The sequence below is a fragment of the Enterobacter cloacae complex sp. IR5403 genome, from assembly GCF_049238705.1.
Lineage (GTDB): Bacteria > Pseudomonadota > Gammaproteobacteria > Enterobacterales > Enterobacteriaceae > Enterobacter > Enterobacter hormaechei_C.
This window is the reverse complement of sequence record NZ_JBMKHP010000014.1, coordinates 1-104252: the sequence shown is the minus strand read 5'-3', so window position 1 is coordinate 104252 and position 104252 is coordinate 1. Positions and strand designations below refer to the sequence as shown.

General features: G+C 56.7%; 94 protein-coding genes. 50 read left to right on the top strand and 44 right to left on the bottom strand.

From position 1 onward, the window contains the following. Positions 1–258 precede the first annotated feature (258 nt). The 4 genes from metA to aceK all read left to right on the top strand — a co-directional run bounded on the left by metA (position 259) and on the right by aceK (position 6199). A complete protein-coding gene (gene metA / locus ACOTW6_RS17605; protein WP_062933778.1) occupies positions 259–1188 on the top strand; it encodes a homoserine O-acetyltransferase MetA in 930 nt (309 codons plus the stop codon). A 270-nt stretch (positions 1189–1458) separates the two neighbouring features. Beyond that, on the top strand, positions 1459–3060 hold the full coding sequence (aceB, locus tag ACOTW6_RS17600) for a malate synthase A (RefSeq protein WP_017694727.1): 1602 nt from the start codon (positions 1459–1461) through the stop codon (positions 3058–3060). Positions 3061–3091: 31 nt separating this feature from the next. Next, positions 3092–4396 carry an isocitrate lyase gene (gene aceA, locus ACOTW6_RS17595; RefSeq protein WP_017382606.1) on the top strand — a complete coding sequence of 435 codons (1305 nt, stop codon included), beginning with the start codon at positions 3092–3094 and terminating at the stop codon, positions 4394–4396. Between the two features lie 51 nt (positions 4397–4447). Further along, positions 4448–6199, top strand: coding sequence for a bifunctional isocitrate dehydrogenase kinase/phosphatase (aceK, locus tag ACOTW6_RS17590; protein ID WP_062933776.1), 1752 nt, complete (start codon positions 4448–4450; stop codon positions 6197–6199). A 23-nt stretch (positions 6200–6222) separates the two neighbouring features. On the opposite strand, the gene iclR is transcribed toward aceK, so the two are convergent. Continuing rightward, complete coding sequence (gene iclR, locus ACOTW6_RS17585; RefSeq protein WP_074135745.1) at positions 6223–7050, bottom strand: glyoxylate bypass operon transcriptional repressor IclR; 828 nt, start codon at positions 7048–7050, stop codon at positions 6223–6225. A 193-nt stretch (positions 7051–7243) separates the two neighbouring features. On the opposite strand from iclR, the gene metH reads away from it, so the two are divergent. The 5 genes from metH (at position 7244) to rluF (ending at position 14308) form a co-directional block, all read left to right on the top strand. After that, the gene (metH, locus tag ACOTW6_RS17580) at positions 7244–10927 is read left to right on the top strand and encodes a methionine synthase (protein ID WP_121478499.1); all 3684 of its coding nucleotides are present in this window, start codon (positions 7244–7246) and stop codon (positions 10925–10927) included. A 116-nt stretch (positions 10928–11043) separates the two neighbouring features. Next, positions 11044–12675 (top strand): Na/Pi cotransporter family protein, encoded by a 1632-nt coding sequence (locus ACOTW6_RS17575; protein ID WP_003860350.1) that lies wholly within the window; start codon positions 11044–11046, stop codon positions 12673–12675. 95 nt (positions 12676–12770) lie between these two features. After that, the gene (locus ACOTW6_RS17570) at positions 12771–13064 is read left to right on the top strand and encodes a type II toxin-antitoxin system CcdA family antitoxin (RefSeq protein ID WP_213789369.1); all 294 of its coding nucleotides are present in this window, start codon (positions 12771–12773) and stop codon (positions 13062–13064) included. Next, positions 13064–13381 carry a CcdB family protein gene (locus ACOTW6_RS17565; protein ID WP_213789370.1) on the top strand — a complete coding sequence of 106 codons (318 nt, stop codon included), beginning with the start codon at positions 13064–13066 and terminating at the stop codon, positions 13379–13381. Before ACOTW6_RS17570 ends, ACOTW6_RS17565 begins: the two co-directional genes overlap by 1 nt. Before the next feature lie 54 nt (positions 13382–13435). After that, entirely contained in the window at positions 13436–14308 is an 873-nt protein-coding gene (gene rluF / locus ACOTW6_RS17560) for a 23S rRNA pseudouridine(2604) synthase RluF (RefSeq protein WP_003860347.1), read from the top strand. Here the strand turns inward: rluF and ACOTW6_RS17555 are convergent, their stop codons facing one another. The 3 genes from ACOTW6_RS17555 to lysC form a co-directional block, all read right to left on the bottom strand. Continuing rightward, positions 14309–14581 (bottom strand): DUF3811 domain-containing protein, encoded by a 273-nt coding sequence (locus ACOTW6_RS17555; RefSeq protein ID WP_017382612.1) that lies wholly within the window; start codon positions 14579–14581, stop codon positions 14309–14311. It abuts the gene before it with no gap. Positions 14582–14631: 50 nt separating this feature from the next. Further along, a complete protein-coding gene (panS, locus tag ACOTW6_RS17550) occupies positions 14632–15576 on the bottom strand; it encodes a ketopantoate/pantoate/pantothenate transporter PanS (protein ID WP_023295757.1) in 945 nt (314 codons plus the stop codon). Between the two features lie 93 nt (positions 15577–15669). Next, positions 15670–17019: a lysine-sensitive aspartokinase 3 gene (gene lysC, locus ACOTW6_RS17545; protein WP_045344657.1), complete on the bottom strand. Its 1350-nt coding sequence runs from the start codon at positions 17017–17019 to the stop codon at positions 15670–15672. 374 nt (positions 17020–17393) lie between these two features. On the opposite strand from lysC, the gene pgi reads away from it, so the two are divergent. From pgi to psiE, 6 genes are all read left to right on the top strand, one after another. After that, positions 17394–19043, top strand: a complete 1650-nt coding sequence (pgi, locus tag ACOTW6_RS17540; RefSeq protein ID WP_003860343.1) for a glucose-6-phosphate isomerase — start codon at positions 17394–17396, stop codon at positions 19041–19043. Between the two features lie 366 nt (positions 19044–19409). Beyond that, entirely contained in the window at positions 19410–19652 is a 243-nt protein-coding gene (gene yjbE, locus ACOTW6_RS17535; RefSeq protein WP_003860341.1) for an exopolysaccharide production protein YjbE, read from the top strand. Between the two features lie 63 nt (positions 19653–19715). Then, positions 19716–20354, top strand: a complete 639-nt coding sequence (locus ACOTW6_RS17530; protein ID WP_003860339.1) for a YjbF family lipoprotein — start codon at positions 19716–19718, stop codon at positions 20352–20354. Next, positions 20351–21088 (top strand): capsule biosynthesis GfcC D2 domain-containing protein, encoded by a 738-nt coding sequence (locus ACOTW6_RS17525; RefSeq protein WP_213789371.1) that lies wholly within the window; start codon positions 20351–20353, stop codon positions 21086–21088. Before ACOTW6_RS17530 ends, ACOTW6_RS17525 begins: the two co-directional genes overlap by 4 nt. Then, a complete protein-coding gene (locus ACOTW6_RS17520) occupies positions 21088–23184 on the top strand; it encodes a YjbH domain-containing protein (RefSeq protein ID WP_047052057.1) in 2097 nt (698 codons plus the stop codon). Before ACOTW6_RS17525 ends, ACOTW6_RS17520 begins: the two co-directional genes overlap by 1 nt. Before the next feature lie 178 nt (positions 23185–23362). Then, positions 23363–23773: a phosphate-starvation-inducible protein PsiE gene (psiE, locus tag ACOTW6_RS17515; RefSeq protein ID WP_000202963.1), complete on the top strand. Its 411-nt coding sequence runs from the start codon at positions 23363–23365 to the stop codon at positions 23771–23773. Positions 23774–23869: 96 nt separating this feature from the next. On the opposite strand, the gene malG is transcribed toward psiE, so the two are convergent. The 3 genes from malG to malE form a co-directional block, all read right to left on the bottom strand. After that, positions 23870–24760 carry a maltose ABC transporter permease MalG gene (gene malG / locus ACOTW6_RS17510; RefSeq protein WP_003860332.1) on the bottom strand — a complete coding sequence of 297 codons (891 nt, stop codon included), beginning with the start codon at positions 24758–24760 and terminating at the stop codon, positions 23870–23872. A 14-nt stretch (positions 24761–24774) separates the two neighbouring features. Beyond that, positions 24775–26319, bottom strand: a complete 1545-nt coding sequence (malF, locus tag ACOTW6_RS17505; RefSeq protein WP_213789372.1) for a maltose ABC transporter permease MalF — start codon at positions 26317–26319, stop codon at positions 24775–24777. A 121-nt stretch (positions 26320–26440) separates the two neighbouring features. Next, positions 26441–27631, bottom strand: a complete 1191-nt coding sequence (malE, locus tag ACOTW6_RS17500; RefSeq protein WP_003860330.1) for a maltose/maltodextrin ABC transporter substrate-binding protein MalE — start codon at positions 27629–27631, stop codon at positions 26441–26443. 371 nt (positions 27632–28002) lie between these two features. On the opposite strand from malE, the gene malK reads away from it, so the two are divergent. The 5 genes from malK (at position 28003) to ubiA (ending at position 33067) form a co-directional block, all read left to right on the top strand. Further along, positions 28003–29112 (top strand): maltose/maltodextrin ABC transporter ATP-binding protein MalK, encoded by a 1110-nt coding sequence (gene malK / locus ACOTW6_RS17495; RefSeq protein WP_063449869.1) that lies wholly within the window; start codon positions 28003–28005, stop codon positions 29110–29112. A 42-nt stretch (positions 29113–29154) separates the two neighbouring features. After that, positions 29155–30465: a maltoporin gene (locus tag ACOTW6_RS17490; RefSeq protein WP_213789387.1), complete on the top strand. Its 1311-nt coding sequence runs from the start codon at positions 29155–29157 to the stop codon at positions 30463–30465. Positions 30466–30579: 114 nt separating this feature from the next. Next, positions 30580–31518, top strand: coding sequence for a maltose operon protein MalM (gene malM, locus ACOTW6_RS17485; RefSeq protein WP_032646870.1), 939 nt, complete (start codon positions 30580–30582; stop codon positions 31516–31518). Between the two features lie 172 nt (positions 31519–31690). Further along, positions 31691–32188 (top strand): chorismate lyase, encoded by a 498-nt coding sequence (ubiC, locus tag ACOTW6_RS17480; RefSeq protein WP_015570175.1) that lies wholly within the window; start codon positions 31691–31693, stop codon positions 32186–32188. Between the two features lie 12 nt (positions 32189–32200). Continuing rightward, on the top strand, positions 32201–33067 hold the full coding sequence (gene ubiA / locus ACOTW6_RS17475) for a 4-hydroxybenzoate octaprenyltransferase (protein ID WP_015570176.1): 867 nt from the start codon (positions 32201–32203) through the stop codon (positions 33065–33067). Positions 33068–33159: 92 nt separating this feature from the next. Here the strand turns inward: ubiA and plsB are convergent, their stop codons facing one another. Beyond that, positions 33160–35580 (bottom strand): glycerol-3-phosphate 1-O-acyltransferase PlsB, encoded by a 2421-nt coding sequence (gene plsB / locus ACOTW6_RS17470; protein WP_003860322.1) that lies wholly within the window; start codon positions 35578–35580, stop codon positions 33160–33162. 154 nt (positions 35581–35734) lie between these two features. Between plsB and ACOTW6_RS17465 the strand changes: the two genes are divergently transcribed. From ACOTW6_RS17465 to ACOTW6_RS17450, 4 genes are all read left to right on the top strand, one after another. Beyond that, entirely contained in the window at positions 35735–36103 is a 369-nt protein-coding gene (locus tag ACOTW6_RS17465; RefSeq protein ID WP_213789373.1) for a diacylglycerol kinase, read from the top strand. 108 nt (positions 36104–36211) lie between these two features. Further along, positions 36212–36820, top strand: coding sequence for a transcriptional repressor LexA (lexA, locus tag ACOTW6_RS17460; protein WP_003860318.1), 609 nt, complete (start codon positions 36212–36214; stop codon positions 36818–36820). Positions 36821–36883: 63 nt separating this feature from the next. Next, a complete protein-coding gene (gene dinF, locus ACOTW6_RS17455; protein WP_023302925.1) occupies positions 36884–38221 on the top strand; it encodes an MATE family efflux transporter DinF in 1338 nt (445 codons plus the stop codon). A 119-nt stretch (positions 38222–38340) separates the two neighbouring features. Continuing rightward, positions 38341–38550: a CsbD family protein gene (locus ACOTW6_RS17450; RefSeq protein WP_003860314.1), complete on the top strand. Its 210-nt coding sequence runs from the start codon at positions 38341–38343 to the stop codon at positions 38548–38550. Between the two features lie 47 nt (positions 38551–38597). On the opposite strand, the gene zur is transcribed toward ACOTW6_RS17450, so the two are convergent. Further along, positions 38598–39110 carry a zinc uptake transcriptional repressor Zur gene (zur, locus tag ACOTW6_RS17445; protein ID WP_047052067.1) on the bottom strand — a complete coding sequence of 171 codons (513 nt, stop codon included), beginning with the start codon at positions 39108–39110 and terminating at the stop codon, positions 38598–38600. 116 nt (positions 39111–39226) lie between these two features. Here zur and ACOTW6_RS17440 point away from each other — a divergent pair, with 116 nt between their 5' ends. From ACOTW6_RS17440 to pspG, 4 genes are all read left to right on the top strand, one after another. Next, the gene (locus ACOTW6_RS17440; RefSeq protein ID WP_213789374.1) at positions 39227–39715 is read left to right on the top strand and encodes a cupin domain-containing protein; all 489 of its coding nucleotides are present in this window, start codon (positions 39227–39229) and stop codon (positions 39713–39715) included. A 192-nt stretch (positions 39716–39907) separates the two neighbouring features. Then, positions 39908–41194 (top strand): conjugal transfer protein TraF, encoded by a 1287-nt coding sequence (traF, locus tag ACOTW6_RS17435; protein ID WP_226878439.1) that lies wholly within the window; start codon positions 39908–39910, stop codon positions 41192–41194. 82 nt (positions 41195–41276) lie between these two features. Further along, positions 41277–42272, top strand: coding sequence for a tRNA dihydrouridine(20/20a) synthase DusA (gene dusA / locus ACOTW6_RS17430; RefSeq protein WP_193547905.1), 996 nt, complete (start codon positions 41277–41279; stop codon positions 42270–42272). 136 nt (positions 42273–42408) lie between these two features. Further along, on the top strand, positions 42409–42651 hold the full coding sequence (pspG, locus tag ACOTW6_RS17425; protein WP_090281125.1) for an envelope stress response protein PspG: 243 nt from the start codon (positions 42409–42411) through the stop codon (positions 42649–42651). A 184-nt stretch (positions 42652–42835) separates the two neighbouring features. On the opposite strand, the gene ACOTW6_RS17420 is transcribed toward pspG, so the two are convergent. Further along, positions 42836–43819, bottom strand: coding sequence for a quinone oxidoreductase (locus tag ACOTW6_RS17420; RefSeq protein WP_015570182.1), 984 nt, complete (start codon positions 43817–43819; stop codon positions 42836–42838). A gap of 60 nt (positions 43820–43879) precedes the next feature. On the opposite strand from ACOTW6_RS17420, the gene dnaB reads away from it, so the two are divergent. From dnaB to ACOTW6_RS17390, 6 genes are all read left to right on the top strand, one after another. Then, positions 43880–45292, top strand: coding sequence for a replicative DNA helicase (gene dnaB, locus ACOTW6_RS17415; RefSeq protein ID WP_003860298.1), 1413 nt, complete (start codon positions 43880–43882; stop codon positions 45290–45292). A gap of 16 nt (positions 45293–45308) precedes the next feature. Further along, positions 45309–46388: an alanine racemase gene (gene alr / locus ACOTW6_RS17410; RefSeq protein ID WP_047052071.1), complete on the top strand. Its 1080-nt coding sequence runs from the start codon at positions 45309–45311 to the stop codon at positions 46386–46388. Positions 46389–46497: 109 nt separating this feature from the next. After that, positions 46498–47691, top strand: coding sequence for an aromatic amino acid transaminase (tyrB, locus tag ACOTW6_RS17405; RefSeq protein ID WP_103269691.1), 1194 nt, complete (start codon positions 46498–46500; stop codon positions 47689–47691). 268 nt (positions 47692–47959) lie between these two features. Next, complete coding sequence (aphA, locus tag ACOTW6_RS17400; protein ID WP_213789375.1) at positions 47960–48673, top strand: acid phosphatase AphA; 714 nt, start codon at positions 47960–47962, stop codon at positions 48671–48673. A gap of 112 nt (positions 48674–48785) precedes the next feature. Then, complete coding sequence (locus ACOTW6_RS17395; RefSeq protein ID WP_032672110.1) at positions 48786–49202, top strand: secondary thiamine-phosphate synthase enzyme YjbQ; 417 nt, start codon at positions 48786–48788, stop codon at positions 49200–49202. A 2-nt stretch (positions 49203–49204) separates the two neighbouring features. After that, a complete protein-coding gene (locus ACOTW6_RS17390) occupies positions 49205–49558 on the top strand; it encodes an MmcQ/YjbR family DNA-binding protein (RefSeq protein ID WP_045141430.1) in 354 nt (117 codons plus the stop codon). A gap of 3 nt (positions 49559–49561) precedes the next feature. Here the strand turns inward: ACOTW6_RS17390 and uvrA are convergent, their stop codons facing one another. Continuing rightward, complete coding sequence (uvrA, locus tag ACOTW6_RS17385; RefSeq protein WP_421766270.1) at positions 49562–52384, bottom strand: excinuclease ABC subunit UvrA; 2823 nt, start codon at positions 52382–52384, stop codon at positions 49562–49564. Between the two features lie 251 nt (positions 52385–52635). On the opposite strand from uvrA, the gene ssb1 reads away from it, so the two are divergent. Further along, on the top strand, positions 52636–53160 hold the full coding sequence (ssb1, locus tag ACOTW6_RS17380) for a single-stranded DNA-binding protein SSB1 (RefSeq protein ID WP_003860284.1): 525 nt from the start codon (positions 52636–52638) through the stop codon (positions 53158–53160). A 60-nt stretch (positions 53161–53220) separates the two neighbouring features. Here ssb1 and ACOTW6_RS17375 read toward each other — a convergent pair whose 3' ends face one another. Continuing rightward, complete coding sequence (locus ACOTW6_RS17375; RefSeq protein ID WP_003860282.1) at positions 53221–53502, bottom strand: YjcB family protein; 282 nt, start codon at positions 53500–53502, stop codon at positions 53221–53223. Positions 53503–53945: 443 nt separating this feature from the next. Here ACOTW6_RS17375 and ACOTW6_RS17370 point away from each other — a divergent pair, with 443 nt between their 5' ends. Continuing rightward, complete coding sequence (locus ACOTW6_RS17370; RefSeq protein ID WP_213789376.1) at positions 53946–55346, top strand: diguanylate cyclase; 1401 nt, start codon at positions 53946–53948, stop codon at positions 55344–55346. A 265-nt stretch (positions 55347–55611) separates the two neighbouring features. Next, positions 55612–57177 (top strand): EAL domain-containing protein, encoded by a 1566-nt coding sequence (locus ACOTW6_RS17365; RefSeq protein WP_213789377.1) that lies wholly within the window; start codon positions 55612–55614, stop codon positions 57175–57177. Between the two features lie 6 nt (positions 57178–57183). Here ACOTW6_RS17365 and soxS read toward each other — a convergent pair whose 3' ends face one another. Then, on the bottom strand, positions 57184–57510 hold the full coding sequence (gene soxS / locus ACOTW6_RS17360) for a superoxide response transcriptional regulator SoxS (protein WP_003860277.1): 327 nt from the start codon (positions 57508–57510) through the stop codon (positions 57184–57186). Positions 57511–57608: 98 nt separating this feature from the next. Between soxS and soxR the strand changes: the two genes are divergently transcribed. The 4 genes from soxR (at position 57609) to ACOTW6_RS17340 (ending at position 62544) form a co-directional block, all read left to right on the top strand. Next, a complete protein-coding gene (gene soxR, locus ACOTW6_RS17355) occupies positions 57609–58067 on the top strand; it encodes a redox-sensitive transcriptional activator SoxR (protein WP_062933756.1) in 459 nt (152 codons plus the stop codon). Positions 58068–58426: 359 nt separating this feature from the next. Further along, the gene (locus ACOTW6_RS17350; RefSeq protein ID WP_017694715.1) at positions 58427–59098 is read left to right on the top strand and encodes a glutathione S-transferase family protein; all 672 of its coding nucleotides are present in this window, start codon (positions 58427–58429) and stop codon (positions 59096–59098) included. 297 nt (positions 59099–59395) lie between these two features. Further along, positions 59396–60745 (top strand): guanine/hypoxanthine transporter GhxP, encoded by a 1350-nt coding sequence (gene ghxP / locus ACOTW6_RS17345; protein WP_006810466.1) that lies wholly within the window; start codon positions 59396–59398, stop codon positions 60743–60745. A gap of 152 nt (positions 60746–60897) precedes the next feature. Continuing rightward, on the top strand, positions 60898–62544 hold the full coding sequence (locus tag ACOTW6_RS17340) for a Na+/H+ antiporter (protein WP_003860270.1): 1647 nt from the start codon (positions 60898–60900) through the stop codon (positions 62542–62544). Between the two features lie 75 nt (positions 62545–62619). Here ACOTW6_RS17340 and ACOTW6_RS17335 read toward each other — a convergent pair whose 3' ends face one another. Further along, complete coding sequence (locus tag ACOTW6_RS17335) at positions 62620–63507, bottom strand: LysR family transcriptional regulator (protein ID WP_180243890.1); 888 nt, start codon at positions 63505–63507, stop codon at positions 62620–62622. A 102-nt stretch (positions 63508–63609) separates the two neighbouring features. Here ACOTW6_RS17335 and ACOTW6_RS17330 point away from each other — a divergent pair, with 102 nt between their 5' ends. Next, positions 63610–64020 carry a CidA/LrgA family protein gene (locus ACOTW6_RS17330; protein ID WP_023302931.1) on the top strand — a complete coding sequence of 137 codons (411 nt, stop codon included), beginning with the start codon at positions 63610–63612 and terminating at the stop codon, positions 64018–64020. After that, positions 64013–64702, top strand: a complete 690-nt coding sequence (locus ACOTW6_RS17325; RefSeq protein ID WP_121478511.1) for an LrgB family protein — start codon at positions 64013–64015, stop codon at positions 64700–64702. The genes ACOTW6_RS17330 and ACOTW6_RS17325 overlap by 8 nt, the downstream gene beginning before the upstream one ends. Positions 64703–64735: 33 nt before the next feature. Here ACOTW6_RS17325 and actP read toward each other — a convergent pair whose 3' ends face one another. The 3 genes from actP to acs all read right to left on the bottom strand — a co-directional run bounded on the left by actP (position 64736) and on the right by acs (position 68782). Continuing rightward, positions 64736–66385 carry a cation/acetate symporter ActP gene (actP, locus tag ACOTW6_RS17320; RefSeq protein WP_213789378.1) on the bottom strand — a complete coding sequence of 550 codons (1650 nt, stop codon included), beginning with the start codon at positions 66383–66385 and terminating at the stop codon, positions 64736–64738. Beyond that, on the bottom strand, positions 66382–66696 hold the full coding sequence (locus tag ACOTW6_RS17315) for a DUF485 domain-containing protein (protein ID WP_017382635.1): 315 nt from the start codon (positions 66694–66696) through the stop codon (positions 66382–66384). The genes actP and ACOTW6_RS17315 overlap by 4 nt, the downstream gene beginning before the upstream one ends. A 127-nt stretch (positions 66697–66823) precedes the next feature. Continuing rightward, the gene (gene acs / locus ACOTW6_RS17310; protein WP_040117094.1) at positions 66824–68782 is read right to left on the bottom strand and encodes an acetate--CoA ligase; all 1959 of its coding nucleotides are present in this window, start codon (positions 68780–68782) and stop codon (positions 66824–66826) included. Between the two features lie 423 nt (positions 68783–69205). Between acs and gltP the strand changes: the two genes are divergently transcribed. Next, positions 69206–70519, top strand: a complete 1314-nt coding sequence (gltP, locus tag ACOTW6_RS17305; protein WP_047052227.1) for a glutamate/aspartate:proton symporter GltP — start codon at positions 69206–69208, stop codon at positions 70517–70519. Between the two features lie 84 nt (positions 70520–70603). On the opposite strand, the gene ACOTW6_RS17300 is transcribed toward gltP, so the two are convergent. The 3 genes from ACOTW6_RS17300 to fdhF all read right to left on the bottom strand — a co-directional run bounded on the left by ACOTW6_RS17300 (position 70604) and on the right by fdhF (position 74021). Beyond that, a complete protein-coding gene (locus tag ACOTW6_RS17300) occupies positions 70604–71278 on the bottom strand; it encodes a tetratricopeptide repeat protein (RefSeq protein WP_213789380.1) in 675 nt (224 codons plus the stop codon). Positions 71279–71399: 121 nt separating this feature from the next. After that, on the bottom strand, positions 71400–71552 hold the full coding sequence (locus ACOTW6_RS17295; protein ID WP_213789381.1) for a Hok/Gef family protein: 153 nt from the start codon (positions 71550–71552) through the stop codon (positions 71400–71402). 321 nt (positions 71553–71873) lie between these two features. Continuing rightward, the gene (fdhF, locus tag ACOTW6_RS17290) at positions 71874–74021 is read right to left on the bottom strand and encodes a formate dehydrogenase subunit alpha (RefSeq protein ID WP_213789382.1); all 2148 of its coding nucleotides are present in this window, start codon (positions 74019–74021) and stop codon (positions 71874–71876) included. Between the two features lie 256 nt (positions 74022–74277). On the opposite strand from fdhF, the gene ACOTW6_RS17285 reads away from it, so the two are divergent. After that, positions 74278–75009 carry a response regulator gene (locus ACOTW6_RS17285; protein ID WP_032104458.1) on the top strand — a complete coding sequence of 244 codons (732 nt, stop codon included), beginning with the start codon at positions 74278–74280 and terminating at the stop codon, positions 75007–75009. Here the strand turns inward: ACOTW6_RS17285 and ACOTW6_RS17280 are convergent. The 6 genes from ACOTW6_RS17280 to ACOTW6_RS17255 all read right to left on the bottom strand — a co-directional run bounded on the left by ACOTW6_RS17280 (position 74991) and on the right by ACOTW6_RS17255 (position 81171). After that, entirely contained in the window at positions 74991–76010 is a 1020-nt protein-coding gene (locus ACOTW6_RS17280; protein WP_023295771.1) for a carbohydrate kinase family protein, read from the bottom strand. The two genes, ACOTW6_RS17285 and ACOTW6_RS17280, sit on opposite strands and share 19 nt — an antisense overlap. After that, on the bottom strand, positions 76010–76870 hold the full coding sequence (locus ACOTW6_RS17275; RefSeq protein ID WP_213789388.1) for a ketose 1,6-bisphosphate aldolase: 861 nt from the start codon (positions 76868–76870) through the stop codon (positions 76010–76012). The genes ACOTW6_RS17280 and ACOTW6_RS17275 overlap by 1 nt, the downstream gene beginning before the upstream one ends. A gap of 10 nt (positions 76871–76880) precedes the next feature. After that, complete coding sequence (locus ACOTW6_RS17270; RefSeq protein WP_047052233.1) at positions 76881–77567, bottom strand: D-lyxose/D-mannose family sugar isomerase; 687 nt, start codon at positions 77565–77567, stop codon at positions 76881–76883. A 121-nt stretch (positions 77568–77688) separates the two neighbouring features. Beyond that, the gene (locus ACOTW6_RS17265; protein WP_003860240.1) at positions 77689–78630 is read right to left on the bottom strand and encodes an ABC transporter substrate-binding protein; all 942 of its coding nucleotides are present in this window, start codon (positions 78628–78630) and stop codon (positions 77689–77691) included. A gap of 28 nt (positions 78631–78658) precedes the next feature. Then, positions 78659–79654, bottom strand: a complete 996-nt coding sequence (locus ACOTW6_RS17260; RefSeq protein ID WP_006810448.1) for an ABC transporter permease subunit — start codon at positions 79652–79654, stop codon at positions 78659–78661. Positions 79655–79656: 2 nt separating this feature from the next. Further along, positions 79657–81171 (bottom strand): sugar ABC transporter ATP-binding protein, encoded by a 1515-nt coding sequence (locus tag ACOTW6_RS17255; protein ID WP_003860238.1) that lies wholly within the window; start codon positions 81169–81171, stop codon positions 79657–79659. Positions 81172–81352: 181 nt separating this feature from the next. On the opposite strand from ACOTW6_RS17255, the gene ACOTW6_RS17250 reads away from it, so the two are divergent. Together ACOTW6_RS17250 and yjdP are read left to right on the top strand one after the other, a co-directional pair. After that, positions 81353–83632 carry a hybrid sensor histidine kinase/response regulator gene (locus tag ACOTW6_RS17250; protein ID WP_063133966.1) on the top strand — a complete coding sequence of 760 codons (2280 nt, stop codon included), beginning with the start codon at positions 81353–81355 and terminating at the stop codon, positions 83630–83632. Between the two features lie 69 nt (positions 83633–83701). Continuing rightward, a complete protein-coding gene (yjdP, locus tag ACOTW6_RS17245; RefSeq protein ID WP_047052238.1) occupies positions 83702–84025 on the top strand; it encodes a DDRRRQL repeat protein YjdP in 324 nt (107 codons plus the stop codon). 54 nt (positions 84026–84079) lie between these two features. On the opposite strand, the gene phnP is transcribed toward yjdP, so the two are convergent. The 16 genes from phnP to ACOTW6_RS17165 form a co-directional block, all read right to left on the bottom strand. Continuing rightward, positions 84080–84838, bottom strand: a complete 759-nt coding sequence (gene phnP / locus ACOTW6_RS17240) for a phosphonate metabolism protein PhnP (RefSeq protein ID WP_090281105.1) — start codon at positions 84836–84838, stop codon at positions 84080–84082. 9 nt (positions 84839–84847) lie between these two features. After that, the gene (gene phnO, locus ACOTW6_RS17235; RefSeq protein WP_090281103.1) at positions 84848–85282 is read right to left on the bottom strand and encodes an aminoalkylphosphonate N-acetyltransferase; all 435 of its coding nucleotides are present in this window, start codon (positions 85280–85282) and stop codon (positions 84848–84850) included. Beyond that, the gene (phnN, locus tag ACOTW6_RS17230) at positions 85275–85826 is read right to left on the bottom strand and encodes a ribose 1,5-bisphosphokinase (protein ID WP_026080559.1); all 552 of its coding nucleotides are present in this window, start codon (positions 85824–85826) and stop codon (positions 85275–85277) included. Before phnN ends, phnO begins: the two co-directional genes overlap by 8 nt. After that, entirely contained in the window at positions 85823–86959 is a 1137-nt protein-coding gene (phnM, locus tag ACOTW6_RS17225; RefSeq protein ID WP_213789383.1) for an alpha-D-ribose 1-methylphosphonate 5-triphosphate diphosphatase, read from the bottom strand. The genes phnN and phnM overlap by 4 nt, the downstream gene beginning before the upstream one ends. Continuing rightward, complete coding sequence (gene phnL, locus ACOTW6_RS17220) at positions 86956–87636, bottom strand: phosphonate C-P lyase system protein PhnL (protein WP_017382651.1); 681 nt, start codon at positions 87634–87636, stop codon at positions 86956–86958. Before phnL ends, phnM begins: the two co-directional genes overlap by 4 nt. 109 nt (positions 87637–87745) lie before the next feature. Beyond that, positions 87746–88501, bottom strand: a complete 756-nt coding sequence (gene phnK, locus ACOTW6_RS17215; protein ID WP_213789384.1) for a phosphonate C-P lyase system protein PhnK — start codon at positions 88499–88501, stop codon at positions 87746–87748. Further along, positions 88498–89343, bottom strand: coding sequence for an alpha-D-ribose 1-methylphosphonate 5-phosphate C-P-lyase PhnJ (gene phnJ / locus ACOTW6_RS17210; protein ID WP_213789385.1), 846 nt, complete (start codon positions 89341–89343; stop codon positions 88498–88500). The genes phnK and phnJ overlap by 4 nt, the downstream gene beginning before the upstream one ends. Next, positions 89336–90400: a carbon-phosphorus lyase complex subunit PhnI gene (locus tag ACOTW6_RS17205; protein WP_032104783.1), complete on the bottom strand. Its 1065-nt coding sequence runs from the start codon at positions 90398–90400 to the stop codon at positions 89336–89338. The genes phnJ and ACOTW6_RS17205 overlap by 8 nt, the downstream gene beginning before the upstream one ends. Next, on the bottom strand, positions 90400–90984 hold the full coding sequence (phnH, locus tag ACOTW6_RS17200) for a phosphonate C-P lyase system protein PhnH (RefSeq protein ID WP_003860219.1): 585 nt from the start codon (positions 90982–90984) through the stop codon (positions 90400–90402). The genes ACOTW6_RS17205 and phnH overlap by 1 nt, the downstream gene beginning before the upstream one ends. Further along, entirely contained in the window at positions 90981–91433 is a 453-nt protein-coding gene (gene phnG / locus ACOTW6_RS17195) for a phosphonate C-P lyase system protein PhnG (RefSeq protein WP_062933799.1), read from the bottom strand. Before phnG ends, phnH begins: the two co-directional genes overlap by 4 nt. Further along, positions 91434–92159, bottom strand: a complete 726-nt coding sequence (phnF, locus tag ACOTW6_RS17190; protein WP_213789386.1) for a phosphonate metabolism transcriptional regulator PhnF — start codon at positions 92157–92159, stop codon at positions 91434–91436. Between the two features lie 20 nt (positions 92160–92179). Then, on the bottom strand, positions 92180–92959 hold the full coding sequence (gene phnE, locus ACOTW6_RS17185; protein WP_163359076.1) for a phosphonate ABC transporter, permease protein PhnE: 780 nt from the start codon (positions 92957–92959) through the stop codon (positions 92180–92182). Between the two features lie 117 nt (positions 92960–93076). Beyond that, complete coding sequence (gene phnD, locus ACOTW6_RS17180) at positions 93077–94093, bottom strand: phosphonate ABC transporter substrate-binding protein (protein WP_032104778.1); 1017 nt, start codon at positions 94091–94093, stop codon at positions 93077–93079. Between the two features lie 23 nt (positions 94094–94116). After that, positions 94117–94905 (bottom strand): phosphonate ABC transporter ATP-binding protein, encoded by a 789-nt coding sequence (phnC, locus tag ACOTW6_RS17175; protein WP_062933803.1) that lies wholly within the window; start codon positions 94903–94905, stop codon positions 94117–94119. Between the two features lie 136 nt (positions 94906–95041). After that, a complete protein-coding gene (yjdN, locus tag ACOTW6_RS17170; protein WP_032104775.1) occupies positions 95042–95479 on the bottom strand; it encodes a VOC family metalloprotein YjdN in 438 nt (145 codons plus the stop codon). Positions 95480–95559: 80 nt separating this feature from the next. Continuing rightward, complete coding sequence (locus ACOTW6_RS17165; RefSeq protein ID WP_003860206.1) at positions 95560–95895, bottom strand: zinc ribbon domain-containing protein YjdM; 336 nt, start codon at positions 95893–95895, stop codon at positions 95560–95562. 591 nt (positions 95896–96486) lie between these two features. On the opposite strand from ACOTW6_RS17165, the gene crfC reads away from it, so the two are divergent. Together crfC and ACOTW6_RS17155 are read left to right on the top strand one after the other, a co-directional pair. Further along, positions 96487–98841 carry a clamp-binding protein CrfC gene (crfC, locus tag ACOTW6_RS17160; RefSeq protein ID WP_062933804.1) on the top strand — a complete coding sequence of 785 codons (2355 nt, stop codon included), beginning with the start codon at positions 96487–96489 and terminating at the stop codon, positions 98839–98841. Next, the gene (locus ACOTW6_RS17155) at positions 98838–99716 is read left to right on the top strand and encodes a diguanylate cyclase regulator RdcB family protein (RefSeq protein WP_062933805.1); all 879 of its coding nucleotides are present in this window, start codon (positions 98838–98840) and stop codon (positions 99714–99716) included. Before crfC ends, ACOTW6_RS17155 begins: the two co-directional genes overlap by 4 nt. Positions 99717–99749: 33 nt before the next feature. Here ACOTW6_RS17155 and kdgT read toward each other — a convergent pair whose 3' ends face one another. Further along, entirely contained in the window at positions 99750–100742 is a 993-nt protein-coding gene (gene kdgT, locus ACOTW6_RS17150) for a 2-keto-3-deoxygluconate transporter (protein WP_047052262.1), read from the bottom strand. Positions 100743–101387: 645 nt separating this feature from the next. On the opposite strand from kdgT, the gene proP reads away from it, so the two are divergent. Next, the gene (gene proP, locus ACOTW6_RS17145) at positions 101388–102890 is read left to right on the top strand and encodes a glycine betaine/L-proline transporter ProP (RefSeq protein ID WP_047052264.1); all 1503 of its coding nucleotides are present in this window, start codon (positions 101388–101390) and stop codon (positions 102888–102890) included. Between the two features lie 32 nt (positions 102891–102922). Here the strand turns inward: proP and ACOTW6_RS17140 are convergent, their stop codons facing one another. After that, a complete protein-coding gene (locus ACOTW6_RS17140; RefSeq protein WP_047745968.1) occupies positions 102923–103876 on the bottom strand; it encodes a nickel/cobalt transporter in 954 nt (317 codons plus the stop codon). Between the last annotated feature and the right edge of the window lie 376 nt (positions 103877–104252).

The following is a 104252-nucleotide window of genomic DNA, read 5'->3' as shown; positions in this document are numbered from 1 at the left end:
GTGTGGGGTCTCCCCATGTGAGAGTAGGGAACTGCCAGGCATCAATTAAGAAGAACCCCGTACCGTAAGGTGCGGGGTTTTTTGCTTTGGGCGTTCTGAAAAGTCGGGTGGCGGCCCAGCCATACCCGACCTACCTGCTTTCCCTCCTTGAAACTTTCTCACCTTTCGCTTGCAGACTCGACATTAACCCCGTTTCTGGGTATCGTTAGCTGTCTGGATGTCTAAACGTTTATACGTATGCTGTGAGGATTTAAGGTTATGCCGATTCGGGTGCAGGACGAGCTACCAGCCGTCAATTTCTTGCGTGAAGAGAATGTCTTCGTAATGACAACTTCGCGTGCTTCTGGTCAGGAAATTCGCCCGCTGAAGGTGCTGATCCTTAATCTGATGCCAAAGAAGATCGAAACGGAGAACCAGTTCCTGCGTTTGCTCTCCAACTCTCCGCTTCAGGTTGATATCCAGCTGCTGCGGATTGACGCGCGTGAGTCACGCAACACGCCTGCTGAGCATCTGAATAACTTCTACTGTAATTTTGAAGATATTCGCGATGAGAATTTCGATGGGCTGATCGTCACCGGCGCACCGCTGGGTCTGGTGGAATTCAATGACGTTGCCTACTGGCCACAGATCAGGCAGGTGCTGGAGTGGGCAAAAGATCACGTCACGTCCACCTTGTTTGTCTGTTGGGCGGTACAGGCCGCACTGAATATCCTCTATGGCATTCCCAAGCAAACCCGCAGCGACAAACTTTCTGGCGTATACGAACACCACATTCTTCACCCGCATGCGCTGCTGACGCGTGGTTTCGATGACACTTTCCTGGCCCCGCATTCTCGCTACGCCGATTTTCCGTCACAGCTGATCCGCGATTACACCGACCTGGAAATCCTGGCCGAAACGGAAGACGGCGATGCCTACCTGTTCGCCAGTAAAGACAAACGCATCGCGTTCGTTACTGGCCATCCTGAGTACGATCCGCATACCCTCGCCTCAGAGTATTTTCGTGACGTTGAAGCGGGTCTGAATCCGGATGTCCCGTACAACTATTTCCCGAAAAACGATCCGCAAAACACGCCTCGGGCAACCTGGCGTAGTCACGGAAATTTGCTGTTTACCAACTGGCTCAACTATTACGTCTACCAGATTACGCCGTACGATCTGCGCCACATGAATCCGACGCTGGAGTAATCGTCTGCATTAAACGATCCTAAAGCGTTTCAGCTATTCAGATCAGGCACCTTCGGGTGCCTTTTTTATTTCCGAAATCCCGTTCAACATACCAGAAAACTTTAACTCTATATTAATCATCATGTTGCGTTGTAATTAAAATTAAAATGGAAATTGTTTTTGATTTTGGAAAAATTATAGATAGTCTTAATTCTGCTGAGCGAAAACTACACAACGATCTTTCGCTCGCATCGGGGGCGTGATTTTAGATCTTTGATGAGGAGCAGAACGATGACTCAACAGGCAACAACGGTCGATGAACTGACCTTTACCCAGCCGAATGGTGAGCAAGAACAGCAAGTTTTGACGGCGGAAGCGGTAGAGTTTCTGACTGAACTGGTGACGCGCTTTACGCCACAGCGTAATAAACTGCTGGCGGCGCGCATTCATCAACAGCAGGAGATCGATAACGGCAAGTTGCCAGGGTTTATTTCGGAAACCGCTTCCATTCGTCATGGTGAATGGAAAATCCGCGGAATCCCTGAAGATTTACAGGATCGTCGCGTAGAGATCACCGGTCCGGTAGAGCGCAAAATGGTGATCAACGCCATGAATGCCAACGTCAAAGTGTTTATGGCGGACTTCGAAGATTCCCTCGCGCCGGACTGGCAGAAAGTTATCGACGGGCAGATCAACCTGCGCGACGCCGTCAACGGCACCATCAGCTATACCAACGAAGCCGGTAAAATTTACCAGCTTAAACCGAATCCGGCGGTGTTGATCTGCCGTGTACGCGGTCTGCATTTGCCAGAAAAACACGTCACCTGGCGCGGAGAAGCGATTCCGGGCAGCCTGTTCGACTTTGCGCTGTACTTCTTCCACAACTATAAAAACCTGCTGGCGAAAGGCAGCGGCCCCTATTTCTATCTGCCTAAAACCCAGTCCTGGCAGGAAGCTGCGTGGTGGAGTGAAGTCTTTAGCTACGCAGAAGACCGCTTCAGCCTGCCGCGCGGCACCATTAAGGCCACGCTGCTGATTGAAACCCTGCCTGCCGTATTCCAGATGCATGAGATCCTCCATGCGCTGCGTGACCATATTGTGGGCCTGAACTGCGGACGCTGGGATTACATCTTCAGCTATATCAAGACGCTGAAAAACCATGCCGACCGGGTATTGCCGGATCGTCAGGTTGTCACCATGGATAAACCGTTCCTCAGCGCCTACTCGCGCCTGCTGATTAAGACCTGCCACAAACGCGGCGCCTTTGCGATGGGCGGTATGGCGGCGTTTATCCCGAGCAAAGACGCAGAGCGTAACAATCAGGTGCTCAACAAGGTGAAAGCCGATAAAGAGCTGGAAGCCCGTAATGGCCACGACGGGACGTGGATTGCCCACCCTGGTCTGGCTGATACGGCGATGGAAGTCTTTAACCGCGTACTCGGCGACAACAAAAACCAGCTGTTTGTTACCCGTGAAGACGATGCGCCAATCGCAGAAGAACAGTTGCTGGCGCCGTGTGCGGGCGAACGCACGGAAGAGGGGATGCGCGCCAACATTCGCGTCGCCGTGCAGTACATCGAGGCATGGATCTCAGGCAATGGCTGCGTTCCGATCTACGGCCTGATGGAAGATGCCGCCACGGCGGAAATTTCACGTACCTCCATCTGGCAGTGGATCCATCATCAAAAAACGCTCAGCAACGGCAAACCGGTAACCAAAGCCCTGTTCCGTCAGATGCTGGCCGAAGAGATGCGGGTCATCCAGGACGAACTGGGCGAACACCGCTTCAGCAGCGGGCGTTTTGACGATGCCGCACGCCTGATGGAGCAAATCACCACCTCTGATGACTTAATCGACTTCCTGACCCTGCCGGGCTACCGCTTCCTGGCGTAATTCACCACATAACAATATGGAGCATCTGCACATGAAAACCCGTACCCAACAGATCGAAGAGTTACAAAAAGAGTGGACCCAACCGCGCTGGGAAGGCATTCGCCGTCCGTACAGCGCAGAGGAAGTGGTGAAGTTACGCGGCTCGGTTAACCCGGAATGTACACTGGCGCAGAACGGCGCGGCGAAAATGTGGGATCTGCTGCATGGGGGGTCTAAAAAAGGCTATATCAACAGCCTCGGCGCGCTGACCGGCGGTCAGGCATTGCAGCAGGCGAAGGCCGGCATTGAGGCTATCTATCTTTCCGGCTGGCAGGTCGCGGCGGATGCTAACCTGGCCGCCAGCATGTATCCGGATCAATCTCTTTATCCGGCGAACTCGGTGCCGTCGGTGGTGGATCGGATCAACAATACCTTCCGCCGTGCGGATCAGATCCAGTGGGCTGCGGGTATCGAACCCCACGATCCGCGTTTTATCGACTATTTTCTGCCGATCGTCGCCGATGCGGAAGCCGGTTTCGGCGGCGTGCTGAACGCCTTTGAGCTGATGAAATCGATGATTGAGGCCGGTGCAGCGGCCGTACACTTTGAAGATCAGCTGGCGTCGGTGAAGAAGTGCGGGCATATGGGCGGGAAAGTGCTGGTGCCAACCCAGGAAGCGATCCAGAAGCTGGTTGCTGCGCGTCTGGCTGCTGACGTGCTCGGCGTGCCGACGCTGGTGATTGCCCGTACCGATGCGGACGCGGCGGACCTGATCACCTCTGACTGCGACCCGTATGACAGCGAATTCATTACCGGCGAACGTACCAGCGAAGGGTTCTATCGCACGCATGCCGGTATTGAACAGGCGATCAGCCGCGGCCTGGCGTATGCCCCTTACGCTGACCTGGTCTGGTGTGAAACCTCCACGCCGGATCTGGCGCTGGCGAAGCGCTTTGCCGATGCGATTCATGCGAAGTATCCGGGCAAGCTGCTGGCCTATAACTGTTCGCCGTCCTTCAACTGGCAAAAGAATCTGGACGATACGACCATCGCCAGCTTCCAGCAGCAATTGTCAGATATGGGCTACAAGTACCAGTTCATCACCCTGGCGGGTATCCACAGCATGTGGTTCAACATGTTCGACCTGGCGCACGCCTACGCGCAGGGCGAAGGCATGAAGCACTATGTTGAGAAGGTACAGCAGCCAGAATTTGCGGCGGGCAAAGAGGGATATACCTTCGTTTCGCACCAGCAGGAAGTGGGAACCGGCTACTTCGATAATGTGACCACGATTATTCAGGGCGGGGCCTCCTCCGTCACGGCATTAACGGGCTCGACGGAAGAAGCACAGTTCTAATCTTTTCCCCCTCTCCCCCCTCGGGGAGAGGGTTGGGGTGAGGGGGAATATATGTCGCGTGGTCTGGAATTACTGATTGCCCAAACTATTTTGCAGGGCTTCGATGCCCAGTATGGCCGTTTTCTGGAAGTCACCTCCGGCGCGCAACAGCGTTTTGAGCACGCCGACTGGCATGCGGTTCAGCAGGCCATGAAGCAGCGTATCCATCTTTATGATCACCACGTAGGTCTGGTGGTGGAACAGCTGCGCTGTATTACCGACGGTAAAAGCCCGGATGCGGAATTTTTACTGCGCGTGAAAGAGCACTACACCCATCTGTTACCCGACTACCCGCGCTTCGAGATTGCGGAGAGCTTTTTCAACTCCGTCTATTGTCGGTTATTTGACCACCGCTCATTATCTCCTGAGCGGTTATTTATCTTCAGCTCTCAGCCGGAGCGCCGCTTTCGTACCATTCCGCGTCCGCTGGCGAAAGATTTCTTTCCCGATCGCGGCTGGGAAAAGCTCCTGCACCGCGTCTTAACGGATTTGCCGCTGCGTCTGCCGTGGGAGAATAAACCCCGGGATATCGGCTATATCTACGCGTATCTCAGTGAAACCTTCGGCGAGGCGGTGCTCAGCCGCAGCCATTTGCAGGTTGCCAACGAGCTTTTCTACCGGAATAAGGCCGCCTGGCTGGTGGGCAAACTGGTTACGCCGACAGCCATCGTGCCGTTTCTGCTGCCCATTCACCGTACCGACGACGGCGAACTGTTTGTCGATACCTGCCTGACTACCAGCGCTGAGGCCAGTATCGTATTTGGCTTCGCCCGTTCCTATTTCATGGTCTATGCCCCACTGCCTGCCGCCCTGGTGGAGTGGCTGCGCGAGATCCTGCCGGGCAAAACCACCGCCGAGCTGTATATGGCGATTGGCTGTCAGAAGCATGCCAAAACGGAAAGCTATCGGGAATATCTGCGTTATGTCACCACGGCTGATGAGCAGTTTATCGAAGCGCCAGGCATTCGCGGCATGGTGATGCTGGTTTTCACACTGCCGGGCTTCGACCGCGTGTTTAAGGTGATTAAGGATAAATTCGCCCCGCAGAAGGAGATGAGCGCCGCGCACGTTCGTGCCTGCTATCAGCTGGTTAAAGAGCACGATCGCGTCGGGCGCATGGCGGATACCCAGGAATTTGAAAACTTTGTGCTGGATAAGCAGCAGATCGATCCGGCGCTGATGTCACTGCTAATGCAGGAAGCGCCGACGAAAATTACCGATCTTGGCGATAAGATTGCGATTAGCCATCTCTATATCGAGCGCCGGATGGTGCCGCTAAATATCTGGCTGGAGCAGTCCGAAGGCCAGGCTTTACGAGACGCCATTGAAGAGTACGGCAATGCGATTCGCCAGCTTGCCGCCGCCAATATTTTCCCCGGCGACATGCTGTTTAAAAACTTCGGCGTCACCCGTCACGGGCGGGTGGTGTTCTACGATTACGATGAAATTTGCTACATGACCGAGGTGAACTTCCGCGATATCCCGCCGCCGCGCTACCCGGAAGATGAACTGTCCAGCGAGCCGTGGTACAGCGTATCGCCGGGCGATGTGTTTCCGGAGGAGTTTCGCCACTGGCTGTGTGCCGACCCACGCATCGGGCCGCTATTCGAAGAGATGCATGCCGATCTGTTCCGCGCCAGCTACTGGCGCGGGCTGCAAACGCGGATCAAAAATGGGCATGTGGAAGATGTCTACGCTTACCGCCGTAAGCAGCGGTTTTGCATCCGCTTTTCTCCCTCTCCCTGTGGGAGAGGGCCGGGGTGAGGGCATCAGGCGGCAATGCACGTTTAGCGAATCCCACCGTACGCCAGCGTCACCTCTTTCGCCGCCTTAATCACCATCGCGCCCAGCTCGGTGACGCGGTCGTCGGTTATACGTGAAATCGGCCCGGAGATGGAGATAGCGGCAAACGGCTCGCGATGCTCGTCGAATATACAGGACGCGAGGCAGCGCAGACCGAGCGCATGTTCTTCGTCATCGAACGAATAGCCGCGCTTGCGGGTTAAAGCCAGATCTTCTTTCAGATGCACCGGCGACACCAGCGTGGCGTGGGTGTAGGCGTGCAGACCTTTACGGTGCAGCAGCCCCGTTACCTGCTCTTCGCTCAGCTGCGAGAGAAACGCTTTCCCTGCGCCAGAGGCATGCATCGGCAGCTTGCCGCCAATCGGCGCGGACATGCGCATCAGCTGCGTGCACTGCACCTGGTCGATGATAATCGCCTGGTGATCGCTCTGATCCAGTACGGCCAGGTTTACCGTCTCGCCGGACTCCTCCATCAGCTTGCGCAGAATCGGGTGGACAATCGCCAGCAGGTTACGGCTTTGCAGGAAGCTGCTGCCGACAATAAACGCATGCGCGCCCACCGCCCAGTGTCCCAGCTCGCCCACCTGACGCACGAAGCCCAGTTGCTGCATGGTGGTCAGCAGACGGTGCGTGGTGGAGTTCGGCAGGCCAGCCTGTTGCGCCAGCTCCGTCAGGGCCACGCTACCATGCGATTCGGCTATCCATTCCAGCAGCTTCAGGCCGCGCGTCAGGGATTGAACCTGTCCGCCAGGTTGTGCAGCGGTGGTTGCAGCAGGTTTTCTGCCGCGTTTAGCGGGAACGGTCGTAACCATGACGAACTCCTTTTTCTGTATCGTGGAAATCATTTTCGTTTTATTTGGTGGTTTTGCAACCGCTTTCCTGACTGATCGGAGGAGTGATAGTGAACATGTCTCATGTTACCGCTGTGTGACTTTTCGACCCTGCGAGATTATGCCAGTATGGAACGCAGCCTTTTGGCCATGTTGAGCGTTGTCGGGAGCAAGTGTGAGCAGCAAAGTAGAGCAACTGCGTGCGCAGTTAAATGAACGAATTCTGGTGCTGGACGGCGGCATGGGCACCATGATCCAGGGCTATCGTCTGAGTGAAGACGATTTCCGCGGCGAGCGCTTTGCCGACTGGCCTTGTGACCTGAAAGGGAACAATGACCTGCTGGTGTTAAGCAAACCATCTGTCATCAGAGATATCCACAACGCTTACTTCGAAGCGGGTGCGGATATTGTAGAAACCAACACCTTCAACTCGACAACCATCGCCATGGCGGATTACCAGATGGAATCCCTGTCGGCGGAGATCAACTTTGAAGCGGCGAAGCTGGCGCGCGCCTGCGCCGACGAATGGACGGCCCGCACGCCGGACAAGCCGCGCTACGTGGCCGGGGTGCTTGGCCCGACCAACCGCACCGCCTCTATTTCACCGGACGTCAACGACCCGGCGTTTCGGAACATCACCTTTGACCAGCTGGTGGCCGCGTATCGTGAGTCCACTAAAGCGCTGGTGGAAGGCGGCTCCGACCTGATCCTCATTGAAACCGTATTCGACACCCTCAACGCCAAAGCCGCGATCTATGCGGTGAAAGAGGAGTTCGAGGCGCTGGGCGTCGACCTGCCGATCATGATTTCCGGCACCATCACCGATGCCTCGGGGCGCACACTTTCCGGCCAGACAACCGAAGCGTTTTATAACTCCCTGCGCCACGCCGACGCGCTCTCCTTCGGCCTGAACTGCGCGCTGGGGCCGGACGAATTGCGCCAGTACGTGCAGGAGCTTTCGCGCATCGCAGAGTGCTACGTCACCGCCCACCCGAATGCCGGTCTGCCCAATGCCTTCGGGGAGTACGATCTGGATGCCGACACCATGGCGGCGCAAATCCGCGAATGGGCCGAATCAGGCTTCCTCAACATCGTCGGCGGCTGCTGCGGCACCACGCCGGAGCATATCGCCGCCATGAGCCGCGCCGTCGCCGGGCTTCCACCGCGCAAGCTGCCCGAGCTTCCGGTAGCCTGTCGTCTGTCCGGCCTGGAGCCGCTCAATATCGGCGACGACAGCCTGTTTGTGAACGTGGGTGAACGTACAAACGTCACCGGTTCCGCGAAGTTCAAGCGCCTGATCAAAGAAGAGAAGTACAGCGAAGCGCTGGACGTTGCTCGCCAGCAGGTAGAAAGCGGCGCGCAGATCATCGATATCAACATGGACGAGGGGATGCTCGATGCCGAAGCGGCAATGGTGCGTTTTCTCAACCTGATTGCCGGTGAGCCGGATATCGCCCGCGTGCCGATCATGATTGACTCTTCCAAATGGGAAGTCATCGAAAAAGGGCTGAAGTGCATTCAGGGCAAAGGCATTGTTAACTCCATCTCGATGAAAGAGGGCGTCGATACCTTTATCCACCACGCGAAGCTGGTGCGTCGCTACGGGGCCGCCGTGGTGGTGATGGCCTTCGATGAAGTGGGCCAGGCCGATACCCGCGAACGCAAAATTGAGATTTGCCGCCGCGCGTACAAAATTTTGACCGAAGAGGTGGGCTTCCCGCCGGAAGACATCATCTTCGACCCGAACATCTTCGCCGTTGCGACCGGCATCGAAGAGCACAACAACTACGCTCAGGACTTCATCGGCGCGTGTGAAGACATTAAACGCGAGCTACCGCATGCGCTGATCTCCGGCGGCGTGTCGAACGTCTCGTTCTCGTTCCGCGGCAACGACCCGGTGCGTGAGGCGATCCACGCCGTGTTCCTTTACTACGCCATCCGCAACGGGATGGACATGGGGATCGTCAACGCCGGCCAGCTGGCAATTTACGACGATCTGCCAGCCGAGCTGCGCGACGCTGTAGAAGACGTGATCCTCAATCGTCGTGACGACGCCACTGAACGCATGCTGGAACTGGCGGAAAAATACCGCGGCAGTAAATCTGACGAATCAGCCAACGTTCAACAGGCCGAATGGCGCTCCTGGGATGTGAATAAGCGTCTGGAATACTCGCTGGTAAAAGGCATTACCGAGTTTATCGAGCAGGATACCGAGGAAGCGCGTCAGCAGGCCGCCCGTCCGATTGAAGTGATCGAAGGGCCGCTGATGGACGGCATGAACGTGGTCGGCGATCTGTTCGGCGAGGGCAAAATGTTCCTGCCGCAGGTGGTGAAATCCGCCCGCGTCATGAAGCAGGCGGTGGCGTATCTGGAACCCTTTATCGAAGCCAGCAAAGAGAAGGGCTCCAGTAACGGTAAAATGGTCATCGCCACCGTGAAGGGTGACGTACACGACATCGGCAAAAACATCGTTGGCGTGGTGTTGCAGTGTAATAACTACGAAATTATCGACCTTGGCGTGATGGTCCCGGCGGATAAAATCCTCAGGACCGCGCGCGAAGTGAATGCGGATCTGATTGGTCTTTCCGGGCTGATTACGCCTTCGCTGGACGAAATGGTCAACGTGGCAAAAGAGATGGAGCGCCAGGGCTTTACCATTCCACTGCTGATTGGCGGGGCAACCACCTCGAAAGCCCACACGGCGGTGAAAATCGAGCAGAACTACAGTGGGCCGACGGTGTATGTTCAAAACGCCTCGCGCACCGTGGGCGTGGTCTCCGCGCTGCTGTCCGACACCCAGCGCGATGACTTTGTCGCCCGCACCCGCAAAGAGTATGAAACCGTCCGCATTCAGCATGGACGTAAGAAACCGCGCACGCCGCCGGTTTCGCTTCAGGCGGCGCGCGATAACGATCTGGCGTTCGACTGGTCCAGCTATACGCCGCCGGTCGCACACCGTCTGGGCGTGCAGGACGTGACGGCCAGCATCGAAACGCTGCGTAACTACATCGACTGGACGCCGTTCTTCATGACCTGGTCGCTGGCGGGCAAATATCCGCGCATTCTTGAAGATGAGGTGGTGGGCGAAGAGGCGAAGCGCCTGTTTAAAGATGCCAACGACATGCTCGACAGGCTGAGCGCAGAGAAAGCCCTCAACCCGCGCGGGGTGGTGGGGCTGTTCCCGGCGAACCGCGTGGGCGACGACATAGAAATCTACCGCGATGAAACCCGCACCCACGTACTGGCCGTGAGCCACCACCTGCGCCAGCAAACCGAGAAAGTGGGCTTTGCCAACTACTGCCTGGCGGATTTCGTCGCACCGAAACTCTCCGGTAAAGCCGACTATATCGGCGCGTTTGCCGTAACCGGCGGTCTGGAAGAAGACGCGCTGGCGGATGCGTACGACGCGCAGCACGATGATTACAACAAAATCATGGTGAAAGCGATCGCCGATCGCCTGGCGGAAGCCTTTGCTGAGTACCTCCACGAGCGCGTACGTAAGGTGTACTGGGGCTACGCGGCGAATGAGAACCTCAGCAACGAGGAGCTGATCCGCGAAAACTACCAGGGCATTCGTCCGGCGCCGGGGTATCCGGCCTGCCCGGAACACACCGAGAAGGGCACTATCTGGAAATTGCTGGACGTTGAAGCGCACACAGGGATGAAACTCACCGAGTCGTTCGCCATGTGGCCGGGCGCCTCCGTTTCCGGCTGGTATTTCAGCCACCCGGACAGCAAGTACTTCGCCGTAGCGCAGCTACAGCGCGATCAGATTGAGGATTACGCCCTGCGTAAAGGCATGAGCGTGTCAGAGGTGGAACGCTGGCTGGCGCCGAATTTGGGCTACGACGCAGACTAACGTCACTTTTCCTTACAACAAACAGGGCACCGCTATGGTGCCCTGTCTCTTTCTTACGTTTAAACCCTTATACTGAACCTCAGGAAAACGAATAACGATAAGGAGGAATGCCTACCGTGTTGACGTTGTTACACCTGCTCTCCGCAGTCGCACTGCTGGTATGGGGCACTCATATCGTTCGGACCGGCGTGATGCGCGTGTTTGGCGCACGTTTACGTACCGTTCTCAGCGGCAGCGTTGAGAAGAAGCCGCTCGCCTTCTGCGCGGGTATTGGCGTCACGGCGCTGGTGCAAAGCAGCAACGCCACCACCATGCTCGTCACCTCGTTCGTGGCGCAGGATCTGGTGGCGCTCGCCCCGGCGCTGGTGATTGTCCTTGGCGCCGACGTCGGTACCGCGCTGATGGCGCGAATCCTGACGTTCGATCTCTCCTGGCTGTCCCCGCTACTGATTTTTATCGGCGTCATTTTCTTCCTCGGCCGTAAGCAAAGCCGTGCCGGGCAGCTTGGCCGCGTCGGTATTGGCCTCGGGCTGATCCTGCTGGCGCTGGAGCTGATTGTGCAGGCTGTCACGCCGATCACCCAGGCCAACGGTGTGCAGGTCATCTTCGCCTCGTTAACCGGCGACATTATGCTGGATGCGCTGATCGGCGCGGTATTTGCCATCGTCAGCTACTCCAGCCTGGCAGCGGTCCTGCTGACGGCGACCTTAACCGCCGCAGGGGTAATTTCCTTCCCGGTGGCGCTGTGCCTGGTGATCGGTGCCAACCTCGGCTCTGGCCTGCTGGCGATGCTCAACAACAGCGCCGCTAATGCCGCCGCCCGCCGGGTGGCGCTGGGGAGTTTGCTCTTCAAGCTGGTGGGCAGCCTGATCATTCTGCCGTTTGTGCACCCGCTGGCGAACCTGATGGACAATCTCTCTCTGCCGAAAGCGGAGCTGGTGATCTACTTCCACGTCTTCTACAACCTGGTGCGCTGTCTGGCGATGGTGCCGTTTGCCGCGCCGATGGCCCGCTTCTGCGAGCGGCTTATTCGTGATGAACCGGAGCTGGACGCGCGCCTTAAACCGAAGCATCTGGACACCTCGGTGCTGGATACTCCTGCGCTGGCAATCGCCAATGCCGCCCGCGAAACGCTGCGCATGGGCGACGCGATGGAAACCATGCTGGAAGGGTTGCAAAAGGTAATGCACGGCGAGCCGCGCGAAGAAAAAGAGCTGCGCAGGCTGGCGGACGATATCAACGTGCTCTATACCGCCATCAAGCTCTATCTGGCGCGGATTCCCCAGGACGAGCTGGCGGAAGAGGAGTCGCGCCGCTGGGCGGAAATCATCGAGATGTCGCTTAACCTGGAGCAGGCTTCGGATATTGTCGAGCGTATGGGCAGTGAAATCGCGGACAAATCCCTGGCCGCACGTCGGGCGTTTTCTGTGGAAGGGCTGAAAGAGCTGGAAGCGCTGCACGAACAACTGGTCAGCAACCTGAAGCTGGCGATGTCGGTCTTCTTCTCCAGCGACGTGCCGAGCGCGCGCCGCCTGCGCCGCAACAAGCATCGTTTCCGCATCCTTAATCGCCGCTACTCGCACGCCCACGTTGAGCGTCTGCACCAGCAGAACGTGCAGAGTATCGAGACCAGCTCCCTGCACCTGGGGCTACTGGGGGATATGAAGCGCCTGAACTCGTTGTTCTGTGCAGTGGCGTACAGCGTGATGGAGCAGCCGGATGAAGACGACGAGCGGGATGAGTATTAATCTCTGAAAGCGCCTCGCAAAACCCTTTTGTGAGGCGTGACACCTTCTAAAGAGCAATTCATTCTTAAGGCCTTACATTTTTAAGGGAATAGAAAATGCTCGTTTATTACGCTACACTTCGCCAATTCATGCGCATTCCAGTGGGGGTTATCATGCGCACTACTAATGGCATTAAAAAATCAGTCAATGTTTCGTTAGCACCAGAAATTCTTGAAGAAGCGCGACGTCTTAAGCTCAATCTCTCTGCTGTACTCACGGCCGCTCTACAGGAGCAGTTTCGTGCGCATCAGCGCGCAGAGTGGTTAGCAGAAAATAAAGCGGCTATAGAGGCCATCAACCAGTGGGTTGATGAAAACGGCTCCTTTAGTGACTTTCAGAGGTCATTCTGATGGAGCAATATTTTGCTTATGTGAATGAAGGTAATGGGAAAAAAGCATATCCATGGCTTATTAATATGCAGCACCCTGTTGCTAATGTGATGAAACATGTACTGGTTGCTCCCGCCGTTGAATTAAGCCAGTTGGGCGGCATTCGTCCGCCTGCGAAAGTGTGCCCTGTCGTTGAAATCGCGGGTAAGTCCTGCGTTGTCATGATGCATATGCTGTCAGGCATCTCTTCAAAAGAGGTAGGTGAACGCGTTGCCGATCTTACTAACAGCAGTGCTTCATTGCGGGATGCACTCGATTTTCTGATCAGCGGTTACTAGGTCTTTTTTGTCAGGCGCAAGGTAAGGTATATTTCGCCCTTCACAGGAGAAACTATGCTGCCAACTCAATCAACCCGATTAAACAAATACATTAGCGAGAGCGGGATCTGCTCACGTCGCGAGGCTGACCGTTACATTGAACAGGGCAACGTGTTTCTTAACGGCAAACGCGCCACCATTGGCGATCAGGTGGTACCTGGCGATGTGGTGAAAGTGAATGGTCAGGTCATCGAACCGCGTGATGCCGAAGACCTGGTGTTTATCGCGTTGAACAAACCGGTTGGGATTGTCAGCACCACGGAAGATGGCGAGCGGGACAACATCGTTGATTTCGTGAACCACAGCAGCCGTATTTTCCCGATTGGTCGCCTGGATAAGGACTCTCAGGGGTTAATTTTCCTGACTAATCACGGCGATCTGGTGAACAAAATTCTGCGTGCCGGTAACGACCACGAGAAAGAGTACATCGTTACGGTGAACAAGCCGGTCACGGACGAGTTTATCCGCGGGATGGGCGCAGGCGTGCCGATCCTCGGTACCGTGACGAAGAAGTGTAAAGTCCGAAAAGAGGCGCCGTTCGCGTTTCGTATCACGCTGGTGCAGGGCCTGAACCGCCAGATCCGCCGTATGTGCGAGTACTTCGGTTATGAAGTGACGAAGCTGGAACGCACGCGCATCATGAACGTCAGCCTGTCCGGGATCCCGCTGGGCGAGTGGCGTGACTTAACGGATGACGAGCTGATCGAGTTGTTCAAACTGATCGAGAACTCCTCGTCCGAAGCGAAGCCGAAAGCTAAAGCCAAACCGAAAACGCAGGCGATTAAGCGTCCGGTGGTGAAGGCGCCGCAGGCGGAAGAGAAAGGGCGGGGCAAGCCGGGCAACGGAAAACGCTTTACCCAGCCGGGGCGCAAAAAGAAAGGGCGCTGATTAGCGCCTTCCACGGGTTGATGTGCTGGCGGACCAGGAGAAGGTCGCCTCTGCATCGGGTTTATAAGCCTGCTCTTTTTTCAGCTTGCGGGCTTTTTTCGCCGCAGCATCACGTTGCGCCATCAGTTTATCGATGTACTCTTTTTTAACCTGATTGGTTTCGGCGTTCGTCAGCGTGCGGCCATGCGCGATGCGGGCGCGGTCGAGAAGCGTTTTCAGTTCGCGCTGCTCGGCTTCGGTCATGTCTTTCTGGGTCAAACGTGGTGTAGCCATTGCTGAAGCCTCCTGATGGGGAGGCTTCAGTGTAAAGCAAGCCGGGTCAATTAACCCTGTTTCACCGCATCTTTTTTCGGTTGGTCATCAATCGGCTTACCGGACCAGTAGCCAGCTAACAGCGAACCGGACAGGTTGTGCCAGACGGAGAACAGCGCCCCCGGCAGCGCTGCCAGCGGTGAGAAGTAAATTTTACCCAGCGCCGCTGCCAGGCCGGAGTTCTGCATCCCCACTTCGATCGCCAGCGTGCGGCAGGTGGATTCGTCAAAGCCAAACAGCTTCCCGCCCCAGTAACCGCCCAGCAGACCAATAGTGTTATGCAGCACAACCGCGACGATCACCACAAAGCCCACCGAAGCAATGTGCGATGCGGAACCGGCTACCACGGCGCTGATAATGGCCAGAATGCAGACCATCGAAAACGCGGGCAGATACGGCTCAACCGCTTTCACCACCCGCGGGAAGAGATGGTGGATCACCAGCCCCAGCGCAATTGGGATCACCACGATTTGCAGGATGCTGAGCAGCATGCCCATCACGTCCACCTGGATATGCGCGTCCACGTACAGGCGGGTTAACAGCGGCGTGGCAATCACGCCCACCAGCGTGGAAACGGACGAGATAGTGACGGAGAGCGCCACGTCGCCTTTCGCCAGATAGATCATTACGTTAGATGCCGTGCCGCTGGCGACGCTCCCCACCAGCACCATTCCGGCGGAAAGGTCGGGCGGCATCTTAAAGGCCATCGCCAGCAGCCAGGCCGCGAGCGGCATCACCAGGTAGTGCAGGAAAATCCCTGCGGCAACCGGCGCCGGGCGAGACAGCACGCGTTTGAAATCATCAATTTTCAGATGCACGCCCATGCCGAACATAATCAGCATCAGTAGCGTAGTGACCCACGGACCAATGCCCGTGAACGTGGTGGGAGTGTAATACGCGAGTACAGAGAGCAGCAGCGCCCATAACGGGAACAGCCGGGTGATAGCGGAGAGCATAGTGAATTCCTTGCAGTATTGTCGTGTTGTTTTGTTATAAAAAAGCCGGGTCTGTGCCCGGCTTATCGATATTGTTTAACGTGCTAACGAATTTTATTCAAACAAATTCTGATGAAGTTTCTGCACGACCTGCTCGGCCTGATCGGCAGGGACCAGGAAGCAGAGGTTGTAGCTGGACGCGCCGTAGCAAATCATGCGGATGTTGAACGGGTCGAGTACGCCGAACACCTCTTTGCCCACGCCGCACGCGCGCGACAGCTTGTTGCCGATGATGGCGACCAGCGCCAGATCTTCTTCCACCTCCACGCGGCACAACTCGGAAAGCTCAATCAGCAGCGACTGCGTCAGCAGGGTGTCGCCGGTAGAGGTGGAGCCGGTGGTGTCGAGCGTCAGCGCTATGCTGACTTCTGACGTGGTGATCAGGTCTACGGAGATATTGTGGCGCGCCAGGATGCCAAACACTTCCGCCAGGAATCCACGGGAGTGCAGCATATTATGGCTGTGCAGGGTAACCAGCGTCTGCTTACGACGCAGGGCCAGCGCGCGGAACAGCGGCGGGTTCTCGGTTTTCTTGCAGACCAGCGTCCCGCCCGCCTTTGGATCTTTACTGGAGCCAACGAAGACCGGAATGTCGCTGCGCACGGCGGGCAGCAGGGTGGCTGGGTGCAGCACTTTCGCGCCGAAAGTCGCCATTTCAGCCGCTTCTTCAAAGGCGATCACGTCAATACGTTTTGCCGCAGAGACCACCCGCGGGTCGGTGGTGTAGATACCCGGCACGTCCGTCCAGATATCCACGCGGGTGGCGTGCAGGGCTTCGCCCAGCAGGGCGGCGGTGTAGTCGCTGCCGCCACGGCCCAGCGTGGTTGTGCGCCCTTTGGCTTCGCTGCCGATAAAGCCCTGGGTGATCACTATGCCTTCATCCAGGCGCGGGGCAAGCTGCTGGTTGGTCAGCTCTGCCAGGACTTCCACGTCCGGCTCGGCGCGGCCAAAGCGGTCGCTGGTGCGCATCACTTTACGCACGTCGAACCACTGCGCCTGAATATTGCGCTCGCGCATGATCTCAACGAACAGCAGGGTGGACATCAGTTCGCCGTGGCTGACCAGTTCATCGGTCAGTGCGCTGGAGGTGGCCAGCGACGCGGCTTCAGCCAGGGTGGTGATATTTTCCAGCAGGCGTTCCACTTCCTCACGAATGACGTTCGGGTTTTGCAGACGCTCAAGAATGTCGAACTGAATTTTGCGCAGTGCATCCAGCTTCACGAAACGCTCGGTCGCTTCCAGTCCTTCAGACAGAGAAACCAGCAGGTTCGTCACGCCAGCTGAGGCGGAAAGCACCACCAGGCGGGTATTCGGATCGGCCAGCACCACATCGGCGCTGCGGTTCATGGCATCGTAGTCTGCCACACTGGTGCCGCCAAACTTGGCGACCACAAAACTCGTCATAACAACCTCGTGTCAGGGAATGAATAGAGCGACCTTGGCACAAGAATGAAGCGAGAACAGGTGCAGGCGCAAAATACGGCCCTATAAATAAAATGCGGGGGAGGTCCTGTCAATGCTGGGATTATGCGGATTTTTCATGGGGGGGTACCCCTCAGAAACAGGACTTATAACAGGCCCATATTTTATGCTCCTTTTTCCCCCTTTTTGACCAACATTTCGCCACGCCGGAAGGGCGCGACAGCAGCTATACTTTTCGGGTCTTTTCACCTGCGTTTGATGCAGACCAGGGCAATGGCATAAAAACCATCACAATTTTTATTTGCAGGCGCTACAATCGACCGCAGTCACAATTCTCAAATCAGAAGAGTATTGCTATGAAAAACATCAACCCAACGCAGACCGCTGCATGGCAGGCACTACAGAAACATTTTGATGAAATGAAAGACGTCACCATCGCGGATCTGTTCGCGAAAGATGCCGATCGTTTCAGCAAGTTTTCCGCCACCTTCGATGACCTGATGCTGGTGGATTTCTCCAAGAACCGTATCACTGAAGAGACGCTGGCGAAGCTGCAAGATCTGGCGAAAGAGACTGAGCTGGCAGATGCCATTAAATCCATGTTCTCTGGTGAGAAAATCAACCGCACCGAAGACCGTGCCGTGCTGCACGTCGCCCTGCGTAACCGTAGCAATACGCCAATTATCGTAGACGGCAAAGATGTGATGCCGGAAGTGAACGCGGTGCTGGAAAAGATGAAAACCTTCTCTGAAGCGATCATCTCAGGTAGCTGGAAAGGCTACACCGGCAAAGCGATCACCGACGTCGTAAACATCGGTATCGGCGGCTCTGACCTCGGCCCGTTCATGGTGACCGAGGCGCTACGCCCGTACAAAAACCACCTCAACATGCACTTCGTGTCCAACGTCGATGGGACCCACATCGCTGAAGTGCTGAAAAAGGTGAACCCGGAAACCACGCTGTTCCTGGTGGCGTCTAAAACCTTCACCACTCAGGAAACCATGACCAACGCCCACAGCGCGCGTGACTGGTTCCTGAAAACCGCGGGCGACGAAAAGCACGTGGCGAAACACTTCGCGGCGCTGTCCACCAACGGTAAAGCGGTGGGTGAGTTCGGTATTGATACCGCGAACATGTTTGAGTTCTGGGACTGGGTGGGCGGCCGCTACTCACTGTGGTCTGCGATCGGTCTGTCCATCATCCTGTCCGTGGGCTTCGACAACTTCGTTGAGCTGCTCTCCGGTGCGCACGCGATGGACAAACACTTCTCCACCACCGCGCCTGAGAAAAACCTGCCGGTACTGCTGGCGCTGATCGGGATCTGGTACAACAACTTCTTCGGCGCTGAAACCGAAGCGATTCTGCCGTACGACCAGTACATGCACCGCTTTGCGGCCTACTTCCAGCAGGGCAACATGGAATCCAACGGCAAGTACGTTGACCGTAACGGCAACGCGGTGGATTACCAGACTGGCCCAATCATCTGGGGCGAGCCGGGCACCAACGGCCAGCACGCGTTCTACCAGCTGATCCACCAGGGCACCAAAATGGTACCGTGCGATTTCATCGCCCCGGCGATTACGCATAACCCGCTGTCCGACCACCATCCGAAGCTGCTGTCTAACTTCTTCGCCCAGACCGAAGCGCTGGCGTTCGGTAAATCCCGCGAGGTGGTTGAGCAGGAGTACCGTGATCAGGGTAAAGATCCGGCTACGCTGGAGCACGTTGTGCCGTTCAAAGTGTTCGAAGGCAACCGTCCAACTAACTCCATTCTGCTGCGCGAAATCACGCCGTTCAGCCTGGGTGCGTTGATTGCCCTCTACGAGCACAAAATCTTCACTCAGGGCGCTATTCTGAACATCTTCACCTTTGACCAGTGGGGCGTTGAGCTGGGCAAACAGCTGGCAAACCGCATTCTGCCAGAGTTGGGTGACGATAAAGCGATCGACAGCCACGACAGCTCCACCAATGGTCTGATTAACCGTTATAAAGCCTGGCGTGCGTAATAAATATGTCATGAACAATGCCGGCGATATGCCGGCATTTTTTTATCGGATAATTCTTGATGTCTGTTAGTTATCTCAAATTCTGAATCTGAGTTTAATCCGAAAAAGACGGTTATCCCGTTAATTGCTGAGGTTTATTTTAAGAAAATACGGAGTGATGCTTTAATATGATTATATTATAACTTGCTGATTTATAATGATTATATATTTCCTTGATTCTTTTTTCTTTTCATTTTTAACCATTAGTCTGAAAACCTCATCCCTATTTACCCCCACGGTAAACCCACTGCTTTAGTTGTGTATACTCGAATCCGCCTGAATTTCTTTTCGGGCAAATCTCCATTCATTCATTGAAGGGAAATTGTTATGAAGAAAGTACTGTATGGCATTTTTGCCATATCTGCGCTTGCGGCGACGTCTGTCTATGCAGCTCCGGTCCAGGTCGGGGAAGCAGCAGGGTCGGCAGCGACGTCTGCGTCTGCGGGGAGTTCTACCGCAGCCAGCACCAGCGCCGTAAGTTCAGCCGTGGGTGTCGCGCTGGCGGCAACCGGTGGCGGTGATGGCTCCAATACCGGAACCACGACCACTACGACGACCAGCACCCAGTAATACCGGGTGTTTTAATCATAACCACACTTCGGTGTGGTTATTTCGCCCCTTCGGAGAAGAGTCGTGAAGCGACCTGCAATCATCCTGATTTGCCTGCTGTTGCAGGCGTGCTCAGCTACCACCAAAGGGCTGGGCCACTCACTGTGGGACAGTATGTTCGGCACGCCGGGCGTGCATCTGACCGATGACGAACTTCAGAACATGCCGTATGCCAGCCAGTACATGCAGCTAAACGATGGTCCGCAACTGTTTGTGGTGCTCGCTTTCGATGAAAACGGGCAGCAGAAATGGGTGACGCAGGATCAGGCCACCATCGTGACGCAGCATTCCCGCATCGTGAAAACGTTGCTCGGCGGCGACAACCTGCTTGAGGTGAACAACCTTGCTGAAGATCCGCTCATCAAGCCGAATCAGATCGTCGATGGCGCAAGCTGGACGCGCACGATGGGCTGGACCGAGCACAAACAGGTGCGCTACGCCACGGCCCGCTCCACCTTCCGCTGGGACGGTACGGACAGTGTCAAAGTGGGCAGCGACGAAACGCAGGTGCGCGTGCTGGATGAAGAGGTGACAACCGATCAGGCCACCTGGCATAACCGCTTCTGGGTGGACGAAGAGGGGCAAATCCGCCAGTCCTTACAGTATCTCGGTGCCGGTTTCTTCCCGGTGAAGACCACCCTGATCAAGGCGGCGAAATCATGAAAATGTTCATCCACATTGCGCTTCTCGCCAGCCTGACCTCGTCGCTGGCGTGGTCTGCGGGAACGGTACAGGTCTACACCCCGGACAGCGAAAAACCTAAAACCTTAACCAATGCCGGGCATCTGCTCGATCTGGTGGGGCAGCCGAGGCTGGCGAAAAGCTGGTGGACCGGGGCGGTGATCAGCGAGCGTAAGGCGACGATCGTCGCGGAACAAAAACATCAGGCGCTGCTCGCCCGACTGAGCGGGCTGGCACAACAGGAAGATGCCGACGATGCCGCGGCCATTACTAGCCTGCGTCAGCAGCTTCAGGCGGTTAAGGTGACGGGTCGCCAGAAGGTGAATCTCGATCCGGATGAGGTGCGCGTTGCGGAAAACGGCAATCCGTCGCTGGAAGGGGACTATACCCTGTGGCTTCCGGCTCAGCCCTCCACCGTCACCGTGATGGGGCTTCTCAGCAGCCCTGGCAAAAAGCCGTTTACGCCGGGCCGGGATGTGGCGAGCTATCTCGACGATCAAAGTCTGCTCAGCGGAGCGGATAACAGCTATGCCTGGGTGGTCTATCCGGACGGGCATACGCAGAAAGCGCCGGTGGCTTACTGGAATAAACGCCATATCGAACCTATGCCAGGCAGCATCATTTTTGTCGGTTTTGCCGACCATTTCTGGACGAAAGCGTATGACGGGCTTAATGCCGATATCCTTCGCTCCCTGATACAGCGGATACCGGAATAATGAAAAAAACCTATCTCTACAGCATGCTTGCACTGTGCGTGAGTGCCGCCTGTCATGCAGAAACGTATCCGGCACCCATTGGCCCGTCGCAGTCCGATTTTGGCGGCGTGGGCTTACTGCAAACCCCGACCGCGCGTATGGCCCGCGAGGGGGAAATCAGCCTTAACTATCGCGATAACGATCAGTACCGTTACTACTCTGCGTCCGTGCAGCTGTTCCCCTGGCTGGAGACCACGCTGCGCTATACCGACGTGCGTACAAAACAGTACAGCAGCGTTGAGTCCTTCTCCGGCGATCAGACCTACAAAGACAAAGCCTTCGACGTGAAGCTGCGCCTGTGGGAAGAGAGCTACTGGATGCCGCAGGTCTCCGTTGGCGCGAAGGATATCGGCGGGACCGGCCTGTTTGACGCGGAATACATCGTGGCCAGCAAAGCCTGGGGACCGTTTGATTTCTCACTCGGTCTTGGCTGGGGCTATCTGGGTACCAGCGGCAACGTCAAAAATCCGTTCTGTACCTACAGCGATAAATACTGCTACCGCGATAACAGCTACCAGAAAGCAGGCTCCATCAACGGCGACCAGATGTTCCACGGCCCGGCCTCGCTGTTTGGCGGCGTGGAGTATCAAACACCTTGGCAGCCATTACGCCTGAAGCTGGAGTACGAAGGAAACGACTACTCGCAGGACTTCGCCGGGAAAATTGAGCAAAAGAGCAAGTTTAACGTCGGCGCCATTTACCGCGTCACCGACTGGGCCGACGTTAACCTCAGCTATGAGCGCGGTAATACCCTGATGTTTGGCTTTACCCTGCGCACTAACTTTAACGACATGCGGCCGCACTACAATGACAACCCGCGGCCAAAATATCAGCCGGAGCCGCAGGATGCGATCCTTCAGCACTCCGTGGTAGCGAACCAGCTGACGCTGCTGAAATATAACGCGGGCCTGGCGGATCCGAAGATCCAGACCAAAGGCGATACGCTGTATGTCACCGGCGAGCAGGTGAAATACCGCGACTCCCGCGAAGGGATCGAGCGCGCCAACCGGATCGTCATGAACGATCTGCCGGAGGGGATCCGCACGATCCGCGTGACGGAGAACCGTCTCAACCTGCCGCAGGTTACAACCGAAACCGATGTTGCCAGCCTTAAGCGTCATCTTGAAGGCGAACCGCTGGGACATGAAACCGAGCTGGTGCAAAAACGCGTTGAGCCGGTGGTGCCAGAGAGCACCGAGCAGGGCTGGTATATCGATAAATCCCGCTTCGATTTCCATATCGATCCGGTGCTGAACCAGTCCGTGGGTGGGCCGGAAAACTTCTACATGTATCAGCTGGGCGCGATGGCGACGGCGGATCTGTGGGTGACCGACCACCTGTTGACCACCGGTAGCCTGTTCGGCAACATTGCCAACAACTACGACAAATTTAACTACACCAACCCGCCGAACGATTCAAAACTGCCGCGCGTGCGTACCCGCGTTCGCGAATATGTGCAGAACGATATCTACGTGAATAACCTCCAGGCCAACTACTTCCAGTACTTCGGCAACGGCTTCTACGGCCAGGTTTACGGTGGCTATCTGGAAACCATGTTCGGCGGTGCCGGGGCAGAAGTGCTTTATCGTCCTGTCGACAGCAACTGGGCGTTTGGGATTGATGCCAACTACGTGAAACAGCGTGACTGGCGCAGCGCGCAGGACATGATGAAGTTCACCGACTACAGCGTCAAAACTGGCCACCTGACCGCCTACTGGACGCCGTCGTTCGCGCAGGACGTGCTGGTGAAAGCCAGCGTCGGCCAGTATCTGGCGGGTGATAAGGGCGGCACGCTGGATATCTCCAAACACTTCGACAGCGGCGTCGTGGTGGGCGGCTATGCCACCATCACCAACGTTTCGCCAGACGAGTACGGGGAAGGGGACTTCACCAAAGGGGTGTACGTGTCGATTCCGCTGGATCTGTTCTCGTCAGGCCCAACCCGCAGCCGTGCGGCAGTGGGCTGGACGCCGCTGACGCGCGACGGCGGCCAGCAGCTTGGACGTAAATTCCAGCTGTATGATATGACCAGCGATAAGAACATTAACTTCCGCTGATGCTTATTTGCCCGGTGGCGCTGCGCTTACCGGGCCTACGAGAGTGTTTTTGTAGGCCGGGCAAACACAGTGCCGCCCGGCAAGAATGTTCATCTGGACAAAACATAAACAAAAAATATAGATCCCCGTCACATTTTTGCGTTATACAGGAACCTCGCCCTGGAGAATGAGGTGCTGTATGACATCCCTGACTCGTCCGCGCGTTGAGTTTATCTCAACGATACTCCAGACCGTGCTGAACCTCGGTCTGCTGAGCCTTGGTCTGATCCTGGTCGTGTTTCTGGGTAAAGAGACGGTGCATCTGGCGGATGTGCTGTTCGCCCCTGAGCAAACCAGCAAATACGCGCTGGTGGAAGGCCTGGTGGTCTACTTTCTCTACTTCGAATTTATCGCCCTGATTGTGAAGTACTTTCAGTCCGGCTTTCACTTCCCGCTGCGCTATTTTGTCTACATTGGCATCACCGCCATTGTGCGGCTGATCATCGTCGATCATAAATCCCCGCTCGACGTGCTGATCTATTCGGCGGCGATCCTGCTGCTGGTGATCACCCTCTGGCTGTGCAACTCGAAACGGCTGAAACGCGAATAAAAAAAGGGCGCTCCGAAGAGCGCCTAACAACAGTCACAAGTTGGTTCAATACAATACGTCTAAAGTTGAGGGTTGCAGTGGCATAACAAATGAAACTTAACCTTTCACACCGCCCGCCGTCAGGCCGTTGACCAGCCAGCGCTGGGCCAGCAGGAACACCACGGTAATCGGGATGGCAGAGAGGACGGCCGCCGCGGCAAAGTCGCCCCACAGGTAGTTTTGCGGGTTGAGATACTGCTGCATACCGACGGCCAGGGTGTAGCTGTTTACATCACGCAGTAACAGTGAGGCGACCGGGACTTCGGTGATCGCCGCGATAAACGACAGAATAAACACCACCGCCAGAATCGGCACCGACAGCGGCAGCAGTACCAGACGGAACGCCTGCCACGGTGTCGCCCCATCCAGCGCCGCCGCTTCTTCCAGCGAACCGTCGATGGTTTCGAAATAGCCCTTGATGGTCCACACATGCAGGGCGATGCCGCCAAGATAGGCGAAGATAACGCCGCCGTGGGTGTTCAGGCCGATGAACGGCACATACTGGCCCAGACGGTCAAACAGGGCATATAACGCCACCAGTGACAGCACGGCCGGGAACATCTGGAAAATCAGCATCCCTTTCAGCAGCGTCGCTTTGCCCGGGAAACGCATACGGGCGAAGGCGTAAGCACAGGTGGTGGAGAGCGTCACGATGCCGATCGCGGTGATGGTCGCCACCTTCACCGAGTTCCACAGCCACAGCAGCACCGGGAACGGCGGCGGCGTGACGCGGCCATCCGCGTGCTCCACGCTGAAGCCCAGCGCGAGCTTCCAGTGCTCCCAGGAGATTTCGTCCGGGATCAGGCTCCCGGTGGCGAAGTTCCCCGAACGCAGGGAGATGGCGATAACCATCAGCAGCGGGAACATGATCGCCGCGATGAAAATCAGCAGGCCTAAGTGCGTCGCGAGGAGGCGCAGTTTCTGAGATTTGGGTTGTACCATTGCCATGTTCAGTGCCCTCCTTAGTCAAATTTCATACGTGTGGCTTTCAGGTTCACAATCGCCAGGGCGCCAACCAGCAGGAAGATCAGGGTGGCAATCGCCGCCGCCAGGCCGAAGTCCTGACCGCCGCCGCCCTCGAAGGCGATGCGGTAGGTGTAGCTCACGAGCAGGTCGGTATAGCCTGCTGGCGTGGTGGTGCCGAGACGGTCTGGGCCACCGTTGGTCAACAGCTGAATCAGCACGAAGTTGTTAAAGTTAAAGGCGAAGCTGGCGATCATCAGCGGCGTCAGCGGCTTAATGAGCAGCGGCAGGGTAATTTTGAAGAAGTTCTGGAACGGACCCGCGCCGTCCATCGCCGAGGCTTCGTACAGATCGTCCGGGATAGCCTTCAGCAGCCCCATGCACAGGATCATCATGTACGGATAACCGAGCCAGGTGTTCACGATGATAATCATCGAGCGAGCGGTGGTTGGGTCGCTGAACCAGGCCGGTTTGATGCCGAACAGCGCGCTCAGCATCATGTTGATTTCACCGAAGCTCTGGTTAAACAGCCCTTTGAAAATCAGAATCGAGATAAACGACGGCACGGCGTAGGGCAGAATCAGCAGCACGCGGTAAATCGCTTTGCCTTTCAGGGACTCCCACTGCACGAGGCAGGCCAGCACCATGCCCACGGCCACGGTCAGGATCACGGTCAGCACCGAGAAGACCACCGTCCAGACGAAGATGGCGAAGAACGGTTTCTGGATGCCTTCGTCGGTAAACACGCGGGTGAAGTTGTCCCAGCCGATGGTGACGGTGTAGCCCGGGCTGAGTTTGTCGTCGCCCCAGCTGCCGTCGGCATTCACCGACTGATAGAAACCGATATCGTTGTTTGGGCGATACTTCACGCCGCTCTGGTTGTTGGTCAGCGTGCCGTCATCCGCCAGCGAATAAAGCGGCTGCGTGCCGGAGAACTGGCGCAGCGAGCTCATGGTCACTTTGCTGTCATCGGGCAGCACGGCGGTGAGCTGGGTCAGCGCCTGGCGATTCTGGGTAATGATACGCAGGTTGGCACGTTCACCTTCCGGCAGGGCCGCAGCCTCTTTTAAGGCCAGCTTCTGCTCGCCGCCAAATTTGAACGCGTCGGAAAGATAAGTTTTGCCGCTCTCACCATCAGTGAGCGCTAACTTCCACTCGTCACCCGCAGGATACAGGCCGAAGTTAAAGGTTTTACCCGCCTGATAAGAACGGTCCAGAAGCACCTGGGTGGCGCGCTCCTGTGCGAGCTGGTTGGTGCTGCTGTAGTTGGTAAAGGCAATCGCGATGGTGCAGATCAGCGGAAAGAGGACAAACAGCCCCATCCCGGCAACACCCGGGTAGACATAGCGCCAGGCGTACGCTTTACGGTTGGCGAAAATATACAGGCCAACCGAGCTTAAAATCAGCGTCAAGATGGCAAACAGGTATTCCCCTTGCACGTACATTAAAACAACAAGGTAACCCACCAGCAGACACAGCAGACCTATCACTGACCACTTCAGTGCGTCGCTTTGCCACCAGTGCTTCTTTTTAATGACATCCATGGGGTTCTTCCTCTACAACGGTGGAAACTTATCGTCAGGTGGCGCTGCGCTTACCTGACCTACGGATCGTGCCGTAGTCGTAGGGCGGGTAAGCGCACGCGCCACCCGCCGTTTTTCAGACTTACTTAGTAATACGGCCCTGAGCATCTTTCAGCGCGGCATCAACGGTCTGGCGACCGCTTGCAGCGTTGATGACGGCGGTACGGGTGGCGTACCAGAACGCAGCCATCTGTGGGATATTCGGCATGATTTCGCCTTTCTGGGCGTTATCCATGGTGGCCGCAATACGTGGATCTTTCGCCAGCTGATCCTGGAAGGATTTCAGCGCAACGGCGCCCAGCGGTTTGTCCTTGTTCACTTCATCCAAACCCTGATCGGTCAGCAGGTAGTTTTCGAGGAACTCTTTCGCCAGCTCTTTGTTCGGGCTGGCGGCGTTGATACCCGCGCTCAGCACGCCAACGAACGGTTTAGACGGTTTGCCGTTGAAGGTTGGCAGCAGGGTCACGCCGTAGTTGATTTTGCTCTTGTCGATGTTGGTCCAGGCCCACGGACCGTTGATGGTCATCGCGGTTTCGCCTTTGTTGAACGCCGCTTCCGCGATGGAGTAGTCGGTATCCGCGTTCATGTGTTTGTTCTTAATCAGGTCAACCAGGAAGGTCAGGCCTTTTTTCGCGCCCGCACTGTCCACGCCCACGTCTTTCACGTCATATTTGCCGTTTTCAAACTTGAACGCGTAGCCGCCGTCGGCAGCAATCAGCGGCCAGGTGAAGTACGGCTCTTGCAGGTTGAACATCAGGGCGGATTTACCTTTCGCCTTCAGCTCTTTATCCAGAGCAGGGATCTCTTCCCAGGTTTTCGGCGGGTTTGGCACCAGGTCTTTGTTGTAAATCAGTGACAGCGCTTCAACCGCGATTGGGTAAGCGATCAGCTTGCCGTTATAGCGAACGGCGTCCCAGGTGAACGGGAACAGTTTGTCCTGGAAGGCTTTGTCTGGCGTAACTTCTGCCAGCAGGCCAGACTGCGCGTAGCCCCCGAAACGGTCATGCGCCCAAAAGATAATGTCCGGACCATCGCCCGTGGCCGCAACCTGCGGGAACTTCTCTTCCAGTTTGTCCGGGTGCTCTACGGTGACTTTGATACCGGTGTCTTTCTCGAATTTTTTGCCCACTTCGGCCAGACCGTTATAGCCCTTGTCGCCGTTAATCCAGATAACCAGCTTACCTTCTTCAATTTTGGCGAGAGCCGGTGCGGAAATCATCATTGCTGCGAGGGCGGACAATGCGAAAACGCGTGCGCCAGTCTTGATCTTCATATCTGCCATCCTTTATTGGTGATGTGCTCGTGGATACATAAGGGGGTTCAACGTGACTCAGTCTCCTTATTTGACATCCTCTTTCCATCCTCCCAGTCCCTACGCCCCACCCCCTGTTTGTGTGATCCCTGTAACATAAATTTAAGTTATGAGTGCTGGCGCACATAAAAACCCACTGAATTTTGCAGGCCGCTTCACGATTTTCGCCTCAGCCCCTCCGCTGCGGTCGCAGAGCCTGCTCTCTCATCCTCCCGCCTCCTCCCCCACAAAAAAGCCGGGGGGTGGAGGATTCACGAAAGTAATGGAACACGCATAGTGAACTTATCTTGAATGTTTCTGTCGGTGACAGGTTGTAACGAAGGGAGAAGGGCATGGCGAGCGTACAGCTGCGTAATGTAACGAAAGCCTGGGGCGACGTAGTGGTGTCAAAAGACATCAATCTGGACATCCACGAAGGTGAGTTTGTGGTGTTCGTGGGCCCATCAGGCTGTGGTAAATCGACTCTGCTGCGTATGATTGCCGGTCTTGAAACCATCACCAGTGGCGATCTGTTTATTGGTGATACCCGAATGAACGACATCCCGCCTGCCGAACGTGGCGTAGGCATGGTGTTCCAGTCTTATGCGCTTTATCCGCATCTTTCCGTTGCCGAGAACATGTCCTTTGGCCTGAAGCTGGCCGGCGCGAAAAAAGAGATTATTAACCAGCGCGTCACTCAGGTGGCGGAAGTGCTCCAGCTGGCGCACCTGCTGGAGCGTAAGCCGAAAGCGCTTTCCGGCGGTCAGCGTCAGCGCGTGGCGATTGGCCGTACGCTGGTGGCCGAGCCGCGCGTCTTCCTGCTCGATGAACCTCTCTCTAACCTGGATGCCGCCCTGCGCGTCCAGATGCGTATTGAAATCTCCCGTCTGCACAAGCGCCTTGGCCGCACGATGATTTACGTCACCCACGATCAGGTCGAAGCGATGACGCTGGCCGACAAAATCGTGGTGCTGGACGCCGGTCGCGTGGCGCAGGTGGGCAAACCGCTGGAGCTGTATCACTACCCGGCAGACCGCTTTGTTGCGGGCTTCATTGGCTCGCCAAAGATGAACTTCCTGCCCGTCAAAGTGACCGCGACGGCGATTGAACAGGTACAGGTGGAGCTGCCAAACCGCCAGCAGGTCTGGCTGCCGGTCGACAGCGCCAACGTACAGGTGGGGGCCAATATGTCCCTCGGTATCCGTCCTGAGCATCTACTGCCAAGCCACATTGCGGATGTGACGCTGGAAGGTGAGGTTCAGGTCGTCGAACAGCTTGGTCACGAAACACAGATTCATATCCAGATCCCCGCCATCCGTCAGAACCTGGTCTACCGCCAGAATGACGTGGTGTTGGTAGAAGAGGGTGCCACATTCGCTATCGGTTTGCCGCCAGAGCGTTGCCATCTGTTCCGTGAGGATGGCACAGCATGTCGTCGGCTGCACAAAGAGCCAGGCGTTTAAGCATTCCAATTACAAAGAAAAGCAATGATCTCAGGAGATAGAATAATGATTACTCTGCGCAAAGTCCCTCTGGCTGTCGCCATTGCGGCAGGCATCCTGTCTGCCCAGGCGGGCGCCGTAGACTTTAAAGGTTATGCTCGTTCCGGCATCGGCTGGACCGGAAGTGGCGGTGAACAACAATGTTTCCAGGCAACAGGTGCACAAAGTAAATACCGTCTCGGTAACGAATGTGAAACCTACGCCGAGCTGAAGCTGGGCCAGGAAGTGTGGAAAGAGGGCGACAAGAGCTTCTACTTCGACACCAACGTAGCCTACTCCGTTTCTCAGCAGAACGACTGGGAATCTACCAGCCCGGCCTTCCGTGAAGCTAACGTGCAGGGTAAAAACCTGATTGAATGGCTGCCAGGCTCCACCATCTGGGCCGGTAAGCGCTTCTATCAGCGTCATGACGTCCACATGATCGACTTCTACTACTGGGATATCTCTGGTCCTGGTGCGGGTATCGAAAACATCGATCTGGGCTTCGGTAAGCTCTCTCTGGCCGCGACCCGTTCTTCTGAATCCGGCGGCTCTGCAACCTTCGCCGATCGTGATCCTAACGGCGACCGTATTTATGACAATATTGTACCAAACGACGTCTTCGACGTTCGCTTAGCCGGTCTGGAAACCAACCCGGGCGGTACGCTGGAGCTGGGCGTTGACTACGGTCACACCAACATTCCTGACGACTACTATCTGCAACCTGGCGCCTCTAAAGATGGCTGGCTGTTCACCGCTGAACACACCCAGAGCATGATGAAAGGCTTCAACAAGTTCGTGCTGCAATACGGTACGGACTCCATGACCTCTAACGGTAAAGGTATTCCGCAGGGCGGCAGCATCGATAACGACGGCTCTATGTGGCGCGTGCTGGACCACGGTGCAATCACCCTGGCAGACCGTTGGGACCTGATGTATGTCGGTATGTACCAGAACATCGATCGTGATAACAACAACGGTACCGAGTGGTGGACCGTGGGCGTTCGTCCAATGTTCAAATGGACGCCGATCATGAGCACCCTGCTTGAAGTGGGCTACGACAACGTTAAGTCTCAGAAAACTGACGACAAAAACAGCCAGTACAAAATCACCCTGGCACAGCAGTGGCAGGCAGGCGACAGCATCTGGTCCCGTCCGGCTATCCGCGTCTTCGCAACCTACGCGAAGTGGGATGAGAGATGGGGCTACGCGAACAACGACTCAGGTGCAGGTTACACCTCTGGCGTAGCGTATAGCGACACGTCCGCGAAAACCTTCAGCCGTGGTGACAACGATGAGTGGACCTTCGGCGCCCAGATGGAAATCTGGTGGTAATTCGTCAAGCCTGACGTAATAACCTGAAAAGAGGGGCGTAAGCCCCTCTCTCCTTAGGGTGCTGCGCGCTATTGCCTGGCCACCGCAGTGCTCACGCTATCAGAGGTAATAACAATGAAAATGAAGAAAAGTCTCGTCGCGCTGTGCCTCTCTGCGGGGCTGTTGGCCTGTGCGCCTGCGGTCACCTATGCAGATGTGAATTTTGTTCCTCAAAATACCAGTGCTGCGCCAGCTATTCCGGCTGCGGCACTTCAGCAACTGGTGTGGACGCCAGTTGATCAATCGAAAACACAAACTACCCAGCTTTCAGCGGGGGGCCAGTCACTGAACGTGCCGGGTATCAGCGGTCCGGTTGCGGCGTTCAGCGTGCCGGCGAATATCGGCGAGCTGACCCTGACGTTGACCAGTGAAGTCAATAAGCAGACCAGCGTCTTCGCGCCTAACGTGCTGATCCTCGATCAGAACATGACGCCATCCGCATTCTTCCCAAGCGACTATTTCAGCTATCAGGAGCCTGGCGTCATGAGCGCCGATCGGCTGGAAGGCGTTATGCGCCTGACGCCAGCCCTGGGTCAGCAGAAGATTTATGTCCTGGTGTTCACAACTGAAAAAGATTTGCAGCAAACCACGAAGCTGGTCGATCCGGCAAAAGCCTATGCGAAAGGCACGGGGAACTCTGTCCCGGATATTCCGGACCCGCTTGCCCGTCATACTACCGATGGTCTGATCAAGCTGAAAGTCTCCACCAACAGCGCCTCCAGCGTACTCGTAGGCCCGCTGTTTGGCTCATCTGGCCCGGGTCCGGTAACGGTGGGTAATACTGCCGCGCCTGTATATGCCGCGCCTGCCGCAGCACCGGCCGCAGCTCCGGCCCCGGCGAAAAAAGCCGAGCCGGTGCTTAACGATACTGAAACTTACTTTAACAACGCCATCAAGCAGGCGGTTAAAAACGGCGATGTCGATAAAGCGCTGAAACTGCTTGATGAAGCCGAGCGTTTAGGTTCAACCACTGCCCGTTCCACCTTTATCAGCAGTGTAAAAGGCAAGGGGTAACCGTCTCCCCACAGTGCTGATTTTGTTAGTCGTTTAGTGCGCCTTCACGGGCGCACTTTTTTTGGCTAAGTTGCACCATTGTTGCGATAGTGATCGCTAAATTTGGTTTGTCCGTCCTCATTTTGCCAATCTGCGATACAATGCCTTTACGTTATGTATCGGAGAGTCTGGCATGTCACACCCCGCGCTCACGCAGCTGCGTGCGCTACGCTATTTCGACCAAATACCCGCGCTTGACCCGGAGCAACTGGACTGGCTGCTGCTGGAAGATTCCATGACAAAACGTTTTGAGCAACAGGGTAAAACGGTCACGGTGACGATGATTCAGGAAGGGTTTGTCTCGCCTGCGGAGATTGCCAGCGAGCTGCCGCTGCTGCCGCAGGAAGAACGCTACTGGCTGCGTGAAATTTTACTGTGTGCCGATGGCGAGCCGTGGCTTGCCGGGCGGACGGTGGTTCCTGAGTCTACACTTTCCGGGCCGGAGCTGGCATTGCAACGCCTCGGCAAAACGCCCCTGGGGCGCTATCTGTTCACCTCGTCTGAACTGACCCGTGATTTTATTGAAATTGGTTGCGATGCAGATTTGTGGGGGCGCCGTTCCCGCCTTCGTTTGAGTGGCAAGCCGTTAATACTGACGGAACTCTTTTTGCCTGCATCGCCGTTGTACTAAGAGGGAGAAAAAATGGAGTGGAGTCTGACGCAGAATAAGCTGCTGGCCTATCACCGCCTGATGCGTACTGATAAACCCATTGGCGCGCTGCTGCTGCTGTGGCCGACCTTATGGGCGCTGTGGGTTGCCACGCCGGGGGTGCCGCCGCTGTGGATCCTGGCGGTGTTTGTGGCGGGCGTCTGGCTGATGCGCGCTGCGGGCTGTGTGGTTAACGACTATGCTGACCGGAAATTTGATGGACATGTTAAGCGCACCGCGAATCGTCCTCTGCCGAGCGGTCAGGTGACCGGGAAAGAGGCGCGCATTCTGTTTGTGGTGCTGGTGCTGCTCTCATTCATGCTGGTGTTAACCCTTAACACCATGACCATTCTGTTGTCCGTTGCTGCTCTGGCGCTGGCCTGGGTTTACCCGTTCATGAAGCGATACACCCATCTGCCGCAGGTGGTATTGGGTGCGGCATTTGGCTGGTCGATTCCCATGGCGTTTGCCGCGGTCAGCGAGTCCGTTCCGCTCAGCTGCTGGCTGATGTTCCTGGCGAATATTCTCTGGGCCGTTGCGTACGATACCCAATACGCGATGGTCGATCGCGATGACGATCTCAAGATTGGCATCAAATCGACGGCGATCCTGTTTGGTCGTCACGACAAACTGATCATCGGCATATTGCAGGTGGCGGTGCTGGCGCTGATGGTGGCGATTGGTCGCCTGAACGGGCTGAACTGGGAGTTTTACTGGTCCGTACTGGTGGCGGGGCTGCTGTTTGCGTATCAGCAGAAGCTGATTGCGAAGCGCGAGCGTGAAGCCTGCTTTAAAGCGTTTCTGAATAATAACTACGTTGGGCTGGTGCTGTTTCTGGGCCTGGCGATGAGTTACTGGTGATAAAAAAGCCGGGTGGCGGCTTCGCCTTACCCGGCCTACGATTTAGCGGAACATGTAGGCCAGGTAAGCGTTAGCGCCACCCGGCTTTAGCGTCACTCGCCCTGCGTCGAACTCTCAATCGTCAAACGCACATCCGCGGTAATCAGCTCTGCCAGCATCTGATAAACCTTCATCGTCTCTTCCGGCTCGGCATCGCCCGTATCGCTAATGTACCCTTCGTCGCGCAGCGTCAGCACCAGGGAGCTGAATACCGCTTTGTCGAAGAATTCCGGGGCGTTAATGCCATGCAGAACGGAAAGGCGCTGGGCCAGCGTCCGGCTCTCTTTTTCCAGCGTACCGCGGTTGATTGACGGGTTTGCACTCAACAACCAGAAGGTAATGGCGTAGCGCTGCAACGTCTCACGCGCACCGGAAGCCAGGAGCTGCAAGGTACGGGAACGTGACGGATTGATATGCAGTTCATCATCACTGATGGTAATCAGCCCCTGACGATGCATCTCTGCCGTCATTTTATCGAGCTCTGCCGCCAGTTCATCCTTACTCCAGCGCAGGAACAGCTCCGCTTTCAGCATCGGGTAGATGGCCTGAATATGGCGCAGCAGCTCCTGACGCGAAATACGGCGGTGCTGGGTAATAATGGCCGCCATCAGCGACGGCAGCATCAGCATATGCGTGATGTTATTGCGGTAGTAGGTCATCAGCACAGCCTGCTCGCGCGGCAGAATGATGATGTCACCAATCGTATCTTTCTCGACTTCGAACTTGTTCATCTGCAACGCGTGATCAATCAGCTCGCTGGCGGTGGCAGACGGCACGGTCGAATCCACGGAATACGGCACGTTGCGCATGATATCCAGGTAGCAATCAATCTGCTCGGTCAACTGCTCACGGGTCAGTGAACGCTGGCGAGAGGCCAGAAGCGCAGTACAACACAGGTTCATGGCGTTTGCCGCACCAGCATTGTTGATGCGTACCATCAGCTCGGATGCAATGCCGTTGACCGTTGGCGTCAGCCAGGCCGGACGTACCGCTTCGATAGGATCGATAGACTCGCGCCACTCCGGAACATGATGGTTCAGATATGTCATCAGCGGCAGGGGCTCGCCAAAGTTCACGTAGCCCTGGCCGAGGTTACGCAGTTTACTCAGCCCACGCAGCATCTGCGGCAGACTCTCTTTCTCTTTGGTCGCACCGCGCAGCTCTTTCGCGTAGGTGCCCACTTCCATCACGTGTTCATAACCGATGTAAATAGGCACCAGCGTGATAGGACGCGTACCGCCACGCAGCATGGCCTGAATGGTCATCGACAGCGTGCCGGTCTTCGGATCGAGCAGACGACCGGTACGCGAGCGACCACCTTCAACAAAGTACTCCACGGAATAACCGCGGCTGAACAGCTCGCCCAGATACTCCCTGAAGACGGTGGAGTAGAGCTTGTTACCTTTGAAGGTACGACGAATGAAGAACGCACCCAGACGGCGGAAAATCGGGCCTGCTGGCCAGAAGTTCAGGTTGATACCGGCAGCAATATGCGGAGGCACCAGCCCCTGGTGATAGAGCACGTAAGAGAGCAACAGGTAGTCCATGTGGCTGCGGTGGCAGGGCACATAGACAATTTCGTGGCCGTCGTGCGCTAACTGACGCACGCGCTCGGCGTTGTGGACGTTAATCCCCTGATAGAGGCGGTTCCACGTAAAGCCGAGGATACGGTCAGAGAGGCGAATCATCTCGTAGGAGAAGTTCGCGGCGATCTCTTCCATCAGCGCGATTGCGTTCTGCTGCGCTTTCTCGTGCGAAATTTTCTTGCTGCGCGCTTCATCTTCTACGGCACGGGCAATCGCTTTGGAAGCCAGCAGCTTGTTGAACAGATCCTGACGCGCCGGGAGACGTGGCCCAACGGCCGCCAGACGCTGACGTGCAAAGTGCATACGCGCAACGCGCGCCAGCTTTTGCGCAATGATTTTGTCAGTGCCGTGTTCATCCGCCATGCGGCGCAGTGAAACGGAAGGCGAGAAGCGGACAAAGCTGTCGCGTCCCAGCCAGGAGACGGCGAAGAACTTCTGAATGCCGTTGAGCATACGCAGCGGTGGGTTCTCTTCCCCTTTTTCGCGCCCCGGACGACGGCCAAACATCACCGACACCGGCACCATCTGCACGTCCAGATCGGGGTTGCTGCGGTGCAGATCAAGGTAATCATGGAACAGCTTAATGGACTCTTCTTTCGGCGTGTAATAGGTGAACACGCGCGGTCCGCCATGGATGAACACGTAGCGCGGCAGCAGCGTACCGTCGACTTCCAGCGGTTCAAGCGGGTCAGGTAAATCGTGCGCCAGACATTGAGCGCGAAGCGTCAGCAGGTCTGCCTTCGAGTTATAAGGCAAAACGTACATAATAGGGCGCGACGTATCGAGCCCTAATTCCAGCGCAGGTTCTGCTGGGATAGACTTACTTTTTACCAGTACGCTTAATGGTAAATTAAGTAATTTGTAGTAAATTCGTGGCCAGCCGGACATAAACGATGTAAAGCCTCTGGTTAATAATGCAATTGCGGCGCAAGGATAACAGAAAGCGCGCAAAATTTCTGTTGTTACCCGTCATACTTCAGGTTGCAGCAAAACGCGCTGCGGCTTTAGTTACAGACGCTATTTATCATAAAAGGTTCTTTTAATGGCCAATAATACCACTGGGTTAACTCGAATCATTAAAGCTGCCGGTTATTCATGGAAAGGTTTCCGCGCGGCATGGGTTAATGAAGCCGCTTTCCGCCAGGAGGCGGTTGCTGCAATCGTTGCCATTGTCATCGCCTGCTTCCTTGATGTTGATGCTATCACCCGCGTACTGCTCATCGGATCTGTCCTTCTGGTGATGATAGTGGAAATTCTTAATAGCGCTATTGAGGCCGTTGTTGACCGAATCGGGTCGGAATTCCATGAACTGTCTGGCCGGGCGAAAGACATGGGTTCCGCTGCCGTACTGCTGGCGATTATCACTGCGGCGATCACCTGGGTCACTCTGCTTTGGTCGCATTTCCGATGAGCCTCGAGGAATAATTAAGTCCCTGGTTTTTTGTGCAGTTTTTGGTTCCAAAATCGCCTTTGACTGTATATACTCACAGCATAACTGTATATACACCCAGGGGGCGGTATGAAAGCGTTAACGACCAGGCAGCAAGAGGTGTTTGATCTCATTCGGGATCATATCGGCCAGACGGGTATGCCACCCACGCGTGCAGAAATTGCGCAGCGTCTGGGCTTCCGTTCTCCTAATGCTGCCGAAGAGCACCTTAAAGCGCTGGCGCGTAAGGGCGTGATTGAGATTGTTTCCGGCGCCTCACGCGGCATTCGTCTGCTGGTGGAAGAAGAGAGCGGTATTCCGCTGGTGGGTCGCGTAGCGGCAGGTGAACCTCTGCTGGCGCAGCAGCACATCGAAGGGCACTATCAGGTTGACCCAGGCATGTTCAAGCCAAGCGCCGATTTCCTGCTGCGCGTTAGCGGAATGTCCATGAAAGATATCGGTATTCTGGATGGCGATCTGCTGGCGGTACACAAAACGCAGGACGTGCGTAACGGGCAAGTCGTGGTGGCGCGCATTGATGATGAAGTGACGGTTAAGCGCCTGAAAAAACAAGGCAATACCGTGCAGCTTCTGCCTGAAAATAATGAATTCTCTCCGATTGTGGTGGATCTCCGCGAGCAAAGCTTCTCTATTGAAGGGCTGGCGGTCGGCGTTATCCGCAACGGTGAATGGCTGTAATCTCTTCCTGACAGGCTGTAGTTCCTCTACAGCCTGGCCTGTTTTCTGATTCCGGTAATTTCCATGGCATTGCTGACTTCTGCCGATAAGGCGTTGTGGCGTCTTGCGCTACCGATGATTTTTTCCAATATTACCGTTCCTCTGCTGGGGCTGGTGGATACGGCGGTTATCGGGCATCTCGATTCGCCGATTTATCTGGGCGGCGTCGCTATCGGCGCAACGGCGACCAGCTTCCTCTTTATGCTTCTGCTTTTTCTGCGCATGAGTACGACAGGCCTGACGGCCCAGGCGTATGGTGCAAAAGATCCCCTGCGTCTGGCGCGTGCGCTGGTTCAGCCGCTCATTCTGGCATTCGGTGCTGGCGCGTTAATCGTTCTGTTGCGTACGCCGCTGATTGATCTTGCGCTCCATATTGTAGGCGGCAGCGATGCCGTACTGGAACAGGCCCGGCGGTTCCTCGAAATTCGCTGGCTCAGCGCGCCCGCTTCACTGGCAAACCTGGTCCTGCTGGGCTGGCTGCTGGGCGTGCAGTACGCCCGCGCGCCGGTGATCCTGCTGGTGGTGGGCAACCTGCTTAACATTGTGCTCGATCTCTGGCTGGTGATGGGGCTGCACATGAACGTCCGGGGCGCGGCGCTGGCCACGGCGATTGCCGAGTACGGTACGCTGCTGATCGGTTTGGGAATGGTCTGGCGCGTACTGGCGATGCGCGGTATCACCCTGGATCTGCTGAAATCGGCCTGGCGCGGCAACATTCGTAAGCTGCTGGCGCTTAATCGCGACATCATGCTCCGTTCGCTCCTGCTGCAACTCTGCTTTGGCGCCTTAACCGTTTTTGGTGCGCGTCTTGGGCCTGAGATCGTCGCAGTCAACGCAGTGCTTATGACATTACTGACCTTTACCGCTTATGCGCTGGATGGTTTTGCTTACGCCGTCGAGGCGCATTCAGGGCAGGCCTATGGCGCGCGTGAAAGCGGCCAGTTACGTGAGGTCTGGCGTGCGGCCTGTCGTCAGGCGGGCCTGGTAGCGCTGGTCTTTGCTCTGGTGTACGCCTGTTTTGGTGGGCATATTGTCGCGCTACTCACCTCGTTGCCCGCGCTACGTGAGCTGGCCGATCGCTACATCCTCTGGCAGGTAGTATTACCGGTGGTGGGCGTGTGGTGCTATTTGCTGGACGGCATGTTTATTGGTGCGACGCGAGGGGCGGAGATGCGCAACAGCATGGCCGTGGCGGCGGCGGGGTTCGGCCTGACGCTGCTGACCCTGCCGTATCTCGGCAATCATGGTCTGTGGCTGGCGCTGGCGGTGTTTCTCTCACTGCGTGGCCTTTCGCTGGCTGTTATCTGGCATCGTCACTGGCGAAACAATACCTGGTTTCCAGCCCCGCACGATATATCGTAACGGTTAAAGATTCCGAATATAAAAACAACCGCCGAATCCTTAACTACAATAATAATCACGTCCAGCAGAAAAGAACGTAGCGGGCGATACTCATAGACGCTTAACACGAGGACACGATTATGAATAAAGACGAAATCGGCGGCAACTGGAAGCAATTCAAAGGTAAAGCGAAAGAACAGTGGGGTAAGCTGACAGATGACGATATGACCGTCATTGAAGGTAAGCGCGATCAGCTGGTAGGTAAAATCCAGGAGCGCTACGGTTACGAAAAAGATCAGGCGGAAAACGAAGTCAAAGACTGGGAAACCCGTAACGACTACCGCTGGTAACCGGCACTATCCCCAAGGGCGGCCCTGAGCCGCCTTTTTCTTTGGCTTTAACGCGGCTTTTTCTTCACCAGGATAGAGTGATCGTGCTGACAGGCATCCTGATGACGGCATGACTCCACCTCCACGCAGGCAGAACATAAGCCGTGGGCTTCAATCACGTTATGGCGCAGCGCAAAGCCCATTCTGGCTGCCAGCGTATGCATAATATCTTCCACACCTTCCGCACCCTCTTCCTTCACCACACCGCAGCGATCGCAGATAAACATGGCGGACGTGTGAGTTGGCTGGTCAAAAAGATGGCACAGCACATAGCTGTTTGTTGATTCCACTTTATGCACAAACCCTTGCTCCAGCAGAAAATCCAGCGCCCGATAAACGGTCGGCGGTTTTGCCTGCGGCTCGCTTTCACGCAGCAGATCGAGCAGATCGTAGGCGCTGATGGCGCCCTGTTGCAGGCTCATCAGACGCAGTACCTCAAGGCGCTGCGGGGTCAGGCGCACATTGCGTTGCGCGCACAGCTTTTCAGCTTGCGCTAACAGCTCTTTTGTGGACTTGTCCATCGGGCACCTCGGATGTGGTAAGGGGTGAAAACCTTCACTTTATCATGTTCTGCTAAAAACACCGAGATCCCCAGGCTGTGCTATACCTGACGCATCGCAAATCGGGAGATCGCAAAATGAAAAGACCTGACTGTATTCGGTACTGGCGGGACGTGGAAGGCGCCGATGACGCAACGTATCCTGACAGCAACGAACGTTTTTCTATTGGCGCGCCGCTGGCCCGCAGGCTGGGTCTCGGCCGCATTGGTATTCACCATGAACGGCTGCCACCCGGACGCCGTACGTCTTATCCGCATGCGGAAAGCGACGAAGAGGAGTTTGTTTACGTTCTGGAGGGTTACCCTGAGGCCTGGATCAATGGCTATTTATGGAAGCTCGAACCCGGAGACTGCGTGGGATTTCCTGCCGGGACGGGCGTGTGTCACACCTTTATCAACAATACCGATGAAGAGGTGCGCCTGCTGGTGGTGGGTGAGGCCAATAAAAAACATAACCGCATCTACTATCCGCTCAATCCGGTGTATGCCGCGACGCGCGAAGACCGCTGGGTCGACCATCCGCCTCAGTTTTTTGGGCCGCACGATGGAAAACCTGGGCGAAAATAATTTCCTCTTCTATAAATATTGATGGTCGTCACATATTACAACAGGCCGGGATGGAATTTAACTTAAGGAAATAGCGGGTCTTTTTGCACTTATTCACAGCAATAGTTCGTTCCTGTTTGGGTGATAACAGACAGGGTTAACTAATAACAAACTATTTACGAGCACACTGTGAAAAAACATTTTAAATTTTCGATGGTTAGCATCGCTGTCTCCTTTTTTATGGCAAATCAGGCGGGAGCAGCCAATACCTGGACGGAAGCGCGTAGCGACGCAATGGGCGGAACGGGTGTCGCGGCAGGGAGCTATGGCAGTGGGGCGTTAATCAACCCCGCATTACTGGCAAAATCTAAGCCCGAGGATGATGTGACGGTTATTTTACCGTCCGTTGGCGTGCAGGTGACCGATGAAGACAATCTTCAGGACGAGATTGATACCATTAACGACAAAATCAATCATTACAAGGATGTGGTTGATAGTCTGACCCCTATTGAAGTTATCACCAATCCATTAGGTTCGATCAATCAGTTCCAGGGGGCAGCGAAAGATCTCGCTGATGAACTGGACTACCTGAAAGGCAAAACCGCACACGCCACCGCAGGGGCGGGGATTGCCGTCAGTATCCCTAACGATGTCCTTTCCGTGGCCTTTATGGCAAAAGGCTATGCCCATGGCCGCGTCAGCTCTTCAATCGATCAGCAGGACATTGATTATCTGCGTGGTATACAACGAAGCGATGCGGTGGCTGCCGGTGTGGCGCTGGATGCCGCGCTAAACGGTACCGATCAGATCACCAAAAACCTTAACTCTACGGCGTCTGGTCGGGCGGCGATTGTGTCCGACTACGGTATTGCGGTGGCCCGTCAGTTCGATCTTGGCGGCGTTCCGGTTTCCGTTGGCGTCACGCCAAAGCTGCAAAAAACCTGGCTCTATAACTACACCACGTCAATCTACGATTACGACAGTAATAAGTGGAACGACAGCCGCTATCGTACCGACGACACTGGATTCAACGTCGATGCCGGTATTGCTGCTGATTTCGGTGAAAACTGGACGGTCGGCGTGAGCGGGCAAAACCTGATGTCGCGCGATATCGATACCAAAGATATCCGCATCCGCAACGGGCGCACGGGAGAGGTGGTGAGTTATAAAGACACCTACCAGATCCGTCCGCTGGTGACCGCCGGAGCGGCCTGGCATAACGATCTGGTGACCCTGACCGCAGACGGCGACCTGACCGAGACCAAAGGCTTCAAAAGCGAAGATACGTCCCAGTACGTTGGCATTGGTGCAGAAGTCACACCGCTGAGCTGGCTGGCGGTGCGCGCCGGTTATCGTGCGGACATGAAAGGTAACGACAGCAACGTCTTTACCGGCGGCCTCGGTTTTGCGCCGTTCAGCTCCGTTCATGTTGACCTGATGGGACTTTATGGCGAAGACGAGACCTGGGGTGCAGGGGCACAGTTGAGTATGACGTTCTAAAGTACACCGGAGGCGCTGCGCCTCCGGCTTTTCTTTGTGCTATAGTAGCGCCCCTTTTCCACCAGATGCTTAAAAGTTCGCCATGTCGTCAGAATTCCAGACCGCTTTCCCTGCACACCGTTTCTCCATCGCGCCGATGCTCGACTGGACGGACAGACACTGCCGCTATTTCCTGCGTCAGCTCTCCCGCCATACGCTGCTGTACACCGAAATGGTCACTACCGGCGCAATTATTCACGGCAAGGGCGATTATCTGGCGTACAGCGAAGAGGAGCATCCGGTTGCGCTGCAACTGGGCGGCAGCGATCCGGCTGCGCTGGCGCAGTGCGCGAAGCTGGCTGAAGAACGCGGCTATGACGAGATTAACCTCAACGTCGGTTGCCCGTCCGACCGAGTGCAAAACGGTATGTTCGGCGCGTGTCTGATGGGAAATGCACATCTGGTGGCGGACTGCATCAAAGCGATGCGCGACGTCGTCTCTATCCCGGTCACGGTCAAAACCCGTATCGGCATAGACGACCAGGACAGCTACGAGTTTCTGTGTGATTTCATCAACACCGTATCAGGGAAGGGTGAATGCGAGATGTTTATCATCCACGCCCGTAAAGCCTGGCTCTCTGGCCTCAGCCCGAAAGAAAACCGCGAGATCCCGCCGCTGGACTACCCGCGCGTGTACCAGCTGAAACGCGACTTCCCACACCTGACCATGTCGATCAACGGCGGTATTACGTCGCTGGACGAGGCCAAAGCGCATCTCGAACATATGGATGGCGTGATGGTCGGACGCGAGGCGTATCAGAATCCGGGCATTCTGGCGACGGTTGACCGGGAAATCTTTGGCGTTGATGGTGCTGACACCGATCCCGTGGCGGTAGTGCGCGCCATGTATCCGTACATTGAGCGCGAGCTGAGTAATGGTACCTATCTGGGCCACATTACCCGCCATATGCTTGGCCTGTTCCAGGGCATTCCTGGCGCGCGCCAGTGGCGTCGTTATCTCAGCGAGAACGCGCATAAAGCCGGTGCGGATATTGAGGTCCTGGAACACGCGTTGCGTCTGGTTGCGGATAAACGTTAAATTTCGCTAAAAGATGGTCAAATACGCCACGCCCTGCAAAACATTGCGGGGCGTTTTGCTTTCAGAACAACGACTTATTTTTGGCATGCTTCTTGTAATGATCGCAGCATCATTCGGGAACTCGTGGGAGAGCACCATGCTGGAACTACTTTTTGTGATTGGCTTCTTTATCATGCTGATGGTCACGGGCGTGTCGCTGCTCGGTATTCTGGTCGCGCTCGTTGTGGCCACGGTGGTGATGTTTGTCGGCGGTTTATTTGCCCTGACGATTAAACTCTTGCCGTGGTTACTTCTGGCGATTGCAGTGGTATGGGCGATACGGGCGATTAAATCGCCAAAACTGCCCACTTATCAGCGTAATAACCGCTTCCGTTACTAAGGTATTGAGGGGTACGTCACATACCTGCAACTTTTCCGGCAGCAATCCTTAGAACAGAATAGGATTTACTTATCGAATCTGTCACTATGGCTGCCGCTAAAGAATTCATCGAGCTGTACCCTACATACAGCCGAACTAAAAAAAGAAAGGGCTTCCCACGGGAAGCCCAATTTCTTTTTATGGCTCAGGGAATTAACAGACTTGATCCCTGCGTTGCCCGGCTCTCCAGCACCTCATGCGCGCGCTGCGCATCGGTCAGCGGATATTTCTGCGCCTCAGCCACATCCACTTTAATTACCCCGCTGGCGATCAGCGAGAACAGCTCGTTGCTGGCTTCCTCCAGTTCTTCCCGGTTGGTGATGTAACCTTGCAGGGAAGGGCGAGTGACGTACAGTGACCCTTTCTGATTCAGAATGCCCAGATTGACGCCGGTGACAGCCCCGGAGGCGTTACCGAAGCTCACCATCAGCCCGCGACGTTGCAGGCAGTCCAGCGAAGATTCCCAGGTGTCTTTCCCCACCGAGTCATACACCACGCGGACCTTTTTGCCGCCAGTGATCTCTTTCAGCCGCTCAACGATGCTCTCTTCCCGGTAGTTGATCACCTGCCATGCGCCCGCGTCCAGCGCGCGCTGCGCTTTTTGCGCGCTGCCTGTGGTGCCGATCAGCTTCGCGCCCAGGGCTTTCGCCCACTGGCAGGCAATCAGCCCCACGCCACCTGCGGCTGCGTGAAACAGGAATTGCTCGTCAGGCTTAATTTCGTAGGTTTTGCGCAACAGATAATAGACCGTCAGCCCTTTCAGGAATGAGGCGGCAGCCTGCTCGAAGCTGATCGCATTTGGCAGAAGCGCCGCTTTCTCGGCCGGAACGTTATGGATGGAGCTGTAAGCGCCGAGCGCCGACTGCGCATACACCACGCGATCGCCTTCCTTAATGTGCTTCACCGCGCTGCCCACTTTGCTGACGATACCGGCCGCCTCGGTGCCCAGTCCGCTCGGCATCGACGGAGGCGGATAGAGGCCGCCGCGAATATAGGTATCGATGTAGTTAATGCCGATCGCTTTGTTTTCCACCTGGATTTCGTTCTCGCCAGGCGCAGCGGGGGTAAATTCCACCGCTTTGAGTACGTCAGGGCCACCATGCTTGTGAAATTCAATACGTGTTGCCATGCTTCCTCCAGAATGTGGTAATCTTTCGACCCACTCTTTATCTCGGTAACTCCATTCACTATGGCAGGAAACAAACCCTTCAACAAACAGACTGAACCTCGTGAGCGTGATTATCAGGTCGCCGGGTTAAAAGTCCCGCCGCACTCGATTGAAGCGGAACAGTCGGTGTTGGGCGGTTTAATGCTGGATAACGAACGCTGGGACGACGTCGCCGAGCGCGTTGTCGCGGAAGACTTCTATACCCGCCCCCACCGCCACATCTTTACGGAAATGGCGCGGTTGCAGGAGTCGGGCAGCCCGATTGACCTGATTACGCTCGCAGAATCGCTGGAGCGTCTGGGTCAGCTCGACAGCGTCGGCGGATTTGCCTATCTGGCGGAACTGTCAAAAAACACGCCAAGTGCCGCGAACATCAGCGCTTACGCTGATATCGTCCGTGAACGTGCCGTTGTCCGCGAGATGATCTCGGTGGCGAATGAGATCGCCGAGGCCGGTTTCGATCCCCAGGGGCGCACCAGCGAAGATCTGCTCGACCTGGCGGAATCCCGCGTCTTTAAAATCGCCGAAAGCCGTGCGAACAAAGACGAAGGCCCGAAAAACATCGCCGACGTGCTCGACGCCACGGTTGCGCGTATTGAGCAGCTTTTCCAGCAGCCGCACGATGGCGTGACGGGGGTGAACACCGGTTATGACGATCTCAACAAGAAAACGGCAGGTCTTCAGCCATCGGATTTGATTATCGTCGCGGCGCGTCCGTCGATGGGTAAAACGACATTTGCGATGAACCTCGTCGAAAACGCGGCGATGTTGCAGGATAAGCCGGTGCTTATCTTCAGTCTTGAGATGCCCTCTGAACAGATCATGATGCGTTCTCTGGCGTCCCTGTCGCGCGTGGATCAGACCCGCATCCGTACCGGCCAGCTGGACGATGAGGACTGGGCGCGGATCTCCGGCACAATGGGGATTTTGCTGGAAAAACGGAACATCTATATCGATGACTCCTCCGGCCTGACGCCGACGGAAGTGCGCTCCCGCGCGCGCCGTATCGCCCGTGAACACGGTGGCATCGGCCTCATCATGATCGACTACCTTCAGCTGATGCGCGTCCCGTCGCTTTCCGACAACCGTACGCTGGAGATTGCCGAGATTTCCCGCTCGCTCAAGGCGTTAGCCAAAGAGCTGCACGTGCCGGTGGTGGCGCTGTCGCAGCTTAACCGCTCTCTGGAACAACGTGCAGACAAGCGCCCGGTCAACTCCGACCTGCGTGAATCCGGCTCCATTGAGCAGGATGCCGACTTAATCATGTTCATCTACCGTGATGAGGTTTATCACGAGAACAGCGATCTGAAAGGGATCGCCGAAATTATTATTGGTAAGCAACGTAACGGCCCCATCGGTACGGTACGTCTGACCTTTAACGGCCAGTGGTCGCGCTTCGACAACTATGCCGGTCCTCAATATGATGATGAGTAATTTCTAAGGAATTCAAATGCAAGCGGCAACTGTTGTGATTAACCGCCGCGCTCTGCGACACAACCTGCAACGTCTGCGAGAACTGGCGCCCGCCAGTAAGCTCGTTGCAGTCGTGAAAGCGAACGCTTACGGACACGGTCTTCTTGAGACCGCGCGAACGCTCCCCGATGCCGACGCTTTTGGCGTCGCCCGTCTCGAAGAAGCTCTCCGCCTGCGCGCAGGTGGAATTACGCAACCGATTCTGCTCCTTGAAGGCTTTTTTGAAGCCTCGGACCTGCCGACCATTGCCGATCAGCACCTGCACACGGCGGTGCATAACGAAGAACAGCTGGCCGCGCTGGAAAGGGCTGAGCTGAGCGAGCCGGTCACCGTCTGGATGAAGCTCGATACGGGCATGCACCGTCTGGGCGTGCGGCCGGAAAGCGCGGAGGCGTTTTATCAGCGTCTGTGTCAGTGCAAAAATGTGCGTCAGCCGGTGAACATCGTCAGCCACTTTGCCCGCGCCGATGAGCCTGAATGCGGCGCAACGGAACAGCAGCTTGATATCTTCAACACCTTCTGCGAAGGCAAACCGGGGATGCGCTCGATCGCGGCATCCGGCGGTATTCTGCTGTGGCCGCAGTCGCATTTCGACTGGGCGCGTCCGGGCATCATTCTTTATGGCGTTTCGCCGCTGGAGAACAAACCCTGGGGGCCGGACTTTGGCTTTAAGCCGGTGATGTCGCTGGTTTCAAAGCTGATTGCCGTGCGTGAGCACAAAGCGGGAGAGCCGGTAGGTTACGGCGGCACCTGGATCAGCGAGCGCGATACGCGTCTTGGCGTGGTGGCGATGGGCTACGGTGACGGCTATCCCCGCGCCGCACCAACGGGCACGCCGGTGCTGGTCAACGGTCGCGAAGTAAAGATTGTCGGCCGCGTGGCGATGGACATGATTTGTGTTGATCTGGGGCCCGACGCGCAGGATAAAGCGGGGGACGATGCGGTGATGTGGGGCGAAGGCCTGCCGGTAGAACGTATTGCTGAAATAACAAAAGTGAGTGCTTACGAACTTATCACGCGTCTTACCTCAAGGGTCGCGATGAAATACGTCGACTAAGCATCAGCGGGATGCGATGCATCCCGCTTCTGTTAACATCCCCTCGATCTTCTTCCGCTTCCGGTTTATTGTTGAATTCCCTGCCTCATAATAATCCGGAGAACATCGCGTGTTTCAGAAAGTAGACGCCTACGCCGGCGACCCTATTCTCTCCTTGATGGAGCGTTTCAAAGAAGATCCTCGCAGCGACAAAGTGAACCTCAGCATTGGTCTTTACTACAACGAAGACGGCATCATTCCTCAGTTGAAAGCCGTTGCCGAAGCTGAAGCGCGTCTGAACGCAACCCCGCACGGTGCTTCGCTTTATCTGCCGATGGAAGGATTAAACACCTACCGCAACACTATCGCGCCGCTGCTGTTTGGTGCGGACCACGCGGTGCTCGCGCAAAAGCGCGTGGCGACTATCCAGACGCTGGGTGGCTCGGGTGCGCTGAAGGTAGGCGCAGATTTCCTGAAAAAGTACTTCCCGGATTCCGGCGTGTGGGTCAGCGACCCGACGTGGGAAAACCACGTTGCGATCTTCGAGGGCGCGGGCTTTAAGGTATCGACCTATCCGTGGTTCGACAGCGAAACCAACGGCGTGCGCGTTGACGCGCTGCTGGAAAAACTGAACACCCTGCCGGAGCGCAGCATCGTGCTGCTGCATCCGTGTTGCCATAATCCGACCGGTGCAGACCTCACCAATGCGCAGTGGGATGCGGTCATTGAGGTGCTTAAGGCGCGCAACCTGATCCCATTCCTCGACATTGCCTATCAGGGCTTTGGCGCGGGCATGGAGGAAGACGCCTACGCCATTCGTGCGATTGCCAGCGCGGGGCTTCCCGCTCTGGTCAGCAACTCGTTCTCAAAAATCTTCTCCCTGTACGGCGAGCGCGTTGGCGGTCTGTCCGTGGTATGTGAAGACGCCGAAGCCGCGGGACGCGTACTCGGTCAGCTGAAAGCGACGGTCCGCCGTATCTACTCCAGCCCGCCGAACTTTGGTGCGCAGGTGGTGGCGACAGTTCTCGGTGACGAAACGCTGAAAGCGTCCTGGCTTGCGGAAGTGGAAGCGATGCGTAAGCGCATCCTGTCGATGCGTCAGGAGCTGGTTAACGTCCTGAAAGAGGCCGTGCCTGGGCATAACTTTGATTATCTTCTCAAGCAACGCGGGATGTTCAGCTACACCGGACTGAGCGCAGCGCAGGTCGATCGCCTGCGCGAAGAGTTCGGTGTCTACCTGATCGCCAGCGGCCGTATGTGCGTGGCGGGTCTGAATGCCAGCAACGTCCAGCGCGTGGCGCAGGCGTTTGCATCCGTAATGTAAGCATTCACTTACTTGCATACTATATGTAGGCCGGGTAAGGCGCAGCCGCCACCCGGCTTTTTTGTTCGCGTCGGTGTCAGTCATTGCCCGGTGGCGCTTCGCTTACCGGACCTACACGTTTCTTCTGCGCTTTGTGATCGTCTTCTTTTTATTCAGCTCCATAAGTAAAAACTCCTTTCCTTCCCCTCCCGCTGGGGTTATGGTCGGATAGTTTTTTGACCATCCGCTCAAAATAAAAAGATAACAAACTGAATATTCAGGGGAAAATATGCGCAAGATCACACTGGCGCTCAGCGCCGCCTGCTTATTGTTCTCGCTTAATAGCACCGTTGTTGCGCGGGCTTCTGCACCCACGCCGCTTTACACCGGCACCACCGCCGCCATTCTTGCTGAACAGTCTCCCATTCACTGGGTTTCAGTGGCACAAATCGAAAACAGCCTGACGGGTCGCCCGCCGATGGCCGTGGGCTTCGATATTGACGATACCGTTCTCTTCTCCAGCCCCGGTTTCTGGCGCGGCAAAAAAACGTACTCCCCGGACAGCGAAGCCTATCTGAAAAACCCGGAATTCTGGGAAAAGATGAACAACGGTTGGGATGAGTTCAGTATCCCGAAAGAGGTTGCTCGCGCGCTGATCGCCATGCACGTAAAGCGCGGCGACAGCATTTATTTCGTGACCGGACGTAGCCAGACCAAAACCGAAACCGTCTCGAAAACGCTACAGGATGATTTCCTGATCCCAGCGGCCAGCATGAACCCGGTCATTTTTGCCGGGGACCAGGAAGGGCAAAACACCAAAACCCAGTGGCTGGAAAAGAAAAATATCAAAGTGTTCTACGGTGATTCAGATAACGACATCACCGCGGCGCACGACGTGGGAGCCAGAGGCATCAGGGTGTTACGCGCCTCGAACTCTACCTATCGACCGCTGCCGATGGCCGGAAAATTTGGTGAAGAGGTGATCGTTAACTCTGAATACTGACGCATTAACGGCGGGGTGAATGCTTTTTTAAGCAAATCTCGCCGCGCGGGTTTTACCTTTCGCTTTCTTGCTGCACACTTAGAAAGATTCACCTTTCATAATGGAGCAGCACATGTGGTATCAACAGACCCTGACCTTAAGCGCAAAACCACGCGGATTTCACCTTGTGACGGACGAAGTCATCGGGCAAATCCGCGACCTGTCGCGCGTCAAAACGGGTTTGCTGCATCTGCTGCTTCAGCACACGTCTGCTTCTCTCACGCTCAATGAAAATTGCGATCCCACCGTCCGGTCTGACATGGAGCGGCATTTTCTGAAAACCGTCCCGGATAACGCCCCGTATGAGCATGATTACGAGGGGGCGGACGATATGCCTTCGCACATCAAATCCTCTTTGCTGGGCGTCTCGCTGATGCTGCCGGTCCACAACGGACGGCTACAGCTGGGAACGTGGCAGGGGATCTGGCTGGGAGAACATCGCATTCACGGTGGTTCGCGTAAAATTATCGCAACGCTACAAGGGGAATAAAGATGACAATTTCGGAGATACTTCAGTACTGCATGAACAAGCCGGGTGCGGAACAAAGCGTTCACAGCGACTGGAAAGCCACGCAGATCAAAGTGGGTGATGTGCTGTTCGCGATGGTGAAAGAGGTGGATGCGCGGCCTGCGGCATCACTGAAAACCAGTCCGGAACTGGCCGACTTACTGCGCCAGCAGCACGATGATGTCAGGCCAAGTAAGCATCTGAATAAAGCGCACTGGAGTACGGTGTTTCTCGACGGCTCGCTGCCAGATTCGCAAATTTACTACCTGGTGGATGCGTCGTATCAACAGGCGGTTGAACTGCTGCCGGAAACGATCCGACAGCAGCTCTCCGTGTGACGATTACAGCAACGGTTTGAGGAAGCGCGCGGTGTGCGAGGCTTCGCACTCTGCAACGGTCTCTGGCGTACCGGAGACGAGGATTTCACCGCCGCCGCTGCCGCCTTCCGGGCCGAGATCGACAATCCAGTCCGCGGTTTTAATCACGTCCAGGTTGTGCTCAATCACCACGATGGTGTTGCCCTGATCGCGCAGCTGGTGCAGCACGTCCAGCAGCTGCTGGATATCCGCAAAGTGCAGGCCGGTGGTCGGCTCATCCAGAATATACAGCGTCTGACCGGTACCACGTTTGGACAGCTCACGCGCCAGCTTCACGCGCTGCGCTTCACCGCCGGACAGCGTTGTCGCTGACTGCCCCAGACGAATATAGGTCAGACCCACATCCATCAGGGTTTGCAGCTTACGCGCCAGCGCAGGGACGGCGTCAAAGAACTCGCGCGCCTCTTCGATGGTCATATCCAGCACTTCGTGGATGGTCTTGCCTTTGTACTTAATCTCCAGCGTTTCGCGGTTATAACGCTTACCTTTGCACTGGTCGCACGGCACGTAGATATCCGGCAGGAAGTGCATCTCAACCTTGATTACGCCGTCGCCCTGGCACGCTTCACAGCGGCCGCCGCGCACGTTAAAGCTGAAACGTCCTGGCGTATACCCGCGCGAACGCGCTTCCGGTACGCCGGCGAACAGTTCACGTACGGGCGTAAAGACGCCGGTATAGGTCGCCGGGTTAGAGCGCGGCGTACGGCCAATCGGGCTCTGGTCGATGTCGATAACCTTGTCGAAATGCTCCAGCCCCTGAATGTCGCGGTACGGCGCAGGCTCGGCCAGCGTCGCGCCGTTCAGTGCCGTCTGCGCAATCGGGAACAGCGTATCGTTGATCAGCGTCGATTTACCGGAACCGGACACGCCGGTGATGCAGGTAAACAGCCCGACAGGCAGCGTCAGGGTCACGTCCTTCAGGTTGTTGCCGCGCGCGCCGGTCAGCTTCAGCACTTTTTCCGGGTTCGCCGCCACGCGCTGTTTTGGCACTTCAATTTTGCGCTTGCCGCTCATGTACTGACCGGTCAGCGATTCAGGCACCGCCATAATGTCTTTCAGCGTCCCTTCCGCCACCACCTGTCCGCCGTGCACGCCAGCGCCCGGGCCGATGTCGATCACGTGGTCCGCGGCGCGGATCGCGTCTTCGTCGTGCTCGACCACGATGACCGTGTTGCCGAGGTTACGCAGGTGAACCAGCGTGCCGAGCAGGCGTTCGTTGTCGCGCTGGTGCAGGCCGATTGACGGCTCATCAAGCACGTACATCACGCCGACTAAGCCCGCGCCAATCTGGCTCGCCAGACGGATACGCTGGGCTTCACCGCCAGACAGCGTTTCAGCCGAGCGGGAAAGCGTCAGGTAGTTCAGACCGACGTTCACGAGGAACTTGAGGCGATCGCCGATCTCTTTCAGCACTTTTTCAGCGATTTTCGCGCGCTGTCCGGAGAGCTTCAGGTTGTTGAAGAAGTCCATCGCGTGGCCGATGCTCATTTCTGAGATGGTCGGCAGTGCCGTGTTTTCGACAAACACGTGACGCGCTTCGCGACGCAGACGTGTACCCTCGCAGGTGGCGCAGGAGCGGTTGCTGATGAACTTCGCCAGCTCCTCGCGCACCGCGCTGGATTCGGTCTCTTTGTAGCGGCGCTCCATGTTGTGCAGCACCCCTTCGAACGGGTGGCGACGCACGGAGGTATCGCCGCGATCGTTCATGTACTTGAACTCAATATTCTCTTTGCCGGAACCGAACAGGATCACTTTATGTACGTTCGCGCTCAGGCTGGCCCACGGGGCTTCAACGTCGAACTTATAGTGCTCAGCCAGCGATTTCAGCATCTGGAAGTAGTAAAAATTACGCTTATCCCAGCCGCGAATAGCGCCACCCGCCAGCGACAGCTCCGGGTTCTGGATCACGCGGTCCGGGTCGAAATACTGCTGAACGCCCAGGCCGTCACAGGTCGGGCACGCGCCCGCCGGGTTGTTGAACGAGAACAGGCGCGGTTCCAGCTCGCGCATGCTGTAGCCGCAAATCGGGCAGGCGAAGTTGGCGGAGAAGAGCAGCTCTTCCGCTTTTGCATCGTCCATGTCTGACACCACCGCCGTGCCGCCCGACAGTTCCAGCGCCGTTTCAAAGGATTCCGCCAGACGCGTCGCCAGATCTTCACGCACCTTAAAGCGGTCAATCACCACTTCGATGGTGTGTTTCTTTTGCAGCTCCAGCTTTGGCGGATCGGACAGGTCACACACTTCGCCGTCGATACGAGCGCGGATATAGCCCTGGCTTGCCAGGTTTTCCAGCGTTTTAGTGTGTTCGCCCTTACGCTCTTTAATGATTGGCGCCAGCAGCATCAGGCGTTTGCCTTCCGGCTGCGACAGCACGTTATCCACCATCTGGCTGACGGTCTGGGCCGCCAGCGGGACGTCGTGATCCGGGCAGCGCGGCTCGCCCACGCGCGCATACAGCAGACGCAGGTAGTCATGGATTTCGGTAATGGTACCGACCGTGGAGCGCGGGTTATGCGACGTGGATTTCTGCTCAATGGAGATAGCAGGGGACAACCCTTCAATGTGGTCGACATCCGGTTTTTCCATCAGCGACAGGAACTGACGCGCGTACGCCGAGAGCGATTCAACGTAACGACGCTGTCCTTCGGCATACAAAGTGTCGAAAGCCAGTGAGGATTTGCCAGACCCCGAAAGCCCGGTCACGACGATGAGTTTGTCGCGAGGGATTATGAGGTTGATATTCTTGAGATTGTGGGTGCGGGCGCCCCGAACTTCGATCTTATCCATTCACCTTTCCCGGTTGGAACACGGATTGCCTGATTTGTTTGAAGGACAAACGGCTGTCAGAAACGGCTAATTATGACACAAAATGACCTGTTTGAATATACAGTATTGGAATGCATTTTCTGATTCACTGTGTAACAATGTCGAGTCCGCGAGAGAACTCTGGAACATGCTACGCAACTATCAAAGTGTCGCATGGAAATGGTACACTCGCGCGTTTACACTATTAAGAAACGTATTCAGGAGACACGAACATGGCCAGCAGAGGCGTAAACAAGGTGATTCTCGTCGGTAATCTGGGCCAGGACCCGGAAGTACGCTACATGCCGAGTGGTGGCGCAGTTGCCAACATTACGCTGGCTACTTCCGAATCCTGGCGTGATAAAGCGACCGGTGAAATGAAAGAGCAGACCGAATGGCACCGCGTTGTGCTGTTTGGCAAACTGGCTGAAGTGGCCGGTGAGTATCTGCGTAAGGGTTCTCAGGTCTATATCGAAGGCCAGCTGCGCACCCGCAAATGGACCGATCAGTCCGGTCAGGAAAAATACACCACGGAAGTGGTGGTGAACGTTGGCGGCACCATGCAGATGCTGGGTGGCCGTCAGGGCGGCGGCGCACCGGCAGGTGGCGGCCAGCAGCAGGGCGGTTGGGGTCAGCCTCAGCAGCCGCAGGGCGGCAATCAGTTCAGCGGCGGCGCGCAGTCTCGTCCGCAGCAGCAGTCTGCTCCGGCACCGTCTAACGAACCACCAATGGACTTCGACGACGATATCCCGTTCTGATATCCAGACGCGTGAAACTCAAAAAACCCAGACAATGTCTGGGTTTTTTATAACAGGCTATCAGGTAATCACCATCGGCCAGTCTGGTGGGGTGTGGCTCATGGCTTCAACCATCACCACTTTAATGTTTTCCCAGACGGCGGCTATATCCACCAGCGTAATGCCAAGCAAACCTGTCGCGAACCAGCATGCGGCGCCTAACCCTAACAGGGTGCTAATCACAGCAAGACCTGCGTAGTCGGACTTTCGGAACTGAATGTTTAACGTGCTGGCCAGGAACATCAAAACCGCGCTCAACAACGGCCAGCGCAGGAGTACCATGCTGGTGGTAATGGTTGCCATAAAACCCATCCTCGACAAAACAGACGAACTGGAATGAAACAATGTTTCTCGTTACATAAGATGTGTGAACTATATCACATTTGCTGTTTTATTCGCCAGTATCCGCGTGAGGTAAAAGTGGGATTATTGCCGGGGAAAATATATCGTCGTCGCTCAGAACGACGTCTGGTCGGAATTTTTATTTTTAATTCATCCAGATAGCAAAACCTTTGCAAAACGCCATCGGCTGTATAGCGTTTACAGCAGTATATCTATGGATTATGCTTGTGTGGAACAATAAATGTACCCGCAAAAATAATTCATCGCATTGAATTGTTTGGCTTTTTTGGATTTTATATTCTTTGTTTTACACTCAGCATGCTCTTTGATTTCGTGGTCTTATTCTTTTATTCAGATATGAATTATTGCGGTTGCTCTCTCGATTAATGACCTGCGAAAAGATAATGAAAGAAAAAAGACGCGAGATTATTAACGACAGCATGCAGGCGCTGCACGCCCTGGCGAAGCTGATGCCGCAACTCAACGCGCAATGTTCGCCGGTTGAAATGCTGGAAATTATCAACAGCGCACTGGGGGCAAATCTCTCGTGGGTCAGTGTCGAATCCGCAGACGGGCCGCGCGTGGTTTGTGCCGGCGACGTGACGTGTCACGCCTTCAACGTGGCGGATTTTCTTGCCAGCACCCTGTTGCAGCGCCATCACCGCGCCTGGCGGGTTATCTACTGGAAAGCGCATATTGGCCGGGCGGTATTTTCCCCTCAGCACCCGGGCTATGCGCGGCTGCAAAGCGGCGTACTGTGTAAACTCTCAGCGCATGGCAGACAGTGCAGTGGTTATTTCTTTTTGGCTTTTAATGAAAAACTGACCTCGTTGCCGATACTGAAAAATATTATGGTGGTATTGGTTGAGAAGCTAAAAGATTATTTTGATGACATCATCGTGCGGGAAAAAACGGCGCAGGAAATGCAGCGCGTCGTCACGCAATATAAAACCTTATTTGAACGTGCTCCGGTATTAATGAACGCCTTTGACAGGCATAACCGGTGTGTATTGTGGAATGCCGAATGCGAAAAAGTCTTTGGCTGGAGTATGACTGAAATCGGCGAGCACCCCGATCCGCTGGCCTTGTTTTACCCGGATCCTGAGGAGCGACAGCGCGTGCAGGAGTCGGTTCGTTTCGCACCACTTAAGGATATGTACGAATGGCATCCGGTGCGTAAAGACGGGACGCAGTTAACCATTCTCTGGTCAAACATCCTTTTGCCGGATAACTCCATTCTCAATATTGGCCTGGATATCACCGAACGTAAAAAAGCAGAACAGCAGCTGACCGTCAAAGCCACCACGGACGATCTGACGGGCTGTCTGAATCGCTCGACAATCTTACAGCGGCTCAAAATGGCGCTGGCAGCCAGTTCGCCGCAGGATGTGAGTAGCCACTTCTGTCTCCTGATGTTCGATCTCGATTACTTCAAGCAGATCAACGATCGGTGGGGACATCAGGTTGGCGATGCGGCATTGATCCACTTTTGCGACCGTATTCGCGAGGTGAGCCCGGCCGGGTCGGCGCTGGGACGTGTGGGGGGCGAAGAGTTTGTTCTTCTGCTGGCGCGCACGGATGGTATGGCCGCTACGTTGCTCTCTTCCCGGCTGCGTGCCGCGCTGATCTCAAAACCGCTGCGTGTGGGCGATAAAACGCTGGTACTCTCCTTCAGCGCCGGGGTGGTTGAAGTCTGTCAGGGGCAACGGGATACTTCTGCCATACTGATGCGTGCCGATAAGGCATTATATGACGCCAAGCGTACGGGAAGAGGAAAAACGGTCCTGGCGTCTGATTATTTATAAATCAGCATAAGAACAAAGAGCAGGCTATTTCAGCCAGCGAATTTTCCACACCTGTCGCGGGTAATTATTTTCCTTATCAGAAACGAAATGAATACTTTTAGTTTGGCTTACGGGAAAATATTATCGGCATCACGAATTTTAGGATTTTTAATACTAAAAGTCAGTTGCTAACTTCCCATGATTCATGCAACGTAATCACCTGTTTATCAAAGCAGCCGGTCTTCATTGCTACAGGCGTACAACATGCAGGGATACAGAGCGGGAAATGAATCGTAGCGCGCGGCGCAACATGCTCAAAGTGGTCGGGATTATCATGGTAGTTATGCTGCCGGTGATGCTTGCGCTATGGTTTGCCCAGCTTAGAGCCGTGTCGGAAATCAGCGCCCAGCTGCGCACGTTTGCTGAACTTGCTTTAAACAAAACTGAACGGGTTATTCAACAGGTTGATCTGGCCCGGGAAGACGCGGAAAAATATCAGGGTAAAGTGTGTACGCCGGAGCATCGTCAATATATGTTGAACGTTTCCCGCGGTCGTCTTTTTGTTGCCGATTTAATTTATGCTGAAGGCCAGGAGTTTCTCTGCTCGACCCTTTTTACGCCGGATCATCCTTACACCATCCCCGCTGCCAATTACACACGTAAACCTGACGTTGCTATCTATTATTTTCGCGATACACCATTTTTTGATGGTTATAAAATGATATATATGCAGCGCGGAAATTATGTCGCAGTGGTCAACCCGCTTTCGTACAGTGAGGTGATGTCAGACGATCGTTCCCTGTCGTGGGGAGTGTATGACACCGTCAGCAATGCATTTTTTTCTGTAAGCCAGAAAGCCAATATTTCTTTATTGCATTCGATGCTTCGACATCAGGAAACGACTTTTCAGAAAGATGACCGTTTTTATACAATCGTGAAATCCGGGCAGCGGCCGATTGCGGCCATCGTTTCAACCTCCAGCGCCCGTTTTTATAAAACGCTTTATCATCAGGCTACCCTGACGCTACCGCTGGGGATAATATGCAGCATTATTATTCTGCTGGTGTGGTCGCGTACACACCGTGAATTCAATTCGCCTGGCCGACTTCTGCACCGGGCGCTGAATAAACGCCAGCTGTGCGTCCATTATCAGCCCATTATTGATATTAAAAATAACCAGTGCGTGGGGGCAGAGGCGTTGTTGCGCTGGCCAGGATTCAACGGTCAGGTTATGAGCCCGGCGGAATTTATTCCCCTGGCAGAAAAAGAGGGGATGATTGAGCGCATTACGGATTACGTCGTGGAGGAGGTGTTCAGCGATCTGGGCCATTTTCTTGCCGCTCATCCCGATCTGTATGTCTCGATTAACCTGTCGGCGTCGGATTTTCACTCTTCTCGTCTTATCGCCCTGATCTCCGACAAAGCCCGCTTTTACTCGGTTCGCGCGCAGCAAATCAAAATTGAGGTGACGGAGCGGGGGTTTATTGACGTGCCAAAAACCACGCCGGTCATTCAGGCGTTTCGCCAGGCGGGGTATGAAGTGGCGATTGATGATTTCGGAACCGGCTACTCTAACCTGCATAACCTCTATTCGCTGAACGTCGATATCCTGAAAATTGACAAATCCTTTATCGATACCTTAACCACCAACAGCACCAGCCACCTTATCGCCGAGCACATCATTGAGATGGCGCAAAGCCTGCGGCTGAAAACCATTGCCGAAGGGGTCGAGACGGGGGAGCAGGTGAGCTGGTTGCTGAAGCGTGGCGTGCAGTATTGTCAGGGATGGCACTTCGCGAAAGCGATGCCGCCCCAGGCATTTATGGCCTGGCAGCAGCAACCCTTACGTTAACACGCATTAATTAAGCTGATGGCGGTAGTCGCTCGGCGTACGGTCAAACTCGCGGCGGAAGACGCGGGAAAAGGTCTGCTGCGATACATAGCCCAGATCCATGGCGATATCAAAAATGGGCCGCTGCGTTGAGCGTAACGCCTGCGCCGCCAGCAGGAGCCTGCGCTGGCGAATATAATCACCCAGCGTTTGATGCATTACGGTGCGGAACATTCTCTGTAAATACCATTTCGAATAGCCCGACTTCTTAGCGACCACATCAATGTTCAACGGCTGGTCGATATGTTCATCAATCCATTCAATAAGCGTCTGAATAATTTGCTGATGCGACATAAGGTTACCCCTCTGTGGAGACATCTGTCCTGGTTGATTCGTCGTTTTCTCTGCGGGGGAGTATAATTCCTCAAGTTAACTTGAGGTAAAGAGGTTTTATGGAAAAGAGATTACCGCGCATCAAAGCGCTGTTAACCCCCGGTGAAGTGGCTAAGCGAAGCGGCGTGGCGGTGTCGGCGCTCCACTTCTATGAAAGCAAAGGGTTAATAAAAAGTATCCGTAACGCCGGAAACCAGCGGCGCTACACCCGCGATGTGCTCCGCTACGTGGCGATCATTAAAATTGCGCAACGTATCGGCATTCCTCTGGCCACCATCGGCGACGCGTTCGGCGTATTGCCGGAAGGGCACTCGCTGAGCGCGAAGGAGTGGAAGCAGCTGTCGTCCCAGTGGCGTGAAGAACTGGATCGTCGTATTCACACGCTGGTGGCCCTGCGCGATGAGCTGGACGGCTGCATTGGTTGCGGGTGTTTATCACGCAGCGATTGTCCGCTGCGTAACCCGGGTGACAGGCTGGGCGAGCAGGGAACAGGGGCGCGGTTGCTGGAGGAGGAATGAGAGGTGTTTGCCGGGTGGCGCTTCGCTTACCCGGCGGCCTACGCTCTCGGTTTTGTAGGCCGGGTAAGGCGCAGCCGCCACCCGGCAACAAGCATAAAGAACTAAAGCGCCACTAAGGGCGCTTTAGTTTTTTCCGGTCTTTGTCTTTCTCTCTATCCCGCTGGCTCACGGGAGGGTTTCCCCCGACATCAGTACCCCTCGTGTCGAGCTTGTGGAGGAGGTTCCGGTTTGTACTGACACTTTAATTCTATGCCCGGCCGCCGTTTTTGCCACCGGAGACGGTGAGATTTTAGCCGAATTTTTTTCGTGAAGTTGTTCAGTTTTCTATAGTTAAAAAGTATGAGTCACCGGAGAACATCATGCTAACGGTCCACCACCTTAATCAGTCTCGTTCACATCGCGTCCTCTGGGCGCTGGAAGAGCTGGGTCTGACGTATGAGATTGTGCGCTACCAGCGCGAAAAATCCATGCTTGCACCGGATTCGCTCAAAAAAGTGCATCCGCTGGGGAAATCCCCGGTCCTGGAAGATAACGGACTGGTGCTGGCCGAATCAGGCGCGATTCTGGAATATCTTCAGGAAACGTACGATTCGGCGTCACGATTCAAACCGTTAGATCCCGCCCATAAAGTGCAGTATCGCTTCTGGCTGCATTACGCCGAAGGGTCTTTGATGCCGCTGCTGTTAATGAAGCTGGTATTCAACAGCCTCGGTAAACCACCCGTCCCGTTTGGCCTGCGCACGTTGGGTAAGGCGCTGGGGCAGGGGGTGCAAAAAGCGTATCTCAACCGTCAGCTGGAAACGCATGCGCGCTTTATTAACGATCATCTTGCCGAAAACAGCTGGTTTGCCGGCGACACGCTGACCATGGCTGATATCCAGATGAGTTTTCCCCTCTTCGCCCTGCTGGCGAGAGGCGGCATCGACAATCTCGACCACATAGCGGCGTGGAAACAGAGAGTGGAGGCACGTCCGGGCTGGCAGACAACGCTTGCGAAAGGCGGCCCGCTGACGATCCCCGGTGAAGGCTGAAATGTAACGAAATTGCGCATGGACGATAACGTTTGCGCATCCTCTGCTTAATTCTTCATCGTCATGAGGCAATTTTAGCGAAAAACGAGAAAGTTCAGTTGAAAAGGGCGGGTATTAGGCTAGATAATCGTTTGCCTACATTTGACTACCCGTTTTGTAAGCGCGGAGCTAAACGTTTGCTTTTTTTGTGACGCCCCTTTCGTCGCAAACGCAGCACAAGGATTTGACGTTTCGCTGGCAGTGGAGTCTCCACCACGCTTACGGACTTTCAATAAAAATTTTCAGGGGATGTTTTCTATGTCTACGCCATCTGCGCGTACCGGCGGTTCACTTGACGCCATGTTTAAAATTTCTGCTCGCGGCAGCACCGTGCGCCAGGAAGTTGTTGCCGGTCTGACCACGTTTCTGGCGATGGTGTACTCCGTCATCGTGGTGCCGGGCATGCTCGGCAAAGCGGGCTTCCCGCCAGCGGCGGTCTTCGTTGCCACCTGCCTGGTTGCGGGTGTGGGTTCGATTGTGATGGGCCTGTGGGCGAACCTGCCTCTGGCGATCGGGTGCGCCATCTCCCTGACCGCGTTCACCGCCTTCAGCCTGGTGCTGGGCCAGCATATCAGCGTCCCGGTAGCGCTCGGCGCCGTGTTCCTGATGGGCGTGCTGTTCACCGTGATTTCAGCGACCGGCATTCGTAGCTGGATTTTGCGCAACCTGCCGCAGGGCGTGGCGCACGGCACCGGTATCGGTATTGGCCTGTTTCTGCTGCTGATCGCTGCCAACGGCGTGGGTCTGGTCATCAAGAACCCGCTGGACGGCCTGCCGGTTGCGCTGGGTAACTTCGCGAGCTTCCCGGTGATCATGTCGCTGGTGGGTCTGGCGGTGATCATTGGCCTGGAAAAACTGAAAGTGCCGGGCGGCATTCTGCTGACCATTATCGGCGTGTCCATCGTCGGCCTGATCTTCGACCCGACCGTTCATTTCTCCGGGATTTTCGCCATGCCGTCGCTGAGCGATGACAAAGGCAACTCCCTGATTGGCAGCCTGGATATTGTGGGCGCGCTGAACCCGGTGATCCTGCCAAGCGTGCTGGCGCTGGTAATGACCGCGGTGTTTGACGCCACCGGCACCATCCGCGCGGTGGCCGGTCAGGCGAACCTGCTGGATAAAGACGGACAGATTATTGACGGCGGCAAAGCGCTGACCACCGACTCCCTGAGCAGCGTCTTCTCTGGTCTGGTGGGCGCGGCGCCTGCGGCGGTGTACATTGAGTCCGCAGCGGGTACGGCGGCAGGCGGTAAAACCGGCCTGACGGCCATCACCGTTGGCGTGCTGTTCCTGCTGATCCTGTTCCTCTCTCCGCTCTCTTATCTGGTGCCGGCTTACGCGACCGCACCTGCGCTGATGTACGTCGGCCTGCTGATGCTGAGCAACGTGGCGAAAATCGATTTCGCGGATTTTGTTGATGCCATGTCCGGCCTGATCACTGCGGTATTCATCGTGCTGACCTGTAACATCGTGACCGGCATTATGATCGGTTTCGCCTCGCTGGTGATTGGGCGTCTGGTTTCCGGTGAGTGGCGCAAGCTGAACATCGGGACCGTGGTCATCGCCGTTGCGCTGGTCGCGTTCTACGCGGGCGGTTGGGCCATCTGAATTGACTTTTTATGCGAAAACGGGTGGCTCAGGCCGCCCGTTTTTATTTTCAGGACTCATCCTGTTGCCTTTTACGTTACTCTGGAGAGGATAGAATAAGAGGCACGACGCCTCAGGTTTGGCATATAAGAAACACAGCAAACAGGGAACGCATGGAAATTTTCTTCACAATACTCATCATGACCCTTGTGGTCTCATTATCCGGGGTGGTTACACGCGTACTGCCCTTCCAGGTCCCCCTGCCTTTAATGCAAATAGCTATCGGTGCGCTGCTGGCGTGGCCGACGTTCGGTCTGCACGTGGAGTTCGATCCGGAACTGTTCCTCGTGCTGTTTATCCCGCCGCTGCTGTTTGCCGATGGCTGGAAAACGCCGACGCGCGAATTTCTGGAGCACGGGCGAGAGATCTTCGGCCTGGCGCTGGCGCTGGTGGTGGTTACCGTGGTCGGGATTGGTTTTCTGATCTACTGGGCCGTACCGGGGATCCCGCTCATACCCGCCTTTGCGCTCGCCGCCGTGCTGTCGCCTACCGACGCCGTGGCGCTGTCCGGCATTGTGGGCGAAGGGCGTATTCCAAAGAAAATCATGGGCATTTTGCAGGGCGAGGCGCTGATGAACGACGCCTCTGGCCTGGTCGCCCTGAAGTTTGCCGTGGCGGTTGCCATGGGCACCATGGTCTTTACCGTCGGCGGCGCGACCCTGGAATTCTTCAAGGTGGCGATTGGCGGTATCCTTGCGGGCTTCGTCGTGAGCTGGCTGTACGGACGCTCGCTGCGCTTCCTCAGCCGCTGGGGTGGCGACGAACCCGCTACGCAGATCGTCCTGCTGTTCCTGCTGCCGTTTGCCTCTTACCTGATCGCCGAACACATCGGCGTGTCGGGTATTCTGGCGGCGGTAGCCGCGGGGATGACCATCACCCGCTCCGGCGTAATGCGCCGCGCGCCGCTGGCGATGCGCCTGCGTGCGAACAGTACCTGGGCCATGCTCGAGTTTGTGTTTAACGGCATGGTGTTCCTGCTGTTGGGTCTGCAACTGCCGGGCATTATGGAATCCTCGCTGATTGCGGCCGAAGCGGATCCAAACGTTGAAGTCTGGATGCTGTTTACCGATATCGTGCTCATCTACCTTGCGCTGATGCTGGTGCGTTTCGGCTGGCTGTGGACGATGAAGAAATTCAGCGTTCGCTTCCTGACCAAAAAGCCGATGGAGTTCGGCTCGTGGACCACGCGCGAGCTGCTGATTGCCTCTTTCGCGGGCGTTCGCGGGGCGATCACCCTTGCTGGTGTGCTCTCCATTCCTCTGCTGCTGCCGACGGGCGACGTCTTCCCGGCGCGCTACGAGCTGGTGTTCCTGGCGGCGGGCGTGATCCTCTTCTCGCTGTTTGTCGGCGTGATTATGCTGCCGATTCTGCTGCAACATATTGACGCGGGGGACTCCTCGCAGCAGCACAAAGAAGAGCGGATTGCCCGTGCGGCGACGGCGGAAGTGGCGATTGTCGCCATCGAGAAGATGGAGGAGCGTCTGGCCGCCGATGCCGAAGAGAACATTGATAACCAGCTGCTGAAGGAAGTCAGTTCACGCGTGATCGGTAATTTGCGTCGCCGTGCTGACGGACGTAACGACGTGGAAAGTTCGTTGCAGGAAGAGAACCTCGAACGCCGTTTCCGCCTGGCGGCGCTGCGCTCCGAGCGTGCCGAGCTGTATCACCTGCGCGCGACGCGGCAGATCAGCAACGAGACGCTGCAAAAGCTGCTGCACGATCTGGACCTGCTGGAAGCGTTGTTGATAGAGAATCAGTAGCGCTGTAATTGCCCGGTGGCGCTGCGCTTACCGGGCCTACGTGCTCGATCGGTTCCCTCTCCCTGTGGGAGAGGGTTAGGGTGAGGGGGCCCAAAACCCCTCACAGCATTGCAACCACGCCTGTGCGCTGTGCGACAGATAGACCCCTTCACGCCAGATCATCCCCAGCTGCCAGTGCAGGTCGCTCTCCAGCGGGATCCAGCGCAGCGTATTTTTATCCAGCCGCTCGCAGATCGGCTGCGGCAGAATGGCAATCCCCACGCCCGCCTGTACCATCGCCGCCAGAAAATCCCACTGGCCGCTGCGCACCGCAATGCGAGGCTTCACGTTGTGCTGGTTAAACAACGCCATCAGCTGGCGGCTTAAGGCGAAATCTTCGTTGTAAATCAGCAGCGGGTGTTCGCCGAGCAGCTCGGGTTTTACTGATTCAATCTTCAGCCAGTCGCCGGAGCGCGGCACCAGCACGCACAGCGGGTGGCTGAACAGCGGCAGCGTCGCCAGGCCGCTTTCTTCCTCCACAGGAAGGGCGGTCATAGCCACGTCCAGTTCGCCGTTCATCACCGCCTGCTGCACGGTCAGGCCGCCAAATTCAGAAATTTTTAGCTCAACGCCGGGATAGCGCTGGCGAAACAGGCTTATCGGCCCGGCCATCATCATGCCGACCATCGGCGGAATGCCGAGCCGCAGCAGCCCTTTTGTCAGGTGGTTGATGTCCCCAAGCTCGGCCTCCAGCTGGCGGAACTCCGCCAGAATTGCCAGCCCGCGCTCGAACACCACGCGACCGGTATCGGTCAGCAGCAGCTTGCGCCCGTCGCGGATCAGCAGGGTACAGTTCAGCTCATCTTCGAGGTTTTTCAGCATCTTGCTGATGGTTGGCTGGGTTACGAATAACTTCTCCGCTGCGCGGGTAAAACTTTGCTGGCGAACCACCTCGACAAAATAGCGCAGCGTTCTTATGTCCATGATTATTCCTCGAAACTATACCTTCGATGATTTTAATTCATTTCAGTCGATACCGTACGCTCACTATACTGGCGCCTCGTCTCATTTCTGAGGAAAACCCCCATGGCCGTGGCGTTAAGCCGTGTTACGCCTGCCGTTGTGCAACGACTCCAGGTACCGGTTCAGGTACTGCTCTACGCGGGACTGTTTGTTTTCGCGGAATATCTTGTCGACTGGCTGCATCTGCCTTTACCCGCCAACCTGGTGGGGATGGTGCTGATGCTGACGCTGATCCTCTGTCGCGCGTTGCCCCTTAGCTGGGTGCGGGCCGGCGCACGCTGGCTGCTGGCGGAGATGCTGTTGTTCTTTGTGCCGGCCGTGGTGGCGGTGGTGAATTATGCCCAGTTGCTGATGGTCGACGGCTGGCGCATCTTTGCGGTTATCGCCCTGAGCACGATGATGGTGCTGGGCGCCACCGCCTGGGTGGTGGATAAAGTGTATCGCTTTGAAATCAGCAGGCAGAAGCATGACTAACTTTCAGATAAGCGTGCTGTGCCTGATTGCGACAGTCGTCATCTACTTTGCCAACAAGCGTCTGTATCGCCGCTTTCGCGCACTGCCGCTGATGCCGCTGGTCTTTACGCCGATCCTGCTGGTGCTGATGCTGGTCTTCGGGCATATCTCCTGGCAGAACTATATCGGTGAATCCCACTGGCTGCTGTGGCTGCTCGGCCCGGCGACCATTGCCTTCGCCGTACCCGTTTATGACAACCTCGCCATTATCAAACGCCACTGGATGTCGCTCAGCGCAGGCGTCGTCACTGCGACGGTGGTGGCGGTGTGCAGCTCGGTCTGGCTGGCGCGGCTGTTTACCCTGTCGGATGAAATCCAGCGCAGCCTGGCGGTGCGTTCGGTGACCACGCCGTTTGCGCTGGCAGCCGCCAAACCGCTCGGCGGCCAGCCGGATCTGGTGGCGCTGTTTGTGGTCGTCACCGGCGTATTCGGCATGGCAGTGGGGGATGTGCTGTTTCTGCGGCTTTCCATTCGCGAAGGGATGGCGAAAGGGGCGGGGTTTGGCGCGGCGTCGCACGGGGCGGGGACGGCACGTTCGTACGAGCTGGGACAGCAGGAGGGCGTTGTCGCGAGCCTGGTGATGATGCTTTCGGGCGTAACGATGGTGCTGATCGCACCGCTGGTGGCGTGGGTGATGTTTTAAGCTCCCCGGCCAGAGCGACCGGGGAGAAAAGGCTTAGTGCGCGCGGCCTTGCTCAACGCCCAGGCCGGTTTGTGAACGGATAAACTGGGCGCGGAATTTCTCACGCTCCAGGTTACCCTCCGGTGAATTATCGGTGGCAGAGAAGACCCAGATACCGATAAACGCCACGGCAATGGAGAACAGCGCCGGGTATTCATACGGGAAGATCGCGCTTTCGTGACCGAGGATCTGCACCCAGATGGTCGGGCCGAGGATCATCAGAATCACCGCCGTCAGCAGGCCCAGCCAGCCGCCAATCATCGCTCCACGGGTGGTCAGTTTTGACCAGTACATGGAGAGCAGGATGATCGGGAAGTTACAGCTTGCCGCAATCGAGAAGGCCAGCCCGACCATAAAGGCGATGTTCTGTTTCTCGAACAAAATCCCCAGCAGGATCGCCACCACGCCCAGCACCAGCACGGTGATTTTTGAGACCTTCAGCTCATCGCGCTCGCTCGCGCCTTTGCGGAAGACGTTGGCGTAGAGGTCATGCGATACCGCAGACGCACCGGCCAGCGTCAGCCCTGCAACCACCGCGAGGATAGTGGCGAAGGCCACGGCAGAGATAAAGCCGAGGAACAGGTTGCCGCCCACCGCGTCGGCCAGATGCACCGCCGCCATGTTGTTACCGCCGATAAGCGCGCCCGCCGCGTCTTTGAACGCCGGGTTTGCCCCCACCAGCATGATTGCGCCGAAGCCGATGATAAAGGTCAGAATGTAGAAGTAACCCATAAAGCCGGTGGCGTAGAAGACGCTTTTACGCGCTTCACGCGCATCTGACACCGTGAAGAAACGCATCAGGATGTGCGGCAGGCCAGCGGTACCGAACATCAGGCCGAGACCGAGCGAGAGCGCGGATATCGGATCTTTCACCAGCCCGCCCGGGCTCATGATCGCTTCTCCTTTCGGGTGGACCGCCATCGCTTCGGTGAACAGATTATTGAAGCTGAACCCGACGTGCTTCATCACCATAAAGGCCATAAAGCTGGCGCCGAACAGCAGCAGGACCGCTTTGATGATCTGCACCCAGGTGGTGGCCAGCATGCCGCCGAACAGGACGTACATCACCATCAGCACGCCTACCAGCACCACCGCGACGTGGTAGTTCAGGCCGAACAGCAGCTCGATCAGTTTGCCCGCGCCGACCATCTGGGCGATCAGATAGAGCGCCACCACCACCAGCGAACCGCAGGCGGAGAGGGAGCGAATCGGCCCCTGCTTCAGGCGATAGGAGGCGACGTCAGCAAAGGTATAGCGTCCCAGGTTACGCAGGCGCTCGGCAATCAGGAACAGGATGATTGGCCAGCCGACGAGGAACCCGAGGGAGTAGATCAGGCCGTCATACCCGGAGGTGTACACCAGCGCGGAGATCCCGAGGAACGAGGCGGCGGACATAAAGTCCCCCGCGATCGCCAGCCCGTTCTGGAAGCCGGTAATATTGCCGCCCGCGGTGTAGTAATCGTTACGGGAGCGTACGCGTTTCGACGCCCAGTAGGTGATATACAGCGTCAGCACCACGAAAATCAGGAACATGATAATCGCCTGCCAGTTGGTTGGCTGGCGCTGGACCTCGCCGGTAATGGCATCCGCCGCGTGTGCCGCAAAGGGAAGTGTGGCGGCTAGCGCCGTCAGGACTCGCTTCATGATGCTTTTACCTCGCGCAGAACTTCTCTGTTAAGACGATCGAATTCACCGTTGGCGCGCCAGACGTACACACCCGTCAGCACAAACGAAATGATGATAACGCCAATCCCAATCGGAATACCGCGCGTGACGCTGGTACCCTCATGCAGCGGGGTGCCCAGCCAGTGCGGCGCAAAGGCGATCAGCAGAATAAAGCCGACGTAGATAATCAGCATGATGATGGAAAGGATGAAGGCAAACCGTTGCCGTTTTTCGACGAGCTCCCTGTAGTGCGCACTATTCTCTATCTGCTGACAAATATCGTTATTCATCACAGAGTCTCCAGAAGTAAGGTTGGTTTGTTTTTATCCCCTCTCCCCTGTGGGGAGAGGGTGAGGGGAGGAAGGTGCGGTCTGATGCCCTCACCCCGGCCCTCTCCCACGGGAGAGGGAGAAAAAATTATGAAGGCATTGCGATGGCCTGCTTCTCTTCGAGCAGTTTGTCCACCACGCCAGGATCGGCCAGCGTTGAGGTATCACCGAGGTTACTGGTGTCGCCCGCCGCGATTTTGCGCAGGATACGGCGCATAATCTTGCCGGAACGGGTTTTCGGCAGCGAGTCGGTCCAGTGCAGCACGTCCGGCGTGGCAAGCGGGCCGATCTCTTTACGCACCCAGTTGCGCACCTCGGTATACAGCTCTGGCGACGGCTCTTCGCCGTGGTTCAGGGTGACGTAGGCGTAGATCGCCTGGCCTTTGATGTTGTGAGGAATGCCGACAACCGCCGCTTCGGCAATTTTCGGATGCGACACCAGCGCAGACTCAATTTCCGCCGTACCCAGACGGTGGCCGGAAACGTTCAGCACGTCGTCCACGCGTCCGGTGATCCAGTAATAACCGTCTTCATCCCGGCGCGCGCCGTCGCCGCTGAAGTACATGTTTTTGAAGGTCGAGAAGTAGGTCTGCTCGAAGCGCTCATGGTCGCCGAACAGGGTACGCGCCTGGCCAGGCCAGGAGTCGACGATCACCAGGTTGCCTTCGGTAGCGCCTTCCTGCGGATTGCCTTCGTTGTCCACCAGCGCAGGCTGCACGCCGAAGAACGGACGGGTGGCCGAACCGGCTTTCAGCTGTGTGGCGCCCGGCATCGGGGTGATCATGAAGCCGCCGGTTTCGGTCTGCCACCAGGTGTCCATCACCGGGCACTTCTCGTTGCCGATCTTCTTCCAGTACCACTCCCAGGCTTCCGGGTTGATCGGCTCGCCCACGGAGCCGAGGATGCGCAGGGAAGAGCGGTCGGTCCCTTCGATGGCTTTATCGCCTTCCGCCATCAGCGCGCGGATCGCCGTTGGCGCGGTGTAGAGAATGTTGACCTGATGCTTATCAACCACCTGGCACATACGCGCCGGGGTCGGCCAGTTCGGTACGCCTTCAAACATCAGCGTCGTTGCGCCGCAGGCCAGCGGGCCGTACAGCAGGTAGCTATGACCGGTGACCCAGCCCACGTCGGCGGTACACCAGTAGATGTCGCCGGGATGGTAGTCGAAGACGTATTTAAAGGTGGTGGCCGCATAAACCAGATAGCCGCCGGTGGTATGCAGCACGCCTTTCGGCTTACCGGTGGAGCCGGAGGTATACAGGATAAACAGCGGATCTTCCGCGTTCATCTCTTCCGGCTGATGCTGGTCGCTCGCGTTTTCAATCAGATCGCTCCACCACAGGTCGCGCCCCTCGTGCCAGTCGATTTTGCCGCCCGTGCGCTTGAGGACAATGACGTTGTTGATGGATTTTACGTTCGGGTTTTTCAGCGCTTCATCAACGTTTTTCTTCAGCGGGATACCGCGCCCGGCGCGCACGCCCTCGTCAGCGGTGATCACCAGCTTCGAGTTCGAGTCAACAATGCGCCCGGCAACCGCTTCAGGGGAGAAGCCGCCGAAGATCACGGAGTGGATCGCGCCGATGCGCGCGCAGGCCAGCATAGCCACGGCGGCTTCCGGCACCATTGGCATATAGATCGCCACCACATCGCCTTTTTTAATGCCCTGGGCCAGCAGCACGTTGGCGAAGCGGCAGACGTCGCGATGCAGTTCTTTATACGAGATGTGTTTGCTCTGAGAGGCATCGTCGCCTTCCCAGATGATGGCCGTTTCGTTGCCGCGTTCAGCAAGATGGCGGTCCAGGCAGTTCGCCGCCAGGTTCAGCGTGCCGTCTTCATACCATTTAATGGAGACGTTGCCCGGCGCGAAAGAGGTGTTCTTTACCTTCTGATAAGGTTTGATCCAGTCGAGGATGTGACCCTGTTCACCCCAGAACGCGTCAGGGCTGGAAACGGACTGCTGGTATTTCTCCTGGTACTGCTCCGGGCTTATCAGGCAACGGTCCGCAATGTTTGCGGGAATGTCGTGTTTGTGTATTTGGCTCATGGCTTTTTTTCTCCTTGTAAGATGTTAATAATATGTCGCAAAAACGTTAATAGTAGGGGCTTTACAAGCTTTGTTTAGTATTTGGGCGACAGATCACGCAATGTCTGAAGAGTATGAAAATTGAGCGAATGAAACTTTGAAGAGAAATAATTCATCTGAAGAATTATTCACTTTTTTGAAGTGAAAATATTTTGTATAACAAACGGTTATTTATGCGAATTGCTATAAATTACCGTCAATGACGCTTTTTGCAGTGAAATGCCTTGTTCTTTAAGGCTTGCGCAGCATGCCGTGCAAATGATACTCATACGGCGCGTTAAAAAATCCCATAAACCAACGCAACACAATTCATACCCTTTCAGTATGTCTCCATATTCATGCAGTTTTGATGGTACGGAGATTTCATTGAGGAAGTCAGTTTCTATGAAAAATTTGAAAGTCAGCCTGGCCTGGCAGATCCTGCTGGCCCTTGTGCTGGGCATCTTGCTGGGCAGTTACCTCCATTATCATAGCGACAGCCGCGAGTGGCTGATTGCGAACCTTCTCTCGCCTGCGGGCGATATCTTTATTCATCTGATCAAGATGATTGTTGTGCCGATTGTGATCTCGACGCTGGTGGTCGGTATCGCGGGTGTCGGTGATGCGAAACAGTTAGGCCGTATCGGCGTTAAAACCATTCTCTATTTCGAAGTGATCACCACGGTTGCCATCGTACTTGGCATCACCCTGGCGAACGTGTTCCAGCCTGGTGCCGGGATCGATATGTCGCAGCTGGCGACGGTGGATATTTCGAAATACCAAAGCACAACCGCCGATGTGCAGAGCCATTCGCATGGGCTGATGGGGACTATCCTGTCGCTGGTGCCGACCAACATTATCGCGTCCATGGCGAAGGGCGAGATGCTGCCGATCATCTTCTTCTCGGTGCTGTTTGGTCTGGGGCTTTCTTCCCTGCCCGCGACGCACCGTGAACCGCTGGTCACCGTGTTCCGATCTATCTCCGAAACCATGTTCAAAGTCACCCATATGGTGATGCGCTATGCGCCGGTCGGGGTATTCGCGCTGATTGCAGTGACCGTGGCGAACTTCGGCTTTGCCTCACTGTGGCCGCTGGCGAAGCTGGTGATTCTGGTGCACTTCGCGATCCTGTTCTTCGCGCTGGTGGTGCTGGGCATTGTGGCGCGGCTGTGCGGCCTGAGCATCTGGATCCTGATCCGCATCCTGAAGGATGAGCTGATTCTGGCGTACTCCACGGCAAGCTCCGAGAGCGTACTGCCGCGTATCATTGAGAAGATGGAGGCCTACGGTGCGCCGGCGTCCATTACCAGCTTCGTAGTGCCAACGGGTTACTCCTTTAACCTGGATGGTTCGACGCTGTATCAGAGTATTGCGGCGATCTTTATTGCGCAGCTGTACGGCATTGACCTGTCGCTGTGGCAGGAGATCGTGCTGGTTCTGACGCTGATGGTGACGTCCAAAGGCATCGCAGGCGTGCCGGGCGTCTCCTTCGTGGTGCTGCTGGCGACGCTGGGCAGCGTCGGTATTCCGCTGGAAGGGCTTGCATTTATTGCCGGTGTGGACCGAATCCTCGACATGGCGCGTACCGCGCTGAACGTGGTGGGTAATGCCCTGGCGGTGCTGGTTATCTCCAAGTGGGAACACAAGTTCGACCGTAAAAAAGCGCTGGCGTATGAACGCGAGGTGCTGGGTCGTTTTGATAAGACGGCTGACCAGTGATGTAAAAATGCCGGGTGGCGGCTTCGCCTTACCCGGCCTACATAAGCCGTAGGCCCGGTAAGCGCAGCGCCACCGGGCAACAACTTATTCCCCGCTCAACGCATCAAACTCTTCACACCCGGTATCAAACCCTTCGGTACAGCTCAGGTTTAACCAGTAAAGCGCTTTCTGCTTATTCGGTGTGATAAAGCCTTTCTCACCCTGCCTGAACAGCATTCCTGCCCAGTACTCCGCATAGCCCGTCCGGGACAGAGCCGAACTGCGCTTGAACCACGACGCGGCCTGCACGTCATCCTGAGGAACTTCAACGCCGTTGGCATAGATCAGCCCCAGCAGCTGTTGCGCGTCTACCGCCGAGTCGCTATCGATGTCTTCGGTTGCCGATTGCAGCAGTGCGATGGCCTGCGGGTAGTCGGTTTTGCCCGCCTGCGTGTTCACCAGCACCCGCGCCAGCATGATTGCGCCGCGTTTGCTGCCCGCAATGTTTGCCTGCTGGGCCAGGGCTTTGGCCTGAGCATAGTCGCCCTGCGAAAAGTGGATTTGCGACAGCAGCGCCATGGCGTCGACATCACCGCCCTTCGCCGCTTTTTCCGCCCACAGCGCCGCCTGCGCGCTGTCGCCGGAACTGAACCAGGTATCGGCAAGATAATACTGCGCGCGCGCATCGCCCGCTTCAGCCTGCTTTTTATACTGGCTGCCTATCTCATCGGCATGGGCTAACGCGGTTAAAAATAACAACATCAGAAAAAGGGTTTTCATGGATTCTTATCATCTGGGTACACGCCGCGCAGTATAATCGCGGCGACAGAAGAAAAAAACGGGTGCGTTAAGACCTCAGCATCCCACAAGCCGGGCGGAACACGCGTTCCGCCCGAAGAGGTTAGCATGCGTTACAGGCTAATTTCGCCGCCACCTCCTGATGTTCACTCTTTATTGAAAACTCGCAGAGCTTATCGCGAGTAATAAAGGTAAAGATCACTATCGTCAGGCAAATAATAAAGACGATGCCTAACGTAGTTTTTAATGGCGTCATGCCTTTTACTCCTTGTGAAAAAAAGAATAAGAGGCTACTCTCAACCTGTTGGTTGTTGAGGGGTAGCCTCGGGTAAATGCAAATTTCCCGGGGCTTTCCACTTTCTGTCCCTCAACAATGCTCAAGACAGAAAGTCTAAAGCACCCGCCGCATATCTTATCTCGCTGAATTAAAATGCAAAGATGTAATTAATTTTCGCGCAAATTACATTTTTTCTGCGAGACGCCTTCAGAAATATATATAGATGTAATTAATAGCGATGCCATAAATAATAATGGGGTGAATATCTCACCCCATTTAGTCAGCGATTAATTAACGGCTTCATCCCATTGCGCTTTCGCGCAGGCGGGCTTTCAGCTTGTTATATTCGTCGATCACATACTGTTCCGCAGCGTGTTGATCCGCTATTGGCTCCACGTTTACGGCGCAGTATTTATACTCCGGCGTTTTGGTTATCGGGCTTAAGTTCTCCGTCACCAGCTCGTTACAGGCGCCAATCCACCACTGGTAGGTCATGTAGACTGCCCCTTTGTTCGGACGGTCGCTGACCTGCGCGCGGGTAATGATGCGGCCTTTACGCGAGTTCACCCACACCAGCGCTTCATCTTCAATACCGAGCCGTTCGGCATCGGCGGTGTTGATTTGCGCGTAGCCCGGTTCATCCGCCAGCGCCGCCAGCGCGGCGCAGTTGCCGGTCATGGAGCGGCAGGAGTAGTGGCCCACTTCACGCACGGTGGAGAGCACCATTGGATACTCGTCGGTGAGCTTATCAATCGGCGCGACCCAGTCGCAGGTGAAGAACTGCGCCAGCCCGTTCGGGGTGTCGAACTTCTCTTTAAAGAGGTATGACGTCCCCTGATCGGATTCTGACTCATCCCGGCACGGCCACTGGATGTAGCCCAGCTCACCCATTTTTTCATAGGTTGCCCCATAAAAGTCCGGGCACAGATGCCGCAACTCGTCCCAGATCTCCTGGGTGTTGTTGTAGTGCATCGGGTAGCCCATGCGGGTGGCGATTTCGCTGATGATCTGCCAGTCCGTTTTCAGATCCCACTTCGGCTCGACGGCCTTGAAGAAGCGCTGGAAGCCGCGGTCTGCCGCCGTATAGACACCTTCATGCTCGCCCCAGGAGGTCGACGGCAAAATCACATCCGCCGCCGCCGCGGTTTTGGTCATAAAGATATCCTGGACAATCACCAGCTCCAGATCCTCAAAGCCTTTGCGCACCGCAGACAGTTCGGCGTCGGTCTGGAGCGGATCTTCACCCATGATGTAGGCCGCACGCACTTCACCGTGCGCCGCGCGGTGCGGCAGCTCGCTGATGCGATACCCGGTGTGTGCCGGCAGACTTTCCACGCCCCAGGCCTTCGCAAACTTCTCGCGGTTTTCCGGGAATTTGACGTACTGGTAGCCCGGATAGGTGTCCGGCAGCGCGCCCATATCACACGCACCCTGCACGTTATTCTGACCACGCACCGGGTTCACGCCCACATGCGCTTTACCCAGATTGCCGGTCAGCATGGCGAGGCTGGTGAGCGAGCGCACGGTTTCCACGCCCTGGTAGAACTGGGTCACGCCCATACCCCACAGAATGGCGGCGGTTTTCGCTCCGGCGTACATCCGCGCCGCCTGGCGGATCTCCTGTGCGCTGACGCCGGTGATCGCCTCTACTGAATCCGGCGTATAGCCTTCGACAATCTTGCGATACTCTTCAAACCCTTCCGTACGGCTCGCGACAAACGCTTGGTCGTAGAGGTTCTCCTCAATAATGACGTGCCCCATCGCATTCAACAGCGCGATGTTCGAGCCGTTTTTCAGTGCGATGTGCATATCCGCAATGCGCGCGGTTTCAATTTTGCGCGGATCGCAGACGATGATTTTCGCCCCGTTCTGTTTGGCGCGAATAACGTGATTCGCGACGATAGGGTGAGAATCCGCCGGGTTATAGCCGAAGATGAACACCAGATCGGTGTTATCTATCTCATTGATGGCATTACTCATTGCGCCGTTACCGACCGACTGGTGCAGACCTGCAACCGATGGGCCGTGTCAGACGCGAGCGCAGCAGTCGACGTTATTGGTACCAATAACGGCGCGCGCGAATTTTTGCATCACATAGTTGGTTTCATTCCCGGTTCCGCGTGAGGAGCCGGTGGTCTGAATCGCATCCGGGCCATACTTGGCCTTGATGGCGCTGAGGCGCGTGGCGACGTAATCCAGCGCTTCATTCCAGGAGACGGCTTCCAGCTTGCCGCCGCGCTCGCGACGGATCATAGGGGTTTTCAGGCGCGGGGTGAGGATTTGGGTATCGTTAATAAAATCCCAGCCGTAGTACCCTTTCAGGCACAGCGTGCCCTGATTGGTTTTACCCTGCGCCGCTTCCGCCCGGACGATTTTGCCGTTATCGACCACCAGGTGGATCTTGCAACCTGAGGCACAATAAGGGCAAACCGTGACGACTTTTTTCATCACTTTGCTCCAGTTAAACAGTTCTTACCTGCCCAATATGCAGCTTCTATGCCATGTTTTTACTATGGGTATTTCCTGACTTTACGACCCTTTGCGGGGCAAAACCCTGACGAAAAACAGCCAATCGTCAAAATTGACGTGTCGAAAGGGCAGGGGATGTGACATGGATTGAATTTCCGTCACGTAAAAAACAATTCGGCTGGAGCCAGCGGCAGAATGGTTCAGACTTAACATAATTCCCTGACGGAAGCATGCGATGAAACCGGCGATTCTGGTGGTTGATGATGATGTCGCAGTCTGCGAACTGCTACAGGATGTGCTCAGCGAGCACGTCTTTACCGTGCTGACGTGTCACACCGGTCAGGACGCGGTGAACCGTGTCCAGCAGGACCCCGGCATTGCGCTGGTTCTGCTGGACATGATGCTGCCGGATATCAACGGATTACAGGTTTTGCTGCAACTGCAAAAGCAGCGACCATCGCTACCGGTGGTGATGCTGACGGGGCTGGGAAGTGAATCAGATGTGGTCGTCGGGCTGGAAATGGGCGCTGATGATTACATCGGAAAACCGTTCAATCCGCGCGTGGTGGTCGCCCGCGTTAAGGCGGTGCTGCGTCGTACCGGCGCGCTGGACGCGGAGCCTGCCGCGCCGCGCGTTGAAGGTATTGCCTTTAACGGCTGGACGCTGGACACCACCCGCTGCGAGCTGAGCGATCCGCAGCGTAATACCGTGCCGTTAACCCAGGGCGAATACGGCCTGCTGCTGGCATTAACGCAAAACGCCCGCCGGGTACTGAGCCGTGAACAGCTGCTGGAGCTGACCCACAGCGAAAGCGCCGAGGTCTTTGACCGCACTATCGACGTGTTGATCATGCGGCTGCGGCGAAAAATTGAGGTCAATCCGCACCAGCCTTTGCTGATCAAAACCATTCGCGGTCTGGGCTATGTTTTTGCCACTGACGTTTCCCATCATGAGAAAGCCGCCTGACCGTTCTCCTGAATAAACGCCTGAAGCTCGGCCAGCGTTTTCGCGCCGTCAATCGCATTGGCCGCCAGCAGGCTGGCCCGCGCGCAGGCGTGCGCCAGATAAATACTCTCGGTAAGCGACAGCGATTCATGGCAACCGTATAAAAAGCCTGCGCAAAACGCGTCGCCCGCACCGACGCTGCCGATAATCTCGTCCTGCGTCAGCTTCCACGAAGGAACCCATTGCCCTTTTTCACCCGGCGCTTCACCCCATGCCCCTTCCGGACAGTGGATCACTACCCGCTGCCGCACGCCTGCCGCCAGCAACTGTGCGGCAGCGTCGGCGATATGGACCATGTTCAGCGCACCATGACCGTCGCGGATCTCAAGCCCGCTAAACTCACCGGCTTCCAGCTCGTTAATCACCAGATAATCAAGATGACGCAGGGCAGGGAGCACCAGCGGCTGATAGCGCGGATCGCCCTTGCGGGAGACCAGATCGAGCGAGGTTTCATACCCCTGATCGCGCATCTGTGCCAGTAACCGCGCGCTGCGGGTGCCAAACTCCTCGTCCGGCATGTCCAGGCTGTCGAGCAGCAGCAGATAGCCGAGATGGAAGATCTTCAGCGATCCGTCTAAACGATCGAAGGCGGGAAGATCCAGCAGGCGGTTGGCCCCCGGCGAGTGAAAAAAGGTGCGCTGTCCGCTGGGGTCGGTCATCACCTGCGACATCGACGTTGGGGCGAACGTCGTGCGCTGCACGCGCTGGCGATTGACGTGATACTGGTCGAGCATCGCCAGAATATAGTCTCCGTCGCTGTCTTCTCCAATCAGCCCCACCGCCTGTAACGGCAGGCCAACGTGCATTTTCGCCAGCGTCAGCAGAACGTTGAGCGGCGCACCGCCGGTTGAGCGTTCACTGTGGGTGATTTCCGCCAGCCAGCCGCGCTCCGGCCACTGCACGATCTGGTGAACGTGATCCACCAGCATGTTGCCTGCGGCGATAATCCCTTTGCGTTCCATTATGCCTGCCCCGCGCTGCCGAAGATGCGCATCTGCTCCGCGACCGTATCGGTAATGGCCTCTTCAATGCCCAGCAGTAGTTCGGCAAATTCATCGTACAGCGGCTGGCGGTTTGCCATGCGCTGCTCAACGGCGGCGAGCGCGGCCTGCGACATGCCGGTATAGAAGTTGATTTTATGAATGCCCAGCTCGATGGCGCGGCGGAAATCAGCATCGCTGATGCCAGAGCCGCCGTGAAACACCAGCGGCAGGCCCGTCTGCTGGCGAATGGCGTCCAGACGGGGGAAATCAAGCTTCGGCTCGCCCTTGTATTTGCCGTGCGCGTTGCCAATGGCGACCGCCAGCGCATCGATGCCGGTTGAATCGACAAACTCGCGCGCCAGGTGCGGGTCGGTAAAGAACGCTTCGTCCGCATGCCCGTACAGCGCGCCGCCTTCATCTCCGCCGACTGCGCCCAGCTCCGCCTCCACCGAGACGCCCACCGCGTGGCACATCTTCACCACTTCCCGGGTCTGGCGGATATTTTCCTCATAGCTCAGCGTCGAGCCGTCGAACATCACCGAGCTGAACCCTAAGCGCAGGGCGCGCACCACCGCCTCAAAATGCAGGCCGTGGTCGAGGTTAAGCACCACGGGAATATCGTGACGGGCGGCTTCGAACTTCACCGCTTCCACCAGTGACTCCAGAGACACGTACTTAAAATGCACTTCCGCGATGTTGATGATAAACGGCGAACGTTCCTGCTTCGCGGCGGCAAACAGCGCGCGCAGAAAATGGGAGTCGAGAACGTTGAACGCGCCCAGGGCGTAGCGGTGTTCTCTGGCGTGTGCCAGACCGTCGGCAAGAGAAATCAATGGCATCATTCACTCCTTATATCCGAAACAGGGTGTACTCGTTGCACAGCACCAGCACCGCCGGTTCGTCTTCTTCGATGGTGTTGTAGCGGTCAATGGGCTGTAAAAAGTGGTTGTCGTGTTCATCGTCATTGACCGACGACACTTCGCCCACCAGCACGTCGCCAAAGCCGCGTTCGCCCCAGAAACTGTGGTACAGGCCGGGCGTCAGGCAGATGCTCTCTCCTGGCGTGAGGCGCAGCTGGCTACCGGGCGCGTGCGTCTGCCGACAACCGTCTATCGTGACGATCACGTCGGTGTTTTCGGTCTCTTCATGCGCGCCCGCATTCCATAACTCAATAATCAGATTCCCGCCGCCGCGGTTGATGATGTCCTCCCGCTTGCGCCAGTGGAAATGCATCGGCGTCACCTGGCCGTCGCGGACGTGCATGATTTTTTCGGCATAGCACTTTTCATAAGGCACGCCGTTGGGGGAGCCGTTGCGCAGGGTGAACAGCGTCAGCCCCTGTGCGGCAAAATTGTTACCGCCAAACGCCGTCACGTCCCAGCCGAGCCTGAGGTCAAACACCTCCTGCCAGGCGGCCTGGTCAAGCTGCTGCCATTTTGTCGGCGGAAAGCTGGCAAACGGCGGGAGATGCACGTCGTGCATGGAGAAGAACTGCCGCGTGTGGCCGAGGATTTCATTGATGTCGGAGCGTTTCATGGGAACTCCTTGCGTTTTTTGCCGCCCCCTCACCCCGGCCCTCTCCCTCAAGGGAGAGGGGGAGTAAGTTCCCTCTCCCCGTGGGAGAGGGTTAGGGTGAGGGCATCAGGCCGCACCGGGGTTACTTAACCGTCCACCCCTTATACGTGCCGACGTTCTTTTTATCGATCATCGTCACCGGGATCAGCACAGGCTCTTTCGGCGCAGGTTTGCCCTGAAGAATGTCATAGCCGATCTCCACCGCCTTCGCCGCCATCACCTGCGGATCCTGCGCCGGCGTCGCCACAAACAGGGAGTTTTCGCGCTTCAGGGCTTCTTCACCGTCCGGGCTGCCATCCACGCCAACGATAAAGAATTCATTGCGTTGCGCCTGTTTCGCTGCCAGATCGGCGCCGATCGCCGTCGGATCGTTAATTGCGAATACGCCGTCGATCTTCGGATTGGCCGCCAGCAGGGAGGTCATGACCTCCAGTCCGCCTTCGCGGCTGCCTTTGGCGTTCTGATTATCCGAAAGTACTTTGATATCCGGGTGGCGCCTGAACTCGGTCTGGCAGCCCTCCACGCGGTTTTGTACCGCAGAAACCGGCGGCCCGTTGATGATCACCACGTTGCCTTTACCTTTCAGGCGGTCGGTTATGTACTTACAGGCCATCTCCCCCGCCTGGGTGTTATCAGAGGTGATGGTGGCATCGGCCCCTTCCGCCGCCACGTCAACCGCCACGACCACGATCCCCGCCTCTTTGGCGCGTTTTACCGCCGGGCCGATCCCTTTAGAATCCGCAGCGTTGAGGATGATCATGTCCACTTTCGCGGCAATGAAGTTGTCGATCTGCGACACCTGCTGGCCCAGATCGTACCCGCTGGAGACCAGCGTCACCTTGACGTTATCCCCCGCCAGCTTGCGCGCTTCCAGCTCGGCGCCTTTGGTGATCTGCACGAAGAACGGGTTAGCCAGGTCGCCCACCGTCACGCCGATGGACTTCAGATCTTTTGCCTGCGCAAACGGGGTTGCGGCCAGCAGCGCGCCAGCACAGAGCGCGGTCACTAAGGGCTTCAATCTCATGCTGTATTCCTCACGTAGGGTATTGTTGTTATGCACTTTGATGGTGTCGGGTACGGTATTTGTCGATCAGCACCGCTATGATGATCACCGCCCCTTTGATCACCAGCTGCCAGAAGTAAGAGACGCCCATCAGCGTCATGCCGTTGTTGAGGGTGGCGATAATCAGCGCGCCGACCAGCGTGCCGGTGATCGTGCCGATCCCGCCGACGAAGCTGGTGCCGCCGAGGATCACCGCCGCAATCGCATCCAGCTCGTACCCCGTGCCGAGGTTGCCGTTGGCGCTGTAGAGGCGCGAGGCGCTCATCACGCCGCCTAATCCCGAGAGCAGGCCGCTCATGCCGTAGACAAACAGCAGCACCAGCCAGACCTTGATGCCGGTTAAGCGTGCCGCCTGCATATTGCCGCCGACCGCATAGATGTGAACGCCGAGGGTTGTGCGACGCAGAATAAACCAGCACACCACAATCACCGCCAGGGCGATCACCACCAGCCACGGTACGGGACCAAGATAGTTATTACCGATCCACTCGAAGCTGATGTTGGAGTTAATGACCGTCGTGCCGTCCGCCAGCAGGTAGGCCGCGCCGCGCAGTGCCGTATAGGTGCCGAGGGTGACGATAAACGGCGGCAGCCCGGCAAAGGCCACCAGCGCGCCGTTGAACAGCCCCAGCACCATGCCGAGCATCAGCGCCGCCGGAATGGAGAGCATCGCAAATTCAGGGATAAGCGAGACCACCATCGCCGCTACCGCCGTAGTACCCAGAATCGAGCCCACGGAGAGGTCAATCCCGCCGGTCAGGATGATGAAGGTCATCCCCGCCGCCAGCACGATGTTGATCGACGCCTGCCGGGTAATATTGAGCAGGTTACTTTCGGTGAAGAAGTTTGGGGCGATAAAGCCAAATACCGCCACAATCAGGATTAAAATTGGCAAAATGCCGATCGTTTGCATCAGATCGCTCATCAGCATTTTTTTGGCGGAGGCGGATTTCGCCACCTGCTGCGGATGGGTTGGAGTTGTCATAATTACACCGCCTGATGATGTGTGTCGTTCACGCCGGTTGCCAGCGTCATGATGTTTTCCTGAGAGATGTCGCGTCCGTGGAGTTCACCCGCGATGCTGCCTTCCCGCATCACGTACACCCGGTCGCTCATGCCCACCACTTCCGGCAGCTCGCTGGAGATCATCAGAATCGCCACCCCTTTGCGCGCCATCTGGTTCATGATGCGGTAGATCTCGCTTTTCGCGCCGACGTCCACCCCGCGCGTGGGCTCGTCCAGAATCAGAATGCGCGGGCCTATTGCCACCCAGCGGGAGATCAGCAGCTTTTGCTGGTTGCCGCCGGAGAGCCCGCCCGCGCGCACCTGAGAATGCGGCACGCGGATATTGAGCAGGGCGATGGCGTCATCGGAAATAGACTGCGCTTTTTTGCGGTTCAGCCAGCCGAAGGTGGCGTCGCGCTCCAGCGTCGCCATGGTGATGTTCTCCTGCGCCGCCAGCTCCAGAAACAGCCCCTGCTCCTTGCGGTTCTCGGTAAGAAAACCGATGCCGTTCTCAATGGCCGCGCGCGGGGAGTGGATCACCACCGGTTCGCCGTCCACCTCAATCATGCCGCCGGTGGCTTTGCGCACGCCGAAGATCAGCTGCGCCAGCTCAGAACGCCCGGCGCCGACCAGCCCTGCCAGCCCGACGATTTCACCGGAGCGCACCTGCAAACTGCACGGCTGCACTTTTTTGCCATCCGTGAGGTGGTGCACGTTCAGACGCGGGCTGCCGAGCGGAATATCGCGCTCTTTGTTAAACAGATCGCTGAGCGGACGGCCCACCATCATGCGCACCAGCTCGGAGGCGTTGAGCTTGTCGCGCGTCAGGCTGCCGACGTACTGCCCGTCGCGCAGGACGCTGACGCGATCGGAAAGCTCATACACTTCCGCCATGCGGTGGCTGATGTAGATAATCGCCATCCCTTCATCGCGCAGGCGCAAAATCAGTTCGAACAGACGGTGGGTTTCGCGCGAGGAGAGGGCGGCGGTGGGTTCATCCATCACCAGAATGCGGCTGTTGCGGTGCAGGGCGCGGGCGATCTCCACCTGCTGTTGCTCGGCGATGGTCAGCTTCATGACCAGGTCGGTGGCGCTGAACTGCGCGCCCAGTCGGTCAATGACCGCCTGCGCCTGGGCAGCCATCTCTTTGCGCTGGACCAGCCCGCCGCGCGACAGCTCGCTGCCGAGAAAAATGTTTTCCGCCACGGTCAGGTTAGGAGCAAGCTGCATCTCCTGATAAATCAGGGTAATGCCTGCGGCCAGCGCATCCTTCGGCCCTTTGATGTGAAACGGCTGACCGTCGATGAGGATGTCGCCGCTGCTGGCGGTATAGGCGCCTGCGAGGATCTTCATCAGCGTGCTTTTTCCGGCGCCGTTTTCCCCCATCAGCGCGTGGATCTCACCGGGGAAAACCGTCAAATCCACGCCCTTGAGCGCGTGGAAATTGCCAAACGTCTTGGCAATGTGGCGCATCTCTAAAACCGGGGTTCTGCTCATGGCGGATCTCCTGTGAATGTCGATATCTGCACTTCATCACAGGCGCGTAAATGCAAAATGTCAGAAGCTGTTCATATTTGTCATAGTTATGAATAGCTAATCGCCATCACATTTTCCTTTTCCCTCTCCCTGTGGGAGAGGGCCAGGGTGAGGGCACCAAACCGCAGAGGAGCCCAAACCCATGTCTTCACGCCCCCCGTTCTTCACCAGCGCCCGCGGTCGCCTGCTGATATTTAACCTGCTGGTGGTGGCGGTAACGCTGATGGTCAGCGGCGTGGCGGTGCTCGGCTTTCGTCATGCCAGTCAGATCCAGGAGCAGGTGCAGCAGCAAACGCTGGATGACATGACCGGCAGCATGAACCTCGCGCGTGATACCGCGAATGTGGCGACGGCGGCGGTGCGGCTGTCGCAGGTGGTCGGTGCGCTGGAGTACAAAGGCGAAGCTGAACGGCTGAAACAGACGCAGATGGCGCTGCGCCACTCGCTGGAGCAGCTTGCCGATGCGCCGCTGGCGCAGCAGGAGCCGGCGCTGGTGGCGCGTATTATCCGCAGGAGCAATGAGTTACAGCAGAGCGTGACGGGAATGCTGGAGCGCGGGCAAAAACGGCATCTGGAGCGTAACGCGCTGCTCAGCGCGCTGTATCAAAGCCAAAGCTACCTGCGTCATTTGCAGGATATCAACCGCCGTTACGCGAGCAATGTGCCAGACGCCCGGCAGCTTGCAGAGATGGACAGGCTGATCGTTGCCGCCATTGATACCCCTTCACCGCGCGCCACGGTGCAGCAGCTGGATGCAGTAACCGCGATGTTACCCGCGAGCGCCCTGCAACCGGTGGCTAACCTTGTGCTCCCGGATTTTAATGATGAGCTGCGCAAGCTCGCGCCACTGTCAAAGCAGCTGGAGGAGAGCGATCTGTCCATCAGCTGGTATATGTTCCACATCAAGGCGCTGGTGGCGATATTAAACCGCGACATCAATCAGTACGTTGAACAGGTGGCGCAGGCCTCCCGGCTGCGTACCGCTCAAAGCCACCAGGAGCTGCGCTCCATCAGCGTGTTTATCAGCGTCTTCGCGGTGCTGGCGCTGATCATCACCGGCTGCGCCTGCTGGTATATTTACCGCAATCTGGGCTCCAACCTGACGGCTATCTCAAGGGCAATGTCGCGCCTCGCTCACGGCGAGCAGGATGTGTCGGTGCCCGCGCTACAGCGGCGTGATGAGCTGGGGGAACTGGCGCGCGCGTTTAACGTTTTTGCCCGCAATACCGCTTCGCTGGAGCACACCACGCGGCTACTGAAGGAGAAGACCTCGCAGATGGAGGTCGACCGCATCGAACGTCAGGGGCTGGAGGAGGCGCTGCTGCACAGCCAGAAAATGAAGGCGGTCGGGCAACTGACGGGCGGGCTGGCGCATGATTTTAATAACCTGCTGGCGGTGATTATCGGCAGTCTGGAGCTGACCGATTCAGCGTCACCGGACGCGCCGCGCATCACTCGTGCGCTCAAAGCCGCGGAACGCGGGGCCATGCTCACCCAGCGTCTGCTGGCCTTCTCGCGCAAGCAATCCCTGCAACCCCATGCGGTAGAGATGAAGCCGCTGCTGGAGAACCTGAGCGAGCTGATGCGGCACTCGCTTCCCGCCACGCTGACGCTGGATATTGAAGCGCAAACCCCCGCCTGGCCCGCATGGATTGACGTCAGCCAGCTGGAAAACGCCATTATCAACCTGGTGATGAACGCCCGTGATGCAATGGAGGGGCAAAACGGTGTGATTAAAATCCGCACCTGGAACCAGCGTGTGACCCGCAGCGACGGGCGCAGGCAGGATATGGTCGCGCTGGAGGTGATTGACCACGGCTGCGGGATGTCGCAGGAGGTGAAATCGCAGGTCTTTGAACCGTTCTTCACCACCAAACAGACCGGCAGCGGCAGCGGGTTAGGGCTGTCGATGGTGTACGGCTTTGTGCGTCAGTCCGGGGGGCGCGTTGAGATCGAAAGCGCGCCGGGGCAGGGAACCACCGTGCGGCTCCAGTTGCCGCGCTCGACGCTGCCTGCGTTCTCCGATGATGCCGCGCTGGCGACCACGGCCCCGGCAGAAAGTGAGCTGCTTGTGCTGGTCCTGGAAGATGAGGCGGGCGTGCGGCAGACCCTGTGCGAGCAACTGCACCAGCTTGGCTACCTGACGCTTGAAGCCGAAAACGGCGAGCAGGCGCTGAACATGCTGGACGCGTCGCCGGATATCGGCATGTTTATCAGCGACCTGATGTTGCCGGGCGGCCTGAGCGGTGCAGAGGTGATCGGCCATGTACGCAGCCACTATCCGCAGTTGCCGGTGCTGCTGATCAGCGGGCAGGATTTGCGCCCGGCGCATAACCCGCAGCTGCCGGACGTTCAGTTACTGCGAAAACCGTTCACCCGCGCACAGCTGGCGCAGGCGCTGCGCAAGGTGATGGTAATTTGAGATTCCTCCGCTACTCCCGCTAACAGCCAGTCATTACTTTAAGGCCAGTTCACCTGCGAGTCTGGCCTTATGAAACGTTACTCTACCGCTCTGTTATTGGGTCTGCTGACTTTAACCAGCCAACTGGCGCATGCCGATGTGATTGATGATGCTATTGGCAATATTCAGCAGGCGATCAACGACGCCTATAACCCCGGCAGCAGCCGTAATGATGATGACGACGATCGTTACGATCGCAGCCGTCAAACCGACAGCCGCCAGTACGACGATCGTCGTCGGCAGTTAGAAGAGCGACGCCAGCGTTTAGACGAGCGTCAGCGGCAGCTGGATGACGATCGGCGTCGGTTAGAAGAGGATGAGCGCCGGTTAGAGGATGATTACGATCGGTGGTAACCCTGGTATTGCAACGCGTAGGCCGGGTAAGGCGCAGCCGCCACCCGGCAAAATTTAATCCAGCACCAGCACCATCCCGTCATACCCCGCTTCAATGCCGGACGGCAGCGGGTTATCCATCATCCACACGTCAAACTGATGGCTGATATGCGTCAGGATCACCTGCGGACAGCCAATCACCCCGTTCAGCGCAATCACCGTATTCAAATCACAATGGTTGCGCGGCGTTTCCGGGCGCGGTTCATGGCTACAGTCGATAATCATCGCCTGCGGCTGATTGTTTAGCAGAAACGTCACCGTTTTATCCGGTAGCCCGGCGGTATCAGAAAGCCACGCCACGCGGCTGTGGGCGGACTCCAGCAGATAGCCAAACGTGAGTTTTGAATGGTTGAGCGGCAGCGGCGTGACCCGTAAGCCCTGAAGTTCAAACGTCACAAACGGCTCCACCGTGTGGCTGAAATCGAGAAGGCCCGGATGCTTGAACAGGTCGTCACAGCCTGCGTCGTCCGGCGGACCGTAAACCGGAATGGTCGCTCCCACGCCCCAGCGCAGGGGGAACAGTCCCTGAACGTGATCCATATGGTAGTGCGTGAGCAAAAACTGCTGAAAGCTGCCCGCCGGCCAGTCGTCCATCAGGTGCGGAATGCCCGCGTCCAGCAGGGTGACCGAATCGTTGAATTTCACCGCCGCGCTACAGGGGCGACGGCGATAATTTTCCTGTAAACGCGCCCGTCGGCACGCCGCGCAGTCGCAGCCAAACACCGGCACCAGCTGCGCCCCTCCGGTTCCTGTCAGCGTGATCGTCAGACTCATAACGCACCTCTACAGCGGTTTGGTGAAGCGGAAATGGCTTTGCGTATATCCTTCACGAACATAAAAACGGTGCGCGTCCACGCGCTTCACGCTGGTGGAAAGTTCGGTCAGCTCGGCGCCTGCCTGTCGCGCGACGTCCTCTGCCCAGGCCAGCAGCTGGCTGCCCACTTTTAATCCGCGCGCCTGTGGCATCACCACCAGCTCCTGGATCTCGCCGATCCAGCGGGCGTGATGCAGGTGAAACTGCATATGCAGGCCGATCATACCGATGATCTGCCCGTCCAGCTCGGCCAGCTGGTAGCGCATATTGTGATCCTGCAAGTTGGCCAGATACCCGGCGTGAAACGCCTGATGATCGAACTCGGCCTGCTTAAGTTCGCTGATCAGCGCGTAAACGATCGGCGCATCGTCGGCGGTGGCGGGGCGAAGCTTGCAGTCAGGCATGCTGTTTCTCCTTCTGGCGAATAAGCGATAGAAAGGTCTCGACTGACTGTAGCAAACTTCCGTCGTTATTGAGGAGATGGCAACCCGACGGGGTATAGCGCGCCGCCCGTTCCAGCCGCTGGTCGATCTCGCGCGCGTTTTCGCGCCCCCGCTTTTGCAGCCGGCTACGCAGAACGTCCGGGGAAACCTGCAAACAGACCGGGAGCAGCGCCGCTTCGTACCGGGCGCGAGCCTGCGGGAGATGCGCCCGCGAGCCGTTAACCAGCACATCGAACCCCGCGTGCAGCCAGAGGTCAATCTCAATGCCGACGCCATAGTAGTAACCGTTGGCATGCCAGCTCAGCGCCAGCAGGTTTTGTCCGGCGCGGGTAAAAAACTCCTGCTCGCTCAGGGCGATATGGTTCTCGCTTCCGGCGTTGGCATCGCGCGTGATATAGCGGTGCGCCACCAGCAGCTGTGAGTGTTCCCGCTGCCGTAACGCCGACAGCAGGCTGTCCTTCCCGGAGCCGGACGGGCCCATTAACCAGATGAGTCTTCCCATCAGAACACCCTCTTTCCCTGACGCCAGACGTGGTCGATATGCACGTGCTCACCCTTACGGTGGGCTAGCACCAGATCGGCCCGTTTCCCCTCGGCAATTTCACCGCGATCGTGAAGATTAAGCGCGCTGGCCGGGTTTTTCGTCACCAGGCGAATCGCCTGCGGCAGCGTGAAGCTGTTGCTCTCGTCGTCCGCGACGCGGAAGGCCGCGTCCAGCAGGCTGGCGGGGTAATAGTCAGAGGAGAGGATATCCAGCAGGCCGAGGGAGGCGAGCTTGCTTGCCGCCACGTTGCCGGAATGCGACCCGCCGCGCACGATGTTCGGCGCGCCCATCAGGACGTTCATGCCGTGCTGGCGCGACGCCTCTGCCGCTTCAAACGTGGTGGGAAATTCAGCTATCACGCTGCCAAGCTGGTGGGATTCGCGCACGTGATCGTGCGTGGCGTCGTCATGGCTGGCCAGGGCAATATTACGGTCCCGGCACATCGCGGCAATGGAGAGGCGATTCGGCTGCGACCACTGGGCCGCAAGCTGGAGCTGCTCTTCTTCGTAGCGCGCCATCTCCGCGTCGTTGAGCGCGTATTTGCCCTGATAGTATTCGCGATACTTTTCAATGTTGGCGAACTGGCGCTGTCCCGGCGAGTGATCCATCAGGGAAACCAGCGAGACCGGCTCGCGGCCCACCAGCTTCTCAAACAGCGGCAGGGTGGTGTGGTGCGGCAGCTCGCAGCGCAGGTGCAGGCGGTGCTCGGCGCGGTTGAGGCCGCGCTTTTGCGTCTCCTCCACGGCGTTGATCATCTTCTCCAGGTTCTCCAGCCGATCGCCGCCGTCGCGCACGTCGCCGATCGCCACCGCGTCCAGCACGGTGGTGATGCCGCTGGCGACCATCAGCGCGTCGTGGCTGCTCATCGCTGAATGCGCAGGCCAGTCCACCTTCGGGCGCGGGGTGAAGAATTTATCCAGATTATCGGTATGCAGCTCAATCAGCCCCGGTAGCAGCCAGCCGCCTTCGCCGTCCATCGCGTCCGGTGAGCGGCTCCGGGTTTCGGCAAACGCGCGGATGACACCGTCCCGCACCTCAACCGAGCCGTTCACGACCTCATTTTCCAGCACCAGCCTGACATTATTGATAATCATACGTTTGTCCCCATCGGGTGCAGTCTGTCCGCCACGCGTTGGCGTACGGCGTCGTCGTGGAAGATCCCGACGATCGCCGCGCCGCGCGCTTTGGCCTGTTCGATCAGTTCCATCACCGCTGCGCTGTTCTTACTGTCGAGCGAGGCGGTGGGTTCATCCAGGAGTAAAATCGGGTAATCGACGATAAAGCCGCGAGCGATGTTGACGCGCTGCTGCTCGCCGCCGGAAAAGGTCGACGGGGCGAGGTGCCACAGACGCTCCGGTACGTTGAGGCGCGTCAGCAGGCTGGCGGCTTTAGCGGCGCAGGTTTCGCGCGGCACGCCGAGATCCAGCAGGGGTTGCATGACCACGTCCAGGGCGGAGATCCGCGGGATCACACGCAGGAACTGGCTGACCCAGCCGATCGTCGAGCGGCGCACTTCCAGCACCTTGCGCGCCGGGGCCTGAACCAGATCGACCCATTCATTGTTATGGCGAATATGGATATGGCCTTCGTCCGGCAGGTAGTTGGCATACAGGGAGCGCAGCAGGGTGGATTTTCCGCTGCCGGAATGGCCATGCAGCACCACGCATTCGCCATTGCTGACCTCTAACGAGGCATTTTGCAGTACCGGCAGGCGGACGCCGTTTTGCTGGTGGAGCACGAAGGTTTTACTTACGTTTTGTACGTGGATCATGTTGGCCTCGCGATTCGTTTTGCCGGGTGGCGGCTTCGCCTTACCCGGCCTACGGGTGCGGTGTTCGTTTTGCCGGGTGGTGGCTTCGCCTTACCCGGCAACCGCGCCCTCAGTTCTGCAATACGGACGACACCAGCAGCTGGGTGTACGGATGATGCGGATCGTCGAGCACCCGGTCGGTTAGCCCACTTTCCACCACCTGACCCTGCTTCATCACCAGCAAACGGTCCGCCAGCAGGCGCGCAACGCCTAAATCATGGGTGACAATCACCACCGCCAGGTTCAGCTCCACCACCAGGCCGCGCAGCAGGTCCAGCAGGCGCGCCTGCACGGAGACGTCCAGCCCGCCGGTCGGTTCATCCATAAACACCAGCTTCGGATGGGTGACGAGATTGCGGGCAATCTGTAAACGCTGCTGCATGCCGCCGGAGAAAGTGGTCGGCAGGTCGTCGATGCGCGAGGCGGGGATTTCAACCTCTTCCAGCCAGTGCTGCGCCGTGGCGCGGATATTGCCGTAGTGGCGCGCGCCGGTGGCCATCAGCCGTTCGCCGATGTTGCCCCCCGCCGACACCTGGCGGCGCAGGCCATCCATAGGGTGTTGATGCACCACGCCCCACTCGGTGCGCAGCAGGCGGCGGCGATCGGCTTCGCTCATGCCATACAGCGACACGCCTTCATACAAAATGTCGCCCTTCTGCGGCATCAGGCGCGCGGAGATGGACTTCAGCAGGGTGGTTTTACCGGAGCCGGACTCGCCGACAATGCCCAGCACTTCGCCCGGCCACAGCTCAAACGACACGTCGTGAAAGCCTTTGCCCGGCGCATAAAGGTGAGTCAGGTTATTAACCGAAAGCAGCGGTTTCATTGGCTGTTCGCCTCGCTCTGTTGGCGGCAGTAATCGGTGTCGGAGCAGACAAACATCCGTTTGCCCGTGTCGTCCAGCACCACTTCATCCAGATAGCTATGCTTCGAACCGCAGATGGCGCACGGCTCGTCCCACACCTGCACCGTAAACGGGTGATCGTCAAAATCCAGGCTCTCCACACGGGTGTACGGCGGTACGGCGTAGATGCGTTTTTCCCGTCCGGCGCCAAAAAGTTGCAGGGCGGGCATCATGTCCATCTTCGGGTTATCGAATTTCGGGATCGGCGACGGGTCCATCACGTAGCGGCCGTTCACCTTCACCGGGTAGGCGTAGGTGGTGGCGATATGGCCGAAGCGGGCGATGTCCTCATACAGTTTGACCTGCATGATCCCGTACTCTTCCAGGGCGTGCATGGTGCGGGTTTCGGTTTCCCGCGGCTCGATAAAGCGCAGCGGCTCCGGGATCGGCACCTGGAAAATCAAAATCTGATCTTCAGTCAGCGGGGTCTCCGGAATGCGGTGACGGGTCTGGATCAGCGTCGCGTCTTCGGTTTTTTCGGTGGTGTTGACGCCCGTTACGCGCTTAAAGAAGTTGCGGATCGACACGGCGTTGGTGGTGTCGTCTGCCCCCTGGTCAATGACCTTCAGCACGTCCGCTTCGCCGATCACGCTGGCGGTGATCTGAATACCGCCGGTGCCCCAGCCGTAGGGCATTGGCATTTCGCGGCCGCCGAATGGCACCTGGTAGCCGGGGATCGCCACTGCCTTCAGGATGGCGCGGCGGATCATGCGTTTAGTTTGTTCGTCCAGATAGGCAAAGTTGTAGCCGCTTAAGTTAGCCATTGGCGCGCTCCCGTTGCAGGCGTTTCAGCAGTTCCAGTTCGGCCTGGAAATCGACGTAGTGCGGCAGCTTGAGGTGCGAGACAAAGCCGGCGGCCTCAACGTTATCCGCGTGGGCCAGCACGAACTCTTCGTCCTGTGCCGGGCCTGCAATATGCTCGCCGTAGTCCGGGGCCTGGAGCGCACGGTCAACCAGCGCCATCGCCATCGCCTTGCGCTCGCTCAGGCCATACACCAGCCCGTAGCCGCGGGTAAAGTGCGGGTCTTCATTTTCTGGCGCGACAAAACCGTTCACCATTTCGCACTCGGTCATCAGCATTTCGCCGATGTTCACCGCAAAACCCAGCTCTTCCGGCACGATTTCAATGTCGATATAACCGCTGCGGATCTCTGCCGCGAAGGGGTGGTTGCGCCCATAGCCGCGCTGCGTGGAGTAGGCCAGCGCCAGCAGATACCCTTCATCGCCGCGCATCAGCTGTTGCAGGCGGGACGAGCGCGAACAGGGATAGACCGGCGGCGTGCGGGTGATGTCATCCGGTGTGCTGCCGGTGTCCTCTTCCGCCTTCGCCAGCCCCTGGTTTGCCAGCAGGCTAAAGACGTGCGGGGAGGCGTCTTGTTCAGCGTCAGAGACGCTGAGCTGCGGTGTTTCACCGTTCGCCAGCAGAGTGAAGTCCAGCAGGCGATGGGTGTAGTCGTAGGTCGGACCAAGCAGCTGGCCGCCAGGAATATCTTTGTACACCGCAGAAATACGGCGCTCTAATCGCATTTCCGCCGTATTCACCGGCTCGCTAACCGCCAGCTTCGCAAGCGTAGTGCGGTAAGCGCGCAGCAGGAAGATGGCTTCCACGTTATCGCCGCTGGCCTGTTTCAGCGCCAGCGCCGCCAGTTCGCGGTCCGCGATGCCGCCTTCGGTCATCACGCGGTCGACGGCCAGGTTTAACTGCTGTTCAATCTGGGCGACGCTCAGCTCGGGAAGGGCGTCATCTCCCCGGCGTCTGTGCGCCTGCAAGGCATGGGCGGCGGCGATCGCCTTCTCGCCCCCTTTGACGGCAACGTACATCAGCACACCTCCACGTGAGTGGTTCGCGGGATCGCCAGCAGGCGCTCGCCGCAGGTCAGGATCAGGTCGATACCGAGCGGGAACGGATGCGGGCGCTCGGTCAGCTCATGAATGATGCACTCCGGCAACTGGGGGGCGACCATCCGCTCGTCGGCGATCCCTGCACCCGTCAGGCGCAGCATGCGGCCACCGCTCAGGCTGGAGACCTGCAAAATCAGCGTAGCGCTGGTTTCCGGTGCGACGGCGCTGCCTTCGCTCAGGGCGTTAAGTTGTTCGTGGCTGATTTGCTCGTCGGCCACGGCGAAGACCGCCTGCTGGGGCTGCTCGACCAGCGGCGCATTGGTGTGAAAGCGCAGGTTCTGGCTGGCGATATCGTTCAGCAATGCGCCTGACAGCCATACCGGGGTGTCGTTGTCCGCCAGGGTCAGCAGCACGCTGGTCGAGGCGAGGTTCAGCGGCAGCCAGCCCTGGGAGAGCTGGTGCAGCGAGACAATGACGCCCGGTTCGCTCATGGCTTTCAGCAGGCGACGGAAACTCTGTTGGGCATCCTGGACGGCGAGGGTAAAAGCAGGTTGAAGCGTCATGCGTTGTCTCCGCGAACGAGCGTAAAGAAGTCGACCCGGCTGGTATTTACTTCGGCCTGACGCGCGGCAAGGCGTGCGGCGCGGTCAGCTTCCAGCGGGGCAATCAGGGTTTCCATTAACGTCTGAAAATGCGGCTGTTCCTGTAAAAGCGCGTCGATTGCTGCGCAGTGCTCGGCGTGCGTTTTGTCGCGCCCAAGTACGTAGCCGTAGCCCAGCGTGCCGCTTTTCAGGCGGATCACCGCGCGGGTGAGGGTGGCATCGCCGGCGAAGAAGCGCTCGCCGGTGCCGCCCATGCGTGCCTGGATCTGCACCAGGCCGATCTCCGGCGCGCGGATCGTGTCGTAGTCCGGCGTCAGGCCGAGCGCGCTCATGCGGGCAGCCAGCGCATCAGGCTGGCTGTGGGCCAGCACGCGCATCCAGCGCTGACGAGTGGAGGTGTCGAAGTGCATTCAGTGCTCCATGGTAAATTCAATCATGTCGGCGCGGGTCAGGCTGACGGAGTATTCCGTTGCGTTGACGTCGCCGTCACGGTGGTTGAGGGTGCGCACGCAGAGCAGCGGGGCCATGTTGGGGATCTCCAGCACCTTGCTCTCTTTCGCCTGCGCGCGGCGGGCGCTGATGCGCGTCTGGGTGCGTTTGAGCGCGATACCCGTCGCGTCCTGAAGAAAATCATGCAGCGAACCGCTGGCGAAATGTTGCAGCACGGGCCAGAGGGTGAGGTCCGCGAAGTAGTGGTCGATCTGACAGACCGCCACGCCGTTTACCCGGCGCAACGTGCGCAGGTGAACGACGTTGTCGCCCTCCTGAATCCCCAGCGCGTCCGCCACGTGGCGGGAGGCCGGGCGCAGGACAGACAGCAGCTTTTCGCTGGTGGGGTGGCTGCCCTGATCGAGCAGGTTCTGGCTAAAACGCGCCTGGGCATTGAGCGGGTAGTCGAACGGACGCATCAGCACCAGCACGCCGACGCCCTGACGGCGCTGGACCCAGCCGCGCTCCACCAGCTGATCGATGGCGCGACGCAGGGTGTGGCGATTCACTTCGTAGCGGTCGGCAAGCTGCTGTTCGGCGGGCAGGTAGTCACCGCAGCGGTAATGCGTGCGCAGCTCCACTTCGAGCTTGGCCGCAATCTCTTGCCAGCGGGTGGGGTAACTGGTCGGATGTCTGGATGAGTGCATACAAATCAAAGCCTCGCTTCTCAGATGAAGTGCTTACGCAAACGTTGAGAGAGGAAATCCAGCAGGCTGACGGTGACGATGATGAGCACCATCAGGGCGCAGGTTTGCTGGAACTGGAAACCACGAATCGCTTCCCACAGGGTGACGCCAATGCCGCCTGCGCCCACCATGCCGACCACGGTGGCGGAGCGAACGTTGGACTCGAAGCGGTAGAGGGAGTAGGAGATGAGCAGCGGCATCACCTGCGGCAGGACGCCGTACAGGATCTCTTCGATTTTGTTCGCTCCGGTTGCGCGGATGCCTTCCACCGGGCCGGGCTCGATGGCTTCAACCGCTTCCGAGAGCAGCTTGGAGAGCACGCCGGTGGTGTGGATGAACAGCGCCATCACGCCCGCGAACGGACCCAGGCCGACGGCGACCACGAACAGCATCGCAAAGACCATTTCGTTGATGGCGCGACAGGCGTCCATCAGGCGACGCATCGGCTGGTAGATCCACCACGGCACGATGTTTTCGGCGCTCATCAGGCCAAACGGAATGGAGAGGATCACGGCGAGGGCGGTGCCCCAGACGGCAATTTGCAGGGTGATCGCCATTTCACTGAGGTAGTCCTGCCACTGGCTGAAGTCCGGCGGGAAGAAGTCGGCGGCGAAGGTCGCCATGTTGCCGGAATCTTTGAAGAGCAGCAGCGGATCCATCTCCGCGCCCTTCCAGGAGATAACGAGCACCGCCAGCAGAACGGCCCAGCTTATGAGCGAGAACCAGCTGCGCTTTGGCGGCGGGAGGGTGATGGTTTGCATGTTGGCTCCTTTGGGTTTAGTCCCCTCTCCCTTGAGGGAGAGGGTTAGGGTGAGGGGGAAATGTGCGTGCTGATGCCCTCACCCCGGCCCTCTCCCACAGGGAGAGGGAGAAAGGCGTTACTGCACCGCTTTATTCACGCTGGTCATGGCACCGAGCGCGGCGGTCAGGCGGTCGAGATCGTCCAGCTGCGCCTGAATTTCCGACACTTTGCTGGTCTTCTCTTCTTCCTTCAGACCTTTGTTGTCCTTCACGCCCTGCATCTGCTTGAACAGCGCCAGCTGGCGAATCGGCACCAGCTGCAAATCGCTGGACGCGCGGAACGGCGCCCAGCCCAGACGCGCCAGAACCGCTTTCTCTTCCGGCGTTTTGCCGTAGTTCATAAAGAAGTCGTAGACCTTGTCCTTGGTATTCTCAGAGAGGTTTTTGCGCCACACGATCGGGTCGCCCGGGATCAGCGGTGATTTCCAGATAACCTTGATTTCCTTCAGCTTGTCCGGCGCGGAGGTCTTCAGCTTGTCGAGGTTTTCAGTGTTGTTGGTGGCAACGTCAACCTGCTTATTCGCCACGGCCAGGGCGTTGGTTTCGTGGCTGGCGTTGACCGTGCGCTTAAAGTCGCTGGCGGAGACGTTGTTTTTCGCGAAGACGTAGTAGCCAGGGACGAGGAAGCCGGAAGTGGAGTTCGGGTCGCCGTTACCAAAGGTCAGCTCTTTGCGTTTGGCGAGCATGTCGTTGAGGTTGTTGATCGGGCTGTCTTTGTTAACGATCAGCACGCTCCAGTATCCTGGAGAACCGTCTGCCGCAACGGTCTGGGCGAACACCTGGCCGTTCGCGCGATCTACCGCTTCCATAGCAGAGAGGTTGCCATACCAGGCGATGTCGACTTTGTTAAAGCGCATTCCCTGAATGATGCCCGCGTAGTCCGGGGCGAAGAAGGCGTTCACTTTGATCCCCAGTTTGGTTTCCATATCTTTCAGGAACGGTTCCCACTGCGGCTTCAGGTTTTGCTGTGATTCCGTTGAAATGATGCCAAAGTTCAGCGCTTTTTCCTGTTCCTCTGCGTAAGCAGGGCTTAGCAGGGTGCTGATGCTGAACATGCTGGTGAAGGCCAGCGCGGCAACGGCTTTGTAGTTCATGTCCATTCCTCGTTATGGGGACGTTAAGCAGCCTGCGCGCGCTCTTCGACGCGGTTTACGCTGCGGTAGAGATGATCGAAACGTTCGTTATCAAACTGGTGGCTTGCGCCATCGAAGAACACATGGCCCTGACGCAGGGCGACGATGCGTTCGCAGTAGCGCAGGGCGTAATCCACCTGATGCAGCGTCACCACCACAGTGATGCCGTCGTTCTGATTGATGTCGCGCAGGGTTTCCATCACGATGCGGGCCGATTCCGGGTCCAGCGAGGCGATAGGTTCATCGGCCAGAATGATTTTGGCTTTCTGCATCAGGGCGCGGGCGATGGCGACGCGCTGCTGCTGTCCGCCGGAGAGCGTGGAGACGCGCTGGTGGGCGAAATGCGCCATGCCGACGCGGGTCAGCGCCTGTAGGGCTTCTTGCTTCTGGGATGGGGAGAACCAGCGCAGGCAGGTGCGCCAGAACGGGGTGCTGCTGAGCGCGCCAATCAGCACGTTCTCGAGCACGGTCAGGCGGTTCACCAGGTTGAACTGCTGAAAGATATAGCCCGTCTGGGCGCGGCTTTTGCGAATATCGCTCGCCAGACGCCCCGCATGTTGCACGGTGTTACCCAGCAGTTCGACGCGGCTTTCCGGCGTTTTGTCACAGGTAATCAGGCCGCTCAAGTGACGAAGAAGGGTGGATTTACCTGAACCAGACGGTCCCAACAGCGCCACCATTTCGCCCTGCTGGACGGTCAGATCAACGGCATGCAGCGCCTTGTTGTGATGGAAGGTTTTGCTCAGTTTCTCGACGCGAATGACAGTTTGCATGTGCCGGGCCTCACGATAAATGTGGCCTCATGCTGGCGCATCAATATGACATTTGGGTTAAGTCTCGGTTGCGGGAATTTGAAGAGTTGAGGGGAGTTTGATGACAGGCGGAGGCAGACTGCCCACCGCCCGAAAATTAGTGCTGCTGCTTAACGACGTTAATCATCCACGGCACGCCGTATTTGTCGGTGACTTTCCCGAATCCGTGCGCCCAGAAAGTCTCCTGCCAGGCCATTTCGACATTGCCGCCATCAGAGAGGTTGTCGAACCAGCGTTTGCCTTCATCCACGTCCTGCGTGTCGAGCACCAGCGTAAATCCGGCGTACTGCGCGCTGCTGCCGGGTGGCAGACCATCGCTCATCATGATATCGCTACCGGCAATGCGGACGTTAGAGTGGGCGATGGCGGTATCCGGGAAGTTCATGCCTGACGGACAGCCTTCTTCACTGTTTTCGTCTTTGGGCATTTCGCCGAAGGTGATTTTGTAGAGGAGCTCTGCGCCGACGGCCTGCTGATAGAAGGCCGTCGCCTCCGCACAGTTGCCGGCGAAAGAGATGTAGGGACTTAACGGCATAATCTTTACCTCACGTAAGAAAAGCCCGTTAAGTGTAGTTCCCGAACGCCCGGTAAGCGAAGCGTCACCGGGCGGGACAATCAGTTCTTTTTCACGAACTCAGATTTCAGTTTCATCGGACCGAAGCCGTCAATTTTGCAGTCGATATTATGATCGCCTTCAACCAGACGGATATTTTTGACTTTAGTGCCGATCTTCAGCATGGAGGAGCTGCCTTTTACCTTCAGATCTTTCACAACGGTAACGCTGTCGCCGTCTGCCAGCAGGTTGCCGTTTGCGTCTTTCACGATCAGCGCATCGCTGTCCTGTGCAGGCTCCGCGTCGTTCCATTCATGGGCGCATTCCGGGCAAACGAACATGCCATTGTCTTCATAGGTGTATTCAGAATTGCATTTCGGGCAGTGTGGAAGTTGCATGTGGGTATCCTCAAAAGTGTTAACACGCTGGAAAACGCCAGCTAAATGACGGCAGTGTGCCGAAAAAGGCAGCGAGTATAACGCAAATCCCCACTTTTGTCGGTGATATTGTTTTATAAAATTAGCGCATAAATGCGCAAGCGATGACACGAACTGTCAGTGAATTAAGGGAAGCGTATGCCCTGAACGGCAGTGATCGTAATCATGCTAAATGTATCGAATATTTTATTACAGCAAATTGCTACGCTGTGCCATTTCGGATAAGGTGAAGGAACAAGCCGTTATTTATCTATCCTCTTCTGACGACATACATCTTTTGGCGTCAGGGAATACCTCTCTTCTTTGGTGGGTAAATAACGATGATATATCCTGATGTTTCCTGAAAATGCGTTTTGTCTATTCACTTTTGGCTTTCTGGCCAGGGGATGTTTTACACGTATTACGAGAGTGGGTTTTAAATTCTCATTATCTTCAGTTAGTTGTATTAAATGAACATGTTTTCCATACGTGATCATATAAGCCTGAAAAGTATAATTAAAACATCGTGGCTTAATAAAAGTAATAAATTTGCGTTAAGGGAAGGCTTTTATCATGCACACACAGACCATATTTGAATTAAGCCAGGAAGCTGAACGTTTGTTACAGCTCGCGCTGAACAATCTTGATTCATTAAAATCTATGCCGATTGCAAAGCTGGATAGCACAACCGCTGCCATGAGCGGCGTTAATAACAACGTTTTGCCATTACATTTTAGCGCACGGGGTGTCGACGCTCAGCAGGCGATGCTGAATAACGAATTACGCAAAATAACCCGCCTCGAAATGGTACTGGCGATTGTGGGTACCATGAAAGCGGGAAAATCGACCACCATTAATGCGATTGTGGGCACGGAGGTGCTGCCGAACCGCAATCGTCCGATGACGGCGCTTCCCACGCTGATCCGCCATACGCCGGGCCAGAAGGAGCCGGTGCTGCATTTTTTGCACGTTTCGCCCATCGATACCCTGATTACCCAGTTGCAGAAAAAACTGTGCGATAAAGATCGCGGCAAGCTGGCGCGGCGTCTGGAAATCGACAAGGACATGAATACGCTGCTGGAGCGCATAGAAAAAGGTGAGGCGTTTGAAAAACATCACCTTGGCGCGGAGCCCATCTTTCATTGTCTGAAAAGCCTGAACGATCTGGTGCGGCTGTCTCAGGCGCTGGGCGTGGAGTTTCCGTTCTCTGAATATGCCGCGATTGAACATATTCCGGTGATTGAGGTGGAGTTTGTGCACCTCGCCGGTCTGGATGCGCACCTGGGGCAACTGACGCTGCTCGACACGCCGGGGCCGAACGAGGCTGGTCAGCCGCACCTGCAAAAAATGCTCAGTGAGCAGCTGGCGCGCGCCTCCGCCGTGCTGGCGGTGATGGACTACACCCAGCTTAAATCCATTTCTGATGCGGAGGTTCGTCAGGCAATTTCGGCCGCCGGGAAATCCGTGCCGCTTTATGCCCTGGTCAATAAATTCGATCAGAAAGATCGTAACAGCGACGATGAAGAGCAGGTGCGGGCGATGATTTCCGGCACGCTGATGAAAGGGAATATTTCTCCGGGGCAAATTTATCCGGTCTCTTCCATGTGGGCCTATCTGGCAAACCGCGCCCGCTATGAGATGAACGTTCATGGGCGCCTTCCCGATCATCAGGATCAGCGTTGGGTACAGGATTTTGCCGAGGCCGCGCTGGGCCGCCGCTGGCGAACGGCCGACCTGGACGATATTGACCATATTCGCCATGCGGCGGATCTGCTGTGGGAGGATTCGCTGTTCGAACAGCCCATCCGCAAACTGATTTACGCGGCTTACGCCAACGCCTCGCTGTTCGCTTTGCGGTCGGCATCGCATAAGCTGCTGAACTATGCGCAAAATGCCAGAGAATACCTGGATTTTCGCCATCAGGGACTGACGGTCGCTTTTGATGAGCTGGAGCTGAATATTGCGCGCCTGGAGGAGGATATGACGATGCTGCGTCAGCGGCAGAGCGTGGTGAGCGATGAGGTCCAGCATGAAGTTGAAGAGGCGCTCAACGCAACGGATGCTTTCCTGCTTCGCCAGAAAGGTGAACTTCACCAGGCGCTGGGCGACATTTTTAGCCGTCCGTCTATTCTTGATTTAGCAGGGCGCGAGCCATCCAGTTTGCGTGCAGACGACGCGGATGCGATCCAGCAGCTGGTGCTTGACGATGAAGGGCAGGCGCAGATTGTCCTGAGCAAGATCCGATCGTCATGCGAGCAGATTATGCTGAATGCGCAGAGCAGAATTGGCCGGGAGCTGGCGTTACGCTTCGATCAGCTGGAGTCTACGCTTGCCCGATCGTTGAATGAGGCGATGCGCCCTATCGAGACGCGAATCAAGGAGCAGCTCAGTCATGCCGGATTTCGGGCGCGGATCAGCTTCCCGGCGTTTCAGGCAAACCAGCTTAATTTCAATACGCGCGGCTTATTTAATGATGCCATTGTGCAGGATACCCCTCCCGCCAGTCAGCCCGCAGGGGCAGGCAGCGTACGTAATACCGTCTCGCGCTGGCTCAATAATCCCGGCTGGGGCTGGGAGGAGTATGTCGTGACGCGCACACGCTATGTCATCGACATCGCTCAGCTTCATGGCAAATTTACGCAACATACCGATCAGTTTTGCGATCAAATTCGTAAAGCTTTGGCCGCGCAGGTCGATGTCTCTGTTACGGCAGGTATGGCAACGTTCTTTGCAGAGTTTTCGTTGTGCCTGACCGGGTTACAGGAAAGCTTGCGTGATAGCCTTGCCGTGCGGCAGCAGAATGAGCATTCAACCCGGGCGCTTAGCCAGTTGTTGAAGCAAAGTATGACCACTGCGGCGTGGATTCAGGAAGATACCCGACTGTTACGCGATGATATTCAAACCTTATTCGCGGCAGAGCAACCATGACAACACAGCTACTGGACGGTCCCGGGCGGACGCTGGAGTGTATTCATCCAAAATTTATGGTCGATTTGGTCCAGGGGGCGGATGCTGCACGTCACTCCCTCCTGGGGCCACAGCAACTGCAATTTCGTGAGCGTTTGACGCAGGAGATCATTACGCAGACCCGGCTGCGACCGTGGGCAATGGCGGGAATGCTCAACGAAAATGCAGCGCTGCGGCTGGGTCTGGCGGAGAAACTGACCGGTATGCTCGACCCCGGACACCTTGCGCTGACCCGTATGTCCGACAGGCTGGTAGCCCTGCGCCAGCAGGTGAATCCACGCCTCCCTCAACCATCCGGATTGTTGCAGCAGTACGAGGAGCTCTCCGCACATTTCAACCAGCGTGCCGCCTATAAAGAGAAAGCGCTCGCGCAGCGCGGCCTTACGGTTCAGGCGGGTGAGCACAGCGAGCAAATTTTTACCCGCTGGCGAGCCGGGCAGTATGACGGCTGGTCGCTGGCTGGCCGCTGCTTTATCGTGCTGGAAGAGTTGCGCTGGGGGGCGTTTGGCGATGCCTGTCGTCTGGCGAATAGCGATGTGGCGGCCATGCTGAAAGATAATCTGCGCAGCATGGCTGCAAACTATCTGGCACAGGGAATTAATGCTTCTCCCACCACCCGACATTTTTACCATCAGTGGCTGACGACGCCCGCTTCTCCCGGTCTGATTGATTATAAAGATATGCTGGGCTGGCTGGGGGACTGGTGTCAGGCGGATAAACATCCGGTGAGCTGGTCAGTGACGCAGAGCTGGCAAACGGTCGCGCTGGGGATGCCGAGACTCTGTTCGGCAAAACGGCTGGTGGATGGCATGGTGGAAGAGATATTTGGTACGTGATTGCCCCCTCTTTGTAAGGAGGGGGCGAAAGGGTTAGTGATGCATTTCTACCGCTTCAGGTTCTGTCCGGGACTCAGGCACATGCCCAAAGCGTCTGGCGTACAGTGCCGTGATGACAGGGACCAGAATTGCCGTCACAATCACGCTGGCGGCAACCAGAGCCGTGGCGGAAGCGGCCACGGGTTCAAAGGCCGGGTTAATCTGGGCGATAATCACCGGGTTGGCTACCGCAGCGCCTGCGGCCGAAGAGGCGGCCACACCCGCGGTTCCATTGCCGCCCCCGATGACGCGGTCAGCAATAATCAGCGGAATACCCGTAATGACGATGACGGCAACACCCAGCACAATACCCAGCAGGCCGGTTTCCAGAATCACATTCAGATTGATGGTATTGCCCAGCGCGAAGCCGAAGAATGGGATCAGTACCGGGGTGGCTTTGCTGAAGAAATCGCGCAGATCGTGATCGAGGTTACCCAGCGCAAAACCAATCAGGAACGGCAGGATCGCCCCGACAAAATGGTGTAGTTCAAAGGAGGCAAGGCCAGCAGAACCCAGAATCAACATGGTCATCAGCGGGCCCGACTCCAGGGACATCAGCACGAACGCGCCCGATTCTTCTTTGGTGCCATATTGATTCATCAGGCTGGCGTAGAGACCGCCGTTGGTCATATCCATTGCTGAGACAATAGCCAGAACGGATAATCCGGCGAAGAAGCCAGTCTGAATTCCATTCTCCGGAATGAACATCGCACAGATCATCGCAACAACCCAGGCGACCGCAATTTTAGTAATGACCAGCGTCCCTGATTTACGTAATACCGTACCTGTTGCACGCAAGTTAATAGATGCGCCGATGCAAAAGAACCAGACTGCCAGAATCGGTACCGTTCCGGTGATCATACCTTTTGTAAAACCGCCAAAATAAGCACCGGTATTCGGGGCCAGCGTATTTAATATCGCGCCAAGTACCAGCGGGACCAGCATCATCCCGCCCGGGATGCGTTCTATAGTTGCTTTAATCTTCATCATTAACCCTCACATCTCGCCCGCGTGGCTGGCGGAAATCTCAAAAAATAGATCAACAAATTCAAATGATTGCCTTTTCTGGGGCCAATCGATTCGTTACTTATGCTGTAAAGCGAAATTCAGGCGTTCAGTATTCCTTCATTTGAAAGCCGCTGAGATATCGTGTTCGGATTTATCATGCGATCTTTGGAATTGTGATTCAATGAAAATAAAACACTGTTTTAGTTATCTTCGTCACATATTGAATGGAAACAGGTTTGCCCACGGTTAATAATTAAATTTTGTGTAAATTCGCTGTGAAGAAATGTGATTACATTTTGTTTGGGCAGGTATAATAACGGGCGTTAAGATCTGTTTGATAAGGGGGTTGAGAATGACCTTATTTATCGTGAATTGACAAAAGCTGAAGGCAACTTACGAACAGGAAAAATATATGTGAAGTTGATCACATATATAAACGCTGGTAGGGTAAAAAGGTCTTTAACTGCCCAGACAGGCGTCACAGGTTCGGTTGTATTGAGGTAAAACGTCAATGTAAGTAAACCTGCTACGCTTGAATAAGGAGATTCGCATGGAGCGGATCTCTGGTTCACAGCTTGCAAAATGCGCTGTGAAACGGACGGGGCTGAGTCTAAGAGGAAAGCTATGCTTAGAAGGAAAAAGGTAAAACCCATCACGCTGCGCGATGTCACCATTATTGATGACGCGAAACTGCGCAAAGCGATTACAGCGGCCTCGCTCGGTAATGCGATGGAGTGGTTCGATTTTGGTGTTTACGGCTTTGTGGCCTATGCACTTGGTAAAGTGTTCTTCCCCGGTGCCGATCCCAGCTTGCAGATGATTGCCGCGCTGGGTACGTTCTCCGTTCCCTTCCTGATTCGCCCTCTCGGTGGTCTTTTCTTCGGCATGCTGGGTGATAAATATGGTCGCCAGAAGATCCTGGCGATTACCATTGTCATCATGTCGATAAGTACATTCTGTATCGGCCTTATTCCGTCGTATGCGACTATTGGTATATGGGCGCCGATTCTGTTGTTGATCTGTAAGATGGCGCAGGGCTTCTCCGTTGGCGGCGAATATACCGGCGCATCGATTTTTGTCGCCGAATATTCTCCGGACCGTAAACGCGGCTTTATGGGCAGTTGGCTGGACTTTGGTTCGATTGCCGGATTCGTCATGGGCGCGGGGGTTGTGGTTCTGATCTCAACCGTAGTGGGTGAAGAGAACTTCCTTGACTGGGGCTGGCGTATTCCGTTCTTCCTGGCGCTGCCGCTGGGCATCATTGGGCTTTACCTGCGTCATGCCCTGGAAGAGACGCCTGCGTTCCAGCAGCACGTTGAAAAGCTGGAGCAGGGTGACCGTGAAGGGTTACAGGATGGCCCGAAAGTGTCGTTCAAGGAGATTGCGACTAAACACTGGCGCAGCCTGCTGACCTGTATTGGTCTGGTGATTTCCACCAACGTCACCTATTACATGCTGCTGACCTACATGCCGAGCTACCTGTCGCATAACCTGCACTATTCGGAAGACCACGGTGTGCTGATTATTATCGCCATCATGGTGGGTATGCTGTTTGTGCAGCCGATTATGGGTCTGCTGAGCGACCGCTTTGGCCGTAAGCCATTCATTATTCTCGGCAGCGTCGCCCTGTTCGCACTGGCAATCCCGGCCTTTATTCTGATTAACAGCAATGTGCTGGGGCTGATTTTCGCCGGCCTGCTGATGCTGGCGGTGATCCTCAACTGCTTCATCGGGGTGATGGCTTCTACGCTGCCGGCAATGTTCCCGACGCATATTCGCTACAGTGCTCTGGCGGCAGCCTTTAATATCTCCGTTCTGATTGCGGGCCTGACGCCGACGCTTGCTGCTTCACTGGTGGAGAGCACGCAGAACCTGATGATGCCTGCTTATTATCTGATGGTCATTGCGGTGATCGGCCTGATTACCGGTATTACCATGAAGGAGACGGCAAATCGTCCGCTGAAAGGGGCAACGCCTGCGGCGTCAGATATTCAGGAAGCGAAAGAGATCCTACGTGAGCACTACGATAATGTAGAGCAGAAGATTGAAGATATTGACGCAGAGATTGAGGCGCTCCAGAAAAAACGTTCTCGCCTTGTTGATCAGCATCCACGAATTAACGAGTGATAAAAAACCCGCCGCTGGCGGGTTTTCTTTTATTAGCATCCTGCGGCGATGTAGTCGCCGCCGGCGCTGACGGGGATCACCGTCAGGAAGAGGACCGTCGCGAACAGTATCAGAACAACCCCTCCGGCAATTTTGACCATCGGCATTACCCAGTTCAGGGACGTGCCGCCACCAAACCAGGCGACTGTGCGTTCACGCGCGTAACGTACTGCCAGCGACAGCCCCATAATCGACAGCGCCGTGCCCAGCGACATTGTCATCACAGCAGCAATCCCCCAGCTAATAATGCCGAGCGCATTCGAGAACATCAGGATCATAATTGCCCCGCTGCACGGGCGTGCGCCAATGGCCAGCACCACGCCCAGACGGGTTTTCCAGTCGCTTTTAGCCAGATCCACCCCTACGCCGTGATGGCCGCAGCCACAATGTTCATTATGCTGGTGAAGCGGCTTGATGGCGCTAATCGCCATTTTGCGCGGACGCAGGCTGCTGAGCGCCTGATAAATGATAAATGCACCGAAGGCGGCAATCAGTAGGGCGCTGATTTTCTCGACGTACCAACGGCTGGTGCTGATATCTCCTGACGCGAGGTTCAATCCAACCGCCAGGATAAAGACAAAGACGATCGCGCTGACGCCCTGCATCAGGCTACCGATAAACGGTACGACGCGCGCCGCGAGCTGGCTCTCTTTATTGGTAGTGAGATACGTGGTGACGATGAATTTGCCGTGTCCCGGTCCAACGGCATGGAGGACACCATAAAGAAACGCACCGGTTAACAACCACAGCCCACCGCTGTACTGATGATTATTAAGTTGCAGCAGATACATCACCAGATATCGGTGCAGGGTGATCTGGGTGGCGAGGCACCACTGAATAAAAGCATTCCAGTGCGTATGCAGTGCAAAACCTGCCATAAGTAACGCCAGCACGGTGAGCCCGGCGGTTGGGAGACGCCAGTCACGTTGAAGTCGTTGTGTCGTCATGAGGTTGACCCGCGAGAGAAATATTTGCCGCTAGTATAGTGTTCAAATCGCTGGATCACACCGGGATCGTCAATGGATTGTGGATAAGTCTGTGCGTAAAAAGGTATAAAGCGGGGTTTTGCTGGGGAATACAGCAGTCAGTCATTTTTTTGCAACTTTTCTGTTGCGGTCGCTCGGGAACTCCCTATAATGCGCCTCCATCGACACGGCGGATGTGAATCACTTCACAGACAACCCGGTCGGCTGAAGAGAAAAAATCCTGAAAATCAGGGTTGACTCTGAAAGAGGAAAGCGTAATATACGCCACCTCGCAACGGTGAGCGAAAGCCGCGTTGCACTGCTCTTTAACAATTTATCAGACAATCTGTGTGGGCAC

Coding starts and splice junctions, on each gene's coding strand:
- ACOTW6_RS17295 (WP_213789381.1), bottom strand. CDS start 71,552: ATGACGCCATTAAAAACTACGTTAGGCATCGTCTTTATTATTTGCCTG.
- ACOTW6_RS17255 (WP_003860238.1), bottom strand. CDS start 81,171: ATGAGCAGAACCCCGGTTTTAGAGATGCGCCACATTGCCAAGACGTTT.
- phnG (WP_062933799.1), bottom strand. CDS start 91,433: ATGCACTTCGACACCTCCACTCGTCAGCGCTGGATGCGCGTGCTGGCC.
- uvrA (WP_421766270.1), bottom strand. CDS start 52,384: ATGGATAAGATCGAAGTTCGGGGCGCCCGCACCCACAATCTCAAGAAT.
- ACOTW6_RS17285 (WP_032104458.1), top strand. CDS start 74,278: ATGAAACCGGCGATTCTGGTGGTTGATGATGATGTCGCAGTCTGCGAA.
- metA (WP_062933778.1), top strand. CDS start 259: ATGCCGATTCGGGTGCAGGACGAGCTACCAGCCGTCAATTTCTTGCGT.
- ghxP (WP_006810466.1), top strand. CDS start 59,396: ATGTCTACGCCATCTGCGCGTACCGGCGGTTCACTTGACGCCATGTTT.
- aceA (WP_017382606.1), top strand. CDS start 3,092: ATGAAAACCCGTACCCAACAGATCGAAGAGTTACAAAAAGAGTGGACC.
- zur (WP_047052067.1), bottom strand. CDS start 39,110: ATGGACAAGTCCACAAAAGAGCTGTTAGCGCAAGCTGAAAAGCTGTGC.
- acs (WP_040117094.1), bottom strand. CDS start 68,782: ATGAGCCAAATACACAAACACGACATTCCCGCAAACATTGCGGACCGT.
- phnO (WP_090281103.1), bottom strand. CDS start 85,282: ATGCCTGACTGCAAGCTTCGCCCCGCCACCGCCGACGATGCGCCGATC.
- ACOTW6_RS17565 (WP_213789370.1), top strand. CDS start 13,064: ATGGAGCAATATTTTGCTTATGTGAATGAAGGTAATGGGAAAAAAGCA.
- ACOTW6_RS17300 (WP_213789380.1), bottom strand. CDS start 71,278: ATGAAAACCCTTTTTCTGATGTTGTTATTTTTAACCGCGTTAGCCCAT.
- iclR (WP_074135745.1), bottom strand. CDS start 7,050: ATGGTTACGACCGTTCCCGCTAAACGCGGCAGAAAACCTGCTGCAACC.
- malG (WP_003860332.1), bottom strand. CDS start 24,760: ATGGCAATGGTACAACCCAAATCTCAGAAACTGCGCCTCCTCGCGACG.
- ACOTW6_RS17315 (WP_017382635.1), bottom strand. CDS start 66,696: ATGAATAACGATATTTGTCAGCAGATAGAGAATAGTGCGCACTACAGG.
- phnF (WP_213789386.1), bottom strand. CDS start 92,159: ATGCACTCATCCAGACATCCGACCAGTTACCCCACCCGCTGGCAAGAG.
- ACOTW6_RS17365 (WP_213789377.1), top strand. CDS start 55,612: ATGAATCGTAGCGCGCGGCGCAACATGCTCAAAGTGGTCGGGATTATC.
- aphA (WP_213789375.1), top strand. CDS start 47,960: ATGCGCAAGATCACACTGGCGCTCAGCGCCGCCTGCTTATTGTTCTCG.
- pgi (WP_003860343.1), top strand. CDS start 17,394: ATGAAAAACATCAACCCAACGCAGACCGCTGCATGGCAGGCACTACAG.
- malF (WP_213789372.1), bottom strand. CDS start 26,319: ATGGATGTCATTAAAAAGAAGCACTGGTGGCAAAGCGACGCACTGAAG.
- aceK (WP_062933776.1), top strand. CDS start 4,448: ATGTCGCGTGGTCTGGAATTACTGATTGCCCAAACTATTTTGCAGGGC.
- soxR (WP_062933756.1), top strand. CDS start 57,609: ATGGAAAAGAGATTACCGCGCATCAAAGCGCTGTTAACCCCCGGTGAA.
- rluF (WP_003860347.1), top strand. CDS start 13,436: ATGCTGCCAACTCAATCAACCCGATTAAACAAATACATTAGCGAGAGC.
- traF (WP_226878439.1), top strand. CDS start 39,908: ATGGTTAGCATCGCTGTCTCCTTTTTTATGGCAAATCAGGCGGGAGCA.
- ACOTW6_RS17325 (WP_121478511.1), top strand. CDS start 64,013: ATGACTAACTTTCAGATAAGCGTGCTGTGCCTGATTGCGACAGTCGTC.
- ACOTW6_RS17350 (WP_017694715.1), top strand. CDS start 58,427: ATGCTAACGGTCCACCACCTTAATCAGTCTCGTTCACATCGCGTCCTC.
- ACOTW6_RS17395 (WP_032672110.1), top strand. CDS start 48,786: ATGTGGTATCAACAGACCCTGACCTTAAGCGCAAAACCACGCGGATTT.
- actP (WP_213789378.1), bottom strand. CDS start 66,385: ATGAAGCGAGTCCTGACGGCGCTAGCCGCCACACTTCCCTTTGCGGCA.
- phnK (WP_213789384.1), bottom strand. CDS start 88,501: ATGAAACCGCTGCTTTCGGTTAATAACCTGACTCACCTTTATGCGCCG.
- dinF (WP_023302925.1), top strand. CDS start 36,884: ATGGCATTGCTGACTTCTGCCGATAAGGCGTTGTGGCGTCTTGCGCTA.
- phnE (WP_163359076.1), bottom strand. CDS start 92,959: ATGCAAACCATCACCCTCCCGCCGCCAAAGCGCAGCTGGTTCTCGCTC.
- ACOTW6_RS17250 (WP_063133966.1), top strand. CDS start 81,353: ATGTCTTCACGCCCCCCGTTCTTCACCAGCGCCCGCGGTCGCCTGCTG.
- ACOTW6_RS17270 (WP_047052233.1), bottom strand. CDS start 77,567: ATGAAACGCTCCGACATCAATGAAATCCTCGGCCACACGCGGCAGTTC.
- phnH (WP_003860219.1), bottom strand. CDS start 90,984: ATGACGCTTCAACCTGCTTTTACCCTCGCCGTCCAGGATGCCCAACAG.
- plsB (WP_003860322.1), bottom strand. CDS start 35,580: ATGTCCGGCTGGCCACGAATTTACTACAAATTACTTAATTTACCATTA.
- dusA (WP_193547905.1), top strand. CDS start 41,277: ATGTCGTCAGAATTCCAGACCGCTTTCCCTGCACACCGTTTCTCCATC.
- alr (WP_047052071.1), top strand. CDS start 45,309: ATGCAAGCGGCAACTGTTGTGATTAACCGCCGCGCTCTGCGACACAAC.
- ACOTW6_RS17465 (WP_213789373.1), top strand. CDS start 35,735: ATGGCCAATAATACCACTGGGTTAACTCGAATCATTAAAGCTGCCGGT.
- ubiA (WP_015570176.1), top strand. CDS start 32,201: ATGGAGTGGAGTCTGACGCAGAATAAGCTGCTGGCCTATCACCGCCTG.
- dnaB (WP_003860298.1), top strand. CDS start 43,880: ATGGCAGGAAACAAACCCTTCAACAAACAGACTGAACCTCGTGAGCGT.
- ACOTW6_RS17370 (WP_213789376.1), top strand. CDS start 53,946: ATGAAAGAAAAAAGACGCGAGATTATTAACGACAGCATGCAGGCGCTG.
- malM (WP_032646870.1), top strand. CDS start 30,580: ATGAAAATGAAGAAAAGTCTCGTCGCGCTGTGCCTCTCTGCGGGGCTG.
- ACOTW6_RS17525 (WP_213789371.1), top strand. CDS start 20,351: ATGAAAATGTTCATCCACATTGCGCTTCTCGCCAGCCTGACCTCGTCG.
- yjbE (WP_003860341.1), top strand. CDS start 19,410: ATGAAGAAAGTACTGTATGGCATTTTTGCCATATCTGCGCTTGCGGCG.
- ACOTW6_RS17375 (WP_003860282.1), bottom strand. CDS start 53,502: ATGGCAACCATTACCACCAGCATGGTACTCCTGCGCTGGCCGTTGTTG.
- ACOTW6_RS17520 (WP_047052057.1), top strand. CDS start 21,088: ATGAAAAAAACCTATCTCTACAGCATGCTTGCACTGTGCGTGAGTGCC.
- yjdN (WP_032104775.1), bottom strand. CDS start 95,479: ATGCCGTTAAGTCCCTACATCTCTTTCGCCGGCAACTGTGCGGAGGCG.
- malE (WP_003860330.1), bottom strand. CDS start 27,631: ATGAAGATCAAGACTGGCGCACGCGTTTTCGCATTGTCCGCCCTCGCA.
- ACOTW6_RS17335 (WP_180243890.1), bottom strand. CDS start 63,507: ATGGACATAAGAACGCTGCGCTATTTTGTCGAGGTGGTTCGCCAGCAA.
- lexA (WP_003860318.1), top strand. CDS start 36,212: ATGAAAGCGTTAACGACCAGGCAGCAAGAGGTGTTTGATCTCATTCGG.
- ACOTW6_RS17265 (WP_003860240.1), bottom strand. CDS start 78,630: ATGAGATTGAAGCCCTTAGTGACCGCGCTCTGTGCTGGCGCGCTGCTG.
- gltP (WP_047052227.1), top strand. CDS start 69,206: ATGAAAAATTTGAAAGTCAGCCTGGCCTGGCAGATCCTGCTGGCCCTT.
- soxS (WP_003860277.1), bottom strand. CDS start 57,510: ATGTCGCATCAGCAAATTATTCAGACGCTTATTGAATGGATTGATGAA.
- ACOTW6_RS17555 (WP_017382612.1), bottom strand. CDS start 14,581: ATGGCTACACCACGTTTGACCCAGAAAGACATGACCGAAGCCGAGCAG.
- ACOTW6_RS17440 (WP_213789374.1), top strand. CDS start 39,227: ATGAAAAGACCTGACTGTATTCGGTACTGGCGGGACGTGGAAGGCGCC.
- ACOTW6_RS17275 (WP_213789388.1), bottom strand. CDS start 76,870: ATGCCATTGATTTCTCTTGCCGACGGTCTGGCACACGCCAGAGAACAC.
- ubiC (WP_015570175.1), top strand. CDS start 31,691: ATGTCACACCCCGCGCTCACGCAGCTGCGTGCGCTACGCTATTTCGAC.
- ACOTW6_RS17155 (WP_062933805.1), top strand. CDS start 98,838: ATGACAACACAGCTACTGGACGGTCCCGGGCGGACGCTGGAGTGTATT.
- ACOTW6_RS17570 (WP_213789369.1), top strand. CDS start 12,771: ATGCTCGTTTATTACGCTACACTTCGCCAATTCATGCGCATTCCAGTG.
- lysC (WP_045344657.1), bottom strand. CDS start 17,019: ATGACGAGTTTTGTGGTCGCCAAGTTTGGCGGCACCAGTGTGGCAGAC.
- phnM (WP_213789383.1), bottom strand. CDS start 86,959: ATGATTATCAATAATGTCAGGCTGGTGCTGGAAAATGAGGTCGTGAAC.
- malK (WP_063449869.1), top strand. CDS start 28,003: ATGGCGAGCGTACAGCTGCGTAATGTAACGAAAGCCTGGGGCGACGTA.
- ACOTW6_RS17205 (WP_032104783.1), bottom strand. CDS start 90,400: ATGTACGTTGCCGTCAAAGGGGGCGAGAAGGCGATCGCCGCCGCCCAT.
- ACOTW6_RS17450 (WP_003860314.1), top strand. CDS start 38,341: ATGAATAAAGACGAAATCGGCGGCAACTGGAAGCAATTCAAAGGTAAA.
- ACOTW6_RS17260 (WP_006810448.1), bottom strand. CDS start 79,654: ATGACAACTCCAACCCATCCGCAGCAGGTGGCGAAATCCGCCTCCGCC.
- aceB (WP_017694727.1), top strand. CDS start 1,459: ATGACTCAACAGGCAACAACGGTCGATGAACTGACCTTTACCCAGCCG.
- ACOTW6_RS17140 (WP_047745968.1), bottom strand. CDS start 103,876: ATGACGACACAACGACTTCAACGTGACTGGCGTCTCCCAACCGCCGGG.
- psiE (WP_000202963.1), top strand. CDS start 23,363: ATGACATCCCTGACTCGTCCGCGCGTTGAGTTTATCTCAACGATACTC.
- ACOTW6_RS17420 (WP_015570182.1), bottom strand. CDS start 43,819: ATGGCAACACGTATTGAATTTCACAAGCATGGTGGCCCTGACGTACTC.
- phnC (WP_062933803.1), bottom strand. CDS start 94,905: ATGCAAACTGTCATTCGCGTCGAGAAACTGAGCAAAACCTTCCATCAC.
- phnJ (WP_213789385.1), bottom strand. CDS start 89,343: ATGGCTAACTTAAGCGGCTACAACTTTGCCTATCTGGACGAACAAACT.
- ACOTW6_RS17165 (WP_003860206.1), bottom strand. CDS start 95,895: ATGCAACTTCCACACTGCCCGAAATGCAATTCTGAATACACCTATGAA.
- phnD (WP_032104778.1), bottom strand. CDS start 94,093: ATGAACTACAAAGCCGTTGCCGCGCTGGCCTTCACCAGCATGTTCAGC.
- proP (WP_047052264.1), top strand. CDS start 101,388: ATGCTTAGAAGGAAAAAGGTAAAACCCATCACGCTGCGCGATGTCACC.
- ACOTW6_RS17280 (WP_023295771.1), bottom strand. CDS start 76,010: ATGGAACGCAAAGGGATTATCGCCGCAGGCAACATGCTGGTGGATCAC.
- crfC (WP_062933804.1), top strand. CDS start 96,487: ATGCACACACAGACCATATTTGAATTAAGCCAGGAAGCTGAACGTTTG.
- phnL (WP_017382651.1), bottom strand. CDS start 87,636: ATGATCCACGTACAAAACGTAAGTAAAACCTTCGTGCTCCACCAGCAA.
- phnP (WP_090281105.1), bottom strand. CDS start 84,838: ATGAGTCTGACGATCACGCTGACAGGAACCGGAGGGGCGCAGCTGGTG.
- ssb1 (WP_003860284.1), top strand. CDS start 52,636: ATGGCCAGCAGAGGCGTAAACAAGGTGATTCTCGTCGGTAATCTGGGC.
- ACOTW6_RS17340 (WP_003860270.1), top strand. CDS start 60,898: ATGGAAATTTTCTTCACAATACTCATCATGACCCTTGTGGTCTCATTA.
- ACOTW6_RS17330 (WP_023302931.1), top strand. CDS start 63,610: ATGGCCGTGGCGTTAAGCCGTGTTACGCCTGCCGTTGTGCAACGACTC.
- yjdP (WP_047052238.1), top strand. CDS start 83,702: ATGAAACGTTACTCTACCGCTCTGTTATTGGGTCTGCTGACTTTAACC.
- ACOTW6_RS17390 (WP_045141430.1), top strand. CDS start 49,205: ATGACAATTTCGGAGATACTTCAGTACTGCATGAACAAGCCGGGTGCG.
- panS (WP_023295757.1), bottom strand. CDS start 15,576: ATGCTCTCCGCTATCACCCGGCTGTTCCCGTTATGGGCGCTGCTGCTC.
- pspG (WP_090281125.1), top strand. CDS start 42,409: ATGCTGGAACTACTTTTTGTGATTGGCTTCTTTATCATGCTGATGGTC.
- kdgT (WP_047052262.1), bottom strand. CDS start 100,742: ATGAAGATTAAAGCAACTATAGAACGCATCCCGGGCGGGATGATGCTG.